Here is a 114,645-nt window from a genome sequence, read left to right as displayed (position 1 = left end):
CGCGATCGACGCCGTGTTCGACAAGGGGGCGTACGCGGCGGCGTACAGCGGGTTCGAGGGGGCCGACGAGAACGGGGTACGGCTGGCGGACTGGCTGCGGGCCAGGGAGGTCGTGGAGGTGGACGTGGTGGGCATCGCCACGGACCACTGTGTGCGCGCCACCGCGCTCGACGCGGCGCGGGAGGGCTTCCGTACGCAGGTCCTGCTGGATCTGACCGCGGGGGTGTCCTCGGAGACCACGGACCGGGCGCTCGAGGAGATGCGCGAGGCGGGCGTCGAACTGACGGGCAAGCCGGTCGTCGCCTAGGCCGTCGCCCAGCGGCCCGCACAGGCCCTCAGCAACTCACCCAGGCCCTCAGTGGCTCACACCGGCGCCGCAGGGGTCCGCCGGGAACTCCGCGGAGGTGCCACGCTCGGGCCGTCGGGCGGCTGCGGCGCGCAGGCCCTCAGGGGCTCACACCGGCGCCGCAGGGGTCCGCCGGGAACTCCGCGGAGGTGCCGCGCTCAGGCCGTCGGGCGGCTGCGGCACGCAGGCCCTCAGGGGCTCACACCGGCGCCGCAGGGGTCCGCCGGGAGCTCCGCGGAGGTGCCGCGCTCGGGCCGTCGGGCGGCTGCGGCACGCAGGCCCTCAGTAGCTCACGCCGCCGCCTCAGGGGTCCGCCGGGAGCTCCGCGGGGGACCGCGCTCGGCCGGCGGGCGGCTGCGGGCCGCTGAGGCTGGTCGCCCGCGCGGCGGACCCACATTTCGATGCGGCCCCGCGCCCCGAGGCCGGCGCTGCCGAACCGTCGCCGATCCGGTCAGGGCCGCTTCAGTTCCTGCGCGCTCACGCCGGCGCGGCCGGGCGCCTCAGCAGGGCCCGGATGGGGTGCCACAGCTCCTGCGCCAGGTCAGGGCCCAGGACGACACCGTTGTCAGGTGCCGTTCGCCATATCAGGCCGTCCGGGTGGTGCAGGACCGCCGTGATCTCGTCGGGGGTCGGCGGGGCGGCGTTGCCCCGCAGGTAGACGGCGCGCATGCCCAGGTTGCGGAGCCTGGTCAGGGCTCGGGCGCGGTTCTGGGCGTGGACGAGGACACGGACGCAGCCCGTGCCGTCGGCGGTGGGTCTGGGCAGGTTCAGCGCCACCACGACGCTGCCGGTCGGCAGCTTGCAGAAACCTCCTGCGGCCATGCGGTCACACCCCCGTGCGAGTCGGTGTCAGGGTCGATGTCAGTTCCGGTGTCAATAACGGAAGCACAGGGTGCACCTAAACACGATCGGCGGCAACCCGCCAGGGGGTTGCCGCCGATCGCGCCTTGACCTGCATAAATGCGGTTTACTTCACCGCGGGACCGACCTCGACCGTGATCGTCGAGCCGTCCTTGGGCTCCTTGATGATCTTGATCTTGGTGTTGGTGTCAGTGATCTTGACACCCGCGGTCGGGGTCTCCGCGCTGTAGTACGTGCTGGTGTGGTCGTTGAAGACCGGCACCCCCGCACGCGACGGGATCCGGGTCGCGACGTCCGCGTTGTGCAGCGTCATGCCGTCCGTGCGGAACGTGCTGAACGGCGAGTCGTAGGACTGGATGCGGTTGCGCATCAGCGTGCCGTCGGACCACTTCAGCGGCGCCGGGTGGGAGTCGACCGGGAGGACCAGGCCGACACCGGGGTGCTTGCTGGTGTTGTTGTCCGCCTGGGAGGTGTCCCACTTCCAGATCAACAGGCCGTTCTGGTAGGCGTAGTGCTCCACCCAGTCCGGACGGGTCGTCGAGAAGCCGAAGTTGTACGGGCCCGTCTTCAGCGTCTTGTCATACGACACGTACTGACGGTTCTCGGCGATGTAGTACTGCGCGTAGTCGTCCGTGATGGACGCGCCGATGCGCGAGAAGCCCTTCGTCTTCCAAGCGGCGTCCGCGGCCTCGGCGTTGTCGGAGAACACGGCCGTGCCGTCGGCGGTCACGGTGATCTGGTCGGCCGCGAAGCCCTTCTGGGCCACGCCGCCGTCCGTCTGGTAGCGGAAGCGCAGGTCGATCTTCTTGCCCGCATAGGCGTCGAGCGGGAAGGCCAGCTTCTTGTACGCGTCCACCGTGCCGGTGATCGCCGGCTTGCCGCTGGCGTCCTTCGGGATGGCCGCACCGTCGACGGTGCCGTCGATCGCGGTCCAGTTGGCGCCGCCGTCGGTGGAGACCTCGGTGTAGAGGTAGTCGTACTCGGCCTCGATGTCGTACCAGCCGTCGAGCGTCAGGGAGGCCGCCGACTTGCCGGTGAGGTCCACCGAACGGGTCAGCGTGTTGGCGAGGTTGTCGCCGCTGCCGCTCCACCACTGGTTCGCGCCCTGCGCCGGGGCGACGATCTCGGTGGTGACCTTCTTCTTGGGCAGCTCGACCACGAGGGCCTGCTTGTGCCGGGTGTTGTACTCGGCGACGCCCAGCTTGTGCTCGGACGTCGTCGCGGCCTTGGCCGTGTCGTACTTCAGCCAGCCCAGCTGCAGCTTGTCCCAGCCGGTCATGTCGCCGGGCAGGTCACCGATCTCCTTCTTGCCGGTGCCGAGCCAGGAACCGGAGGACATCAGGGTCCAGAAGCCGGTGGAGTTCTCGCCGCCCTGGGTGTCGTAGTGGTCCGGCAGACCGAGGTCGTGGCCGTACTCGTGGGCGAAGACGCCGAGGCCGCCGTTCTCCGGCTGGACGGTGTAGTCGCCGACCCAGATACCGGTGGAGCCGATCTGCGCGCCGCCCAGCTTGTTGCCGGCCGGGCCGGTGGCACCCGCGTCGGTGCCGAACGCGTACCAGCGGTGGGCCCAGATCGCGTCGGTGCCCTGCGCGCCACCGCCCGCGGACTCGTCCTCACCGGCGTGCACGATCTGGAAGTGGTCGATGTAGCCGTCGGCCTCGTTGAAGTCGCCGTCGCCGTCGAAGTCGTAGCGGTCCCACTGGTCGAACTGCGCGACGTCCGCCTTGATCTCGGCGTCGGTCCTCCCAGCTGCCTTCTGCTGGGCGACCCACGAGGTCAGACCGTCGCTGACGACGTTCCAGACGCTGGAGCAGTTGGTCTGGCCGCAGGCGTTGTTGCCGTAACGGGCCTCGTTGTAGGGGACCTTGACCCAGTCGGTGACCTCACCGTCGACCGAGTAACGGCCCGAGGACTGCTTCTCGTAGTACTTCTTCAGCGACTCGGTCTTCTTGCCGGTGCCGAAGTAGAGGTCCTCGTAGTGCTTCTTGTTGTAATCCGCCTGCCAGGCGGTCGAGTTGTCCTTCTTGCGGTCCGGCTCGGCTATCTCGTTGTGAGCCGGGCCCGGCGTACCGCCGAACTCGCTGATCTTGTCGCCGAACTCGACCAGGATCGTGAAGATCTTGTCGGTCTTCTCGCGGCCCAGCTCGACGTACTTGCTGTCGCCCTTCTTGCTCTTGAGCTCGACGACCTGCGAGCCGTCACGCTTCTTGGCCTTGGCCCGCCCGGATATGAGCTGGTTCAGGGCCTCCTCGCGCTGCGCCTCCTGAGTCTTGCTCATCGGGCCGTCGAGGTTGTGGTCGGCGTGAGTGTGCTCCGCCGGGTCGTGCCGCTCGACGGACGCCGTCGGCGCGCCTTCGTCGGCCTGAGCCACCGCGAAGGTCGAGAACGTCGCCGCTGCGGTCGCGAGCGCGACGGCGGTTGCCGCCGTTCGGAACGTCCAGGGTCTACTGGTCACTTGCTTCCTCCCCCGCGTCCGGGCACGCGGAAGGAAGGGTCCTGGTCGTGGAGTTTCCGCGGGCGCCTGATCAACGCGTGTAGTCAAGTGACGACATTTGACTAGAGGTTAAGCAGAAAAAACAGACCTTGACTTGGACAGGTCAATTGCATTATGCGGAGTTGATGTTCGTTTAGCGGACAACGACCTTTCCGGCAATGGGCGCGTGCCGCCGTCCACTTGGTGGACGAGATGACTCCGTGCGCCCCCCGTGCACCGGCACTGTTGGTCAGGTCACGCTTACGGTTTGTTCCACTCGGGCATGCACGCCGTTAGAGTCGGATGGCGGAACGCCCGGACGTCGGCGGAAAGCCAGGCCGAGACCCCCGTGCACCCCTGATTCCGAGGACACGATGATCATGCCTCGTCCGACTGCCGCACAGCTCGCCTACGGCTCGTGCACCGTGATCTTTTCGACTCTCGCCATGCTGCTGCTGTCACAGACCAGTTCGGGCGTGGGGATCGCGGTCATCGCCGTATCAGCGCTTCTGCTCGGGCTGCTGGTCGCCATGACGGTGCCCATGCCCAAGAAGCCCCGCGTGGTGGTTGTGCGCAAGCCCGCCCGCACTGAACGGGAACAGGCTGAGGAGCCTGTCCTGACCCAGTCCTGACGTACGCGGACCGCCGGCGCCGACCCGGTTGCCGGCGCCGGCGTCGCCGTCAGCTGGTGCTGACCACCACCGTCTTCGCCGACTTGTCGTGCAGGCCCTGCTTGTAGGGGCGGTCGAAGTAGCTCCAGCCACCGCAGATCACGGTCCAGATGCAGGCGCAGCAGAACGCGAACGGGATCCACAGCACCGCCGCACGGATCAGCGAGGTCTGCACGGAGGGCGTGGCGCCGTTGTCGAGGTTGGCCACCCGCATGTCGAGCAGCTTCTTGCCGAGCGTCTGCCCTGTTTTGGCGGTCAGGTAGGTGTCGTAGCCGATGAAGAGCACGGCGGCGACCAGTGACTGCAGGAACGACTTGCCGTACTCCACCTTGTCGGTGTCCACGTCGTACTCGGTGACGCCGAACCCCCACGTGAGCAGCCAGACGACGACGCCCACCAGGATCATGTCGATGATGCGGGCCAGCGTGCGCTTTCCGCTGCCGGCGAGCGGCGGCATCCCGGCGAGCGGGTCGGCGGGCTGACCGCCGCCGCCGTACGGGTCACCCCCGTACGGGCCGCCGCCGCCGTAGGGGGGCGGGGGCTGGCCGCCGGGAGGAGGCGGAGGCTGGCCGCCGTACGGTGGCTGATCACCGTACGGCGAACCCGAGCCCCCGTCCGGCGGGGGCTGCTTCTTGAACGGATCGTCTTCCGGGGGCTGCTGACCGGGGCCGGGAGGCGGTTCGCTGCTCATGGCCCGAGTCGACCGCGAACCGGGCGGCTCCGCATCCGGCGCGGGGCCGTCCGGGGTACGGAATCTTCCGGGCCGTTTGCCGTATGCGGTCAGCCCGCAACGAACGTACGCGCCGCCTTGTCGTGCCAGCACTGGCGCCAGGGCCGGTCGAACAGGCACCACAGCACGCCGACGACACCGACGGCGAGCAGGCCGGGGATGCTGTAGACGAGCCAGCGGCGCAGGGCCGCGCCGAACACCGGGGGTTCGTGGGCCTCGATGTCCCGCACCTCCAGGCCGAGCAGCTTCTTGCCCAGCGTGCGGCCCCACTTGGCGGTGGGCAGGACCTCGTAGACCACGCCGAACAGGAGCAGCACGGCCAGGATGACGCCGAGATACGCCGAGGTCGTGCCGTCCAGCAGCCAGACGGTGACCGTCTCGCCGGAGAGCTTGGCGGCGTCGATCTTGCCGTTGACGTGGTCGAGCGCCTTGGTGCCGAGCGGCACGGCGGCCACCGCGGTGACGGCGGCCAGCACGACGGTGTCCAGCAGCCTCGCGGCCAGCCGCTTGCCGAGGCCCGCGGGGCGGGCGGCGGCCTGACGCATGGCGGCCGCCTGGAACGGGTCCAGGGTCGGCGGCTTCCACGGGGCGACCGGCTGGTCGTCGCCGGGGCCCGCGAGCCGGTGCACCTGCTGCGCCCAGGAGGACTGGCCGCCGCCGGCGCCCGACGTGAGGGGCGTGCCGGACGCGGCCGCCGCCGGCTGCGGTCCGCCGGACTGGTGAGGGATGCTCGGGGAGGCCTGTTGCGGGCCGGAGAAGGCTGCGGGGGCGCTGCCGGCGGCCTGGGCGGCAGCCGCGGCCCCGGCGGCCGTCTGAGCCTGCCCCTGGGCCACTGAGGCCCGTTCGGCGGCGGCCTTCCCGGCGCCGAAGCCGGGGCCCTGCGGCGCGCCGGCCGTGGAGGGGCGCTCCGCGTCCGGACGTGCGGCGCCCGAACCGGCGGACGCGCCGGTGCTTCCGGACTGCGCCCCGGCCGCCCCGCCCTGCTGACCCGTGCGCGGGGGCACCGCGCGGATGGCCATGGTGCCGTCGACGGGGGCGGGGCCGCCGGACTCCGCGACGGGCCTGCGCATCATGAACGTGTCACTGGAGGCGGCGCCCCCCGCGGGCGCGTCCGGTTCGGCGGGCGGGGCCGAGGCGGTGCCGTCCGTGCGGGCGGCGTGCCCGTCCGGGTGGGCTGGGCCGCCGGTGGCCGCCGCCGCGCGCGGGTCCCTCGGGTCGGGCTCGTGCGGGTTGCCCCAGGAGACGCGGTGGTCCTGTTCGCCGCCGAAGCCGGCCTGATGGGCCGGGTCGGCGCCCCAGGCGGACGCCGGCTCGGGCCGGCTGCCGTGCTGGGCGTCGGCCGGCGAGGCCCCCTGGACCGGCTCCTCGTCGAAGAAGTGCGGGCCGGTCTCCTCGACCGAACCGGCCGGGGGCAGGTCGGGGTTCGCGCCGTGCGGAGGCGCGAGCGATTCGCCGTCCGTCGGTGCCGGACGGCTGGTGCCCGGCACCCAGGAGGCGCCGTTCCAGTACCGGACATATCCAGGAATGGACGGGTCCGGGTAATACCCTTCGCGGGGCCTGTCGTCACCCGGGGCCGGGGTTGGGGCGCTCATGTCCGTCGTCCGGTATCTGCTCGTGGGTCAAATAGGGGTCTCCACATCTATCAGACGGGCGCAACAACCACCGCCAGTCCCGTAGGACCCACCCCTTTCCGGGCAACCTCGTACACGTGCTTCACATGTGCGATAGGGCCGTGGGACCGGGGCCGGGAAAAAGTCCTGCGAACCCGCGTAATGGTCCACTCCCGCGCTCCCTCTCCACTCGTACGGGCCCGCTCGCACAGGGCCGTACGCGTCACGAGAGAGGAACGCACGCCATGGAGCACACCGTCGTCGAGCGTGAGCTGGAGCTCAGGCTCATCCTGTCGCCCGAGCGCAGCGTCTGCGTGCCGGCGCTGTTGAGCTATCGCAGCGACGATCCGTTCGCCGTCCACATCGCCTTCCACATCAACTCCGAGCACCCCGTGCACTGGACCTTCTCCCGCGAACTGCTCGTGGAGGGGGTGTTCCGGCCGTGCGGGCACGGGGACGTGCGGGTGTGGCCGACGAAGGTCGAGGGCCGCAGTGTGGTGCTGATGGCACTGAGTTCGCCGGACGGGGACGCGCTGCTGGAGGCGCCCGCGGCGCAGGTCTCGGCCTGGCTGGAGCGGACCTTGCGGGTGGTGCCCCCGGGGACTGAAGGCGGGCAGCTGGGGATCGACGGCGCGCTCGACCAGCTGCTCGCCCGGTGAGCGGTGCCCGAGGGCCGTATCAGAACAGCTTGCCCGGGTTCAGGATGTCCAGCGGGTCGAACACCTGCTTGATGCCCCGCTGCATCTCGATCCCGACGGGGCCGATCTCGCGCGCCAGCCACTCCTTCTTCAGGACACCCACGCCGTGCTCGCCGGTGATCGTGCCGCCGAGTTCCAGGCCGAGGGCCATGATCTCGTCGAAGGACTCGCGGGCGCGCCGGGACTCGTCGGGGTCGGCGGCGTCGAAGCACACGGTCGGGTGGGTGTTGCCGTCACCGGCGTGGGCGACGACGCCGATGGTGAGCTGGTGCTTCTCGGCGATCCGCTCGACGCCCTCGATCAGGTCGCCGAGCCGCGAGCGGGGCACGCACACGTCGTCGATCATCGTCACGCCGCGCACCGCCTCCAGCGCGGTGAGGGACAACCGCCGCGCCTGGAGGAGGAGTTCGGACTCGGCCGCGTCGTCCGCCGGGACCACCTGGGTGGCGCCGGCCGCCTCGCACAGGGCTCCCACGGCGGCGAGGTCGGAGGCGGGGTCCGGGGTGTCGAAGGCGGCCAGGAGCAGGGCCTCGGTCGTCTCCGGCAGCCCCATGTGCGCGAGGTCGTTGACGGCCTTGACCGTCGTACGGTCCATGATCTCCAGCAGCGAGGGCACATGCCCGCCGGCCATGATCCGGCACACCGCGTCACAGGCGGCCGCCGCCGACGCGAACTCGGCGGCGAGGACCAGCTGCTGCGGCGGCTGCGGCCGCAGCGCCAGGACGGCCCGTACGACGATGCCGAGCGAACCCTCGGAGCCGACGAACAGGCGGGTCAGGTCGTACCCCGCGACACCCTTGGCGGTACGGCGGCCGGTGGACATCAGCCGCCCGTCTGCGAGGACGACCTCGAGGCCGAGCACGTACTCGGCGGTCACCCCGTACTTCACGCAGCACAGGCCGCCGGAGGCGGTGCCGATGTTGCCGCCGATCGTGCACATCTCCCAGCTGGAGGGGTCCGGCGGGTAGTACAGGCCGTGTTCGCCCACCGCGCGCGAGAGGGCGGCGTTGATGACGCCGGGCTCGACGACGGCGATGCGGTCGACGGGGTTGATCTCCAGGATGCGGTCCATCTTGGTCAGGGACAGCACGATGCAGCCGTCGGAGGCGTTGGCCCCGCCCGACAGGCCCGTGCGGGCGCCCTGCGGGACGACCGGGACGCGCAGGGCGGTGGCGGTGCGCATGACGTGCTGGACCTCTTCGACGGTCCGCGGCAGGACGACGACGGCGGGGGCGCCGGCCGGGCAGAAGCTGGCCATGTCGTTGGCGTAGGCGGCCGTGACGTCGGGGTCGGTGAGGACGGCCTCGGCAGGCAGACCCGCGAGCAGCCGCTCGGTGAGGTCACCCCGGGCCTGGTCGGGTGCGGCTTCGGTACGGCTCATGATCACAGCGTCGCACTCGGGGCCATCGGTGTGAACCCCGTGTACGGCGGTCGGGTTCGAACGGGTGTGGTCGTCGTATTGACGCATGGCTTGACGCACAGTGAGCGCCATGGAGAACAGCGCCGCGGGGAACAGCGCCGCGCAGACCGACGCTTCGAAGGACGCCTCGGAGGTCGCCTCGAAGGTCGCCTCGAAGGCCACAGCGAAGAAGGCAGCGGAGAACGGGCCGGGCGCGCCAAAACGTCGGCCGCGCATCCGGCGGCGGGTGCTGATCGCCTCGGTGGCGGGCTGTGCCGTGCTCGGCGGGGTGCTGGTGCTGCTGCCGTGGGGTCAGGGCGGGACGCGGGCGCCCGGACCGGCGCCGGGGGCGCAGGCGCTCGCCGCGGTCACCACGGGCGTGCCGGCCGCGCTGCCCGATCTGGCGGTGCTGATCGACGAGCGGGAGAAGCATCTGCGGGCCCATCCCGGGGACGCTCATTCGTGGGCGGTGCTGGGCGCGGCGTATGTGGAGCAGGGGCGGCGCACCGCCGAGGCGGAGTACTACCCGAAGGCCGAGAAGGCGCTGCGTACGTCGCTGAAGGTGCGGGACCCGAACGCCGAAGCGCTGGCCGGCATGGCTGCGCTGGCGAACGCGCGGCGGGACTTCGGCGCGGCGCGGACCTGGGGCGAGGCGGCGCTGAAGGCGGACCGCAAGCGGTGGACGACGTATCCGCCGCTGATCGACGCCTACACGGGGCTGGGCGACCACAAGGCGGCCAAGCGGACGCTGGACCGGCTGCTGAAGCTGCGCTCCGGCCCGGCCGTGCAGGCCCGGGCGGCGGCCGTCTACCGGGACCGGGGCTGGCGGGAGGACGCGGCGGTGGCGCTGTCCGACGCGGCGGCGGGCGCGCAGGCCCCGGCCGAGCGGGCCGCGTATCTCGAACGGGCCGGACAGCTCGCCTGGGAGCGCGGCGACCTGGACGTGGCCCTGCGGCACTTCGAGGAGGCCGTACGCCTCGACCCCGACCAGCGGGCCGCGCTCGCCGGGCAGGGGCGGACGCTGGCGGCACTGGGCCGCACGACGGAGGCGCTGAACGCGTACCGGGTCGCCCTCGCCAAGCAGCCGCTTCCCGAATACGCCCTGGAACTGGGTGAGTTGTACGAGTCGCTGGGCCTGGGGCAGGCGGCGCGCGTGCAGTACGACCTGCTGCGGGAGCGGGCGGCACAGGCCGCGGCCGGCGGGGTGGACGACGAACTGGTGCTGGGCCACTTCGAGGCGGACCACGGCGACCCGGAGTCCGCCGTGCAGCGGCTGCGGACCGAGTGGCGCCGGCAGCCGGGGGTCGCGGTGGCCGACGCGCTGGGGTGGGCGCTGCACCGGGCCGGGGAGCACAAGCAGGCGCTGAAGTTCGCGAGGCTGGCGAACGACAAGAAGCGCGGGGGCGGGGTGCGCAGCGCGCTGTACGTCTATCACCAGGGGATGATCGAGCGGGAACTGGAGATGCCGGGGGCCGCGCGGCGGCATCTGCAGGAGGCGTTGCGGATCAATCCGCACTTCTCCCCGACACGGGTGCCGCTGGCCGAGGCGGCGTTGGAGGAGCTCGGGGAGCCGTCGGTGGAGGACGTACCGGACATGGACGCCAAGGCGAAGCGACGGTGACCCAGTCCCCTACAGCACCGCCGTGCCGATCAGTGCGTTGCGGCTGACCAGCCCCGCCAGTTCCGCCTCGGGCATCCCGCCCGTGTCCTCCGGGCGGCGCGGCAGCACCATGTAGCGGGTCTCCGCGCTGGAGTCCCACACCGTGATCCGCGTGTCGGTCGGCAGGTCCAGGCCGAACTCGGCGAGGACCGCCCGGGGTTCGCGAACCACTCGGGAGCGGTACGACTCGGACTTGTACCAGCTCGGGGACGGCCCGAGCAGGCGGATGGGGTAGCAGGAGCAGAGGGTGCAGACGATGACGTTGTGCGTCGACGCCGTGTTCTCGACGACGCGCAGGCGCTGGTAGCCGCCGTCCATGAAACCCAGCTCGCGCACGGCCGCCGTACCGTCCGTCAGCAGACGGGACTTGAAGTCCTCGTCGGTCCAGGCCCGCGCGACGACCCGCGCCCCGCTCGCCGGCGAGGCACCCGCGAGGAACGCGTCGATCGCCTCGTCCAGTTCCCCGCCCGTGAGTACGCCCTTGTCCTCCAGGAGGGTCTCCAGGCGCCGCACCCGGCGGGCGATCGTCGCGTCGGAGTGGTCACCGCTCATCGCCACGGTCCTCTTCCAAGTAGCTTTCCCACAGATCCAGTACGACCTGATGGTCGCCCTCGCCCCACAGGTCACGCGCCTGGAACCGCACCGCGTACACCTGCTCCACCGGCGCGTCGGCAAGCCCCCGTGCGCTGACGTCGGCCAGTTCGGCGGACCCCTCCGGCTCGATCACGACGCCCCGCTTGCCGCGTGCGTAGCGGGGCAGGCGGGTGTGGTGCGCCGGGTCGTGGCGATACGTCACCACACGCGACCCCGGGGCGAAACGGTCAGCCATCGCGCTCGTCCCGATCCAGCTCGCCGGGCGCCAGCACGCCCTTGCGTTCGAGGAGGTCGCTGATCGCGATGAACCAGCGTTCGTAGTACGACGCCGCCAGGTACTCGCGCGGCGGGATCGACTCGATCGCGTCCCGGAACTCGTTCAGATTGAAGATCTCCTGCGCGCGCAGGGCGTTCCAGATCCCGAAGACGCGCGCCTCCCAGTCGGCGTGGAAGGGCTCGGAGTCGTCCGCGGTGTCGACGGGACCGAACCCCTCGACGCCGCCGACGTCGTTGATCCTGGCCATGGGCTCAGCGTACGGCGCGTCCGGGCATCGCGCGGGCGCACGCCGCGTGCGGCAGGCGCCCCGGCGTGCGGGTCCCCCCGTGGAACCCGCACGCCGAAAGAGGGTCAGCCGGCCGTCAGAGGTTGCCGCGCTTGGCCTGCTCCCGCTCGATCGCCTCGAACAGGGCCTTGAAGTTGCCCTTGCCGAAGCCCATGGAGCCGTGGCGTTCGATGATCTCGAAGAAGACCGTCGGGCGGTCCTGGACCGGCTTGGTGAAGATCTGCAGCAGATAGCCGTCCTCGTCGCGGTCCGCGAGGATCTTCAGCTCCCGCAGGGTCTCGACGGGGACCCGGGTGTCGCCGACCCACTCGCCGAGGGTGTCGTAGTACGAGTCCGGCGTGTCGAGGAACTGAACCCCGGCCGCGCGCATGGTGCGTACCGTCTCGACGATGTCGTTCGTGTTGAGCGCGATGTGCTGGACGCCCGCGCCGCCGTAGAACTCCAGGTACTCGTCGATCTGGGACTTCTTCTTGGCGATGGCGGGCTCGTTGATCGGGAACTTGACCTTGAGCGTGCCGTCGGCCACGACCTTCGACATCAGCGCGCTGTACTCGGTCGCGATGTCGTCGCCCACGAACTCCTTCATGTTCGTGAAGCCCATGACCTTGTTGTAGAAGCCGACCCACTCGTTCATGCGGCCCAGCTCGACGTTGCCGACACAGTGGTCGATCGCCTGGAAGGTGCGCTGGGCGGGCGGCTCGACCATGGGGCTCGCCGCCACATAGCCGGGGAGGTACGGGCCGTCGTAGCCGTGGCGCTCGACGAGGGTGTGGCGGGTCTCGCCGTACGTCGCGATGGCGGCCAGGACGACGGTGCCGTGCTCGTCCTTGAGCTCGTAGGGCTCGGTGACGGACGTGGCTCCGTGCTCGAGGGCGTACGCGTACGCCCGCCGTGCGTCCGGGACCTCGATGGCGAGGTCGACGACGCCGTCGCCGTGCTCGGCCACGTGCTGGGCGAGGAAGTGGCCCCAGGTGGTGGCGGGCTTGATGACGGAGGTGAGGACGAAACGGGCGGAGCCGTTCTCCAGCACGTAGCTCGCGGTCTCGCGGCTGCCGTTCTCCGGTCCGGAGTAGGCCACGAGGCGCATGCCGAAAGCGGTCGAGTAGTAGTGCGCCGCCTGCTTGGCGTTGCCCACGGCGAAGACGACCGCGTCCATTCCCTTGACCGGGAAGGGGTCGGCCTGCCGGGCGGTGTCGGGAGTGTGGTGTGTGGTCTGCGTCATAAGCGCAGCCTCACGCCATGCGGCAAGGTGCGCAATAGTTTGGTTTTCAGCTGGGCAATCTGCTCAGTGACACGCCCGTCCCTGCGGGCTTTCTGTACAGGATGACCACCCCCGGTGGCGAGGAGAGGCGGGCTGTCGTGACGATCGATCATCTGGACGGACGGATCATCGTGCTGCTGGCGCGGGAGCCGCGGATCGGGGTGCTGGAGATGTCCCGGCGGTTGGGCGTGGCCCGCGGGACCGTGCAGGCACGGCTGGACCGGCTTCAGTCGAACGGAGTCATCCGCGGCTTCGGTCCCGAGGTCGATCCGGCGGCAGTCGGTTATCCGGTCACCGCCTTCGCGACGCTTCAGATCCGGCAGGGGCAAGGGGCCGACGTACGGGCGCACTTGGCGTCCGTGCCGGAGGTGCTGGAGCTGCACACGACCACCGGGACCGGGGACATGCTGTGCCGCCTCGTGGCGCGCTCCAACGCCGATCTTCAGCGGGTGATCGACCGGGTTGTCGGTTTCGATGGGATCGTCCGGGCCTCCACGGCGATCGTGATGGAGAACCCCGTTCCGCTGCGGATCATCCCGCTGGTGGAGCAGGCGGCGGAAGACCGGGCGCACAGCTAGCCCGCGACCTGGTGGGGTGAGTCCGTGTGAATTTCTGGGAGTACCTGGGCAACCGCCACCAGCAGCTGCTCACCGACGCCTACCAGCACGCCAGCGCCGTCTTCCAGTGCATGGTCGTGGCGACCCTGCTCGGGGTGCTGATCGGTGTGGCCACGTACCGCAGCGAGTGGGCCGGCAATTTCGCCACGCTGACCACCGCGGGCATCCTGACCATTCCGTCGCTCGCCATGATCGGTCTGCTCATTCCGATCGTGGGGCTCGGCGTGCCGCCCACGGTGATCACACTGACGCTGTACGGCCTGCTGCCGATCGTGCGCAACTCGATCGTCGGACTGCGCGGAGTCGATCCGTCCCTGGTGGAGGCGGCCCGGGGCATCGGCATGTCCCGGCTCACCCAGCTGCTGAAGGTGGAGCTGCCGCTCGCCTGGCCGCCGATCCTGACCGGGATCCGGGTCGCGACACAGATGCTGATGGGCATCGCGGCGATCGCGGCGTACGCCTCCGGCCCCGGCCTCGGCAATGTGATCTTTCGCGGGCTCGCCTCGCTGGGCAGCGCGAACGCGCTCAACCAGGTGCTCGCGGGCACGGTCGGGATCATCATCCTGGCGCTGCTGTTCGACGCCGCGTACGTCCTGATCGGACGGCTGACCATCCCCAGGGGGATCCGTGTCTGAGCACGAGTCCGGCAGCGGCCACCACGGAGCCTCCATCGAGCTGGAGAACCTGACCAAGCGCTATCCCGGCAGCCCGCAGCCGGCCGTGGACAGCGTGAACATGGAGATCAAGGCGGGCGAGGTGGTCATCCTCGTCGGGCCCTCGGGGTGCGGGAAGTCCACGACGCTCAAGATGATCAACCGGCTGATCGAGCCGACCGGTGGCCGGATCCGCATCGGTGGCGAGGACGTCACCGACATCGATCCGGTGAAGCTGCGCCGCAAGGTCGGTTATGCCATCCAGTCCGCCGGTCTGTTCCCGCACATGACGGTCGCGCAGAACATCGGACTCGTACCGAAGATGATCGGCTGGTCGAAGACGCGGATCGGCGCGCGGGTCGAGGAGCTGCTGGACCTCGTCGGGCTCGACCCGGGCGAGTTCCACGGCCGCTATCCGCGCCAGCTCTCCGGCGGGCAGCAGCAGCGCGTGGGCGTGGCACGGGCGCTGGCCGCCGATCCGCCGGTGCTGCTGATGGACGAGCCGTTCGGAGCGGTCGACCCGATCACCCGTGATCACCTCCAGGACGAGCTGATCAGGCTGCAGCACGAGCTGCACAAGACGATCGTCTTCGTCACGCACGACTTCGACGAGGCGATCAAGATCGGTGACCGTATCGCCGTTCTGCGCGAACAGTCGCACATCGCTCAGTTCGACACCCCGGAGGCGATCCTCACCAACCCCACCGACGACTTCGTCTCCGGGTTCGTCGGAGCCGGTGCGGCACTGAAGCGGCTGAACCTGACCCGGGTACGGGACGTGGAGATCACCGACTATCCGACGGTGACCTTCGACGACCCGCTCCAGGACATCTTCAACCGGCTGCGCTCCAGCGGCACCAACGAGATCCTGCTGCTCGACAAGCGGGGCCGGCCCTACAAGTGGCTGCGGCGCGGCGATCTGATGCGGGCCAGGGGTTCGCTCGCTCGGGCCGGGACGCTGGTGACCGACACGGTGACACGGGACGCCACGCTGCGGGACGCCCTGGAGGCCGTCCTCACCGACAACGCGGGGCGGGTGGTGGTGACCGGGCGGCGCGGTGAGTACACGGGTGTCGTCGACATGGAGACGCTGATCAACTCCGTGCACGAGCTGCTGGAGGCGGACCGGCTGGAGGCGTTGGAGGCCCAGCACGAGCTGGAGGGTTCCCGGGCCGGGCGCACGCACGCCGAGCAGGAGGGCGACGGAGGGGAGCACAAGGCGTGAGCACTCCCGAGACCCCGAGGTCGTCCCGGGTGCAGGAGACGTCCGAGCCCGGCGAAGCGCCCGGAAACGCCGAGCCCGACCGCAACGATCTTGACGGGCACGACGAGACCGCCTCGCCCGTCGCCACGAAGCGCCCGGCCAGGAAGCTGAGCTGGCAGCGGCTCACCATCGTGCCGGCGATGCTGGTGGTGCTGCTGCTCGCGACCTGGCTGTGGTTCCGGCAGGCCGACCTCGACCCGGTCTCCGAGAACGCGCTGTCGAACGGTCAGGTCTCGCAGGCCCTGAGGGAGCAGATCGAACTCACGGTGATCTCCACCTTCTTCGTGCTGATCATCGCGATCCCGCTGGGGATCCTGCTCACCCGGCGGGCGTTCAGGAAGGCGACACCGGTGGCCATGGCTCTCGCCAACATGGGCCAGGCGACCCCCGCGATCGGTCTTCTCGCCCTGCTGGTGATCTGGCTGGGCATCGGCCGGAAGGCGGCCCTGATCGGCATGATCGCCTACGCCGTCCTGCCCGTGCTGTCCAACACCATCGCCGGCCTCAAGGCGAACGACCCGACCCTGCTGGAGGCGGCGCGCGGTATCGGCATGTCCCCGACGGGGGTGCTGACGCGGGTGGAGCTGCCGCTCGCGGTCCCGCTGATCCTTGCGGGCGTGCGCACCGCCCTGGTCCTCAACGTCGGGACGGCGACCCTGGCGGTCTTCGGCGGCGGCGGGGGGCTGGGCGTGCTGATCACGGCCGGCATCACCAACCAGCGCATGCCGGTCCTGGTCCTCGGCTCGATTCTCACGGTCGCCCTCGCCCTGCTGGTGGACTGGCTGGCATCGCTGGTGGAAGTGCTGCTGCGGCCACGGGGGCTGGACCTGTGAGGCGGCCGACGGTCCTGCTCGCGGCCGGGTTGCTGGTGGCGGCCGCCGGGTGCGGTCTGACCAGCGGCTCCCCCATGGTCGACGACGTACGGCCCGGAAGCATCGGACGGGGCGAGCCACTGGAGGGCGCCCAACTGACGGTGACGTCGAAGTCGTTCACCGAGCAGCTCATCCTCGGCGCGATCATGGGCATCGCCTTCGAGGCGGCCGGCGCCGACGTCCTGGACCGCACCGGCATCCAGGGCTCCATCGGCAGCCGCGAGGCGGTGCGCAAGGGCGACGCCGATGCCGGATACGAGTACACGGGCACGGCCTGGATCACCTACCTCGGGCACAGCGAGCCCATCACCGACCCGCACGAGCAGTGGGAGGCGGTGCGCAAGGAGGACGCGAAGAACGGGCTGACCTGGCTCCCGCCGTCCGCGCTGGACAACACGTACGCCCTGGCGATGAACCAGGCGAACCACAAGAAGTACCGCACGAACGACCTCTCCGAGGTCGCCGCACTGTCCAAGTCCGACCCGGCCGCGGTGACGCTGTGCGTGGAGGTCGAGTTCGCCAACCGGGCGGACGGGCTGCCGGGGATGCAGAAGGCGTACGGCATGGACGTCCCGGCGAGGAACATCACCCAGATGGACACCGGGATCATCTACACGCAGGCCGCGAAGGGGAACTGCACCTACGGCGAGGTCTACACGACGGACGGCCGCATCAAGTCCATGAACCTCGTGGTGATGGACGACGACAAGCATTTCTTCCCCAACTACAACGCCGCCCCGGTGATCAACACCAAGACCCTCAAGGAATGGCCGGCCATCCCCGACGTCCTCGACCCGATCACCAAGAAGCTGAACAACACGGTGGCCCAGGACCTGAACGCGAAGGTGGACGTGGACGGGGAGGATCCCCATCAGGTGGCGTTGGACTGGATGAAGGCGGAGGGGTTCGTGAAGTAGGGGGTTCCGGGGCCGGGTTCCAAAGAACCTGTTGCAAAGCAACCTTTGCATAGCTACCTTTGTACGCATGCCGGAAGAGCACAACGTACGGAAACTCGACGCGCGTTCGCTGCGTGGGCTCGCTCATCCCCTGCGGATGGAGTTGCTCAACGCGCTACGCCGTACCGGGCCCGCCACGGCCTCGATGCTCGCCGAGCGGTTGGGCGAGTCGAGCGGAGCCACGAGCTACCACCTGCGCCAGCTCGCCGCGCACGGGTTCGTCGAGGACGCCCCTGAGCACGGCAAGGGGCGAGAGCGCTGGTGGCGGGCTGTGGACGCAGGGATCGCGATGGACGAGAACCTGTATCAGAGCCCGGACCCGGCAGTCCGCGGCGCGGCCGACCTGCTGCTGCACGAGCTCGTGAACCAGCACACCCGTGAGCTGTACTCCTGGCTGTCCGCCCGCGACAGATGGTTCCCGCGATGGACGGACCACTCGATGGACCTGAGCGACTTCACGCTACGGCTGACACCCGAGCGCTCACGCGAACTCATCGGCAAGATGCACGAGTTGCTCAACAGCTACCAGGCGCACGAGGCCGCCGAGGACGACCCGGACGCGGAGCAGGTCCGCCTCCACACGCACGTCTTCCCCATCGCCACGGACCCGGAGGGGCCCCGATGACCGACCCCGAGACGCATCTCTGCCTGCACCACCTGCACGCGGCCGACCTCCAGGCCCAAGCCGACGCCCACCGCCTGGCCGTCCAGGCCAGGCAGCCCCGCCACCTACGGACCCGCCTCGGCTGGACGTTGGTGGAGATCGGCCTGCGCCTCGCCACACCTCCGCAGCCGACCGTTGCCACCGGCTAGCAGCTCGGCACGGACCCCTTGCCCGACTCCAGCGCCTCCAGCGCCCCCACCGCCCCCTTCAGCGTAGTCACCGGCACCAACCGCAATCCCTCCGGCAGTTCCGCCTTCGCATCGCCGCACTCGGCCCTCGGCACCAGGAAGACCGTCGCCCCGTCCCGCTTGGCCGCCTGAGTCTTGAGGGACACGCCACCGACCGCGCCGACCTTGCCCGCCGCGTCGATCGTGCCCGTGCCGGCGATGCTGCGGCCGCCGGTGAGGTCGCCGCCCTCGCCGTTGCCGTTCAGTTTGTCGATGATGCCGAGGGTGAAGAGGAGGCCGGCGCTGGGGCCGCCCACGTCCGCGAGGGTGAGGGTGACCTTGATGTTCTTGTCGTTGAGGTCCAGGTAGTTCAGCGCGGCCTCGGTCGCGGCGTCCTGGGACTCCTTCATCTGCTCGGTGTTGTACTGCTCGATCTCCCGCGTGCTCTGACCGCTCGGATAGACCGAGTCGCGCGGCATGACCGCCTTCTCCGTGCTGAACCAGGCGTCGATCACGTCACCGAACCGCACGTCCGTGTCGGGGGACGTCGCCTCGATGGTCGTCATGCGCAGCTGGCCGCTCGTGTCACGGGTCGGCGCCCCGGTGATCGTGATCACCGGTTCGCCCTTGTTGTCGCCCAGCACGTTCGCCGTCAGACCGGGCTGCGTCAGCGAGAACGGCAGCGGCGCGAAGGCGGCCGTGGCGAGCAGGGCCACGACCGGCAGGGCGCAGACGGCAATGGCCCGGGGGCGCGTGAGACGAGAGAGCACGGGATCAATCTAACGTGGCGGCAAGTTCCGGCCAGGCGCAGGTCGGAGCTGCCCAGGTTGCCCCATTCAGGTCACGTACAGGTCTCGCCGCTCCTTCGTGAAGCGCCGCAGCGTCTGCGGCACCGGCGCCACCCCGATGCCCGGCGACCGTGGCACCGGAAGATGGCCGTCGACCAGCACGAACGGCTCCGTGATGTCCTCGGCGAAGTAGCGGCTGGACGCCGACGTGTCCCCGGGAAGCGTGCAGCCGGGCAGGGCCGCCAGCGCCAGGTTCGGGGCGCGGCCGATGCCCGTCTCCAGCATGCCGCCGCACCACACCGGCACCCCGTGCGCGTACGCCACGTCGTGCACACGCCGCGCTTCCAGGTATCCCCCGACCCGCGCCGGCTTCACGTTCACCACGCGGCACGCGTCCATCGCGATCGCGGACGCGGTGTCGGCGGCGTTGTGCAGGGACTCGTCCAGGCAGACGGGGGTCGCGATGCGCTGCTGGAGCCGGGCGTGGGCGTACAGGTTGTTCTCCGCGAGCGGCTCCTCGATCAGCAGCAGCCCGAAGTCGTCCAGCCGCCGCAGATGCTCGGCGTCCGCGAGCGTGTACGCCGTGTTGGCGTCGACCTGGAGCGGCAGGTCCGCGCCGAAGCGCTCGCGCACGGCCCGTACCGGCTCCAGATCCCAGCCCGGCTCGATCTTCAGCTTGATCCGGACGTACCCCTCGGCGAGATACCCCTCGACGTCGTCCAGCAACTCGGCGACCGTCCCCCTGATCCCGACCGACACCCCGGCCGGCACCCGCTCGCGCACCGACCCGAGATACGTGGCCAGCGGCATGCCGTACGACCGCAGCTCCGCGTCGAGGACGGCCGTCTCCAGCGCCGCCTTCGCCAGCTCGTGCCCCTTGACCCCCGCCGTCGCCGGGGCGAGGTGGGCCGTACCGAGCACGGGCAGGGCGGCGACGCGCGGCAGCAGGAAGTCACGCAGGACGATCTCCGCGCCGGCCACGAACTCCGAGCAGTACAGCGGCTCGGGGTCGGCCGCGAACTCCGACCAGCCCTCGGCCGCGTCCGTGACGACGTGCAGCAGGAAGGTGTCCTTCGTCGTCATCGTGCCGAAGGACGTACGGAAGGGGCTGACCAGCGGGATCGCCACGTGGACGATCTCGACGCGTTCGAGTTTCACGAGGTGGCCTCCCGGCGGGTGAGCGTGTACCAGCCGTCCCGGGACATGTCCGTCGCCGTGAACCCGTCGGCGAAGGCCTTCGTGAACACCTCGCGCACGGCCCGCCGCCAGCCCAGCGCCAGCTCCGGGTCCGCGGCCCGCAGCGCCACTATGTCGTCCGGTACGCGGCACCAGACATACCGGTCCTGCCGGTCCCGGCGGGCGAGCGGCCCGCCGTCGGGGGCCGTGTGGGTGGCGGGCGCGGCCTCGCGCTCCGGGGTGCCGGGCCCGGCGTGGCCGGACTGCCCCCGCGCCGGCCCGATCAGGTCCCAGGTCACCTCCAGCCGGTCGCTCTCGTCGCCGCCGTTCACGCCGTCCGCCATGGGGCCGTAGAAGTCGACGAGGTAGCCGGTGCCGGCGGCGCCCAGTTTGACGAAGTTGAACCGGGCGTTGCGGCCGACCAGCGGATCGAAGGTCCAGCGCATGGTGAGCGCCCCGAGCTCCACCGCCCAGGCCCGCTGCGCCCGCTTGACCTGCGGCCCGAGCCCCTGCTCGGCGGCGGCCAGCAGCGAGTATGTCTCCCGCGACGCCGGCGGCCCGAACACGGCGACACAGGCCCCGACGAGCCGCTCCCCGTCGTACGCGGCGTGCACCGCCCCACCCGCGTGGGCGAGGCTGTTCAGCGTCTCGGGCAGCAGGGGCGGTGCGGTGCGAGGCGTCTGCCATACGTCACTGAAGTACTCGGCAACAGCGGTGAACCCGGCGGGCTCGTGGACGGTGCGGATGCTCAGTGAGGTCATGACACGAGTGTCGGAGGTGCTGCGGGGCCCTGCCTAGTGCACCCGCGCGTCAACGCGACGCCCGAGCCACTCCCGCGCCGCATCGCCGCCAGGCCCTCGCCGCTTCCCGCGCCGCGCGTCAGCGCAACGCCTCCTCCGCCACCTCCCGCGCCGCGTCAGCGCAACGCCTCCGCCACTTCCCGCACCACGTCAGCGCAACGCCTCCGCCACCTCCCGAGCGGCATCCACGACCCGCGGCCCCACGCGCTCCGGCACCGCGTCGGCCAGCATCACCACGCCCACGCTGCCCTCGACGCCCGTCACGCCGATCAGCGGCGCCGCGGCCCCGCTCGCTCCCGCCTCCAACTCCCCGTGGGTGAGGGTGTATCCGGGCTCCTCCAGCGGCTGATTCCGGGCGGAGAGTATGGCCCGGCCCGCGGCACCGCGGTCCAGCGGGTGCCGGAAACCGGCCCGGTAGGCCACGTGATAGTCCGTCCACGTCGGCTCGACCACGGCAACGGCCAGCGCCTCCGTGCCGTCCACCAGCGTCAGATGGGCCGTCGCCCCGATGTCCTCGGCGAGCGAACGCAGCGCGGGCAGCGCGGCCTCCCGTACCAGCGGATGCACCTGCCGGCCCAGTCGCAGCACACCGAGGCCGACGCGGGCACGACCGCCCAGGTCACGGCGTACCAGGGCGTGCTGCTCAAGCGTGGCGAGCAGCCGGTACACAACGGTCCGGTTCACGCCCAGTTTGTTGGAAAGCTCGGTGACGGTCAGCCCGTGGTCGGTGTCGGCCAGCAGCTTGAGGACGCGCAGTCCCCGGTCGAGCGTCTGAGAGGTCTCCGCGGTCACGACGCCCACTCCTTAGTGGTGAGGTCGGCAGCCTCCTCGCGGCGGGTGCGTCACCGAGTCCCGTCAGTGACGCGCTTCAGAGGCCGCCGATCGGCCGGCGGCCCGGACTGACTGTCCGGGCCGCGTCGCTTCACGGCTGCGCTCCGCGGCGGCGCTGCCACGGGGCGTGTGCGTAGCGGGACATTAGCGAAGCCGGTTCGCTGAGCGGAAGGCTCCGTCCAGAATCCGGGCAACGGCCGGTACGGACCACTCCCGTTTGCCCGGATACGTACGGCGTACGGTCCCCTGCGCGCACTCCCCGTACGCGCCCAGCGTCACCGCATCCGGGTGGCCCACTCCTGAACCTTGGCGATGCGCTGGCGCAGCTGCCCGGCCGTGGCCTCGGCGCTCGGCGGCCCGCCGCAGACCCGGCGCAGCTCGGTGTGGATGACGCCGTGCGGCTTGCCGCTCTGGTGGACGTACGCGCTCACCATCGTGTTGAGCTGCTTGCGGAGCTCCATCATCTCCTTGTGCGAGACGACGGGCCGCCGCTCGGCGGGCAGCTCCAGCAGGTCGGCCTCGGCGTCCGGCTTCTTGCGGCTGTGCGCGATCTGCCGGGCCTGCCGCTTCTGCAGGAGAAGCTGCACCTGGTCGGGTTCGAGGAGCCCCGGAATCCCGAGGTAGTCCTGCTCCTCCTCGCTCCCCGGGTGGGCCTGCATGCCGAACTCGGCACCGTCGTAGAGCACCCGGTCGAAGACGGCCTCGGACTCCAGCGCCTCGAAGGAGAACTGCTCCTGCTCGCCGGTGTCCTCGTCCTGCTCCTTGTTCGCCTCCTCCATCTCCTTCTCGGATTCGGCGTACGGGTCCTCCTCGCCCTCCTTCTTCGGCTTGTCGAGGGCGTGGTCGCGTTCGACCTCCATCTCGTTGGCGAAGGTGAGGAGGTCGGGGACGGTCGGCAGGAAGACGGAGGCGGTCTCGCCGCGCCGCCTGGACCGCACGAAACGGCCGACGGCCTGGGCGAAGAAGAGGGGCGTGGAGATGGTGGTGGCGTACACCCCCACCGCCAGCCGGGGCACGTCGACACCTTCGGACACCATGCGGACGGCGACCATCCACCGGTCGTTGTTGCCGCTGAAGTCGTCGATCCGCTTGGACGCCCCGGCGTCGTCGGACAGGACGAGGGTCGCCTTGTTGCCGGTGATCTCACGGATCAGCTTGGCGTAGGCGCGGGCGGAGTCCTGGTCGGAGGCGATGACGAGGGCACCGGCGTCCGGGATGGCCTTCCTGACCTCGGTCAGTCGCTGGTCGGCGGCCCGCAGCACACTCGGCATCCACTCGCCGCGCGGGTCCAGCGCCGTACGCCAGGCCTGGCTGATCGCGTCCTTGGTCATGGGCTCGCCGAGTCGCGCGGCGATCTCGTCGCCGGCCTTGGTGCGCCAGCGCATGTTGCCGCTGTAGCTCAGGAAGATGACCGGCCGGACGACGTGGTCGGCCAGCGCGTTGCCGTAGCCGTACGTGTAGTCGGCGGCCGACCGCCGGATTCCGTCGTTCCCCTCCTCGTACGTCACGAAGGGGATGGGGTTGGTGTCGGACCGGAACGGCGTACCGGTGAGGGCGAGTCGTCGCGTCGCGGGCTCGAAGGCCTCCAGGCAGGCCTCGCCCCAGGACTTGGAGTCACCGGCGTGGTGGATCTCGTCGAGGATGACGAGGGTCTTGCGCTGCTCGACCCGGTTGCGGTGGAGCATGGGCCGCACGCCGACACCCGCGTAGGTCACGGCGACGCCCTGGTAGTCCTTGCCGAGCGGCCCGGCGCTGTATTCGGGATCGAGCTTGATGCCTATGCGCGCGGCCGCCTCGGCCCACTGCTTCTTCAGATGCTCGGTCGGCGCGACCACGGTGACCTGCTGCACGACATGGTGATGCAGCAGCCAGGAGGCCAGCGTCAGCGCGAACGTCGTCTTGCCGGCGCCCGGCGTGGCGACCGCGAGGAAGTCACGCGGCTGCTCCTGGATGTACTTGTCCATCGCCCCCTGCTGCCAGGCACGCAGCTTGCTGGCGGTGCCCCAGGGGGCGCGGCCGGGGAAGGCGGGTGACAGGTGGTGGGAGTGGGGGGCAGAGCTGGAGCTGGCGGCGGTGGTAGTCACGGTCTCCGGGGACTGGGTCGGGCGGCTCGGCGTACGGGTGTTGGTGACTCGGCTACGTATGACAACCGGGCCACCCTACCGGCGGCCCGACCGTGTCCAGGGGCGAGCGGGGCCGGGTCACACGTGGGTGGGACCGACGTCACAACCGCCGCAGTCGCCCCGCGATCACGGCGATGTCCCCCTCGTCACCGGAGGCGACATCGATGACCAGCGCGTACGCCACGCCCTGATCGACACCGGTGCGGTCGACGCCGGTGGGGGCGAGGAAGGTCGCGGTGGCGAGCCAGGCGGTGCGCTTGTTGCCGTCGACGAGGGGGTGGTTGGTGGCGATGGCATGCACCAGTGCTGCAGCCTGCTCGTGGAGGTCGTCGTAGGCCGAGATACCGAACATGCGGGTACGGGCCGGTGCACCGCCCACGCGAGCAGCCCGGGCTCCCGCGCCTCGGGCGCCCGCCCGCCGAAGGCGAGCTCGGCGAGGGCGGTGAACGAGGCCCCCAAGCCCCTCGGAGACGCCACCTCTCGACGCTGGCCCGCTTCATCCAGCCCGTCCGGCGTTTGAGGACGAGGCCCCTTCAGGGCCAACAGCGGGGGGCTGGGGGCGGCAGCCCCCAGACGCGGTCGGGGGCGAGGGGGCGGAGCCCCTGGAGGACGGGACGGGTAGGGGCGCCGAGGGTGAACCCCTCCCCGCTCCAACTCACCGCTCCCGCAACCGAGTGGTCACCCAGGCCCCGACCAACGCCACCCCCGCCATCGGCAGGAACACCGCCGCGAACGCGGCCGGGTGCGACCCGGCGCCGGAGGCCCCCGTGGCCGCATGACTCACCGTGCCGCCGCCCAGGGCGGCGAAGGCGGCGCCTCCGGCGGCCAGCAGCACGACGTTGGACAGGCCGTCGGAGATCTGCAGGGCTGCGGAGTTCGTACCCGCCTCCTCGGGGGCGGAGAGATGGAGCAGCAGCACGCTGGTGGAGGAGATCACCAGCCCCATCCCGAAGCAGCCGAACGCCCACGCCACCGCGACGGTCCAGGCGGGCACGGAGTCGATCAGGACGCTCGGCGCGGCGGCGATGGAGGCCGCCACGAGCACCATCCCCAGCGTCATCAGCCGTTCCCGGTACGGCTCCACCCGCGGCCGCGACTGCATCCACGAACCCAGCGCCCAGGTCCCGCCACCTGCGGCGAGCGAGAACCCGGCGAGGGTCGGCGACAGCCCCCGCTGGGTGACCAGCATCAACGGTACGAAGGATTCGGCCGCGATGAACGACCCCGCCGCGACCCCGCGCAGCAGCACCACGGACGGCAGCCCGCGCGCCGCCCGGTACGTGCCGCGCGGGAGCAGGCCGAGCACGGCCGGCACGAGGAGCGCGGCGCCCGCGACGCCGGGGACGAGGGAGAGCCAGCGCAGGTCCTGGGCGGCGTACTGAAGCAGCCCCGCGCCGAGTGAGATGCCGAGGGCGAGCCGGATCCGGCGCCGGTCGAACGAGGTGCCGCGGGCGGAGGCGTCGACCGGTCCTCCCGCCCGCCGCCGTATCTGCGGCAGCGCGAGGGCGAGCGGAAACACGACGAGCACCGGAATCCCGACGAACACCCAGCGCCAGCCCAGATGCTCGGTCACCGCCCCGGCAGCCAGCGGTCCCACGATCGACGGCACGACCCAGCTCGCCGCGAACGCCGCCATGATCGCCGGCCGCAACCGCTCGGGGTAGGCCCGCCCCACGACGACGTACAACGCGACGATCACCAGACCGCCGCCGAGCCCCTGCACGGCCCGCCCGAGAATGAACAGCCACATCGCTCCCGCGGTCCCGGCCAGCAGCAGCCCGGCCCCGAAGGAGGCGATCCCGGCGGTGAGCGCGCCGAGCGGCCCGCGCCGGTCCGACCACTGACCCGCGAGCACCATCCCGAACAGGCTGGTGGTGAAGTACCCCGAGAACGCGAAGGCGTACAACGACACCCCGTGCAGTTCGCGCGCCGCCACCGGCATGGCCGTCCCGACGGCGGTCGCCTCGAAGGCGATGAGCAGCACGACGGAGACGATCCCGATGCTCAGGGCGCGATGGTCCCGGCTCAGCACGGTCTCCTCGGACGCAGGGTCCAAGGGGACGTCGGATCTCTTCGCGACACCGGCGTCGCGCGGCTCGAGGGCAGTCATGTCCGCCAGAGTAAGGGCCACAACTGACATTGACCCCTGTCGGAAGACGGCCCCGGGCTGGGACCTTGGTCGTACGACCGACGCGGTTCATGAACGCGGTGTGGCAGTCCCGTTGCAGGGCCGCCGATTCCCTTGAGCGGCCCGCACACCCCCGCCTACGGTCGTTTCACCGACCCAGGGCCGACCGCCCGAAGCCGGTGCAACGGCCGTGTGCCCGAGTGGTCAGGGGCTCGCCTGCGCTGCATCCATCAGCGAGCTCCGCTCGCGGGGAGTCACGCGGGTCCGATCCCCGCCGCAGTGACGCGCACACGACCGAGAACGGACATGGCCGTGTGCCCGAGTGGTTCAGGGGCTCGCCTGCAAAGCGAGTTACGTGGGTTCGAATCCCGCCACGGCCTCTACCCGCCTCGCCGTCGCCTTCGTCGGTCGTCTCACGATGCGGGGTGCTGTCGGGCCGCAGCTCGCCGTGCAGGCCCGGACGTGGCTCCGATCACGGCGGAAACCACGGCGGTCGCGGCGAGGCTGCCGGCCGTGACCATCACCACACCGACCGTGTACAGGCCGGAGGCATCGTCCGACCAGTCGGAGAAGGCGGCGACGGTCAGGCCGATCGTGGGGCCGAACACGGCGACCGTGCCGCGGTGCCGGGACGCAGCCCAGTACAACGGCACCAGCAGGGTCAGCACGAGGCCGATCACCTGCCACGCCTCGTACGGGCCGGTCGTCGTGCCGTCCGGCTGTATGTCGCGGTGCTGGTCCCAGCCCAGCCAGGCGGCCCACCCGGCGAGCGATGTGCCGGCCGTCACGAGGGTCGGCAACAGCGAGGGGGCGGGTCTTCGCAGTCCTGGGTTCATGGGCCAAGCGTCGCGCCTCGGCCGGCGCGAACACAGGGCGCATGTACTCAGCTGCGTCCGAGTACATGCGGCAGGAGAAGGCCCGCCCAGCCTTCCCAATACGGACAATTCCCAATGACCCCACGTCACTTCGTCGTACGGACAGCACAACCCCAGGCGCCTTCAAGGTGTCCAGTACATGACTGGAGGACAAACCCTTCGGTCGCCGTACTGCCTGCCCCACGAGGAGACCCATCCGTGCGCCAGCGCATCCGCCCCTCACACATCCGTCACTCGGCGGCCCTGGTGGCCGCTGCCGCCGCCGTCGCGGCGCTTCCCGCGGTCCTCGCTCCCGCGGCGCATGCGGAGGAGGGTGAACCCTCCCTGGTGATCTCGACTCTGCCGACCACGTCTCCCAAGCCCGGCGACACGTACGACGAGAAGGTCGTCATCACCAACAAGGGCACCGCGGCCACGGACGGGGTCACCTTCCGGGTCCGGCTGACCCGGAGGCTCGACTTCCCGGGCGCCGTCGAGGGCTGCACCTACTCGACCGTCGGGGACAAGGTCCGCCAGGCCCTCTGTGAGCTCGACACCGTCATCGAACCCGGCGCCTCCGTCGAGACGCCCGTACGGTTCAAGGCACTGCCCCACGCCCTGATGGAAGCCGTCGAGTACGGCACCTCGGCCACCGGTGACGCCCCGGGCGAAGGGTTCGACGACAGCAACCGGCGCCTGACCCTGACCGCGGACAGCACCGCCGACCTCGTCGCCGTCGGTGAGGACACCGAAGCCCTCGCGGGCGACAAGCAGTCCATCACGGTGCAGCTCCGCAACGACGGCCCCGGCTGGATCCAGAACCAGGAGAGCGACGACCAGCCTGCACTCATGGTGCGGATCCCGAAGGACACGGTCGCCACCGAAGTGCCCGAGGACTGTGCGCCGTTCGGGATCGACGGTCCGTCCGGGCCCGCCGGGACGCCGGGCAGGTCCACGTACGTCTGCTGGCCCGCCGACCACACTATCGAGGTCGGCGAGTCCCTCTCCTTCACCTTCATGCTGGACATCGAGGACGACGCCCGGACCACCACCGGCGAGGTGAAGGCGACCTCCGTCTACGACATCCACCCGGCCTTCGACAAGAACCCCGCCAACGACAAGGCCGAGATCCGCGTCGCCATCCCGACCGACTACGAGCCCGATCCGGACACGTCCGGCGGCTCCTCCACCGGCGGCAATTCCACGGACGGCGGCTCCACCACGGGCGGCAACGACCCCCAGGGGCAGTCCACAGGCGGCAACGGCAGCACGGGCGGCTCAGGCAGCACCGGCTCCACGTCGTCCGGCACCTCGACGAGCGGCTCCACCGGATCCGTGAACGGCAACCTGGCGAGCACCGGCTCCGACGGCACGCCGCTCATCGCCGGCGCCGCAGCCGCCGCGGCGGCACTCGGCGGTGGCCTGGTCCTGGCCGTGCGCCGTCGTCGCGCCGTCGGCAAGTCCTCCTGACGACACCTCAGAGATACGGCGCAGTCCGCGCGACGTGGGTCCGGAGAAGGCGGGCCCTTGCCAGGGTCTCGGTGATCAGCCGGCCGCCCGGCCCCGCGTCGCGCACCTCACCACGCCCCGCCCACCGACTCCAGCACCCCGCTCGACTCGTCCTGGAACGCCTCGGTCCAGTAGTGCCGGCCGTCCTCACCCGCCGCTCTGACGCCGGTCGGGTCGACCGTGGACAGAACCTGGAGCATGGTCATGGCCAGCTGGTCGTAGGTGTCGGTCGTCAGCGCGTGGCCCGACTGCTCGTCGATCGCCTGCTCGCGGTGCAGCAGCCAGAGCGTGAAGGCGAGGGTGGAGACGTCCGTGTTCAGGGGGAAGAGCCTCGCCTCGGGCTCGCTCCAGTTCAGTACCGCGCCCGTCGCGCCGTCGATGACCAGGCTGTGGTCCTCGACGAGGTGGCCGAGGCGTATCAAGTGGCCCGCCCCGGGCGGCAGTTCGGCCGACCACTCGTCGTCGCTGTAGTACTCGGCCAGCGTCTGCAGTGACACGTCGGTGTCGAGGGAGAACAGGAAGCCGTCCTCCGGCAGGCCCACCTCGCGCAGGAAGCGGCGTGTCGGCTCGTGCGTGAGCGTGGCGGGGAAGTCGACCTCCTCGAAGCGCACCACCTTGCCCTGGCCGAACTCCTGGTCCAGGAGGCGCCGGGGCAGGTCCAGGGCGAGGCCCGAATGCCCGGCGCGGCCCGCGACGAGTGCCAGGGGCCGGATCAGGGCGGCCATCCTCCAGAACGGCGCCGGCTCGCCGTCCGCGCCCTCCTCGAACACCGCCAGCAGGTGCCGGGACGCGTCCGCCACCGCCTGCGGGCCGTAGCGGCCGACGTAGGAGGCGAACTGGCCGCGCAGGCCCGCCAGTTCGTCCGTCGCCTCGGCGAACCGGACCAGTGTGCGCAGCGACGGTGCCAGTGCGCGGCGGTCCATCAGGTCGGGGCGGTCGTGCAGGAAGTGCGTCGTCGAGACCTCGCCCGTCGCGCCGTCCAGCAGGACCGACTCCGTCTCCAGGCCGCCGGGACCAAGCAGTCCGCCTATCACCAACTGGTCCCGCAGCTCCGCCGCGAGCCGGCCCGCCGGATCGCCCGTCGAGTCCGCCACCGTCCGCAGGCCGTCCCGGCACAGCTCGGCGAAGCTCAACACCCCGCTGTCGCCGGGCAGTCCGGGTCCCGTCAGCCAGCGCCGCGTCGAAGCGTGCGTGACGTGCGGATCCAGCGCGGCCTCGCTCAGAATGATCGCCGTGTCACCGGCGTGCGTCGTGATCGTCGTGCTCATGGCTCCCCCGCATGCGCTTTCCCACCACCCAGGGCACGACACGGCCGACCGACCGACCGGCCCACCCACCCCGGCCGCCGTCCCCACTGCCCAGAACACTACGCGCCACCACTGACAACGCCCGCCGAATCAGCCCGGGCCCATGACAGCGCTTCACATCAGTAGACGCTCGGCCCACCCTCGCGCGTTCCCTTCACCCGCGTTTCCGTCACGGCGAGGGCCGACCCCGTCCGTCAGTGCAGCCGCAGTCGCAGTCGCAGTCGCAGTCGGAAGGACGGTCGGCACGACAGCCGGAGCCGGCTCACTGGCCGGTCACCACCGCCGCCTGGGGCCGGATCGGGAGGCGGTTGACCGGACGGCCCGTCGCGGCGCGTACGGCCGACGCGATGGCCGCCGGGGACGTCACCACCGGTACCGCGCTGACCGCCTTCGCGCCGAAGGGCGCGACCACGTCCCGCTCCTCGACCAGCTTCACGATCCGGATGTCGGGGGCGTCCAGGGCCGTGGGCAGGGAGTAGCCCGTGAGGTCCGGGTGGCGGATCAGGCCGCGCGCGGAGCGCAGGTTCTCCGTGAGCGCTATGCCCACGCCCTGCGTCACGCCCGCCTCGATGCGCGCCTCCAGCTGGGCCGGATTGAGCACCCGGCCGACGTCCTGGGCGAGCGCGAGCTCGACCACGCGGACCGAGCCCAGTTCGATGTCGACGTCGACGACCGCGCGGATCGCGCAGAAGGCCATGCCCACGAAGGCGTCGCCCTGGCCGGCGTCGTTGAGCGGTTCGGTCGGGTGCGGGCGGCACTGGGCCGTAGCCCACAGTTCCTTGCCGTCCAACGCCTCGGTGACGGTGGTCGACAGGACCCCGTCGTACGACGTGATCTTGCCGTCGGTGATCTGGAGCAGCTCAGTGGACATGCCGAACTTGTGCGCCAGGGGCTGCAGCAGCTGCGTACGGACCATCTTGGCGGCCCGTTCCACCGCGCCGCCCGACACCCAGGTGTGGCGGCCGCGGCAGCCCGCGCCCGCCGGCGGCTGGTCGGTGTCCACGGGCGCCACGTGCACGTCGTCGATGCCCAGCGTGTCCTGGACGATCTGCCGGGCCAGCGTCGCGAAGCCCTGACCCGTCTCTACGGCCGCGCACAGCACCGTCGCCACGCCGTCCTGGACCTTCACGGTCGCCGTGGAGACCTCGTCGGCGCCCTCGGCTCCGAGCATGTGCACCATGCCCAGGCCGTAGCCCACGCCCCGTCGCACGGCGCCGGGTTCGCCCGCGCCCTCGGGGCCGCCGGGCAGCAGCCACTCGTCCTCGGGCGTGTCCTTGGGCAGCGCCGGCAGGGGGTGCTCCTGTACCGCCTGGAGCAGTTCCGCGACGGGGGCCGGGCACGTCACGGTCTGGCCCGTCGGGAGTACGTCGCCCGTCGCCAGCGCGTTGCGCAGGCGCAGTTCGGCCGGGTCGGCGCCGAGCTTCTTGGCCAGCTTGTCCATCTGCGCCTCGTAGGCGGCGCACACCTGCATGGCGCCCTCGCCGCGTACATGGCCGGAGGGCGGGTTGTTGGTGCGTACGGCCCAGCCCTCGATGAAGGCGTTCGGGACGACGTACGGGCCGCAGGCGAAGGCGACCGCGGCGGCCAGGGCCTCGGAGGACGTGTCGGCATACGCGCCCGCGTCCAGCAGGATCTGCGCCTCGACCTTCACCAACCTGCCCTCGGCGTCCGCGTGGTGGCGGTATCTCAGCAGGGTGGGGTGCCGGTGCGTGTGACCGAGGAAGGACTCCTCGCGCGTGGCCGTCAGCTTCACCGGGCAGCCGGTCTTGAGCGCCAGCAGGCCCAGCGGGAGCTGGAAACCCTGGTCCTCCCGGTCGGCGGTGGCGCCGGGGACGCCGGTGACGACGACCTTGACGCGCTCGGGCTCCAGGCCGTAGCAGGCGGCGGCGCGGTCACGGTCGGTGTGCGGGTCGGTCGAGGCGAGGTAGAGCTCCACGCCGCCGTCGGGGCGCGGTACCGCGAGGCCCGCCTCGGCGCCGATGGGGGCGGGGTCCTGGCGGCCGATGCGGTAGAGGCCCTCGACGACGATGTCGCCGGCCGCGTCGGGGTCACCGTGGCGCAGCGGGATGTGGCGGATCAGGTTGCCGTCGGGGTGCAGCGGCTCGGCCTCGAAGGCCTGCTCGGGGTCGGTCACCGGGTCGAGCACCTCGTACTCGACGATGACGGCCGCCGCGGCCAGGCGCGCGGTGTCGGGGTGGTCGGCGGCGACCGCGGCGATGGGCTCGCCGTGATGGCGTACGACCTCGGAGGCGAAGACCGGGCGGTCGGCCCTGCCCCGGCCCAGCAGCGGGCTGCCCGGCACGTCCTCGTGTGTGACGACGGCCCGGACGCCGGGCATCTCGCGCGCGTGGGTGGTGTCGATGGACGTGATGCGCGCGTGCGGGTGCGGTGAGCGCAGTACGGCCGCCCACAGCAGGCCTTCGGCCCACAGGTCGGCCGCGTACGGGAAGGTGCCCTCGGTCTTGGCACGGGCGTCGGCGGCCGGCAGGGAGGCGCCGAGGCCGTGCGGGATCTGATCGGGGGCGGGGGCTGCCTCCGCGGCTGTGGTCGCGGTGGCGGCTTCGTTGCTCACGCCTGGCCTCCGTCCTGGCCGTAACCCTGGTCATGCGGTCCCATGGCACCGGGGGCCTCGAAGGCCGAGCGGTGGACGCCGCCGGCTCCCGGGCCTGCCTGGTGAGGGATACGTGGCTCGTCGCCGTCCTGTTCGCCGTCGTCGGCCGCCGAGTGTGCCTGGCGTTCGGCGACGACCTCCTTGACGGCATCCACCACGCCCCGGTAGCCGGAGCAGCGGCACAGGTTGCCGCACAGCGCCTGGCGGGTCTCCAGCTCGGTCGGGGCCGGGTTGCCCTCCAGGAGGTCGTGCACGGTCATCGCCATGCCGGGCACGCAGAAGCCGCACTGCACCGCTCCGCACCGCGCGAGCGCGCGCTGCACGTCGGAGGGCTGCCCGTCGGCGGCCAGGCCCTCGACGGTACGGACCTCGCTGCCGGCGGCGGTGACGGCGGGCACCAGGCAGGACGCCACGAGCCGTCCGTCGACCTGTACGTTGCACGCCCCGCACTCGCCCTGCGAGCAGCCGTCCTTGGCGCCCGCGAGGCCGAGGCGTTCACGCAGCACGTACAGCAGCGACTCGCCGATCCAGGCGTCCGAGACGGGCCGGTCGACGCCGTTGACGCGCAGCACGTAGGAGGCGAGGGGGTGCTCCTCGCCGGAGGGCGCCGGTGCGTCGTCGGTGGCGGAGGCCCGCTCGGGCTCCTGCGCGGCCTCGGCGTCGGAGTCGCCGCCCTCGGCCGGGGCGGACGCGGCGGAAGCCTCTGCCGGGCCCTCTGCGGCCTCTGCGGCGCCCCGGGTGTCCGTAGCGTCCGTAGCGGGGTCGACGGGCCCGGAAGCGGCCTGTGGGGCCTCCGAAGCGCTTTCGGCGGAGTCCTGGGAGGGCGGCTCGGCGGCGAAGTCGGGCGCACCTCCTGGGGGCCGGCCCTGCGGGTGCGCGGCAGACCGCTCACCGGACCCGTCGGCGTGTACGGCGTGCTGGTCACCGGAGTACGCCCCGGGGTGACCCGGCCGTCCGGGCACGTGCCCGGCGCCCGTCGGGTGCCCGGCCGCGGGGCCGGCTTCCACCGCTTCCCCGGTCGCCGCGGCCTCCGCGTGCGGTTCCCATGGCTGCCCGGTCGGCTGCGTCGCCCACGGCGCGGACGCGCCGCCCGGCAACGTGGCCGGAGGCGTGCCGCCCCACTGCTCGACGAGCGACGACGTGGTGAACTCGCCCGATTCGTCCGGAAGGTCACCGTCGGCGACGGGGATCGACCACTGCCCGGTGACATCGTGACGGGGCGCGGCAGCGGCGTCCTGGCCCGCGGCGGTCTCCGAGAAGTTCCACTGCTGGGTGGCCCCGGGGTGGTACTGGAACTGACCGGTGCCCCCGTCCTGCGGCACGGCGTTGGGGTCGGGCCACTGGGCGTTGCCGTCGGGCGCGCCCGCGATTGGCCAGCCCCCCTGGGCCGCGGGGTCGGCACCTGATCCCGGCGCGGCCGTTATCTGCGGGGGCACATAGCCGTGGCCGCGCGCGGCGAGCGGGCTGTCGGTGGAGGCCAGGAGGGCGTCGATGCCCCCTTCGGGGAGTTTGACGAAGGCGGTGGCGCCGTCGTCGTAGTCACCCTGGGGCAGCGGGTCCCAGCGGCCCGCGCCCTGGGGCGTGCTCTCTCCGTGCTGGTCGTCGGTCACGACAGCGCCCTCCCCAGTGCTCGTCGGGCCAGCGCGGCGACGGTGCGCCGCAGGTGCAGTACGGCGGGCGGATGCTGCGGTACGGAGCCGTCCTCGGCCGGCGTCGGGTCCGGGATGCAGGCCGCGGAGACGTACTCGCCGAAGGCGTTCAGCGCCTCGGGGACGATCGCGCGGTTGTTGTCCCAGTCGATCAGCTGGGCGACCCAGTGCTCGGCGTCCAGCGGCCTGAGCGGCATCGGCGCTATGGCGCCCACCGCGCACCTGATGCCGCGCCGGGCGGGGTCGAGGACGACGGCGACGGACGCCATGGCGCGCCCCGGGCCGGTGCGGCCGGTGGCCTTGAGGAAGACCTGCGGGGCGTGCAGCAGCGGCACGCGCACGTAGCCGATGAGTTCGCCGGCGCGCAGCATCTCCATGCCGGCCAGCAGGTGCGACACCGGGACCTCCCGGCGGGCTCCGCCCGGGCCCGCGACGATCAGGGTCGCTTCGAGGGCGGCGAGGACCGGCAGGGCGTCACCCGTCGGGGACGCGGAGGCGATGTTGCCGCCCAGGGTGCCCGCGTTGCGGATCTGCGGCGGGCCCGCGGCGCGTGCGGCGGCGGCGAGCGCCGGGATCAGGGCGGCGAAGTCGGGGCGGCCCATACGCGCGTGCGTGAGGCCCGCTCCCAGCAGGGCGTGGCCGTCCTGGTACTGCCAGCCGCGGATCTCGCTGATCTTGCCGAGGCCGACCAGCGCGGCGGGCCTGAGCTGCCCGGAGTTGACGGCGGCCATGAGGTCGGTGCCCCCCGCGACGGGCACGGCGGCGGGCATGGCGGCCAGTGCCGCCACGGCCTCGTCCAGCGTCGTGGGCAGCGTGACGGACTGCGCCGCCTGCGGTGCGTGCGTGGTCAAACCGGCTGCCCCTTCCCGCTGCCCCACCTGGTCCCACCTGTGCTGCCGTACGGTACGTGCTGACAGGGCGGACGTGGCAACTCTGGCACATCTTCGCAGGACCCGAGGACACGGGTCCGCTAGGAGGCATTCGCCCACCTCATCGAGGAGATGGTCCGTTTTCGTACGGCATCACCGGTGAGTACCGATTGACACTCTTCGGTGACACCTTGCCGGTTTTTTTCAATTACCTGTTCGGGGGCGGGCCGTCGATCGGGCGGCCGAGGACCCCGGGGCGCCGCTGCCACGGCCGCGGTCCGGTCGGCGGACGGTACGCGACTCCCAGGGCGTCAAGTCGCCCGTAGTGGGCGGCCATCCGTCGCTGGAAGTCGGTGAAGTCCCGTTCCGCCGGCTCCGGGAGGCTGCTCCAGGCGACCTCGGCGAAGGCGGCGAGGCGCGGGAAGGTCTGGTAGTCCACGCGCGCGGGGTCCTCCATCACCTCGGTCCACACGTTGGCCTGCGTGCCGAGCACATGCCGGGCCTCGTCGGGCGTCAACTCGGCGGGAACGGGCTGGAACCGGTACACGTCCTCCAGGGTGCGGACGTACCCGATCGGCACCGGCTCGTCGGCGCCCCCGTCCTGACGGTGGTCCAGATACACCTGCTGCTCGGGGCACATGACGACGTCGTGGCCGGCGCGGGCCGCCGCGATGCCACCCGCGTAGCCGCGCCAGGACGACACGGCCGCGCCCTGAGCGAGCCCGCCCTCCAGGATCTCGTCCCAGCCGATCAGCCTGCGCCCGCGCGCGGACAGCCACTTGTCGAAGTGGCCGATGAACCACGCCTGGAGTTCGTCCTCGTCCTTCAGACCGAGTTCCCTGATGCGCTCCTGCGCGGTCGGCGACTGCCGCCACTGGTCCTTGAGGCATTCGTCACCCCCGACATGAATGAACTCCGAGGGGAACAGCTCCAGGAGTTCCTCGAACACCCCCTCGTAGAAGCGCAGGGTGTTGTCAGTGGGGGCGAGTACGTTCGGATTGATCCCCCAGGTGTCCCAGACGGTGAGTGCGGAGGTGTCGATGACGTCGGTGTTGCCGAGTTCCGGGTACGCGGCGATCGCGGCCTGCGAGTGGCCGGGTACGTCGATTTCGGGGACGACGGTGATATGCCGCTCGGCGGCGTACGCGACGATCTCGCGGACGTCGTCCTGGGTGTAGTGGCCACCGTGCGGCTTGTCCTCCCACAGCGGGGAGGCGCGGTGGCCGAATTTGGTACGCGCCCGCCAGGAGCCGACCTCGGTGAGCCGGGGGTACTTCCTGATCTCGACGCGCCAGCCCTGGTCGTCCGTCAGATGGAAGTGGAAGACGTTGAGTTTGTGGGCGGCCATCAGGTCGAGGTACCGCAGGACGCCGTCCTTGGGCATGAAGTGCCGGGAGACGTCGAGCATCAGGCCGCGCCAGTGGAATCGGGGGGCGTCCTCGATGATCTGGTGCCCGATTCCGTAGGTGGTGCCCGGCCGGACGGGGGCACGCCGGAAGGCGTCCGGCCCGAGCAGCTGGCGCAGCGTCTGGGCGCCCCAGAAGACTCCGGCCGCACTGCCACCGCGGATCTCCACGCCCCGGTTGACGACGACGCTGAGCTTGTACGCCTCCGGCTCCAGCGTGTCGTCCAGGTGCAGCCGTACGGAGTTTGGGTCGCCCTGCGTACCCGGCGCCAGCGGCAGGCCGAGAGCCGCGCCCACGGTGGAGCGCAGCCAGCGTTCGGCCGTTCCCGTCCCGGGAGCGGCGTACAGGATGGTGGCCTCGTCCAGCAGGACACCGCAGCGCGCGGGCCCCTCGATCGAGCGCGGCGAGGGAATCAGGTCCGTCTCAGGAGTCACGTCAGTCCTTTACCGCTCCGCCCAGCCCCGACACCAGCCGTCGCTGCACGAGCACGAAGAAGATCAGCACCGGAATCGTCATCACCGTCGACGCCGCCATGACGCCGCCCCAGTCCGGCTCGTCCGGCTTGTAGAAGACGAGCAGGGCCATCGGGAGGGTCGACTGCGAAGTGTCGCTGATGATGAAGGACTTGGCGAACAGGAAGTCGTTCCAGGCCGAGATGAAGGAAAACACGCTCGTGGCCACGAGCCCCGGGAAGACCAGCGGGAAAAGGATCTGCCACAGGAATCGCGACCTGCTCGCCCCGTCGATGTACGCGGCCTCCTCCAGCGCCTCGGGAACCGCCTTCACGAACCCCCGCAGCATCCAGATCGCGAACGGCAGCGAGAAGGCGATGTGCGGCAGGATCAGCGAGCCGAGCGTGTTCAGCTGGCCGAAGTCCCGCATGAGGAAGAACAGGGGGATCGTCAGCGCCTCCACCGGCACCATCTGGGCCACCAGAAACATGATCAGCAAGGTGGTCCGGAAGCGGAACCGGAATCGTGTCACCGCGGTCGCCGCGAGAAACGCGATCAACGCCGAGACGATCACGACCGTGCACGCCACGACAAGACTGTTGAGGAAGTAGCGGCCGAATTCGTTCTGCTCGAACACCCGCCGGAAGGAATCCAGGGAAGGGGCCAGCGTCCAGGGCCGCGGCTCGCTGGACTCGATCTCCCCGGCCGGCTTGAAGGCGCTGAGCACCATCCAGTACAGCGGAAACGCCACCACGACGGCGATCAGCAGCGCGGACACCTCCGCGAGCAGCCGCCAGGGCCGACGCACGAAGGGCACGGAACCCACGGACTTCACGGACCTCACAGTTCCTCCCCCTGCCTGCGCAGCAGCCGCAGGTACACCAGCGTCACCGCCAGCAGGATCAGCAGCATCACGATGCCGATCGCCGAGCCGAGGCTGTACTGCGAGGACGCGAAGGCCTTCTGGTAGGCGTACACGTTCAGCACGAGGTTCTGGCCCGCGATGCCGCCGCCGTTCGTCATGACGTAGATCTGGGTGAAGACCTTGAAGTCCCAGATGACCGACTGGATGGTCACCACCACGAGGATCGGCCGCAGCATCGGCGCCAGCACCGACCGCCAGATCCGCCACTGCGAGGCACCGTCCAGCGCGGCGGCCTCCAGCACCTCGGCCGGTACGGAGCGGATACCGGCGTACACCGTCACCATCACGAACGGGAAGGAGCACCAGACCACTTCGAGCAGGACGAGGAAGAAGGCACTGAGACGCCCGTACGTCCACGAGTGGTCGCCGAGCCCCAGGATGCGGTTCACCGGCCCGAAGTCCGGGTCGAACAGGAACAGCCACACCGTCGACCCCGTGATCGCCGGCGTCGCCCACGCCCCCAGCGCCGCCAGCATCAACGCCAGCCGCGGCACGGCACGCACGCGCGTGAGCAGCACCGCGAGCGCACACCCGACGGCGAGCGTCGACACGACGCACGCCGCCGCGAACACGACCGTGGCCAGCAGCACCTGCCAGAACTGCGAGTCCGAGAACAGCTGCGAATAGTTGCCGAACCCCTGGAAGGTGGTGGGCTCCCCACCACTGACCTGCGCCTGCGTGTACTCGAAGAACGAGATCAGCCCGAGCTGATAGATGGGGTAGACGAGCAGCCCGCCGAGGACGACGAGTGCGGGGGCGAGATAGAGCCAGGGCACCATGTGACTCCGGGCACCCACACGCCCCCAGGGGCGCGGGGAACTGCGCGACCAGCCACGAACTGCCGGCAGCCGCACACGGTCCGCGCCTCCCGAGGTATTGGGCGGCACCCGCGTCACCCGGCGGAGCCGAACGCGGCGTCCATCTTCGTGGCCGCCTCCCCCGCAGCCGCCGCCACGTCCTTCTTGCCGCTGATGACCTCCTGGAGCATCGTCGGCAGCACCAGCGAGGAGTCGATCTGCGCCCACGCCGGCGACGCGGGGACGAACTTGGTGCCGGCGGCCAGGGTCTGCGCGAAGGGCTTGACGTACGGCTCCTCGGCCGCGACCTGCTGCCGTACGTCCGAGAAGGTGGGCAGGAAGCCCATCGCCTCGAACATCGAGGTCTGCGTCTTCTTCGAGGCCAGCTGCTCCATGAGGTCAACGGCCAGCGTGCGGTGCGAGGTGCTCTTCAGGACGCCGATGTTGTTGCCGCCCGCGAACGCCGGCGCGATGGAACCGGCCTTCACGCCCGGCAGCGGCACGACCGCGTACTTGCCCTTCGCCTTCCCGGCCTCCACGGCCGTGTGGCTGAAGTCGCCGCCGATCGCCATGCCCGCCTTGCCGGCCGCGAACGCGGTGATCGTGTCGTTGCCGCCCATGCCGGCGCACTTGGCGGCGGGGCAGTTGTCGTCGCTGAACAGGGACGTGTACGCCTTGATGCCCTTCTGGGCGGCCGCGCTGTCGATGGCGGAGGCGTACGAGCCGCCCTTGCCGGTGGCGAGTTCGCCGCCGTTGGCCCACACGAACGGCATCGCGCCGTAGGTGTACGCCCCGCCCACCACGAGCCCGTACAGCTCGGGCTTCGCGGCGCGGATCTTGCGGGCCGTCCCGGCCAACTCGTCCATGGTCTTCGGCGGTTCGAGGCCGAGCTCCTCGAAGACGTCCGTGCGGTAGTACAGGGCGCGGACGCCGACGTAGAAGGGCGCGCCGTAGATCTTGCCGTCCACGGTGACGGACTGCTTGGCGGTCGGGTCGGTGTCCTTCGCCTCGCTCCAGGCGCCGAACTCCTCGGTGACGTCGAGGAGTCCGCCGTCCTTCACATAGCCCGCGGTGTCGGTGTTGCCGTACTCCATGACGTCGGGCGCGGACTTCGGGTCGTTGAAGGCGGCCTTGACGCGTTGGGCGCGGGTCTCGATCGGGATGTACTCGACGTCGACCTCCGTGCCCTCGTGGGCCTTCTCGAAGGCGGTGACGACGGAGTCGACGACCTTCTCCTTCGGCTTGTTGCCGACTTCCTGGAAGAGCCAGACCCGCAGGGTGCCGGTCTTCTCGTCCTTGTCGGAGGAGGAGTTGGTGGACGTCTGCGGGGCGCAGGCGGAGACGATCAGGGTGGCGGCCGCGAGAGCGGTGGCCCCAAGGAAACGGACGGACGGCTTCCTGGCGTTCATGGAGTGCTCCTCCGATGAGGTGTTGCAACATGCGCAATGACGGTTTCGCTGTGCACAACACTCGGAGGCTAGGGACTTCATGAACACGATCACAAGAGGTCTCAACCACTCTGTGACCGGCGGACGCACTCCATGCAACGCGCGGACAGCACAAAGACCCTCAGGGCGCGCAAAACGCGCCCTGAGGGTCTTATGTCTGCCGAACGGAAGAGACCGCTACTTCTTGTCGCCGTCCTTGCCCTTGTCGCCGCCGGCGCCCATGGACTCGTAGATCTCCTTGCACATGGGGCACACCGGGTACTTCTTGGGGTCGCGGCCGGGCACCCAGACCTTGCCGCAGAGCGCCACGACGGGGGTCCCGTCGAGGGCGCTCGCCATGATCTTGTCCTTCTGGACGTAGTGGGCGAAGCGCTCGTGGTCGCCGTCGCCGTGGGACGTCTGCGGCGTCGGCTCTACGAGGGTTCCCGTACCAGTCCCGCGCTCGGGCTCGAGAGTGCTCATATCGCCAAGGGTACTGAAGCTCACAGGCATCAGTTGAGCGAAGGGTCGTCCGGATACGTGGCCACCATCGCGAGCTCGCTGCGCTGGCGGCGCAGGACCTCGCGCCAGAGTCTTTCCGGCGACGGCGAGGAGACGTCGCCGGGCTCGGACTCGACGACGTACCAGGCTCCCTCCACCAGCTCGTCCTCCAGCTGGCCGGGCCCCCAGCCGGCGTACCCGGCGAAGATCCTCAGACTGCCCACGGCGGAGGCGAGCAGCTCCGGCGGCGCCTCCAGGTCCACCAGCCCGATGGCGCCGTGCACCCGGCGCCAGCCCAGCGGGGCGCTCTCGCCGTTCGCGTCGCCGGGGATGACGGCGACGCCGAGCGCGGAGTCCAGGGACACCGGGCCGCCCTGGAAGACGACACCGGGTTCGCCGGCGAGGTCCGCCCAGCCCTCCAGGATGTCGCCCACGTCCACGGGCGTCGGACGGTTGAGCACGACACCGAGGGAGCCCTCCTCGTCGTGGTCGAGAAGGAGCACCACCGCGCGGTCGAAGTTCGGGTCCGCCAGGGCGGGCGTGGCCACGAGCAGCCGCCCTGTGAGCGAGGACACCTCGGTCATGCCAGACATGATCCCGCATCTTCCCTTCGCATGGGGAGGCAATGCCGGTTCGGGAGGGAATGCAGCTCAGGGCGGAAAGGAGCGTCCCCCGGCGCACGGCCGGGGCGGTGACCGCTCGTGCCCGAAGCGGAACGGTTCGTGTTGTGACAGAGCTATGACGTTCCTGAGCCGTACTTGGGCTTACAGAAGGGGGGTCCGCGGCGATTACCCTTTCCCTCCTGGCCCCTGCCCAACTCATCGGAACGCGAGATACATGACCGTCAACGACGATGTCCTGCTTGTCCACGGCGGAACCCCGCTGGAGGGCGAGATCCGTGTCCGCGGTGCGAAGAACCTCGTACCGAAGGCCATGGTCGCCGCCCTGCTGGGCAGCGCGCCAAGTCGACTGCGCAACGTGCCCGACATCCGGGACGTCCGGGTCGTACGCGGTCTGCTGCAACTGCACGGGGTCACGGTCCGTCCGGGTGAGGAACCCGGCGAGTTGGTGATGGACCCCTCTCACGTGGAGAGCGCGAACGTCGCTGACATCGATGCCCACGCGGGTTCGAGCCGTATCCCGATCCTCCTCTGCGGCCCCCTCCTGCACCGCATCGGGCACGCGTTCATCCCCGGCCTCGGCGGCTGCGACATCGGCGGCCGGCCCATCGACTTCCACTTCGAGGTGCTGCGTCAGTTCGGCGCGACCATCGAGAAGCGGGCGGACGGGCAGTACCTGGAGGCTCCGCAGCGGCTGCGCGGCACGAAGATCCGGCTGCCGTACCCCTCCGTGGGCGCGACCGAGCAGGTGCTGCTGACGGCGGTGCTCGCGGAGGGCGTCACGGAGCTGTCCAACGCGGCAGTGGAGCCCGAGATCGAGGACCTCATCTGCGTTCTGCAGAAGATGGGCGCCATCATCGCGATGGACACCGACCGCACGATCCGCGTCACCGGTGTGGACGCGCTCGGCGGCTACACCCACCGCGCCCTCCCGGACCGCCTGGAGGCGGCCTCCTGGGCGTCCGCGGCGCTCGCGACCGAGGGCAACATCTACGTCCGTGGCGCCCAGCAGCGCTCGATGATGACGTTCCTCAACACCTACCGGAAGGTGGGCGGTGCCTTCGAGATCGACGACGAGGGCATCCGGTTCTGGCACCCCGGCGGCCAGTTGAAGTCCATCGCCCTCGAGACGGACGTGCACCCGGGCTTCCAGACGGACTGGCAGCAGCCGCTCGTGGTCGCCCTCACGCAGGCCACCGGCCTGTCCATCATCCACGAGACGGTCTACGAGTCCCGGCTCGGCTTCACCTCCGCGCTGAACCAGATGGGCGCCCACATCCAGCTCTACCGTGAGTGCCTCGGCAGCTCCGCCTGCCGCTTCGGCCAGCGCAACTTCCTGCACTCCGCGGTCGTCTCCGGCCCCACCAAGCTCCAGGGCGCCGATCTGGTCATCCCCGACCTCCGCGGCGGCTTCTCCTACCTCATCGCGGCCCTGGCGGCCCAGGGCACGTCCCGGGTCCACGGCATCGACCTCATCAACCGCGGCTACGAGAACTTCATGGAGAAGTTGGTCGAGCTGGGCGCGAAGGTGGAGTTGCCGGGCAAGGCCCTCGGCTGACGACACCTCACGGCTCCGGGCCGCCTTGGAGGGCTGTCAGGAGGCGCGAACCACGATGGGGCGGCACCCGCAACCGGGTGCCGCCCCATCGGCGTTTCTACAAGCCGCACGCCGTCCCGTGGCGTACAGACGGCAAGGTCACTTGCCCTTCGCGGCTTCCTTGAGCTTGGAGCCCGCGGAGACCTTCACGCTGTAGCCGGCCGGGATCTGGATCGGGTCGCCGGTCTGCGGGTTGCGCGCGGTGCGAGCGGCACGGTGGGTGCGCTCGAAGGTCAGGAAGCCAGGGATGGTGACCTTCTCGTCGCCCTTGGCGACAACCTCGCCGACGGTCTCGGCGAACGCGGCCAGCACGGCGTCGGCGTCCTTGCGGGTCACCTCGGCACGGTCGGCCAGCGCGGCCACCAGCTCACTGCGGTTCATGTTGTTACTCCCGTGTTCTTCTTGCTGTTGAGGCGTGCCACGCGGCGGAGCCGCATATTGGGCACAGCGAAGCCGATGCTGCCAGGGTCCTCGGACAGTCCCCGGACCCGGGTCCGTCCTCGGACCCTCGCGCCCAGGGACGCATCCTGCCCCTACCTGCGGCGGGAAAGCCAATCCGGCACCCGGAGGAGTCGTGAGAACACCCTTGGGAGTCACACGAAGAGGGCCTGAGCTTTTCGCGTCACGATAAACGGCAGCCACAGGCCCCAGGTTCCACGACGCGCCGTTACAAGGGCTTGCCGTGGCGATCCTCACAGCCCACACACACTTTTCGGGGCTGTGAGGCAGCGACACCCGGTGATTACTCGGTGATTACTCGGCCGAACCCGCCGCCGTGCCGGACTTCGCCGCTTCGCGCACCGCACCGGCGACCGCACCCGCGACCTTGTCGTTGAACACGCTCGGGATGATGTAGTTCGGGTTCAGCTCGTCCTCGGTCACCACATCTGCCAGCGCCTTCGCAGCCGCGAGCATCATGTCGGTGTTGACCGTGCGGGACTGCGCGTCCAGCAGACCGCGGAAGACACCCGGGAAGACCAGCACGTTGTTGATCTGGTTCGGGAAGTCGGAGCGGCCCGTGGCCACAACTGCGGCCGTCAGGCGGGCGATTGCCGGGTCCACCTCGGGGTCCGGGTTCGCGAGCGCGAACACGATGGCGTCGTCGGCCATGGCGGCCACGTCGTCGCCGTCGAGCACGTTCGGGGCCGAGACGCCGATGAAGACGTCCGCGCCGCGCACGGCCTCCTTCAGCGTGCCGGTCAGGCCCTCGGGGTTGGTGTTGTCGGCGATCCAGCGCAGCGGGGAGTCCGCGGGGGCCTGGCGCAGGTCCTCGCGCCCGGCGTGCACGACGCCGTGGATGTCGGCGACGACGGCGTTCTTCACGCCCGCGGCGAGCAGCAGCTTCAGGATGGCCGTACCGGCTGCGCCGGCGCCGGACATGACGACGCGGATGTTCTCAATCGCCTTGCCCGCGACGCGAAGTGCGTTGGTGAGGGCGGCCAGGACGACGATCGCGGTGCCGTGCTGGTCGTCGTGGAAGACGGGGATGTCGAGGGCCTCACGCAGCCGCGCCTCGATCTCGAAGCAGCGGGGCGCGGAGATGTCCTCGAGGTTGATGCCGGCGAACCCGGGGGCGATCGCCTTGACGATCTCGACGATCGCGTCGGTGTCCTGGGTGTCGAGGCACAGCGGCCAGGCGTCGATGCCGGCGAACCGCTTGAAGAGGGCCGCCTTGCCCTCCATGACGGGCAGCGCGGCCTTCGGGCCGATGTTGCCCAGGCCCAGCACCGCCGAGCCGTCCGTCACAACCGCAACGGAGTTCCGCTTGATCGTCAGGCGCCGCGCGTCCTCGGGGTTCTCGGCGATCGCCATGCAGACCCGGGCCACGCCCGGCGTGTAGACCATGGACAGGTCGTCACGGTTGCGGATGGGGTGCTTGGACTGCATCTCGATCTTGCCGCCGAGGTGCATCAGGAACGTACGGTCGGAGACCTTGCCCAGGGTGACGCCCTCGATGCCGCGCAGCTGCTCCACGATCTCGTCGGCGTGCGCGGTGGAGGTGGCGGCGATGGTGACGTCGATGCGGAGCTTCTCGTGCCCGGAGGCGGTGACGTCGAGGCCGGTGACCGAGCCTCCGTGGGACTCGACGGCCCCGGTGAGCTGGGAGACCGCGGTTCCGCTCGCGGGCACCTCCAGCCGGACCGTCATCGAGTAGGAGACGCTGGGCGCCGTTGCCATGGCCGACTTCCTCTGCTTTCACCTGTGACGCTGGATGCCGTCCGATCGTCGCACCTACCGCCGAGTAGGAGTTAGCCGGGCTTGAATTGCGAACGTATTGTTCGCCACGCCTTCCCATGAAAAGAGACCCACGTCACATTCGTGACGTGGGTCTCTCCAACGTTCATGACACCGGCCCGCCATGCTCGCCTCGCGGCAAGTGGTCGCTCGTAGCGACGAAGGTTGGGCCCGGGGGCTTGGATCGAGCCGGTGCCACACCCAGGCTAACAAACCGATCCCGTAAGGCCATTCCCGTACCTGTGGTTCATCCGGATCAATCTCTGAGCAGGTCCGGCACCCCGCTCGCGTCGGGCTCGTCGCGCTCCCCCGACACCACCGTGAGCTGCTGGGTGGCCCGGGTCAGCGCGACGTACAGCACCCGCAGGCCAGCCGGGGACTCGTCGGCGATCTCCGCCGGCGAGACGACGACCGTCGCGTCGTACTCCAGCCCCTTCGCCTCCAGGCTGCCGAGCGCCACGACCCGGTCGCCGAGCCCGGCGAGCCACTTGGCCGCCTCCTCGCGCCGCTGCATCGCGACGACGACACCGACCGTGCCGTCGACCCGGTCCAGCAGTCGGGCGGCCTCCTCGCGGACCGTCTGCGCGAGGGAGTCCCGTACGACGGTGAAGCGGGGCTCGACGCCGGTCGAACGCACCGCCGACGGTGACGTCGAGCCCGGCATGGCGAGGGCGAGCACCTTCGCCGCCAGCTGGGCGATCTCGGCCGGGTTGCGGTAGTTCACGGTGAGCTGGAAGCGGCGGCGCGGGCGGGTGCCGAGGGCCTCGTCGCGGGCCTCGGCCGCCTCGTCGACGTCGGACCAGGAGGACTGGGCCGGGTCGCCGACGACCGTCCAGGTGGCGTGCCGGCCGCGGCGGCCGAGCATGCGCCACTGCATCGGCGTGACGTCCTGGGACTCGTCGACGATGACGTGGGCGTACTCGGTGCGCTCGGCCGCCAGCCGCTCGGCGCGCTCGCGCTGCGACTCCTCGCGGACCGGCATCAGCTCCTCCAGGCCGGTGAGCTGGTCGAGCGGGTCAAGCTCGCGCTTCTTCTTCGGGCGGGCCGGGGTGCCGAGGATCGACTGGAGCTCGTCGAGCATGGCGATGTCGTGCACGGAGTACCCGTCCCGCTTCAGCGAGCGGGCGACCTTGCGCACCTCGCCGGGGTTGAGGACCCGGCGGGCCCAGCGGCCGAGCCGTCGCTCGTCGGCCATCGCCGTCAGGACCGCCCTCGGGGTCAGCTCCGGCCACCAGGCGTCGACGAAGGCGATGAAGCTGTCCTCCGACATCACGTCCTCGTCGAAGGAGGCGCGCAACTCGGCGGCGAGCTCCGGGTCGCTGTGCCGGGTGGCGCCGCCCGACTGCGCCCACAGGGCGTCGAGCAGCAGCTTGCGGGCGCGCGGGCGCAGCAGGTTCACGGGTGCGGTGCCGCCCAGCGCGGTGCGGCGGATACGTTCCAGCGCCTCTGCCTCCAGCTCGAGGCGGCGCCCGAAGGCGACCACGCGCAGCCGGGTGGGAGGTCCGGCGGGGGGCTGTGCGGAGGCGTCGTCGTCGCCGAAGGCGAGCTGTCCCGTCCGGTTCGCCGCGGTGTCGCCGACGGCGGGCCGACGAGCGTCGGCCCCATTGCCCGGCCCCAGCTCCAGCGCGCCCCGCGCCGCCTTCCGCAGCACCTTGAGCATGCGGTACGAGCCCTTGGCGCGGGCCGTGGCCGGGGAGTCGTACAGCGTGGCCTCGGCACCGTCGACGAGGGAGCCGATCGCGCGGATCGCGACCTGGCCCTCCTCGCCCAGCGAGGGGAGCACGCCCTCGGTGTACGCCACCAGCAGCGGGGTCGGCGAGACGATCAGGATGCCGCCCGCGTACCGGCGCCGGTCCTGGTAGAGCAGGTAGGCGGCGCGGTGCAGGGCGACGGCGGTCTTGCCGGTGCCGGGGCCGCCCTCGACGTACGTCACGGAGGCGGCGGGCGCGCGGATGACCAGGTCCTGCTCGGCCTGGATGGACGCCACGATGTCCCGCATGGTGTGGCTGCGGGCCTGGCCGAGGGCGGCCATGAGGGCGCCGTCACCGATGACGGGCAGCTCGTCGCCGCCGAGGAACGCCTTGAGCTCGGGGCGCATCAGGTCGTCCTCGACGCTGAGCACCCGGCGCCCCTTGGAGCGGATGACCCGGCGCCGTACGACCCGCCCGGGGTCGACCGGCGTGGAGCGGTAGAAGGGCGCCGCGGCCGGGGCCCGCCAGTCGATGACCAGCGGGGCGTAGTCCTGGTCGAGCACTCCGATGCGGCCGATGTGCAGGGTCTCGGCGATGTCGGCGGTGTTGTCCTCGCGGACCGCGCCCTCGGCGGGCTCGACGGCGGTGTACGCGCCGTCGGGCCCCTTCTTGCCGTCCTTGCCGGGCAGCAGGTCGATGCGGCCGAAGAGGAAGTCCTCGAACTCGTTGTTGAGCCGGTTGAGGTGGACACCTGCGCGGAAGACCTGTGCGTCCCGCTCGGCGAGCGCACCGGGCGTGCCGACCTGGCCGCGCTGGGCCGCGTCGTTCATGAGGAACTCCGCCTCGTGGATCTTCTCCTCGAGACGTTGGTACACCCGGTCCAGGTGTACCTGTTCGACGCCGATCTCCCGGTCTCTCAAGGAGTCTTCGAGCGCGGTTTCCTGCGGAGCCTGAGCGGCCACCGGGCCCCCTTCTGACGTGCTGGGCAGCCGTCAACCGTACGCGAAGGGGACCCGTAATTGCTACGGCGACTACACGTCTACCTCGACGATCTTCTTTCCGTCGAAGTCCATGATCTCTACGTGATCGACTTTGTCGGGGGTCATGGACACGCCGCCGCTGACGTAGAGCGGGTTCCTGGCCTGCTCGGTCTTGGCGTCCGGGATGCCGTAGCCCCACTTCGGGACGGACCAGGAAGCGGCCGTCTCGCGCTCGCCGTCCTTGCTGACGAAGATCAGGGAACACTTGAGCGGGCCTTTGACGCCCTTGAGCTCAAGGGCCGTCTCGGTGCCCCACGCCTTCTCCGACATGCCGACGGTCGCGCTGGCGCCGGTCGTCGGATCGGTCCCCGAGACCTTGTTCTCGGTACCGGTGAACAGGTCCTTGGCGGGGTTGGCCGCGAGGGTCTGACCGGCGCTGCCGCCGCCGTCCGAGTCCCCGCCGTTCGTCGCCACGGCCACGAACGGACCGCCGACGATCAGCGCGGCCGCGGCGGCCACCATGTAGAAGCTGCGCCGGCGCTTCTGGGCGCGGCGCTCGGCGACCTCGTCGACAAGCTTGTTCACCAGGCGCGGGCTGGGCTTCGCCGACAGGGACTCGCCGATCGCGGGTGAACCGGAACCGGGCAGGTCCGCGAGCGCGGCCAGCATCGGCTCCATCCCCGCGAGTTCGTCCAGTTGCTGGGCGCACCACTCGCAGGTCGCGAGATGTGCCTCGAAAGCGGTTGCCTCGGCGTCGTCGAGAATCCCGAGGGCATAGGCGCCGACGGTCTCGTGTTCGCTCGGAACCGGATGTCCCGTCATGGGTCCAGACATACCCGAACCGCCCATCCCGAATCCCTGGTTTCCCCCGTAAACACTCATCACGCCGTCACCCCCCGCTCCTCCAGTGCCAGCTTCATCGACCGCAGGGCATAGAAGACCCTTGAGCGAACAGTGCCACTGGGTATGCCCAGCGTCTCGGCCGCCTCATTGACCGTACGCCCCTTGAAGTACGTCTCGACCAGGACTTCCCGGTGGGCGGGCGTCAGGTCGTCGAGTGCGTCCGACAGCGTCATCAGCCACAGCGCCTTGTCGATCTCGTCCTCCGCGGGGATGACCTCCAGCGGCGACGGATCGACCTCCTGCGGCCGGGCCTGCCGGCTGCGGTGGCCGTCGATGACGATGCGCCGGGCGACCGTCACCAGCCAGGGGCGTACCGATCCGGTCGCTCGATTGAGCTGTCCGGCGTTCTTCCAGGCACGGATGAGCGTCTCCTGCACAACGTCCTCTGCTCGTTGCCGATCACCGGCGACCAGTCGAAGGACATACGCAAGGAGGGGTCCGGCGTGCTCTCTGTACAGCGCACGCATCAGCTCCTCATCAGGTTCCGAGGGCTGGGACATGCGATGTCGGGCCCTCGATCCACGTTCATTGGCCACGACGGAATCCTTGCGCACGCCCACCTCCGATGTCCGGGGGTTCCCCCAGTCGGTCGCTCGACTACCCGTACGCAAGCGGCGCTTTGAGTGTTCAAACCGAGACGACAGTTTTCTTCGGAGTGACGTGACGAGCGGGACATGGCAGCACATTCCCACCGTGCGATCTTTACATTTCCGTCACAACGGCAAGATCGAAGGAGGGCTTCCCTACGGCCCCGTAGGTAAACGACGTGTAATCGAAATCACTTCGACAGCCGTTCCGCAGAAGCCGCATAACGGACTGTCAGGCTCGGGTGAGTGCCGCGCGGCGACGGTGCCGAGCCACTCTTTCCCGGTTCCCGCAGACCTCACTGGAGCACCAGCGCCTCCTGCGCCCCCGGGACGTATCGACATAAACGATCGGACAGTTGTCGCCCTCGCACTCCCGCAGCCGGGCTCGCGCGGCCGGATCGGTGAGCAGTTCCAGGGCGTCCCGCGCGATGGCGCCGAGCAGGGCGGAGCACTCGGGCGGGTGATCCAACTGCCGGACGAGGGTGCCGTCTTCCCCCCTGACGGCGCGGGGGGCCGGTGGCGCCACGCGGGCGATGTCGTTCACACGGGCGAGCGCGATGTCGTACGACGGCCTGTCGTACGACGACCAGCGCTCGGGGGCGAGTCCACCGCGCACCAACTGGCCGACAAGTCCGCGGAGTTCGCAGAACCCTGCGAGCCAGGACGCGTCGGCGTGGGTCAGCGGTGTGCCCGGCGGGGCGAGGCCGGCCCCGACGATCCAGGCGCACAGCACCTCGACGGAGTCGAACCGTTCCTCGGGGTGTGTGGTCGCGAGGAGATCCAGACAGATCCGCCCGGCATCGAACCGCAGCTCGAACGCGCCCGTGGCCGTACCCAGTGCCATGTGCCTGTCACCGCCTAGGGGTCAACCCGGTCATGAGGGGTCGGTGAGATGCCGTGAGGAGAGCTGGGAGAACCGTTCCCCCTAACAGTGCCTGCCCGGCGGCGGGGCCGGAACCCCTCGTACCGCCTGCGGGCCTGGACGTCCGCGTATGGGACTGCGCGTGACGGCCATGTTCGGGGTGCGTGCGGGTCCGTTGACTGGAGGGCATGACCACAACGCGGAACAGCAGAGTCGTGGGGACCGTACTGGGCGCGGCCACGGTGGCGATGGGCCTGATCGCCGGGGCCTTCTACATCTTCGCCTGCGGAGTGATGCCGGGGTTGGCGCGCAGCGATGACCGGGTGTACGTCGAGGTCATGCGCGACATCAACGACGCGTTCGAGAACCCGGTGTTCTTCCTGAGCTTCTTCGGGGCGCTGGTGCTGACGGGGGTGTCGGCATGGCAGGGGCGCGGGGCACCGTACCGGGGGTGGGTGTGGGCGGCGGCGACCGCGTACGGGCTGGCCTTCGTGGTCACCGTCCTGTTCAACATCCCGCTGAACGACGGCCTGAAGGGGGACGGTGATCCGGCCGCCCTGCGGGGGGAGTTCGAGGACCCGTGGCTGGCGTGGAATGTCGTACGGACGGTGCTGTCGACGGTGGCGTTGGGGTGTTTGGGGCGGGCGCTGGTCCTGTTCGGGCGGATCTCGCGGGGTGCGGATGAGCGCCGGCCGGCATCATCCAGCCCGTCCGGCGTTTGAGGACGAGGCCCGTTCAGGGCCGAAGCGGGGGTCTGGGGGCCGCAGGCCCCCGGAGAGGGTCACTCCGACACCGGGGTCCCCGGGGCCGCAGGCCCCCGGGGAGGCTCACTCCGACGCCGGGGTGCCTCCCTACCCGTCCGCGTACTTCGCGTCCGCCGCCGGGTCCAGCGCCAGTCGGTACCCCCGCTTCACCACCGTCTGGATCAGCTTCGGCGCCCCCAGAGCCGTACGCAGCCGGGCCATCGCCGTCTCCACGGCGTGCTCGTCGCGCCCGGCGCCCGGCAGGGCACGCAGCAGCTCCGCCCGGGGCACCACCCAGCCCGGCCGCCGGGACAGGGCCCGCAGCAGGGACATGCCCGCGGGCGGTACGGGGCGCAGCGCCCCGTCGACCAGGACCGCGTGGCCCCGGATCTCCACCCGGCGCCCGGCGATCGGCAGCGACCGGGCCCGGCCGGGCAGCTCCTGGCACAGCAGCTGGACCAGCGGTCCGAGCCGGAAGCGCTCGGGCTGGACCGTGTCGACGCCGAGGGCCTGCAGGGGCAGCGCGGTGACGGGGCCCACGCAGGCCGGAAGGACGTCGTGGTTGAGGGCGGCGAGCAGTTCCGGAAGCAGCCCGCGTTCCTCCGCGCGCGACAGCAGGGACGCCGCGGCCGGGGCGCTGGTGAAGGTGAGGGCGTCCAGGCCGCGGGAGACGGCCGCGTCCAGCAGCCGGTCGACCGGCCCGATGTCCTCCGGCGGCAGCCAGCGGTAGACCGGTACGCCGAGCACCTCCGCTCCCCCGGCCTTGAGCGCCTCCACGAACCCCGGCAGCGGCTCACCGTGCAACTGGATGGCGATACGTCGGTCCTCGACGCCCTCCTCCAACAGCCGGTCCAGCACCTCTGCCATGGACTCGCTGGACGGCGACCACTCCTCCGTCAGCCCGGCGGCCCGCACCGCGCCCTTGACCTTGGGCCCGCGCGCGAGCAGCTCGACCCCGCGCAGCCGTTCCAGCAGGTCCTCGCCGAGCCCCCACCCGTCGGCGGCCTCGATCCAGCCGCGGAAGCCGATCGCGGTGGTGGCGATCACGACATCCGGCGTCCGCTGGATGATCTCCTTGGTGGCGGCGAGCAGTTCGCTGTCGTCGGCCAGCGGCACGATGCGCAGGGCAGGGGCGTGCAGTACGGCGGCGCCGCGCCGCTGAAGCAACGCCCCGAGCTCGTCGGCGCGGCGCGCGGCGGTGACGCCCACGGTGAATCCCGCGAGGGGCCCGTGTTCGGGTTGCTGCTGTTCGTCGTACATAACTCTCGTCCCGCACTCGAGTTGTGGTGCCTGCGTCAGGTGGTCACACCTGGTGGTTCTTCCGATAGTGCTGCTGCTCCCACCTGCATGCCGAGCGAGCCTGTCAACGGTGCGTGACAGGCTCGGTTCGGCTTGATGTCGGCGGTGTTACGTCACACCTCCGCGTAGCTGAGCTGTGACTTTGCCTCCGTGCTCGCTGTGGCGTGAGTCTCGGAGGGGGCCGGGCGGCGAAGGTATACGGCCCAGGTGACCGCGAAGCAGAGGCCGTAGAAGGCGAGGAAGGCGATGAAGGCGCCGGTGCCGGAGCCCACGGAGAGGAAGGACTGGCGGAAGGCGAGGTTGATGCCGAGTCCGCCGAGCGCGCCGACCGCGCCGATGAGGCCCATGGAGGCACCGGAGAGACGGCGGCCGTAGGCGGCGGCCTCCTCGCCTTCGAGTCCCTTGGCGAGGGCCTTCGTGTGGAAGATGCCGGGGATCATCTTGAACGTCGAGCCGTTGCCGAGGCCGCTGAGTACGAACAGGGCGATGAACGCGGTGGTGAACAGCGGCAGCGACTTCTGCATCGAGGCCACGACGACGACCGCGGTCGCGGCGGCCATGGCGACGTAGTTCCACAGCGTGATCTTCGCACCGCCGAACCGGTCGGCGAGCAAGCCGCCGAGGGGCCGGATCAGGGAGCCGAGCAGCGGGCCGATGAAGGTGACGTAGGCGGCCTGCAGCGGCGTACGGCCGAACTGGGTCTGGAGCACCAGCCCGAACGCGAAGCTGTAGCCGATGAACGAACCGAAGGTGCCGATGTAGAGGAAGGACATGATCCAGGTGTGGGCCTCCTTCACGGCATCCTTGGCAGCACCGGTGTCGTTCTTCACCGACGAGATGCTGTCCATCTTCAGCCACGCGAGGACGGCGGCGATCACGATGAACGGGATGTAGATCCCCAGCAGCAGGCGCGGGCCGCCGCTGGCACCGATGACCGCGAGACCGACGAGCTGTACGACGGGCACGCCGATGTTGCCGCCGCCGGCGTTCAGGCCGAGCGCCCACCCTTTCTTACGGAGCGGGAAGAAGGCGTTGATGTTGGTCATGCTGGAGGCGAAGTTCCCGCCGCCGACGCCGGCCAGCATCGCGCAGATGAGGAAGGTGCTGAACGACGTCCCCGGCTCCATCGCCACGAACGCGGCGACCGTGGGCACAAGCAGCAGGCTCGCCGAGACGACCGTCCACATCCGGCCACCGAAGATGGCTACGGCGAAGGTGTACGGGACGCGGACGATGGCGCCGACCAGCGTGGCCACCGAGACGATCGTGAACTTGTCCGCGGGGGTGAGCCCGTACTCCGGCCCCATGAACAGCACCATCACCGACCACAGGGTCCAGATCGAGAACCCGATGTGCTCGGACAGGACGGAGAAGAAGAGGTTGCGCTTGGCGACCTTCTCCCCGGTCTCGTTCCAGAAGGCCTCGTCCTCGGGGTCCCAGTGCTCGATCCAGCGGCCTCCCCTGCTCGCGGCGGGGGCTGTACTCGGGGCTGTCATGACGCCTCCACGGTTCCTTCGGGGCTCGGTCGCGCTGCTCGGTCGCGCTATGAGTGGCTGATCCCGAAGGTAGGGAGGGCGCGTTTCCGGGCTGTGGCATCGGGTGACCGGAAAGGAACTTTGCTCTCACGGTGGGGGGTGGGGGGATGAGAGGTCGGCTATGTCGTCCCTGTGGACTTTCGCAACATCGTCAGCGCTGTCGCTGAGGGATGGCCCACGTTGCAGCCTTGGGTGCGCCATCGGGACCCCATACGGCCAGCGCGGGCCGTGTGCTGCGGACGCCCAGGAAGTCGATGGTGCCCTCGGCGCACTGCCCGGGCTGCAGGACGGTGTCCTTGCTCGGGAAAGCAGTCTTGGGGTCGGGGGGCATCCATCTTGATGGTGTTCACTTCGCCCCTCGGGCTGATGAGCGCGAAGAATCTCCGATAGACGGTGATCGGCGTGCCGGTAGTGCTGCAGATACGGATCTTCACCTGGTCGTATCGAAGGTCCTCATCGGCCGAGCGGGGAGGGTGGTGCTGTTCGTAGGCCAGCACCGCCGTTGTGCCCGTGGCCTCCGCACCGCTGCGTGCGGTGCTGGTGCTGGTCCACTGCCATGCCTCGCCGAGCGCCATCGGGGCGTCCGGGGGCGCGGAATAGGTGACGTCGGCGCCGGTTTGCGGAGCGTCCGAGTTCGATTCATCTGCTTTTGACGGTGCAGGCGTTGGAGCCGACCCAGTCTTTGGTGCAGCACCACTGACGACATCAGCCGTACCGCCACAGGCTGCGAGGGCGGCACAGAGCAGGCCGACGGACAGGGTTGCAGTGGTGGTGCGCATATTCCCCCCCCGGAGGGTCGTACACCTGAGCAGACAAGACCAACGCCGCAGCGGGGCCGGGCGCAGAGGTCATCGGCTCGGCAAGTCGCTGGAAGACCCGCATCGCCATCGGGTGACCAGGTCCCTGGCCGCCGGTAGACGACCCCGGCGGCCAGGGCGTGGCACGGATCAGGTGCGGTACGCGTAGTACAGGGCGTTCGGGTACGACGCGATGATGCTCGCCACCGACCTGCTGTACGTGTTGGTGGAGTGGTACGTCAGATACGGCACGCCGCGGTTGCGGGACGTGACGATCATGGTGTGGTCCTTCGAGCCGTCCTTGTCGAAGTCGAGCTGGAGGACATCGCCGACGTCCAGCTGGTAGACGTTCGCGAGGCTGGTCGTGCGCTTCGAGTTCTGGGCGAACCAGGACCACTCGTTGACGCCGATGAACGAGTGCGACTGGATGTCGGCGTTGCCGAACCACTTGGTGTAGTCGTACACGTAGCCGGGGACGTGCTTCCAGCCGCCCGCCTTGAGGGACTGGCTGACGAAGTTGGTGCAGTCGCCGCCCGCGCCCTGGCCGTTGAAGTTCGGGTAGGCCGGGTTGTAGTTGGACCAGTACTGCTTGGCGTAGGTGGCCATGGCCGGGTAGTCCAGGCCGGACGCGGTGAAGTTCTTCGGGTTGGCCGGGCCGGGGTACGAGGTCGATGCCTTGGGCGCCGACGGCGTGGTGCTGGCGACCCTCGCGGTCATGGGCTCGACGGCCGGCCTGGCCGTCGAGTTCACGGCGAGTTCGCCCTCGTCGGTCGCGCGGATTCCGGTCAGCTGCCAGTCGCCCCGCCGGTCGGCGCTGAAGGTCAGCTCGTGGTGGGCCTGGAAGCCGGTGGTCCCGGGCTCGCTGCCGCGGACCTTCTCGTAGGTGAGGGTGGTGGTCTCGGTGACCGCGACCTTCGCCTTGCGGCCCTTCACGCTGGTGGCGTCCAGAGTGACGGTGGTGCTGCCCTTGCTGTACTTCTCGCCCAGCTCGGCGAGCTTGTCCTTGCGCTGGTCGAGCGCGGACAGTGCGGCGTCCTCGCCGCGGGCCGTACCGGCGGACATCCGGACGTCCCCCGAGAAGCCGTCGGTCAGCGGCTTGTCCCGGTTGCCCTGCCCGCCGTCGACCAGCGCTTCCGTGCGGTCGGTGAAGACCGCGTCCGCCAGCCGCTGGAAGGTGGCCTTGGTCCTGGCGTCCACCGTGGGGTCGTCGACGACCGCGGCGCCCGCGCTCCAGTTGGGCAGCATCGCCGCTCCGGCGACGACCGAGGCGGCCGCCGCGCCGAGTATGGTGGCGCGTCGCCGCGTACGGCTCAATTTCCTTGTCTTCACTGAATGGTTCCCCTCTTGTCCCGGCGGACGGATGCCGGGGGCAGCGCATCTTCGCACGCCTTGTGTGGCTGTTGTGAAGGGGGATGCGTGCGTGATTCAAGGACGTTATGCGAACGTCACTGCACGACGGTCGACCAGTCCGGGGACTGAGCCGGATCGAGGGTGCGCAGCCGCTCCAGCGTCGCCGGCTTCTGCACGTCCATCCAGTCGGCGAGCTCCTTGAAGGACACGCACTTGACGTCCTTCTTGGTGCAGACCTCCTCGATGATCCGGTCGACGGCCCGCATGTAGATGCCGCCGTTCCAGTTCTCGAAGTGGTTGCCGATGAACAGGGGCGCCCGGCTGCCGTAGTACACGCGGTTGAAGCCCGCCAGGTAGGTGCCGACGGTCTCCTCCTCCCACTCCGGGTACCGGGCCGGGTCGCCCTCGGTCTCGCCGTCGGACTGGTTGTAGAGGAAGTTGAAGTCCATGGAGAGACCCTGGTACTTGCCTCCCTCGTAGGGGAGCATCTGCAGCGGGAAGTCCCAGATGCCGTTCTTCTTGGTCGGCCATATCTGGAAGTCGCCCGCGGAACTGGCGTCGTAGCGGTAGCCGTAGTCCTTGGAGGCCTCCAGCAGGTTCTTCTGGCCCTCCAGGCAGGGGGCGCGCCCGCCGGTGATCTCCTTGGAGACGTCGAACGGCAGCGGGGGGAGATCCGTGTCGCCGGTGTTGGTCTTCCACTTCGACACGAACGAGTTGAACTGGTCGATCTCGCTCTTCCACTCCTCGACGCTCCAGTCGCCGCCGCCCTTCTCGCCGCAGAAGTGGCCGTTGAAGTGGGTGCCGATCTCGTTGCCGTCCTGCCACGCCTTGCCGAGCTGCTCCACCGTGGTGAGGATGTGCTCGTCCGTGGGGTAGCTGATCGCCGCGGCCCCCCGGTCGTGCTGGGGCGGGTCGTACAGCGCCTTCTTGTCCTTCGGCAGCAGGTAGATGCCCGTGAGGAAGAACGTCATGTGGGCGTCGTACTTCTTCGCCACCTCGCGGTAGTGCGAGAAGAGCTTGTCGTCGCCCTCCAGCGCGCCGTCCCAGGAGAAGACGACGAACTGGGGCGGCTTCTGCCCGGGCTTGAGCCGCTCCGGCTTCAACTGGCCCTTTTGCGGACCGGTGTAGGAAGTGGAGCCGTCCCCCAGGATCTTGGTCCTGCCGTCCCACTGCGGCTCCTTGGCGGCCGACCCGCCCCCCTTGCGCTGTTCCCCGGAGGACGCGGTCGGCTCGGTGTTCCCCGTGCGGTTCAGCACCAGGTAGCCCGCCGTCAGCGAGGCGACGACGAGGAGCGCCGCCAGGGCCAGGAACCCCGGGCGGCGTGCGGCGGCGGTGCGGCGCGCTGCCCGGGCCTTGCGGCGACGCCCAGACGGTGGCTTCATGTGCGGCTCATTCTCCTGACGGTTGGACTGCGGTACCGGATCGGTGGTCAGCCGAGGGGTTTCATGGCACCGGACCAGATGCCGTAGGGGACGCTGTCGTCGGCGGTGCCGGCGAGGCCCTTCAGCGGCAGCGGTTCGAGGCTCTTGGCGAGGTCGATGCGGTAGACGACGACCGCCGTGGAGACGGACTTGTTCGTGCCGACGTACCAGGAGGCGGTGTCCTTCGGCGTCGTCCCGGTCTTCCCCGCCACCTGCGCGCCGGCGGGCGCCGCGTCGGGGTGGGCGGTCCGGAAGGCGTCCGTGAGCGCGGAGGTGACCTCTTCGGCCACGTCGGCGCCGACCGCCCGGCGCGGGTCCGGCAGGTTCAGGGAGATCTTGTCGCCGTTGTGGGTGATCCGCCGCACCGAGTACGGCTCGGTGTGCTTGCCGGCCGCGGCGAACGTGGAGTAGCCGCTGGCCATGCGGATGGCGCTGGGTGTGGAGCTGCCCGTGGCCAGCGCCGGCACCTGGGCCCCGATGCTGGAGCTCAGCAGACCCGCGGCCTCGGCGGTGGCGCGCACCTTGTCCAGGCCGGTGTCCATGCCGAGTTGCATGAAGGGCGTGTTCACCGACAGCTCCATCGCCCGGTGCAGGGAGATCTGCCCGTACGACTTGTCGCCGTCGTTGCTGGCGGCCACCTTGCGGCCGCTGCGGTCCCAGTACGGCCCCTCCGGCGTGGTCACCGGCACGTCGTCGTCGCCGTCGTAGACGGAGTCCCCGGTGACGGGCGTCCTCTCCCCGTCGCGGGTCTTGCGGACGCCGTGCTCCAGACCGGCCGCGTACACGAACGGCGCGAAGGCCGAACCGGCGGGGACGGTGGTGGCGTTGGACTCGTTGTAGCCCTGCTTACGGTGGTCGGGCCCGCCGTGCATGGCGAGGATCCGGCCGTCCGAGGCGACCGACGCCGCGCCGTAGTGCACGCTCTTCGCGGCCTTCGGGTCGTCCTTCAGAGCCTGCTCGCGCGCCTTGGTGACGGCTTCGGTGAGCTGGTCCTCGCGTCGCTTGTCGAAGGTCGTGTAGATCTGGTAGCCGCCGAGGTCGAAGTCCTTGTCGGAGATCTGGGCGGCCTTCTTGGTGTACTGGGAGGCGAGTTCGACGAGGTAGTCGCTCTGCTCACCGGTGTCGTACAGCGGGTTGCTCTTCAGCGGCTCCGGGAACTTCCGGTAGGTGTCCCGCTCGGCCTGCGAGAGCTTGCCTATCTGGACCATCCGGTCGAGGGTCCAGGACCAGCGCTCCACGGCCCGGGCGCGGTTGGCGCCGCTCAGGGTCGGGTCGTACAGGCCGGCGCCCTTGAGCAGGGCGGCCAGGAACGCCGCCTCGCTGGCGTTGAGCTCGCTGACGTCCTTGCCGTAGTAGGCCTGGGCGGCGCGCTGGATGCCGTAGGTGCCCCGGCCGAACCAGCTGGTGTTCAGGTAGCTCTCGAGGATCTCGTCCTTGCTCATCCGGTTGTCGAGCTTGAGGGCGATCATCGCCTCGCTGAACTTGCGGCTCAGCGTCTGGTCCTGGTTCAGGTAGACGTTCTTGACGTACTGCTGGGTGATGGTCGAGCCGCCCTGGGTGTCGCCCTGGCCCAGTGTGCGGAACAGGGCGCGGGTGATGCCCTGGACGGAGATGCCGGGGTCGCTGTAGAAGCTCGCGTTCTCCGCGGCCAGGACCGCCCAGCGGACGTCGTCGGGGATGTCCTTCAGCGGCATCGCCTGCCGCTGCACCCAGCCGGTACGGGCCATGGGCGTCCCGTCGGCCCAGAAGTACACGTTGTCCTGCTGGGTGGCGTACGAGTTGAGGTTGTCCGGGATGTCGGTGGCCGCGTAGGCGACGGCGAGGAGGAGGCTGCTGAGGCCGATGCCGGCCAGTGCGCCGCCGAGCCACTGCCGCCAGGAGGGCAGCCAGCGGCGCCAGCCGGTGCGTCCGGGCCGGGGGTACTCCGGCCGCATCCGGCGGGCGTAGGGCGCGAGGCGGGTGGCCAGGGGGGTGAGGCGAGCGGCAAGGGGGGCGAGGAAGGCCAGCAGGGGCGCCAGCCGGAGCGCGGCTACGAGGCGGGGGCCCAGGGGCGGGCTGGGGGCTTTGCGGCGGTTCCGGTTTCTGCGGCGATGCTGCTGGTCGGGCGTGTCATCGCCGGGTATTCGCTGCGATGAATCCGCCTCCGCGGAAGCGGATATTTCGGATATCGCAGATTCACTGTCACCCTCGGATATGCGTTGTGACGGCACCCGCAACTGAACGGTCTGGTCCACCGGAAACAGGCCGGACACTTTCAGCTGCATGGTGGCGTCCCGCTCCTGAGGTTCCTCCCCCTGCCCCCTCAGCGCCACTGCCTCCCCCTCGCATTCGGTATATGCCGACCTCACAGTCCAGCGCGCCTACAAATTACCAGCGCCCTTCACAAACTCTCCACGGAGGAAAGTGTTATGTGACCCAGCACATTGGCGAATAAGGGACATTTGACGTACAAGTGATGACGCTCACGTCGGGCCGTCGGACGCTCACGTCGACCCGTTAGACGCGCACATCGGGCCGTTGGTTGTATACGCCCAGGCTGCCGAGTCCACGTCCGGGACCCAGCCATCGGCGGGCGGCTCCAGCCACCCCTCCTCGGCCGCGATCCGCGCCGCGGCGTGTCGCAGGGCGTCGAGAGCGGGGTGCGCCAGGCCCTTGCGCCACACCAGGGACACGGGCGACAGGGGCACGGGGTCGACCAGGGGGCGCAGCACGGTCCCGGGCATGGCCGGGAAGTCGACCACGGCGAGGACGGGGTGGCGCAGCTTGGCCATGATGCGCCGGAACTCCTCGTCGCCGACGGCGAGCGGCGCGGGCGGGGCGACCTCGATGCCCCGCCCGTCGAAGAGCCGGTGCGCGAGGTCGGTCCACTCCGGCGTACGGGGGTTGCCGGCACCGGCGTACACGGTCTGGCCGGACAGCGCGGCCAGCGGCACCCGCTCCAGGGCGGCCAGCGGATGGTCCCCGGGCAGCACGATCGCCATCGGCTCGTAGCGGACCGGCTGATGATCGAGGCCGGCCCGCAGCGCCGGGTCCAGTCCCGCGAACCGTCCGAAGGACGCGTCCAGCCGCCCCGCGACCAGCTCCGCGGCCGCACCCGTCAGGCCGCTCTCGTAGCGGGCCATCAGTTCGTGCTCCGGGGCGAGTTCGCGGGCCCGGTGCAGGACCCGGCGCCCGGTGACCAGGCCCGGCGAGTTCAGGTCCACCAGCAGGGGCCGCGCCTGGCCGAAGGCGGCGAGCAGATCGTCCTGGGCCTGGAGGGCACGGCGGGCGTACGGCACCAGCCGCTCGCCGTCGGCCGTCAGCGTGACGTGCCGGGTCGTCCGCACGAACAGCTCGGCGCCCAACTCCCGCTCCAGCCGCCGTACATCCCGGCTCAGCGCCTGCTGGGCAACGTACAGGAGGGCCGCGGCGCGCGTGAAGTGCAGCTCGTCCGCCACGGCGAGGAAGGCACGCAGGAGACGGGGATCGAGGTGGGCGGGAGCGGCAGCGGACATGCGGGGAACCTACATCCCGCGTGCGTCTCACAACACAGGTGCGTGAATCCGTACCGAACAGGTGTTGGACCCCTTGATCCACTGCGGGCGACGGTGGAGCCATGCCGCAATCGCCGTCCACGAACGCCCCGACCCCCTCCATCGGCCACCCCTCCCGCCCGTACCGCAGGCTCTTCGCCCACCCCGGCACCCGCGCCTTCACCCTCGCGAACCTGGCCGCCCGCCTCCCCATGGGCATGTTCAGCGTGAGCGCGGTCGTGATGATCGCCGGCACCCGGGGGTCGTACGCCCTCGCCGGCGCCGTCACCGCGACCGGCCTCGCGGCGACGGCGCTGGTCGCCCCCTGGACGGCGCGGCTCGTCGACCGGCACGGCCAGGCCCGGGTCGCCGTACCGGCCACGCTCTGCGCGGCGCTGGGCAGCCTCGCGCTGCTGCTGTGCGTGCGCTACGACGCCCCCGCCTGGACCCTCTTCGCCGCGTACGCCGCCACCGCGACGACCCCCAACACCGGCGGCATGTCCCGCGCCCGCTGGGCGCACCTGCTCAAGGGCGACGCCGAGGCCCTGCACACCGCGAACTCGTTCGAACAGGCCGCGGACGAGCTGTGCTTCATGCTGGGTCCGGTGCTCGCGGCCTTCCTGTGCGGGACGTTCTTCCCGGAGGCGGGGACGCTCGTCGGGGTGGTGCTTTTGGTGACGGGGGTGCTGGCGTTCGCGGCCCAGCGGTCGACGGAACCGCCGCCCTGGGCCCCTGCGGCCGGGGCCGCCGGCACCTCGCTGTTGCGCGCGCCCGGCATGCCCCCGCTGCTGGCCGTCTGCCTCGCCATGGGGGCGGTGTTCGGGTCGACGGAGGTCGTCACGATCGCGTTCGCGGACGCCCAGGGCCACCGGACGGCCGCGGGTGCGGTGCTGGCGCTCCAGGCGGCCGGTTCCTGTGCGGCGGGGCTGCTGTACGGGCGGCTGCGGCTCTCCGGTCCCGCCGGGTACCGCTACGTGTGGTGCATAGCGGCGATGACCGCGCTGCTGACGCTGCCCCTGCTCGCCGCGTCCCTCACCGGCTCGCTCCCGCTGCTGTGTGTCGCGCTGCTGTTCGCCGGCATGGCGACTGCGCCGACCATGATCACCAACATGGCCCTGGTCCAGCAGCGCACCCCGGACGGCCGCCTCAACGAGGGCATGACCCTCGCGGTGACCGCCCTGCTCGGCGGCATCGCGTGCGGCAGCGCGATCGGCGGCTGGCTGGCGGAGCACCTCTCCCCTGCGGCGGCCTACGGCGTGCCGGTCACGGCGGCGTCCGCGGCACTGCTCATCGCCCTCGCGACAGGGGCCGTCGGCTCGGCGCGCGGTCGCGTGAACAGTGGGTGATCGTGGTGCCGGGTGGGGGGCCGCTGTGCTGTACTTGGGTGCAGAAGGGCCCTCGCCCGGCCGTGTGACGGGACGGTGGCCCGCGCTCAGCAGGAGCCTGTCGGATGTCCCCACGTGGTATGGGGACATCCGGCTACCTGCTCCGCCGACCAAGGAAGTGGGCCCCGCCCGAAGCGGGAACTTCGAGCGGGGCCCGGCTCAACAGGAGCCTGTCGGATGTCCCCACGTGGATTGGGGATATCCGGCTACCTGCTGCACCACCAGAGCAGCCACCTCCTCGCGTGCCTCGCCGCTCGCTCCGGCAGAAGCCGGATCAGCCGCATGACGAAAGTCAGTTCCTGCTCCTCGTGACCGCCCATCCGGGGGCGTCCTCCCCTCGACGTGAGGCGGCCGGCCACGGTCCCGGAGCCGCTCTCGTCGGGCCGGGCCCCGACGAGGTGGGGCCCGGAATGAAGGGAGGACGCACCCATCGGGTGCGTCACGAGGGAAACCATACCGGCTACGCCATGCTGTCGTGTGACAACGGACAGCGACGGGAGGCCAGTTGGTGCCTCAGCTGTGCCAGGCCCGTGGGCAGGCGTAGGCGCGCAGACGTTCCGGGCGGGTCCAGTGGGCCGTGGTGGGGCGTTGCGGGGTGGGGGCGTCCGGCGTGGTCAGACGCAGGGTCAGGACGGCCGTGAACGCCGCGAGTTCCTCGGGACTCGGCTCGCCCCGCAGGACCTTGAAGGACGTGGCGGCGAGCAGGTCGGAGGCCGACGGGTGCGGGGTCGCGGTCTGGGGCTGAGTCCGGGTCGTGGTCATGAGGGCTCCTACTGGGGCGGGTTGCCGTGCTTGCGGGTGGGCAGGGCCGCGGACTTGGTGGCGAGCATCGCCACGGCGCGGCTGAGGATCTGCCGGGTCTCGCGGGGGTCGATCACGTCGTCGACGAGGCCGCGCTCGGCCGCGTAGTAGGGGTGGACGAGTTCGTCCTTGTACTCCGCGATCTTCTGGCGGCGCATCGCCTCGGGATCGTCGGCGGCCGCGATCTCCCGGCGGAACACGACGTTCGCCGCGCCCTCCGCGCCCATCACGGCGATCTCGTTGGTGGGCCAGGCCAGGGCGACGTCGGCGCCGATGGAGCGGGAGTCCATGACGATGTAGGCGCCGCCGTAGGCCTTGCGCAGGACGACCGAGACGCGGGGCACGGTGGCGTTGCAGTAGGCGTAGAGGAGCTTCGCCCCGCGGCGGATGATGCCCTCGTGTTCCTGGTCGACCCCGGGCAGGAAGCCGGGCACGTCCACCAGGGTGATCAGCGGGATGTTGAACGCGTCGCAGAACTGCACGAACCGCGCGCCCTTCTCGCTCGCCCGGATGTCGAGCACGCCGGCCATGGAGGCGGGCTGGTTGGCGACGATGCCCACGACATGGCCGTCGAGGCGGGCCAGCGCGCAGACGATGTTGGTGGCGAAGGCGGCGTGGACTTCCAAGTAGTCGCCGTCGTCGACGAGTTCCTCGATCACCTTGCGGATGTCGTAGGAACGGTTGCCGTCCTCGGGGACCAGGTCGAGCAGCGCGTCGCCGGGGCGGTCCGCGGGGTCGTCGGTGGGGTGGGCGGGGGGCAGTTCGCGGTTGTTGGAGGGGAGCAGCGACAGGAGGTAGCGGACCTCTTCGAGGCAGGTGCGCTCGTCGTCGTAGACGAAGTGGGCGACGCCGGAGATGCCGCCGTGCACGTCGGCGCCGCCGAGGCCGTTCTGGGTGATCTCCTCGCCGGTGACCGCCTTCACCACGTCCGGGCCCGTGATGAACATCTGGGAGATGTCGCGTACGGCGAAGACGAAGTCGGTCAGGGCGGGTGAGTAGGCCGCGCCGCCCGCGCACGGGCCGAGCATCACGCTGATCTGCGGGATGACGCCGGACGCCTTGGTGTTGCGCTGGAAGATGCCGCCGTAGCCGGCGAGCGCGGAGACGCCCTCCTGGATGCGGGCGCCTGCGCCGTCGTTGAGGGAGACCAGGGGCGCGCCCGCCGCGATGGCCAGGTCCATCAGCTTGTGGATCTTCTGAGCGTGGGCCTCGCCCAGGGCGCCGCCGAAGATGCGGAAGTCATGGGCGTAGACGAAGACCGTGCGGCCCTCCACCGTGCCCCAGCCGGTGACGACGCCGTCGGTGTACGGCCGCTTCGCCTCCAGTCCGAAGCCCTGGGCGCGGTGCCGGCGCAGGGCCTCGACCTCGGTGAACGAGCCTGGGTCGAGGAGGAGTTCGATGCGTTCGCGGGCGGTCAGCTTGCCCTTGGCGTGCTGGCGTTCGGTGGCCTTGGGGTCGGGGCCGTTGCGGGCGCGTTCCTTGATGGTCCGCAGTTCCGTGAGCCGGTCCGCCTCGGTGGCGTCCGGGGCGGTGTCGAGCACGGGAGCTTCGGGAGCTCGGGGTTCGGTGACGGTTACGGTCATGATGCCTGGGCCCTTTCCTTCCTGTTCCTGGTGTCGATGAGGGCGTGCGTGCGGACGGCGGACGGGTCGTGGGCGCGCAGCACGGTGCGCAGGGCCGGTCGGACGGCGGAGATCCGCAGGTCGGCGTCCCGGGTGTGGAGCCACTCGGCGGGCACCGGGTGCAGGGCGGTCCGCCAGTCCTTGGCGCCGGCCAGCGCGGCGGCGCCGACATGGCCGTCACACAGGGGCATGTTGCGCACCGTCCAGCCGGTCGGACGCCAGGACTCGGCGGCCTCGCCGAGGTAGTCGAGGTCGGCCGCGCGGGCGAGCCCGGTGCCGAGGCCCTTCAGATACGCCTCCTTGCGGGACCACAGCCGTGCGAAGGCCGTCCGGCGCCGGTCGGCGGGGAGCCGGGTGATCTCCTGCCGCTCGGCCGGGTGCAGCAGGGGCAGACAGGCGTCGACGGTCTGCGGCGACGGCAGGGCCTGGACGTCGACGCCGACCCGGGTGCGGGCCACCGCGACCAGCGCCAGGCCGTGGCTGTGCGAGAGCGAGAACTCGGGGGCGCCCGGCAGATCGACCAGGACCGGCCGGCCGTGCCGCTCCCCGCACTCCTCGCACCACTCCCGGCCGAGGGGCAGGCGCCGGGGTGCGACGCCCGTGTAGACCGACAGGACCCGGCGCAGGCCCACGTGGGCGGCGACGTACATCTGCCGGTCGCTCTGCCTGCGGTAGGCGGCGGCGCGGCGCCGCTCCTGTTCGTCGAGTTCGACGTCCGGTACGTCGCGCGGCGAGGCGGGGGGTGGCAGCAGCCAGACGTGCAGGTCCGACGGGCCCAACTCCCGGGTGCCGCGCGGGGTGTTCGGTATGAGGGGGAGGTTCATGGGCGGCTCCCGGTGCCGGGCGTGGGTTCGGATGCGGGCTCGTCGAAGGCTGCTGGTTCGTTTGTGGAGCCGGGTGTTTCCCTTGGGGGGCCGGGTGGTTCGCTCGTGGAGCCGGTTGTGGGGTCCGTCGGGTGGGGGTGTTCCTGGGGTCGGTCGGCCTGGGTGGGGGCCGCGGCTCGTGCGTCGCTGCGGTCGGCCACCGCCGCGACGAGGGCGGCCGTCAGGGAGAGCAGGCCGCCCGCCCACAGCGCGGAACGGGTGCCGAGGTGCGAGGTGACGGCGCCGACGAACAGGGCGCCGAGCGGGGCGCTGCCCTGCAGGATCAGGGTGTAGAGGGCCATGACCCGGCCCCGGTAGGCGGGGTCGCTGCCCAGCTGGACACGGTGGTTGGCGGCCTGCGCGAAGTACAGGGAGGCGAAGCCGGTCGGTACCAGCAGGACCAGCGCCGTAGTCAGGTTCGGCGCCCATCCGGTGGCCGCCGCGAGGGCGCCGAAGGCGCAGGCCCAGCCGATGACCAGGCGCGCCCGGGGGCGGCCCCGGCGGAGGGTGCCGGTGAAGGCGGCCAGCAGCGATCCGGCGGCGAGCGCCGCGGTGAGCAGGCCGAAGGCGGCGGCGTCGGTGTGGAAGACGGTGCGGGCCATGAGCGGCAGGGTCAGCTGGAGGTTCAGGCCGAACAGCGACACCGCCGCGAGCAGGGCCAGCGTCGCCACCAGGTCGGGCCGGGACCGCAGATGGGCCAGTCCTTCGGTGACCCGGGCCGGGCCCGCGGCCGGGCGGTGCGGCCGGTGCAGTTCCCCGGGACGCATGGCGCGCAGCCCGGCCACGGTCGCCGCGTAGCTCGCCGCGTTGAGGAGCATCACGGTGCCGGTGCCGGCGGCCTCGATCAGCAGCCCGGCCAGCGACGGGCCCAGCACCCGCGCGATGTTGAAGTAGGCGCCGCTGAGCGCGGACGCGTTGGGCACCAGGTCGGGTCCGACGAGTTCGGCGATGAAGGACAGCCGTGCCGGGACCTCGACGGCGTTCGCGACGCCGAGGGCGAGTGCGAAGACGTAGACGTGCCACAGCTCGGCCGCTCCGCCGGTGACCAGCAGGCCGAGCAGCAGCGCCAGCACGCCGGAGACGACGTTGGCCCCGGTCAGCAGGGCCCGCTTGTCGTACCGGTCGGCGATACGACCGCCGTAGAGCGTCAGCAGCAGCATCGGCGTGAACTGGAGCGCGGTGACCGTGGCGAGTGCCGTGCCGGAGTCGCCGGTCAGTTCGAGGACGAGCCAGTCCTGGGCGACGACCATCATCCAGGTGCCGGTGGCGGACGCGATCTGACCGCCGGCGAAGAGCCGGAAGTTGCGTACGGTCAGGGAGCGCAGGCTGGTGGCGAGCAGTCGGCGGGGTGGCCGTCGGCGCTTGCGCGGCGTCCTGCGTGGTGTCGTGCGTGGGGTCCTGGCCGGGGTCATGGACCGTCCCGCTCCGGCAGGCCTTCCTCGAAGTACAGGCACTCCTCGAAGAAGGCGAGCGCGCGCAGGTGGTAGGCGCGGGCCGTGCGGCCCAGGCTGATGTTGTGCCCGGCGTCCGGCTGCCGGTCGACGACGACCCGGGGCGCGGCGCTCAGCCTGGCCCGCAGGTCCTCGAGGGCGTCGGCGTCGTGCCGCCACCACAGTTCGTGCTCGGCGAAGGTCAGGCGTACGGGGACGCGCACGCGCGGGGCGAGCGCGTCGAAGACGTCAGGCCAGTCGGAGGCGGCCCGCAGCTCCAGCTCCGGGATGGGCTTCACGAAGGCGGCGCTGCGCTTGAAGGTGGCGGGCGGATAGAGGCCGAGCCGGCCCCAGTTGTGCTTCCAGCGGGCCCGTTCGGGACCGGTGAGCAGTTCCGCGGAGCGCGGGGCGTACCGGTGCCCGCAGCCGGAGATGTCCAGGCCCAGCAGCTCGGCGGGCGGGGCCTCGGCGGCCAGGGTGAGGGCGAGCTTGCCGCCGAAGGAGTGCGCGAGCAGGAACGTACCGATGCCGATGTCGTACTCGGCGTCGAAGTGGTCGAGCGCGGCCCGCAGGACGCGGGCCTGTCCGGCGAGGTCCAGGCCTTCGGGGAGCCCGGCGGCGGAGTCGCCGTAGCCGGGCCGGTCGACGGCGAGGACCGCGTACCCCAGATGCGCTCCCAACGCGCACAGGGAGGCGTCCGGTTGGGCCCCGCCGTCGAAGTACCCCGCGCTCATCCCGGCCCCGTGCAGCGCGACCACGGTGGCACGCGGCGGCGTGCTCTCGGGTGCGCTCAGCAGGGCCGACAGGGTGTACCCGGCGGCATCGAGCGTGATCCGCCGCACGCGCGGGCCGACCGACAGGGACGTGACCATCGTGCTACGCCACCTCCGGGGTGCCGAACCAGTGGTGCAGGGCGATGACGAGGGCCTCGACGCCGGTCGGGTCGTCGGCGAACGGCCAGCCGGCCTCGGGTGTCGTGGCCTCGGCTTCGCCGCCGTGGGGGGTGCCGGCGACGGGGCTGCCGGCAGGCGTGTGGCTGGTGACGGGGCCGTCGGCAGCCGTAGGGCTGTTGACGCGGCCCCCGGCGGGCGAAAGCCCGGAAGCGGGAGTGCCGGTGGGCATGGGGCCGGAAGCAGGAGCGCCGGAAGGCACCGGGCCGGAAGCAGGAACGTCCGCGGCCAGAGGGCCCGAGACACGACCGTCGGCGGCCACGAAGCCGGAAGCAGGAGCGCCGGCAGGCACCGGACCAGAGGCAGGAACATCCGCGGCCAGAGGGCCCGAGACACGACCGTCGGCGGCCACGAAGCCGGAAGCAGGAGCGCCGGCGGGCACCGGACCGGAGGCCGGGGTGTCCGCGGAGACGGGACCGGAGGCGGGGTGGTCGGCGGTGGCCGGCCGGCGTCGTGTGGAGGCTGCGGTGCTTTCGCCGACGGCCGCCCAGGCCACATGGCCGTCGGGGCGGACCAGCAGGGCCGTCGCGCCGGCGAAGACGCCGAGGTGTTCGGGGGCGGCCGTGACGACGGTGACCCGGTCGGCCCAGGTGGCCGCGGCCTCGCGGACGGTGGCGTCGTCGGTCAGGTCGAGCAGGACGCCGCGGGCCGGGTGCAGCAGGGCGGTCGTGGTGGTCCGGGTGCCGTCGGGCAGGTGGAGAGGTCGCGGGGGCAGGCGGCGGCCGACGAGGGGGTGGGTGCCGGGGCCGAGGTCGTACGTGATGTCGAGGTGACTGACGACGCCGGCCAGTCGGCGGCGGACGTCCTCCAGCTCCATCAGCTCGCCGAACACCTTGCGCACCGGGTCGGCCTCGGCGCCGCCGAGGAAGATCATGCCCTGCGCGCGGGTGTTCATCAGCAGCCGGGCGCCGACGGGGTGCCGTTCGTCGTGGTAGCTGTCAAGGAAGGCGTCCGGCAGCTCCCCGCGGATCACCGCGGCCAGCTTCCAGCCGAGGTTGACCGCGTCCTGCACGCCCGTGCTGAGCCCCTGTCCCCCGGCCGGGAGATGGACGTGCGCGGCGTCCCCGGCGAGCAGCACCCGGCCCCTGCGGTAGGCGGAGACCTGGCGGGTGGCGTCCGTGAAGGAGCTGACCCAGTCGGCGCCGCCACCGGCCAGCGACTCGCCGGTGATGCGCTCCCAGGCGGCGGCGACCTCGTCGAACTCCACCTCCTCCGGGCGGTCACCGGCCGGCGTGCCGTCCTCGCACACGATGATCCGGTCGACGCCCGGTGCCAGCGGCGCGGCCATCACCATGCCGTTGTCCAGCCGCTCCCCGAGGAAGCGGGGCCGGATCTCGCAACCGGTGACGTCGGCCAGGTACATCCGGCGGGTGGCCGCGAGTCCGGGGAAGTCGAACCCGGCCGCCTTGCGCACGACGCTCTGCCCACCGTCGCAGCCCACCAGGTACGCCCCGCGCACCCGCTGCTCGCCCTCGGGCGTGACCGCCACGATCTCGACGCCGTCGCCGTCCTCGGCCAGCTTGGCCAGTTCCCAGCCGCGCCGTATGTCCGCGCCCAGTTCGCCCGCCCACTCCTCCAGGACGGCCTCCGTCTGCGACTGCGGGACGCCCCGCGCGCCGAAGTGGGCGTCCTCCAGGACGGTGTAGTCGAACTGCACGCCGCCGAAGTGCCCCATCGGGCTCTTCTCCAGTGCGCCGAACCGCGGCAGCAGCCCGCGCTGGTCGAACACCTCCATCGCGCGGGCCGTGAACCCCAGCCCCCGGGACTGCCCGGTCGGCAGTGCCAGCTTCTCCACGACGACGACCCGGGCGCCGCCCAGCCGCAGTTCCCCGGCCAGCATGAGGCCGGTCGGCCCCGCGCCGACGACGATCACGTCCGTCACATCCGTGTCCACAGCACTTCCCTCTCTGAACTTGAATTGAGATGATTTCATCCGAATTGCCATGACTGTGGTGTCCGGTGTCGCGTCTCGCGGTCACAGCCCGGGATCGGGCCGTCCGAACCAGTGGCGGATCGCCGCCGACGCCGCCCACGGGTCCTCCCCCGCCCAGGCGACGTGGCCGTCAGGACGGACCAGCAGCCCCTCGGCACCGTGCAGCGGCTCCGCCGAGTCCGGTCGTACCGCCACCGGAGTGACGCGGTCGGACCAGACCTTGCCGAGCCAGCGCAGTTCGGCGCGGGCGGAGTCGGCGACCAGCAGAAGTCCGCGTCCGTCGCGCAGGGACTCGGCGACGCCGGCCGGGCCGTCCGGCGTCGGCAGCGTGCCGAGCGGGAGCCGGGCGCCGAGCAGGGGGTGGGTGCCGCCGCCCACGGGGTAGCGGATGTCGAGCCCGGTGATCATCGACGCGAGGTGGTCCCGCGTGGGTCCCGCGGCGATGAGTTCGCCGAGCAGGGTGCGCGCCGGCTCCACCTCCGGCCCGCCGAGCAGCAGCAGCGTCTGGGCCCGGACGTTGGCGAGCACCCGGGACCCGACCGCGTGCCGTTCGTCGTGGTAGGTGTCGAGCAGCCCCGCCGGGACCCGGCCGCAGGCCACCGCGGCCAGCTTCCAGCCCAGGTTGGCCGCGTCCTGGAGGCCGAGGTTGAGCGCCTGGCCGCCGCTCGGCATCTGCCGGTGGGCGGCGTCTCCGGCGAACAGCACCCGCCCGTGCCGATACCGTTCCAGCTGCTGGTTGGCGTCGCCGAAGGCGTTGAGCCACACCGGGCGTCCGCCGCCCAGGTCCTCGCCGGTGACGCTTCGCCATACGTCCACCACCTCCGCGAAGTCCGGCGGCCGCGTCCGCGGCCGGGCCGGGCGGCCGAAGGCGTGCACCATCACCCGCGTGACACCGCCGGGCATCCGGGCAGCGATGGCCAGTCCGTGCTCCCGGCGCTCGAAACGCCGGTTCGGGATGTCGATCCCGGCGATGTCCGCGCGCAGCAGTTCCCGTCCCGCGGGCATGCCGGGGAAGGCCGCCCCGGTCAGCCGCCGTACGGTGCTGTCCTCGCCGTCACAGGCGACGACGTACGCCGCCCGCAGCCGCCGTATGCCGTCCGGGGTGTCGGCCGTGACCTCCACGTACCCGTCCTCCTGGACGAGTTCGCGCACCTCCCAGCCACGCCGGACGTCCGCGCCGAGGGCGCCGGCCCAGTCCTGGAGCAGTTCCTCGGTCCTGGTCTGGGGCACCTTCCACTGGCCCGAGTACGGGCCGGGCATGGTCAGGTCCATCGGTACGCCGCCGAAGTGCCCGCGCGGCTCCCGGGGCGGGTCGCCGAGCGCGTCCAGGAGACCGCGGCAGTCGAGGAGTTCCGCTGTGCGGGCGTGCAGCGTGGAGGCCCTGGACTCCGTGGTGGCGGTGCGCAGGCGTTCCAGTACGACCACGTCGGCGCCGCCGAGACGGAGCTCGCCGGCGAGGAAGAGGCCGACTGGGCCCGCGCCGACCACGATGACCGGGGTGGCGGGGGCGGGGTCGTCGCCCGTGGCCCGGGAGGTGTGGTCCGCCGTGGCCCGGGAGGTGTGGTCCGCCAAGGCCCGGGAGGTGTCGTCGGCCATGGTCAGCGGCTCTTCTCCGCGTGGTCCCTGGCGTGGCCCAGCGTGGCGCGGCTGTTGGTGCTCAGGGCGCCCTGGACGTACTCGCGGGCGTCCTCGACGGTTGCGTCGGGGCCGAGGATCCGCTCGATGTTGTCCGGGTTGAGCACGACCGTGTGCTGCGAGGTGGCGGCGACCCCGCGCGGGTACTCCTCGAACGTCCACAGGCCCGTGTGCAGCGTCATCAGGGCCGGCAGGGTGACCTGCTTGTACGCGATCGCGCGGTGCGGGAAGGTCACCCGGTACGACTTGGTGGTGTGCGTCGAGCCGTCCTTGGCCCTGGTGTCCATCTCCAGCACCTGAAGGCCGGGCGTGGGCTCCTCGAAGCCGACACGGGCGACGTGCGGGAGCCGGTCCACCCAGAGGTGGGCCTCGTTGATGAAGTCGTAGACGTCCTTGGCGGCGCCCTCGATGAGCACCGTGTCCTCGAAGGAGAAGGTCAGCTCGCGGGTGGCGTGGGCCCGCTCGACGTTCTCCTTCAGCGCGGCGAGTTCCGAGCGGGAGTTGCGGTCGACGGCCTCGTCGATCCAGGCGAGGCCCTCGGGGTCGTCGTCGACGGCGCGGTAGTCGTGCAGCAGCCGTACCAGCGAGTCGCCGCCCGGCAGTTCCTCGATCACCCAGGCGCCGCCCATCGCGGCGACCGGGGGCGCGGACACCTCCTGGCGGAAGGTGATCCGGCGGTTCTCGGGGTCCAGGGTGCGGCGCGAGGTCCAGCTCTTCGGGGCGCCGTTGGCGGTGGCCCAGATGCGGATGCGCTCCTCGCGCTCGCCCTTCTCCAGGTGGTCCACGTAGATGGTGGGCGGGAAGATCCGGGGCCAGTTCTCCACCTCCGCGATCAGCCGGTAGACGGCGTCGGCGGGGGCCGAGACGGTGATCTCGTGCGCCACCTCGCGGGTTGTCTCTTCCGTCGTGGTCACGTCCTCGTCCTCATCTTCCTGTGTTGGTCCGGCAGACGGGTGTCGGCGCCGGCGTCGGCGCCGGCGTCGGGAGCCGGCGGGGTCAGAAGTTGCCCAGGCCGCCGCAGACGTTGATCGCCTGAGCGGTGACGGAGGCGGCGGTGTCGGAGGCGAGGTAGCCGACCATCCCGGCGACCTCCTCCGGCGTGGAGTAGCGGCCGAGCGGGATCTTGGCCTGGAACTTCTCGAGGATCGCGTCCTCGGTGGTGTCGTAGGCGGCGGCGTAGCCCTGGCGGACGCGCTGGGCCATGGGGGTCTCGACGTAGCCCGGGCACACGGCGTTGACGGTGATGCCGGTCGGGGCGAGCTCGTTGCCGAGGGCCTTGGTGAAACCGACGACGCCGTGCTTGGAGGCGGAGTAGGGGGCGCCGAGGACGACGCCCTGCTTGCCGGCGGTGGACGCGATGTTGATGATCCGGCCCCAGCTGCGGCCGCGCATGCCGCCGGTGTTGAGCACCTCGCGGGTCATCCGGAAGACACTGTTGAGGTTGGTGTCGATGACGTCGTCCCAGAGCTCGTCCGCGATGTCGGCGGTCACCCCGCCACCGCTGCGGCCGGCGTTGTTGACGAGGACGTCGACGGCGCCGAAGCGGTCGACGGCCGCCTGCACGAAGGCCTGGACGGCCTCCGCCGAACGGACGTCCACGGCGGCCCCGTCGGCCTCCAGACCCTCCTCCTGGAGCTGCTTGACCGTCGCGGCCACGTTGTCGGCGTCACGCGCGCCGATGAACACGCGGTGCCCGGCGGCGGCCAGCTGCCGGGCCGCCGCCAGGCCTATGCCACTGGTGGCTCCGGTGATCAGCGCGACGCGCTGCGTCTGGTGCTGCGGCATGCTTTTCCAACTCCCTTGGGTGGAGGACTACGAGGACTTGTGTACGGGGGGATGCGCCGCCGCCGGGTGGCATGAGAGATGCGCCGACGGCGGCGAGATCATGAAATGTCGGGTACGACGAGACGTCAGGCGGCAGCCTGGGTTCCGCCGCCCAGCTGGGCGTTGACCGCGTCGATCAGGGCGCGCGGAGTGTTGCTCTCCGACAGGACGTCGTCGTCCAGGACGATGCGGTACTCCCGCTCGATCCGGCCGCCGGTCTCGAGCAGCGCCAGCGACTCGTAGCCGAGGTGCTCGAAGTCCTCGTCGAGGATGTCGCCGTCAAGATCGACACTCTCCTCGGCGCCGGCGCCCTCGATCAGGATGCGCTTGAGGTCGTCGAGGGTGAACTGCTGCGGTTCCACGTGGGGTTCCTTTCGGGTCGGTTCGTTGTTCGTGGTGGTCGGTCAGGCGGCTGCCCGTACGACCGCCGCCGAGTTGAAACCGCCGTGACCGCGGGCCAGCACCAGGGCCGTCCGCAGGGCGGCCTCGCGCGGCCGGTCGACCACCAGGTCGAAGGCGTAGTCGCCGGACAGGGTGACGTTCACCGTCGGCGGGATCACTCCGTCCCGGATCGCCAGGAACGCGGTGGCCAGGTCCAGGGGGGCCGCGCCCGAGTAGAGGCGGCCCGTCATCGTCTTGGGGGCGGTGACCGGGACGGACCGAGGACCGAAGACCGCCGTGATCGCCTCGGCCTCGATACGGTCGAGCTCGGGGTCGGCCGCCGCGTCGGCGAAGACCACGTCCACCTGGTCGGGATTCAACCCCGCGTCCTCCAGGGCGAGTTCGATCGCGCGGCGCAGGGCCGGCGGGCGCTCGGTGCCCGGAGCCGGGTCGAACGTGGCGGCGTACCCGGCGATCTCGCCGTAGATCCGCGCACCGCGCGACCGTGCCGACTCCTCGGACTCCATGACGAGCAGCGCACCGCCCTCGCCCGGCACATACCCGTCGGCCGCCCCGTCGAAGGGCAGATACGCCTGGCCGGGCTCGTCGCGCGTGGTCAGTCGCTGCGCGGCGAGCTGTGCGACCCAGCCCCACGGGCAGATGGAGGCGTCCACGGCCCCGGAGACCACGATCGCGGTCCCCTTGCGGATCTGCCGGCGCGCCTGCGCCACGGCGTCCAGACCGCCGGCCTGGTCGCTGACGACCACGCTGCTCGGGCCCTTCATCCCGTGCCGGATGGAGATCTGGCCGCTGTTGACCGCGTAGAACCAGGCGAACGACTGGTACGCGCTGACGTACTGGCTGCCCCGGCTCCACAGCGCCTGCAGCTCGCCCTGGCCGAACTCGAAACCGCCCGACGAGCTCGCCGTGACCACGCCCATGCTGAACTCGGGCAGGTCCTGCGGCCGTATCCCGGCGTCCGCGAGCGCCCAGTCGGCGGCGACCAGTGCCAGCCGGGTCATCCGGTCGGTCTGCGGCAGCAGCCGGCTCGGCAGGTGCTCCTCGGCCGCGAAGCCGGGGATCTCGCCGGCCAGCCGCGCCGGGTAGCCCGACGGGTCGAAGCGGGTGATCCGCCCGATGCCGCTCTTGCCGGCGAGCGTAGCCGCCCAGTAGTCCTGTACTCCCAGGCCGTTGGGGGCCGTGACACCGAGGCCCGTCACCACGACCGCGTTCATGCCATGCTCCTCTCGGGACGGGCGAGCACCATCGCGCTCTGGAAACCGCCGAACCCGCTGCCCACCGACAGCACCGCGTCGGTCAGCTGCTCGCGGGCGGTCAGCGGTACGTAGTCGAGGTCGCACTCCGGGTCGGGGGTGTGCAGGTTCGCCGTGGGCGGCACCATGTGGTGCTCCATGGCCAGCGCGGACGCGGCGATCTCGATCGAGCCGATCGCGCCGAGCGAGTGCCCCACCATCGACTTGATGGAGCTCACGGGAGTGCGGTAGGCGTGCTCACCGAGGCTCTTCTTGAAGGCGGCCGTCTCGTGCCGGTCGTTCTGCTTGGTGCCGGAGCCGTGGGCGTTGATGTAGTCGATCTGGTCCACGTTCATACGGGCCTCGTCCAGCGCCACCGTGATCGCCTCGGCCATCTCCGCACCGTCCGGCCGCAGACCGGTCATGTGGTACGCGTTGCTGCGGGTGGCGTAGCCGGCGATCTCGGCGTAGATGTGCGCCCCGCGCCGCCGCGCGCTCTCCAGCTCCTCCAGGACGAACACCGCGCAGCCCTCGCCGAGCACGAACCCGTTGCGGGTGCCGTCGAACGGCCGCGAGGCCTGCTCGGGGTCCTCCCGGCGCGGGGTCGTCGCCTTGATGGCGTCGAAGCAGGCCATGGTGATCGGCGAGATCGGCGCGTCGGACGAACCGGCGATCATCACGTCGGCCGAGCCCTCACGGATCAGCTCCACGGCGTAGCCGACCGAGTCGATGCCGGAGGTGCAGCCGGTGGACACCACGGTGTTGGGGCCCTCCGCGCCGACGGTCCAGGCGACCTCGGCCGAGAAGGAGCTCGGGACGAAGTAGTTGTAGAGGTGCGGTACGGCGTACTCGTGGTCGACCAGGTGCAGCCGGCCGCCGTCACTGACGATCCGGTACTCCTCGTCCAGCCCCATCGTGGCGCCGACCGCGCTGCCGATGGTGACGCCCACCCGGTGCGGTTCGTGGGCGGCGAGGTCGATCCCGCTGTCGGTCACCGCGCCGCGCGCCGCGACCACCGCGAACTGGGCGGCCCGGTCCATCCGGCGGACCTCCTGCGGTGTGAGCCCGTGCCGGTCCGGGTCGAAGTCCATCTCCGCGGCGACCTGCGAACGGAAGGGGCTCGGGTCGAAGAAGGTGATCCCGCGCGTCGCGGTGCGGCCCTCGCTGAGCATGTTCCAGAAGCTGTCCTTGCCGACACCGCCGGGCGCGAGGACCTCGATCCCGGTGATGACGACCCGCGCGGGGCTGTCCCGACGGCCGCTCATCGGGACGCCTCCCAGTTGTAGAAGCGCGTCGCCATCGCGTCGGCCGGGGAACGCCAGGTCGCCGGGTCGTACGCCTCTATGTGGGGCTTCAGGTCCTCGCTGATGCGCACGAAACGCTCGTCGGACTTGGCCTTCTCGATCAGCTCGCCGCCGTTGTCCGTGTCGAAGTCCTGCAGGTGGAAATAGAGACCCCGGTAGTGGAAGAGCTGACGGCGTCGCGTACCCATCAGATGGGGCATCTCGGTCTCGTCGAACGCGCCGAACAACTTGGCGACATCGACCGCGGAGCCCGGTTCCATCCGAGCCACGATCAAGGTGCTGTGCATGAGCTCTCTCCTTGGAAATGGTGCGTGGGAAAGGGGGGTATGGAACGCGGAAAGGAAAGTCGATTTCCGTCAGTCGATGCCCCGGCAGATGTGCAAGTGGTCGCTGTCGTTCTGGGCGTCCTCGCCGGCCAGGAGCCAGGCGGGGGCCTGGGGCGCGGGGGCGTCGTGCCCGTCGCACGACTCGGAACCCGTCCTGGAAAAGGAATCGGCATCGGATTCGGAGTACGTCTTGGAATAGGTCTCGGAGTACATCTGGTCACACCTCCCGGGGACTTCCTCAGTCCTTGATCTCGCAGATGGCTGCGCCGGAGGTGAGGGAGGCGCCGACCGCGGCCGACAGGTCCTTGACGGTGCCGGACTTGTGGGCGTTGAGGGGCTGTTCCATCTTCATCGCTTCGAGTACGACGATGAGGTCGCCTTCCTTGACCTCCTGGCCTTCCTCGACGGCGACCTTGACGACGGTGCCCTGCATCGGGGAGGCGAGGGTGTCGCCGGAGACGGCCGGGCCGGAGTTGCGCGCCGCGCGCCGCTTCGGCTTGGCTCCGGCGGCCAGACCGGTGCGGGCCAGGGCCATGCCGAGGGAGGCCGGCAGGGAGACCTCCAGGCGGCGGCCGCCGACCTCGACCACCACGGTGTCGCGACCGGGTTCGTTCTCGGTGTCCGTGTCGGCGGGGGTGGCGAAGGGTTTGATCTCGTTGACGAACTCGGTCTCGATCCAGCGGGTGTGGACGGTGAACGGGTCGCTGGAGCCGGTCAGTTCCGGTGCGAAGGCGGGGTCCTTGACGACCGCGCGGTGGAACGGGATCGCGGTGGCCATGCCCTCGACCTGGAACTCCGCCAGCGCGCGGGCGGCGCGCTGGAGCGCCTGCTGACGGGTCGCGCCGGTGACGATCAGCTTGGCCAGCAGGGAGTCCCAGGCCGGGCCGATCACGCTGCCGGACTCGACGCCGGCGTCCAGGCGGACACCCGGACCGGTCGGCGGCGCGAACGTGGTGACCGTGCCGGGCGCCGGGAGGAAGTTGCGGCCGGGGTCCTCGCCGTTGATGCGGAACTCGAAGGAATGGCCGCGCAGCTGCGGGTCGTCGTAGCCGAGTGGTTCGCCGTCGGCGATGCGGAACATCTCGCGCACCAGGTCGATGCCGGTGACTTCCTCGGTGACCGGGTGCTCGACCTGCAGGCGGGTGTTGACCTCGAGGAAGGAGATCGTGCCGTCCATGCCGACGAGGAACTCCACCGTGCCGGCGCCGACGTAGCCGGCCTCCTTCAGGATGGCCTTCGACGCGGCGTAGAGCTGGGCGACCTGGTCCTCGGACAGGAACGGCGCCGGGGCCTCCTCCACCAGCTTCTGGTGGCGGCGCTGCAGCGAGCAGTCACGCGTGGAGACCACGACCACGTTGCCGTGGCGGTCGGCCAGGCACTGCGTCTCGACGTGGCGGGGCTTGTCGAGGTAGCGCTCGACGAAGCACTCCCCGCGCCCGAACGCGGCGACCGCCTCGCGGACCGCGGAGTCGTACAGCTCCGGGACCTCTTCGAGGGTGCGGGCGACCTTCAGGCCGCGTCCGCCGCCGCCGAACGCGGCCTTGATCGCGATCGGCAGGCCGTGCTGCTCGGCGAACGCGACGACCTCGTCGGCGCCGGAGACCGGGTCCGGGGTGCCCGCGACGAGCGGGGCACCGGCACGCTGGGCGATATGGCGGGCGGCGACCTTGTCGCCGAGGTCGCGGATGGCCTGCGGCGGTGGACCGATCCAGATCAGGCCCGCGTCCAGGACGGCCTGGGCGAACTCGGCGTTCTCCGACAGGAAGCCGTACCCGGGGTGGATGGCGTCCGCGCCGGACTCCCGTGCGGCCTTGAGGACCTTGCCGATGTCCAGATAGCTGCTTGCCGGGGTGTCACCGCCCAGGGCGAACGCCTCATCCGCGGCGCGGACATGCAGAGCGTCACGGTCCGGATCCGCGTAGACGGCCACGCTCGCGATCCCGGCATCCCGGCAGGCCCGGGCTACGCGGACAGCGATTTCGCCACGGTTGGCGATGAGCACCTTGCGCACGACTGACCCCCTCCTCAATCGGCAGGAATTCTGGGATGATCAAGCGCGGCCGGGGGAATTGCACTCCCGGGCAGGCGCCGAATACCTGTCCATACTCGGTGCGTGACCTCGACCCTTTCAACAGCCGGCCATTAAGCCTTCGGACCAGATCCTCAGCTGGGATACGGCTTTGTTGGCGCAGCGCCAGGCAAGTGTCAGGAAATTGTCAGAAGCCCCGTCGAACCACTCACGACGGCAGAACAGTTGACCGGCACGCGAAAGGGCGAGGGCATACGAAAGGGCGGGCTCCCCCGTCCGGAGCCCGCCCTTTTCGAAGTCGGCGGCGATGTGGCGACATCGCGCCGGGTGCAAGGTCAGCCACTACCGAAGCGGAACCCCACTCCGCGCACAGTGACGATCCAGTCGCTGCCCCCCAACTTGCCGCGGAGGCTGCTCACATGGGTGTCCACGGTACGACGGGACCAGGACCCACCCCAGACCTGCTGCATGATGCGTTTGCGTGAGATCACCGTCTCCGGATGGGAGGCGAGCAGATAGAGCAGATCGAACTCCTTGCGGGTGACCTCCACGACCTGGCCGTGCAGACTCACCTCGCGCGAGGCGGCGTCGATGCGCAACGGCCCGCGCGAGACGACCTGCTCGACCTGCGCCTGCGGCCGCGAGCGGCGCATGACGGCGTCCATCCGGGCCATCAGTTCCCGGAAGCCGTAGGGCTTGACGAGGTAGTCGTCCGCGCCGGCCTGGAGACCGAGGACACGGTCCAGTTCCGTCCCCCACCCGGTGACGGCTATGAGCGGGACGTCGCTCAGGGAACGGATGGAGCGGCACACCTCCAGACCGTCCAGGTCGGGCAGTTCGAGATCCAGCAGAACGATGTCCGACACCTGGTAGGCCTGCAGAGCCGCGTTGCCCGTGCCGACCCCCTCGACCTGGTGGCCGTGCCGTCGCAGTCCGGCGGCGAGGGCCTCCATGTCGCCGGTGTTGTTCTCGACCACCAGGACCCGCCAGTTGGTCGACGGCTTCCGGGTCTGCGAGGTGATGGGCTTTCGATACTCCAGAGTGCTGCTCGTTGCGCGTTGGCTCACTGCTCTCCCCCTGAACATGTAGTTCCCGCTCGAGCGCCTTGGCTTGTCGAGCCTAAAAACCTACCTCTCGGTTTGTCAAAAAAAAACTCGGTAAACTCACCGTCTGTGACAACTGATGCCACTTTTGCCGGAGTTGCCAGGACATGAAGGATCAATTCCGCCGCGAAACGTAACCGAGATCGGGATGCCGGATCTTGAAAGTGGTCAAAATTCGCCCCAAGGTCACGAGAAATCAATCACTGACGGCGACCGCGGTTTGTTCTGGGTGTCAACAACCGGGCCTGCTCACCCGTAGATCGAGAACCGAGAGCGGCCTCGCCCGACGCATTGCACATCCCCTGAGGCAGTGGTAGACCGTCCGGGATGTTCTCGGCTGGCTGATTCCCTGCTTCCACTTCTCCCTCGCCCTGGTCATGAGGTGGGAAAGTGTGATCTTCTGGGCAGTACTGACGGTGTGTCGATAGAAACGAGAGCCGCAGCCGGACCGACGCTCCCGTTACTCGGACATCCGCACCCCACAAACAAACCTTCAAGTCCGTTTCCTGGACTGCGGGATGAAAGGATTCAGGCAGGTGGGACTACAACAGGAGAGGGCGATCCGCACCCGCCGGCTCATGCTGAAGTCGGCGGCGGAGGTCTTCGACCGCGAGGACTATGCCTCGGCCAGGCTCACCGACATCAGTGCGCGGGCCAACATGAGCACGGGCGCGCTGCACTTCCACTTCGCGAACAAGGAGGACCTGGCACAAGCAGTCGTGAGCGAGGCACGCGACATCCTCTGGCGGGCAGCACGCCTCGCGTACGAGAAGAACTCCGAACCGCTGCAGGCCCTCACCGACATCTCGCACACCCTGAGCCAGTTGCTGTCCTGGGACGTGGTGTCGCGGGCGGGGCTGCGGCTGGACAACGACCGCTCCCGCAAGGGGCGGGAGCAGTTCATCCACGCGTGGCACGCGTGCGTGCAGCGGCTGCTGGACCGCGCGCACCAGGAGGGCGGGGTCGCCGCGCAGGTCCAGCTGCCGGCTCTGACCTGTGCGATCGTCGCAGCCACGACCGGCATAGGAGTACTGATAAAGGGGGGTGAGGGCGACCGGACCCGGCTGGCCTTCACGGGGTTCTGGCAGGGCTTCCTGCCGGGGCTCGCCGCACCGAGCCTGCTCGGCGGACTGAACCCCGGCGGCACACCGGACGTGGTCGACCACGCGGTCGCCGTGTCGCGTTACCTGCCCTGCGTCACTGAGGAAGAGGTCGACACGGAGGCCACGACCACGGGGGTGAGGTGATGCGGGTCCGGTGCCGCGTCCGGGACCGGCCACCGGAGCCGTCACGGGCCCGGCTGCGGGAGCGCCGTGGGAGCGGCCCCTCGGAACGGCAGGTCGGAACGGCCCGTCGGACCAGCCGTGGGAGCGGCCCGTCGGAGCCGTCACCGGACGGGCCGCGGGAACGCAGTCGGAACGGCGCGTCGGACCAGCCGTGGGAGCGGCCCGTCGGAGCCGTCACGGGACCGGCTGCGGGAGCGCCGTGGGAGCGGCCCGTGGGACCGGCCCGTGGGAGCGGCCCGTCGGAGCCGTCACCGGACCGGCCGCGGGAGCACCGGCCGACCAGCCTGTCGGAGCGGCCCGTCGGACCAGCCGTCAGAACGGCACGTGGGACCAGCCCGTCGGAGCCGTCACCAACCGGCTGCGGGAACGCCGGCCGACCAACCTGCCGGAACGGCCCGTCGGACCAGTCGTCGGAACGGCCCGTGGGCGGCCGTCAGTTGGGGGTGTCCTCGCCTTCGTGTCCTCGCGGTGGCGTCGGCGGTGGACCGCCGGCCCGCGGGGACCGCTCGGGAGTTGTCGGCGGCAGTGTGCGGATCGGCCACGGCCGTACGCCGCCCCCGCGACGCGCAGGCCGTGGCGACCGTATGTCCGCCACCCGGGTCGGACGAGATGAGCGGTGAATCCGCGGGGGCCCGAGTCCCGCCGCCAGGACGGGACCGTTCAGCCGCCGTCCCTAGTCGCGCCGGCGCCCAGGGTCACGGTGAAGACGGGTTCGTCCTGCTGGAGTCCCTGCACGCGCATCACGGCGCCCTGCTCCGCGGACCTGCCGGGCCGGGCCAGGATCCAGCAGGGCTCGGTCAGTTCGCAGTACTTGTGGAAGGCGATCCGCATCGACGCGGGGTGGAAGTCGTGCCCGGGCGTCATGACGTTGGCGGCCTGGCGTGCGGCCTCGAGGAGCACCATGCCGGGGACGTGGTCGTTGGGACGGGCGAAGAGTGTGGGGTGCGTGGTGTCCAGGCGGAGGCGCCAGCCGGGGCGGTGCCTGGAAGGGGCGAGGACGACGTCCTTGCGGTCACCGCGGCCGGTCTCGCGGGGCGCCACAGTGGGCAGCGGCGGCACTGCGCGACCCGTGACGGACATCCGCTCGCCGCGCAGCCGGCGGTAGACGCGTGCCGAGGTGCAGCCCAGGATGCCCATGCTCGTGGCGAGCAGCCGGCCGTGACGCTGGAAGCGCAGGTCGACGCGCATGCCGACGAGGCGCCCGGCGCGTAGCTGGACGTCGGTGCACTCGACCACGACGTCGATGGCGCCCGAGGCGCCCGCCACGGTGAACTCCGTTGCCTCGACCTGGTATCCGAGCTCCCGCATCAGGAACTGGTCGCCGATCGGCACTCCGAACTCGGCGTGGGCCAGCATCATCGTCGCCTGCCGGGTGGTCTCGGCGACGAGCAGCGGGTCCTGACGCCCGCCGGGCAGCGGGGCGAAGAAGCGGTGTGCGGAGGGCCAGTTCACCGAGACGAGGAACCGGTGCTCGCTCAGGCGCAGCCACTCGACGGGGAACCGGTCCTCGGGGTGCGGGCGGTGGCACAGCTCGGCAGTGGCCCGGCCGTCCGGAATCAGAACCGGGGAGTCGGTCCGGTATGCGGGCCGGGCGGCGGACTCTTCCGAGTGGATCGGTACGGCATGCCCGGCCGGCGGACCGGTGTGGCAGGCCGTGTTCTCCCCGTCAGCGGGGTCGGACCGCTCAGGCGTCGGGTCCAGACCGGTACGAGACTCAACAAATCGGTCGACTACAGATATCGCGCCATCAGGCATGGATTGCCCCCTGAGTCGCTACATGAGGGGATCGTTCCCCTCTCGACAAAAGACTGGCAGTCCGGTTCTCTTTGCGGGGGGACCTGACCAAGCTCTGACATAGAAACAGGCACGGACGCATGGCACGTCAAGCAAGAGCCATCCAGACCCGCAAGTCGATCCTGCTGGCGGCGGCCGAGGTGTTCGACGAGCGGGGCTACAGCACTGCCACGATCACGGAGATCATTGCGCGGGCCGGTGTCACCAAGGGGGCGCTGTACTTCCACTTCACCTCCAAGGAGGACCTGGCCCTCGGAGTGATAGCGGCGCAGCTGGAACTCGGCCCGCTGCCGCCGCAGCGCACGAAGCTGCAGGAACTCGCCGACCAGGGCCTGTTGTTCGCGCACCAGCTGCAGCATGACCCGCTGACCCGTGCCAGCGTCGGACTCGCCATGGACCAGTGGAGCGAGAGCGCCGAGAGCGCCGAAGGCGGCGAGGGCGCCAATCCCTTTCACGGCAGACCGTTCCAGTCCTGGGCGGACCGGCTCACCGGACTGCTCGTCGAGGCGCGCGAACGCGGCGAGTTGCTGCCGCACGTGGATCCGGCGGAGACGGCGGAGCTGCTGTCCGGGTCCTTCACCGGCATCCAGTGGACGTCCCAAGTGCTGTGCCAGCGCAAGGACTTGACCCGCCGGGTGATCTCCATGTTCCGCCACCTCCTGCCGACCGTCGCGATGCCGCAGATCCTCCCGACGCTGGAGCTGACCCCCGACCGAGCCGTGTCCCTGCTCGCGTCGCGCGATGCGGCGCTGGAGGGGGAGGAGGCACCGGCCGACGAGGAGTACGACGCCGCGGCCGACGACGGCTGCGCGTCGGAGGCGGGCCCGGCCTGGGAACCCGACACCGCCGCCACCCGGGAACGGGAAGGGAGCGCTGCCCCGGAGGGGGAGGGCAGCGCTGCCTGATCGGCGGGTCGCGACGCCCCCACGCCCCCCCGGGAAACCGGCACCGCACATCATCGAAGCGGGGCGGAGGGCGACGTGTCCTCCAGGCGGTAGCCGACGCCCCGGACCGTGGTGATCCAGCCCTCGCCCAGCTTGGCGCGCAGGGCACTGACGTGGGTGTCGACCGTGCGGGTGGAGATGGCCCACTCGTCCGCCCAGACCCCGGCGATCAGGTCCCGGCGCGAGATCACCGTCTCCGGTGCCGAGGCCAGCAGCAGCAGGATGTCGAACTCCTTGCGGGTGAGCTCCAGAGGCTGCTCCCCCACCCACGCCTCACGCGTCCCGGGGTCCAGCCGCAGGGCCCCGCAGGACACGCCGGCCGGACCCCCGCCGGTGGCGACGCGCCGGGTCACCGCGTTCATCCGGGCGATCAGCTCCCGGAACCCGTACGGCTTCACCAGACAGTCGTCCGCACCCGACCGCAGGCTGAGCACCCGGTCCAGTTCGGTGTCCCGGCTGGTGAAGGCGATCAGCGGGGTGGTGCCCCGGGCCCGGATCTCGGCGCACACCTGCAGACCGTCGAGATCGGGCAACTCCAGGTCGAGCAGCACGACTTCGGCCTGCTCCCACGCCTGGAGGGCCGCCCGTCCGGTGCGGGCCCGCCGGACCTGATGGCCGTTGCGCACCAGGCGGCAGACCAGAGGCTCGGCGGTCCCGTCATCCGGGTCGATCACAAGTACGCGCATGTGCACTCCACTCCGGGCCGCGTCCGGGCGGCGCCAGGCACCTCCCGGTCGACGGCCCGGACTGTCACTCGCCCGCCGACCGGGTGTGCACCACTCGGTAGGTGTTGGAGTCCCGCCAGATGGCCAACGCGTCCAGCTTGGCGTCGATCTTCTGCCGCTCCGCCGACCGCTGCGCCACGGGCTGCTCGCGGAACGCGTCGTAGGCCTCCTTGCTGTCCCACTGCGCGTAGACGACGACCCACTTGCCCTCGATGCCACGGCCGCGCAGACCGCGCAGCACCGTGTGGCTGCGGTACCCCGGGACCTTCTGCAGCCAGTCCTGGGCAGCGCCGAGCGTCTCGACCAGCTCGTCCTGGTGCTTCTCGGCGACGCCGTACAGGTCGATGACCGTGTAGTCCTCGCGCTCCGGCCCGATCTCGGTGTCCCCGGCGCCCGGCTTCGACTGGGTGAACACCGCCTCGTTCTGCAGCAGCCGGATCGCGGTGGTGATCTCACCGAAGAGCGGCAGGGTGCGGTGCTTGAACTCCTCGCCGGCGTACCGGGCCTCCAGGTCCTCGGTGGAGCGCCACTGGATGAAGTTGGCGGTGCCGAACTTGGTCTGCCCGCTGTGCACGGTGCTGGAGATCCAGCCGTCGTAGGCGGCGGCGTCGACGATCTCGCGCATCGCGGCGAGCAGGCTGTCCTGCTTCTCGGCGGAGTCGGTCGAGAACAGGTTGAGGACGGTCAGGTTCTTACCATCGGCTGCGATCTTCGGCATTCTCTTCTCTTCCGGTAGATCGGGTGATGAAAGGTTGACGAAAGAAGCAGAACTCGAATTTCCGGCTCAGCGGATCAGCTCAGCGGATCAGTGCTTCCCGACCAGCATGACAAGCCCTCAACTCCTGCTGAAGGCTGCTGTGTTCAGGACTGCGCGCGGATTGTCAGGTCTTTTCCGTCAGCGTCAGATCTTCCGCAGCTACGTCAGGTCTTCGACAAGTGCCCTTGGGCGCCCATTGGCCACCGCGCGATGCTCGGGTAATGAATTCCGTCACGTCAGCAGCCGAAATCAGCACCTTGCTGGACCGATATCTGTTGGGCCTCGACGAGGACAAACTCGACGACGCCTGGGCGGGCACGCTGTTCAGCGACGACGCCCGTGTCGAGTTCCCGATGAGCGTGCACGAGGGCATCGAAGGGCTCGCCGCCTGGCACCGGCAGGCGCTCGACGCGTTCGCGCGCACCCAGCATCTCAACTCCCCGCCGGTGGTGGACCTCACCGGCGAGAAGGAGGCGGTGCTGCGCGCGAACCTGGTCTCCACGCACGTACACCATCCGGACGCGCCCGGCGATCCGCTGTTCGTCGCCGGCACCCTCGTGCACGGTGCGGCCCGGCACACCGAGGACGGCTGGCGTCTGACGGAGCTGTCGTTCCAGCTGGTCTGGTCGACGGGCAGCCCGCCGCGGCCCAGGGACGCCCGATGACCGTACTGGCGGCCGGGAATCAGGAGCAGCAGGTCGCGACGATGCTGCTCGGCATCGGTGTGATCCTGCTGGTCGGTGCCGCACTCGGGGCACTCGCGCGGAAGCTGGGCCAGCCGAAGGTGATCGGCGAGATCACCGCCGGCATCGTGCTCGGCCCGAGTCTGCTCGGCCTGTTCCCCGGGAACCTGACGGAGCGTCTGTTCCCTGCTGACGTACGGCCGTTGCTTTCGGCGGTCTCCCAGGTCGGCCTGGTCCTGTTCATGTTCGTGGTCGGCTGGGAGTTCGAGAAACGGCTGATACGGCCGCACGCGCGGCTGGCGGCGGGTGTCTCGGTGTCGTCGATCGTGCTGGCCTTCGGGCTGGGCGTCGCCGCGGCGGTCGTGCTGTATCCGCACCACGACACCGTGGCCGGCAAGCACATCTCCTTCCTCGCGTTCGCCACCTTCATGGGCACCGCGATGTCCGTGACGGCGTTCCCCGTGCTGGCACGGATCCTCACCGAGAACAAACTGATGGACACCCGGGTCGGCGCCCTGTCACTGGCCAGCGCCGCGATCGACGACATCCTCGCCTGGTGTCTGCTGGCGTATGTGTCGGCGCTCGTCAGCTCGGAGGGTGACTACGCGGACCTGGCCCGGATCGGGGCGCTGAGCGTGGTCTATGTCGCGCTGATGTTCATGGTGGTACGGCCGCTGGTGGCCCGGCTGGTGTGGCGGTGGGCCGCCATGGAGCGCTGGAGCGCGCTGCTCGCGGTGCTGTGCGCGGGTGTGTTCGCCTCGTCGTGGCTGACCTCATGGATCGGCATCCACCAGATCTTCGGCGCGTTCCTGTTCGGTTTCGTCATGCCGCGCGAGCCCAGGAGGGTGCTCGCGGCGAACCTGCGCCGGCCGCTGGACGACGTCAGCGTCGTGCTGCTGCCGGTGTTCTTCATCGTCACCGGCCTCGGCGTCGACCTCGGCTCCCTGACCGCGACCGACTCTCTGTCACTGGCCCTGGTCATCGCCGTGGCCTGCACGGGCAAGCTGCTCGGCGCGATCGTCCCGGCCCGCCTGTCCGGCCTGTCCTGGCGTGAGTCCAAGGACCTGGGGGTGCTGATGAACACCCGTGGCCTGACCGAGCTCATCATCCTCAACGCCGCCGTGAGCCTCGGAGTGCTCGACGGACGGATGTTCACCATGCTGGTGATCATGGCCCTCGTGACGACGGCGATGGCGGCTCCGCTGCTGTCCCGGCGCGAGCACCTCACAGCCGGCGTGACCCAGAAGACACGTACACCCGTCGCGGACGCGACCGCGCCGCGCACCTGACGAGGGGGCTCACGTGATACCCGTCCAGCCGTTGTCCCAGCACGGCCGGCATCTGCCGCAACCGCCGGTCGACAGCCGCGCGTTGCGCACGGTGTGCGGCAACTTCGCCACCGGCGTCACCGTCATCACCACCGCAGGCCCCGAGGGCGGCGCCGCCACCACGGTGAACTCCTTCACGTCCGTCTCACTGGAGCCGCCGCTGGTGCTGTTCTGCCTCCACAAGCAGTCGCGGCTGCGCCCCGCCCTGCAGTCGTCCGGCGGCTTCGTGGTCAACTTCCTGACACGTAGCCAGGAAGGCCTCGCCTGGAAGTTCGCGGGCCGCGAGTCGGCGCGCCTGGCGGAGGTCCCGCACCACCGCTCCACCGGCGGACTGCCGGTCCTCACCGAGGCGCTGGCCTTCCTGGAGTGCCGCCTTGCCGACGAGTACGACGGCGGCGACCACGCCATCCTGCTCGGTGAGGTGACCGCCCTGGGCACGTCGACGCAAGAAGCCGACCCGCTGGTCTTCTACAAGGGCTCGATGCGCGTTCTCGACACCGATGTCCCTACGCCGGCCCGGGGCTAGCAGCCGGTCAGGAGCCGGCAGCCGGTCCCGGCGCGGCTCACCGCGACACCGGCGTCGGTTCGTCCGCCGTGTCGAACTCACGCCTGGCCCGCTCGACCTTCTGGAGGTTCTCCGCGGACCACTCGGCGAGGTGGGCGAAGATCGGCGCCAGGCTGCGGCCCAGCTCGCTGATCTCGTACTCGACCCGGGGCGGCACCTCGGGGTGGTACGTCCGCACGACCAGGCCGTCGCGCTCCATCTGGCGCAGCCGCTGGGTGAGGACCTTCGGCGTGATGGTGCGGATGTTGCGCTGGAGCTCGACGAAACGCTGCCGGCCGAACTCGTGCAGCGTCCACAGGATCGGTGTCGTCCAGCGGCTGAAGACGATGTCGACCACCGGGGAGACCGGGCACGCCAGCTCCGAGTCGACCTGTCCGCCACGTGTGGTGGTGCTGCCCATGGCGCCAGTGCTGCCCATTCGGACCCTCCCAGGAAGTCACTTTCCTCTAGGTACCTACTTTACCCAGGATGCTAGCTTCCCGGAAGACGGTGAGCGGGCTCCCGCTCCCGGCCTCGCGCCATGTCCTTTCCCTCCGGATGTCCGTCCCTACGGAACCCTTCCGTCACCTCCATTAGGAGCGACATGTCGACCCAAGAGTCGCTGCGCCTTCCCCACCCCACCGACGAATCGGCCCCGCCGCACCGCCCGGGGCTCATCCTGGCGTTCCTCTGCCTGGCCGGCTTCATGACCTTCCTCGATGTGTCCATCGTCAACGTGGCCCTGCCGACCATCGAGGACGAACTGCACATCTCCCAGACGTCGTTGCAGTACATCGTCACCACGTACGGCATGCTGCTCGGCGGGTTCCTGCTGCTGACCGGCCGACTGGCCGACGCCTTCGGCCGTCGCCGGATGCTGCAGACCGGCCTGATCCTCTTCGCCCTGTCCTCCCTGCTCGCCGGGTTCGGGCAGAGCGCGGCCATGCTGATCGTGGCGCGCGGCGCCCAGGGCCTCGGCGCCGCGTTCATCGCGACCGCCGCGCTGTCCCTGCTCGCCAACAACTTCGCGGAGGGCGCCGAGCGCAACAAGGCGCTCGGTGCCTGGGGCGCGCTCAGCGGTATCGCCGCCGTCGCCGGTGTCACCCTGGGCGGTCTGCTCACCGACGGTCCGGGCTGGCGCTGGATCTTCTTCATCAACGTGCCGATCGGCCTGGTCTGCGCCCTGATCGCCCCGAGGATCGTCGGCGAGAGCCGCGCCGCGGAGCGCAGCCGCTCCTTCGACGTCGCCGGCGCCGTGACGCTGACCGCCGGTCTCGTGCTGCTGATCTTCAGCCTCGGCCAGACCATCGACGACTCGGACGTCCCGATGGGCCGCGTCTACGGCGGCTTCGCCCTCTCCGCGGTCCTGCTCATCACGTTCCTGCTGATCGAGCGCCGCGCCGAGGCACCGCTGATCCCGCTCGGGGTCTTCAAGCGCAAGTCGCTCAGGGCCTCCAACATCGTCGCCGTCCTGCTGCTCGGCACCTGCGTCACGCTGTTCTTCTTCGCCAGCCTCTTCATGCAGCAGGTCCTCAACTGGTCGGCCCTGAAGACCGGTCTGGCCTACGTCCCGCTCGCCGTGATCGTCGCGGTCGGCGCCGGTATCGCCTCCCAGCTGGTGACCAAGGTCGCCGCCAAGCCGGTGCTGATGGTCGGCCTGACGCTGACCAGCGTCGGCATGTTCCTGCTGTGGCGGGCCCCGTCCGACGCCTCCTACGTCGTGGACCTGCTGCCCGCCTTCCTGATCTCCGGCCTCGGTCTCGGGCTGTCCTTCGTGCCGGTGCAGGTCGCCGCGTTCACCGGCACCCAGGAGGACGAGTCCGGCCTGTCCGCGGGGCTCATCAACACCGCGCAGGAGGTCGGTGGTGCCCTCGGCCTCGCCGTGGCCGCCACCTACGCCTTCCGCCAGGTCGAGCAGCTGACCGAGTGGGCGGACGGGGTGCCCGCGCGGGTGACCCAGGCGCGCACCGAGGTCTTCCACGACGCGTTCCTCGCGGGCGCCTGCTTCGCCGTGGCCGGCCTGCTCCTCACGCTGCTCCTGCTGCCCTTCACCAGGGCATCGGAGCAGCCGGCCGCCGCTCCCGCCAAAGCCTGAGATCGGAACCCCGCCATAGATCGGAAAGCCACCATGCCGACGTCACCACGGTTGTCCTCCGCGGCCGAGGACTTCCTCGCCGAGAACCATCTGTGCACCTTCACCACGCTGCGCCCCGACGGCTCGCCCCATGTGACGCCCGTGCGGTTCACCTGGGACGGGGAGGCGGGCCTGGCGCGGGTCATGACCGCGGTGACACGGCGCAAGGCCAGGAACGTGCTGGCCGGTTCCGCCGGCCGGGCCTCCCTGTGCCAGACGGTGGGGCCCCGCTGGATCACCCTGGAGGGCACCGCCACCGTCCACGACGACCCGTTACGGGTCCAGGAGGGCATACGGCGGTACGCCAAGCGGTACTGGACGCCGCCGCCGGAGCCGCCGGGCCTGGTCGTGATCGAGATCCAGGTCGACCGGGTGCTGGGCCTGCTCTAGCCGGGTCCGAACCGGCCGAGGGCGTCGGAAGTTCCTTCCGGCGCCCTCGTGTATTTCCACCGCCTGACGCAGCTGCAGAATCTCTGACGAAACTTGTCAGAGACCTGTACTTGCGGCAGTTCAGCTTCCCCAACTCCCCCGGAATACTGGAGAAAAATCCACTGGGAGAGGAACCATGGATAACTTTCATGCCGACGTGATTGTCGCCGGGGCCGGCCCTTCCGGACTCATGCTGGCCGGTGAACTCCGCCTGGCCGGGCGGTCGGTGGTCGTACTCGACCGCCTGGCGGAGCCGATGCAGCAGTCCCGGGCGCTCGGGTTTTCCGCCCGTACCATCGAGGAGTTCGGCCAGCGTGGACTTCTCGAGAAATTCGGTCAACTCGAAACGATACCCTTCGGGCATTTCGGTGGGCTGCCCATTGACTATCGCATCGTCGAGGGCGGCAATTTCGGCGTCCGTGGTGTTCCGCAGTCGCGGACCGAGGCGATTCTGCTCGAGTGGGCGAGGGGCCTCGGCGCCGAGATCCGCCGCGGGCACGAGGTCGTCGGCATGACCCAGGACGAGCAGGGCGTCGTCGTCGAGGTCGGCACCGCCGACGGCGTCGAGACGCTGCGCGCGGCCTACCTGGTCGGCTGTGACGGAGCCCGCTCCACGGTGCGCAAGCTGGCCGGCATCGACTTCCCCGGCACCAGCGCCACCATCGAGATGCTGATGGCCGATGTCGCCACCAACGAGCTGCGCATCCGCCCGACCGGAGAGGTCGGCGAGTCCGGCATGGTCGTGGTGCTCCCGCTCGGCCCGCAGGCCACCCGTGTCGTCGTCTTCGAGCGCGGCGCCGGTGTCCGCCCCACCCAGGAGGCGCCCACCTTCCCCGAGGTCGCCGCCGCCTTCCAGCGCGTCACCGGCGAGGACATCACCGGCCACAAGCCGCTGTGGACCAGCTACTTCACCGACGGCAGCCGTCAGGCCGCCGAGTACCGCCGGGGCCGGGTCTTCCTCGCGGGCGACGCCGCGCACATCCACCTGCCGATCGGCGCCCAGGGCATCAGCGCCGCCGTCGGCGACGTGGTGAACCTCGGCTGGAAGCTGGCGGCCGAGCTCGACGGGCACGCACCCGAGGGTCTGCTGGACACCTACCACACCGAGCGCCACCCGGTCGGCGCCCGCATCGTCGCCAACACCCTGGTGCAGCGCTCCCTGTATCTCGGCGGCCCCGAGATGGAGCCGCTGCGCCGGCTCTTCGGCGAGCTGGTCGGCATCGAGGAGGTCCGCCGTCATCTGGTCGGCCTGGTCACCGGCCTGGACATCGGCTACGACATGGGCGAGGGCGGCCACCCGCTGCTCGGCCGCCGGCTGCCCGACCAGGAGCTGCTGGTCGGCGACGAGAAGAGCAGCACGTACGAACTGCTCACGCGCGGGCGCCCGTTGCTGCTGAACCTGCGCGGTGGCGACGCCCTCACCGAGGCCGCCGCCGGCTGGGCGGACCGCGTGGACGTCGTCGCCGCCTCCCGCCCCGACCCCGCCGCCCCGGCCGCCGACCTGCTGGTCCGCCCCGACGGCTACATCGCGTGGGTCGGCACGGACGGCTCCGCCGGTTTGACCGAGGCCCTGCAGCGCTGGTTCGGCGGCCCGCGCTCCGCTTGAGGTTCCGCGATGGGTCGTGCGTCGTCCGCGGCTCCGTCGTGGCTGGTCACGCCCACGCGGCGGAGCCGCATGTCGATACAGGCCCGCGCCCCTTTGGGGCGCTGCCCCGTACGTACGTCAGAAGAGGAGTTCCGAGTTGACCGGCAAGGCCGAGACACAGATGCCCACACCGAAAGCCGGCGAGTGGACCGAGTGCGACGTCATCATCCTGGGCGCCGGGATCGGCGGCTCGATCACCGGCGCGATCCTGGCCCGGCAGGGCGCGAAGGTGGTGCTCGTCGACGCCGGCCAGCACCCGCGGTTCGCGGTCGGTGAGTCGCAGAACCCGCAGCTCGTGGAGTGGCTGCACATCCTCGCCGTGCGCTACGACGTCCCCGAGATCAAGCACCTGCTCGACATCAAGGCGGTCACCAAGTACATCGGCGCCCACCACGGCAGGAAGCAGAGCTTCGGTTTCGTACGGCACGTCCCGGACCGGGAGCCGGACCCGCGCGAGGCGACGATGTTCGTCATCCCGAAGATGCTGACCGAGGCGTCGCACATGTTCCGCCAGGACACCGACACCTACTACTTCAACGTCGCCGCCAAGTACGGCTGCACCCTGCGGCAGAACTGGCGCGCCACCGACCTGGACTTCGACGACGAGGGCGTCACCGTCACCGGCCAGAGCGGCGAGGTGTTCCGCGCGAAGTACCTCATCGACGCCAGCGGCTTCCGCTCCCCGCTCGCCCAGAAGTTCGACCTGCGCGAGAAGCCCTCGCGGATCAAGCACCACGCGCGCTCGCTGTTCACGCACTACGTCGGCATCAAGCCGTACGACGACGTGTGCAACTACCCCGAGGCGCTGCGGCCCCCGGCCGAGTCCCCGTTCCACGGCGGCACCCTGCACCATCTGATCGAACGCGGCTGGTTCTGGATCATCCCGTTCGACAACCACGAGGACTCCCGCAACCCGATGTGCAGCGTCGGTCTCACCTTCGACGAGCGCCTGTACCCGCAGCCCAAGGACATGACCCCGGACGAGGAGTTCAACCACTACCTCGACATGTATCCGGCGGTGAAGCGCCAGTTCGAGGGTGCGAGCCGGGTGCGCGAGTGGATCTCCACGCCGGACCGGATCCAGTACTCGTCCAAGCAGACCGTCGGCGACCGCTGGTGCCTGATGTCGCACGCGGCCGGCTTCGTCGACCCGCTGTACTCGCGCGGCCTGTCCAACACGTTCGAGGTCGTGGACGCGCTGTGCTACCGCGTGCTCGACGCACTGCGCGACGACGACTTCTCCGCGAAGCGGTTCGAGTACGTCGAGCAACTGGAGCAGGGGCTGCTCAAGTACAACGACATGATCGTCGACAGCTCCTACATCGCGTTCTCCCACTTCCGGCTCTGGAACGCGGTGTTCCGGGTGTGGGCCTGCTTCACCACGCCCGCCACCATGCGGCAGATCCAGGCCCGTCAGGAGTTCACCCTGGACGGCGACGACCGGCACTTCCGCGAGATGGAGAACTCGCCCTACCCGGGCCTGTGGTGGCCGGACAGCCACGCCTTCAAGCACCTTCTCGACGTCACGCACGAGACCTGTGTGCGCTACGAGGACGGCGAGATCGACGGCGACAAGGCGGCCGACATCGTCTTCCAGGCCATCAACGACTGCGAGTCGGTCAACACGCCCTTCGGCTGGAAGGACGGCGAGGACCACCGCTTCTACCGGGCCACCACCCCCACGATGATCAAGTTCATGTGGTGGGCGAGCACCAACGGCCCCAAGGAGATGCGCGACCTCGGCCGCTCGATGCTCAAGGGCGTCGCCAAGTCCGCCGTACGCGGCAAGAAGGTCTCCTGACCGCCGCCCGCACCCCCTGAGACCGGCCCGCACAGGGCGTGGTGCCACCCCCACGCGCAGGCCCTGTGCGGGCCCCCGGCCCTCCTCACCGAAGAACCTCCGTCCACCACACCCGCATCGACACTGGGACACCGTGTGATCAGTCGTAGAACCCTGCTCGGCGCCGGCTCGGCCGCAGCCGGCATCGCCCTCGTGCCCGCCATCCCCGTCGCCGCCGAGGGCTCGGGGACACCGTGGAGCCAACTCGCGGCCAGGCTCTCGGGCCGGCTCGTGCTGCCCACCGACCCCTACTACTCCGTCGCCCGCCAGCTGGAGCTGGGCCAGTTCGACGCCGTCAACCCGCAGGCGGTGGCCTACTGCGCGAACGCGGCGGACGTCTCGGTCTGCGTGCGCTTCGCCCAGGACAACGGCGTCCGTACGGCGGTCCGCAGTGGCGGCCACAACTACGGCGGCTGGTCCACCACGCCGGGCCTGGTCATCGACGTGTCGAGGCTCAACGCCGTGACGGTGAAGAGCCCCTCGTCGGTGGAGATCGGCCCGGGCGCGCAGAACGTCAACATCCTCAACGCGCTGGCCCCGCACCACCTCGTGGTCAGCGAGGGCGGCTGCCCGACCGTGTGCGCGGGCGGCTTCCTGCAGGGCGGCGGCTTCGGCTTCCTGACCCGGCCGACGGGCATGGCCAGCGACGCGGTGACCGCCGCCCAGGTGGTGCTCGCCGACGGCCGTGTGGTGACCACCTCGGCGAAGCAGTACCCGGACCTGTTCTGGGCGATCCGCGGCGGCGGTGGCGGCAACTTCGGCATCGTCACCCGGTTCACGGTCACCCCGCACAGCGGCGACCAGATGGCCATCAGCAACCTGATCTTCCCCTACGACCGGATGGCCGACGTCCTCGACGGTGTGGCCCGGTGGCTGGTGGACGCCCCGCACACCATCGGCGGCGGCGCCTACGTCGTACAGCCCGACGCGGCGCCCGGCTCGGTGCCGCAGGCCAACGTCTTCCTCGCCTCCCGCGGGACACCGGCCGAACTCGCCGGTGAGGCGGCCCGGTTGACCGCCCTGACCGGCGCTCCCGTGCAGCGCCAGGACGGCGTCATGACGTACCAGCAGCTCATGATGATGATCTTCGGCTGCGCCACCCTCACCGAGGCCCAGTGCCAGCGGTCCGAGAAGACTCCCGAGGGCACGCTGTCCCGCCCGGCCTACGGCCTGGAGCGCACCCGGATGGGCAGTGCGCCGTATGCGGCGAGCGGCTGGGCCGACGTGATGACGGCGTTCGACGCGAACCGCAGGGCGGGGCAGGCGCGTTACCTGGACTTCCACTTCTTCGGCGGCGCCGCCAACGAGGTGTCGCGCACCGCCACGGCGTACGTCCACCGCGACTCGCTCTTCTCGGTCAACTACCGGGTCCTGATCAACGACCCGGCCCAGGTGACCGACGAGGCCAAGGCGGTCGCGAACACCTGGGCCGACAACGGCTTCGCGACGATCGACCCGCTGTCGAACGGCGAGACCTACCAGAACTGGATGGACCCGTCGCTGCAGGACTGGAAGGCGTCGTACTACGCGGAGAACTACTCCCGGCTGACCCGGATCAAGTCCAAGTACGACCCGTACCGGTTCTTCCGCTTCCCGCAGTCCATAGGCGCCTGACCGGCACGAACCGACTCCACGAAAGGCCGCCGGACAACGGGGTCCGGCGGCCTCGCGGGGGAAGCGCGGTACCGGCTCAGGGCTTGCGGCCGTACCAGCCGACCAGGCGGTCGATGGCGGGGGCGTCCTCCGGAACGTCCACGACGGGGCCGAACGGCACCTGGCCGCCGCGCGGTTCGCGGGGCACGGCGCGCTGCATGGCGGCGAGCGGGGCGGCCAGTACCTCGTCGTCCCAGGCGGGGCTCTGTCCGGTCGCCTTGGCCAGGTCCCAGGTGTGCAGCACGAACTCGTTGGTGTAGATGACCGCGGCGGCGGCGCCGGGGACGGGCCCCCAGGGCAGCCCGATCTCCCGGCCCAGAACCGCCGGGTCCGTCCAGACGGACCGCAGCTCCTTCGTCCCGGCGGCCCAGGCCTCGGCCCAGGCGCCGTCGGCGACGTCCTCGGCGAAGTGCGGAACGCTGAAGAACTGTCCGCCGGCGCCGATCACGGCAACCCGGCGGAGCACGGAGACAAGGTGATTGGACAGTTGGCGCACCGAGTAGTCGGGACACGGCGTGGTGCGGTCGTAGTCCTCGGGCCGCACCGAGGCGAGCACGTCACCGGCCAGGTCGACGGCCTTCAGCAGTCCGTTGCGGGGGTCGCTCATGGAGTTCGTCATGTCATCGAGTCTTCCGGCCAAACAGGCCACCCTCCGGCCACTTTCCAGGAAAGGCTGATCACTGATGCGAGCTGACCGACTGGTGGCGGCTCTGCTCTTCCTCCAGGCGCGCGGCCGGGTGACGGCCGCGGAACTCGCCGCCGAGCTGGAGGTCTCCGAACGCACCGCGCGGCGCGACCTGGAGGCCCTGATCGCCTCCGGCGTCCCCGTGTACGCGCAGCGCGGTCGGGGCGGCGGATGGCGGCTGGTCGGCGGAGCGCGCACGGATCTGACCGGGCTCACCTCGCCGGAGGTGCAGGCGCTGTTCCTGGCCGCGGGCTCCTCGGCGGCCTCCCCCGAACTGCGCTCGGCGCTCAGGAAGTTGCTGCGTGCGGTGCCGGAGCCGCTGCGGCCGCACGCCGAGGCGGCGTCCCGGGCACGGCTCGTCGACAACCAGGACTGGTCGCGCACCGCCGTGATGGCGAGCGGCCCGCACCATACGGCCCTGGAGCGCGCGGTGCTGGACGGCGTACGGGTCCGGCTCGGCTACGCCCGCCCCGGCGGCGTACCGCACGAGCGCACCGTGGACCCGCTCGGGCTGGTCCTCAAGGCGGGCCACTGGTACCTGGTGGCCGGCACGCCGGACGGCCTGCGTTCCTTCCGGCTGGGCCGGGTGACCTCGGCGGAGCCGACCGACGAGCCGGTCCGCCGCCCCGCCGACTTCGATCTGACGGCCGCCTGGCGGGGGTTGGTCAGCCGGCTGGAGGACCGCCTGCTCGCCGCGACCGTGACGGCGCGGGCCGATCAGGACGCCCTGCCCGTGCTCCAGCGGCTGCTCGGCGGGCGGCTGAGCGTCGGCCGGTTACTCGAGGACGGCAGAAGGGAGATCGAGGCCGCCGGGCCATCGGTGGAGGTGCTGGCCGCCCAGCTGGCCGGGCTGGGGACCCGGGTCGAGGTGGTGGGCCCGCCCCAGGCACGCGAACACCTGGCCCGCCTCGGCCGCGACCTGACGGCGCACTACGGGGCGCTCCAGGAAGCAGCAGCCCCATAGTCACTTTCCTCTAGGTACCTACTATACGGAGGATGCTAACGTCGCAGACATCGCGTGGATCCGCCCCAACTCAACCCTCTTCACCCACATTTGGGAGTTCTCATGTTCGTTGTTACCGGAGCCTCCGGAAACGTCGGCCGCCCGCTCGTCGAGACCCTCGCCGCCGCAGGCGAGAAGGTGACGGCCGTTTCCCGCAATCCCCTCTCCTACGACCTTCCGGAGGGAGCGCGGCATGTCCGCGCCGACCTCGCCGATCCCGCCACCCTGGGCCCCGCCCTGGACGGCGCCGAGGCCCTGTTCATCCTGCTCGCCGGTGAGCTGCTCGGCGGCGGCGCGCCCGCGGTCGACGTGCTGGCGGCGGCCAAGGAGGCCGGCGTACGGCGCGTGGTGCTGCTCTCCTCGCAGATCAACGGCACCCGCCCGGACGCCCTCTCGCACGGCCGGCTGCGGGAGTTCGAGGAGGCCGTACGCTCCTCGGGCCTGGACTGGACGATCCTGCGCCCGGGCGGCTTCGCCTCCAACGCCTACGCCTGGATCGAGAGCGTCCGCACGAAGCGCGCGGTGATCGCCCCGTTCGCCGACGTGGCGCTGCCGGTCGTGGACCCGGCGGACATCTCCGAGGTCGCCGCCGTCGTCCTGCGCGAGGAGGGCCACACCGGCCGGACGTACGAGCTGACCGGCCCGGCCGCCGTCACCCCGCGCGAGCAGGCGGCGGCGCTGGCCGAGGCGATCGGTGAGCAGGTCGGCTTCGTGGAGCTGACCCGTGAGCAGGCGCGCGAGCACATGGCGCAGTTCATGCCCGAGCCGGTGATCGACGGCACGCTCGACATCCTCGGCGAGCCGCTCCCCGCCGAGCAGCGGGTCAGCCCCGACACGGAGAAGATCCTCGGCCGCCCGGCCGGCTCCTTCGCGGGCTGGGCCCGGCGCAACGTCCACGCCTTCAAGTGACGCCGACGCCCGGCGCCGTGGAGTAATGCGCCCGCCGAGGCCCCTCAGCACCGCCCCGGACCTGGAATTCCCCCGTACGGGTCCGGGGCGGGCCATTCGGCCTCAGCACAGGTCGGGCTTGCGCCAGGCACACTCGACATCCGTGTTCGTCCCGCCGCCGCGGACCGACGCCGGCCCGGCCGCCTCGGCGCTCGACCGGGCCAGCGTCACCACGATGGCGTCCTCCAACGGCTTCACGGACGAGGCCAGGTAGTTGTTGAGGACGATGCCGTAGACGAGTTCACGCCCGCCGGAGTCGGTGACGTACCCGGAAAGAGCCGACGCGCCCGTCAACGACCCCGTCTTGGCACGGGCGTTGAGCGCGGCCGGTGTCCCGCACATGCGCGACCGCAGCGTGCCGCCGACGAAGCGGTCGGGGTCGCAGGCGACCGGCAGCGAACGGTGCCAGTCGGCGTACCAGGGCTCCGCCCGCACGGCGAGGAGCAGCTCGACGAGCTGCCCGGCGGCGAAGTTGTCCATCCGCGACAGCCCCGAGCCGTCGACCTGCCGCACCTTCCCGGCGTCGACGCCGACGCCCTTGAGGTAGCCGCTGATCGCGTCCAGCCCGGCGCCCCAGCTCCCCTGCCGCGAGACCTCGTGGCCCATGGCCTTGGTGAGGATCTCGGCGTGCATGTTGTTGGACAGCTTCATGAACGGGATGAGCAGGTCCTTGAGAGCCATGGAGTCGTGCGAGGCCAGCACCGCCGCTCCTGCGGGAGTGTGGCGTCCCAGGCGGGTCGGCCCCGCGACCTTGACGCCGTGGTCCGCGAGCGCGTCCCGGAAGACCGCGGCGGCATGCCCGGTGGGCCCCCACACGCTGACCCACTCCTTGGCACCGGCGCCCCCGACAGGTGTCGTACCGCTGACGACGACGGTGTTCGTGCCGTGCTCGCGCTCGACGGTGAGATCGTTCGCCCCGCCGGCGGCGACCGTCGTGGCCCGCACGTCGATGTCGACGTAGTCGGTGTCGGGCGTGACGGTGACGACCGGTTCGGCACCGGCGTCCTCCCCCGGCCCGACCGTGACGATCACGGTCCCGGTGTCGTAGTCGGTGTCCGGCGCCACGCTCAGCGCGCTGATCTGGGCCGAGTAGTACGACGACTCGTCGTCGGCGGCCCAGGACCGCCCGAGCCGCACGCTGTCGAACCGGGTGTCGTCGGCGATCAGCCGCCCGTCCACGCGCCTGATGCCCGACGCGGCGAGACGCGCGGCGAGCCGGTCGTAGTCGCCGGCGAGCAGGGTCGGGTCCCCGGTGCCGCGCAGATACAGGTCGCCCCGCAGCACGGAGCCGTGCCGGCGGCCGGTGGTCAGCACGTCGGTGGTGAACCGGTGCTGCGGCCCGAGGATCTCCATGGCCGCGGCCGAGGTGGCGAGCTTGGTGTTGGAGGCGGGCATCAGCCGGGTGGTGGGCAGATGCCGGTAGAGGAGCTCACCGGTGCCGGCGTCCGCCACCACGACGCTCGCCACGCCGCCCTCCATCCGTGCATCGCCCAGGATGGTGTCGATTGCCTCCGGCAGGCCGGTACGGTCCGAGTCCGCACCGGCCTGCGCGCCGGGCCCCAGGACGGCGGCGACGAGCGCCACGGCGACGGGCCATGTCCACAGTCTGCTGCGGGAGTTGACGCATCTCCCGGAAGTTCTCACGGGTCCGCTCATGCTTCAGCAGCATCCCGGACAACCGCCCGCGGCGACAGAGCGCCCGCGGCTCACCCCAGTCCCCAGGCCCGCCCCGTCCGATACGCCGCACACAGGTTCACGTCGAGGACATACGCCCCGGCACTCCCGCACTGCTCGCTCCCGCTCCCCGGATCGACGGGCTGCCCGTGCCCCATCCCGGTGATGCTGTACGTCTCCACGACCGCGCGCCCGCCCGCGTCCCGGAAGACCTGATGCGGATACCCGGCCACGGTGTCACTCACGTCGGCGGCCTGATCGCCCCCGTGCACATCGGTCCACTGCTTCACCAGGTCGGTCATGTTGACGGGCTTGACGGTGTAGTCGGCCGTGCCCTGGAAGGCGACGAGGGTCGGCCAGGGCCCCGCGTACCCGGGCCGGGCGGCCCGCACCCGGTCCCCCCACTGCTTCGGGGTCTGCGTCGCTCCGACGTACATGCACACATACGGCGACCCGGCCGCCTGCGCACACCCGTACGGCAGCCCGGCGACGATCCCGCCCGCCGCGAACTTCTCCGGGTACGCCGCCATCATCACCGCGGTCATCCCGCCCCCGGCGGACAGCCCGGTGGCATACACGCGCGACGCGTCCGCGGAGGTGTCGGCGAGCTGCCGGTCGACCATCTGGGCCACGGAGGCGGCCTCGCCCTGGCCGCGCGCGATGTCGCCGGTCTGGAACCAGTTGAAGCAGGACGAGGCGTTGTTGGCGCTCTGCTGCTGCGGCAGCACGACGGAGAAGCCCCAGCGGTCGGCGAGCTGGAGCCATCCGCTGCCGGTGCCGTATCCGGAGGCGTTCTGCGTGCAGCCGTGCAGCGCGACGACCACGGGCCGTCCGGCGGGCAGCCCGTCGGGGACGTACCGGAACATGCGCAGCGCACCGGGGTTGGAGCCGAACCCGGTGACCTCCTGGAGGGAGGCGGCCTCGGCTCGGCCCGGCGTGAGAAAGGCGGCGATCAGTGCGACGAGCAGGCTCGCGCAGACGGCGATTCGACGGCTTGCGGCTCTGGTCTGTGTCATGCGGAGGGACCGTAGAAGCGTGAACGACCCGTCGATATGGAGTGGGACACCACAACGGGCGCCTCACCCATGGTGGTTCACGGTGGTTCATCGAGCGGGCGAGGGGTCCGTACGGAACTGCCGCACGAGCCTGCGCGGTTCCCGCGCGACCTCCCACAGCCCGACCGCGAGCAGCAACAGGCTGCTGACGAAGCAGACCCAGAACACGAACTGGGCGCCCGACGCGAGGTTGTCGGTGCTGCCGCCCTCATGGAGGCAGTACGCCTGTGGGGGAAACGCCTTGGAGACCGGGACGCCGCCGTAGCGCAGGGAGCACGGGTCCTCGCCGGGGTCCTTGGCCGTGTCGTCCGCCGTGACGACCAGCAGCCAGGCCACCGCCGCGACCGGAATCGTGACGAACGCCGTCGCCCTCGCCCAGGCCGGAAGACGGGGATGGCCGATGAGTCCGTTCAGCGCGACCAGCACGACGACGTACACGGCGACGACGGTGACGGCGAGGCCGAGCCGCCCGAACACCTCGTCCAGCAGCCAGGCCACTCCCGCCACCGGAGGCGCGGTGAGGACGAGGACCTTGACGCCGGGCACGATGCGCGGATGGACGAGCAGGCCCAGCGCGAGGGCACCCGCCAGGACGGCGAGCAGACCCGTCACCGGTACGTCTCGTCCTTCTCCCACGGCCCTACGCCGAGCTTCCCGGTCGTCCCGAGGTCCAGCTCCGGCATCACCGTCACGGGGTCGGCACCCTGCTTGGCCCGCACCCGGACGTACGGCGCGTTGACCGGGTCGCCGACGCCGGCCTCGACGGTGTTCCGCCAGGCCAAGGTCGACTGGGCGGCCTCACCCGGCCGCAGCACCACCAGTTGCGGCCGGCCGGTCCCACGGATTCCGGTGCTGATCTGATCGGTGCCCTGAAGGATCCGCACGCCGTCGACGACATCGTGGTCCGCGTCGAGGAGTTCGAGCTTCGGGTAGCCGTTGACCTCATAGCTCTTGGTGCCGCAGTTGACGAGCTGCAGGCCGACGACGCGCAGCCCCATGGCGGCGTCGCCCTCGTCCGCGTAGACATGCACCCCGGACGCCGGGCACGGCCCCGAGGCGGAGGACCCCTCAACGACGGGAACGCTGCGCACCTTGAGCACCTTCGCGCCCGTCACCTCGGGTGCGTGAGCGGTGGGCTCGGTCATGGCGACGGCCGCCTTGACGGTCCGGCCCGGCCCCACCGACGCGACGGTCTGTTCGACGTTGTCGACGGCTCCTCCGGACGCCGACAGGAACCCGATGGTCACCGTGTAAGTGGCCGCCTGCGTCCCCCGGTTGGTGACCTCGAACGCGGCGGAGAAGTCGGCGTCACAGCCGCTGTCCTGACCCCAGGCGTACAGGCCGGTCACCTTGACCCCGTCCTCGCCCGGGCCGTCGGCCGAGGAGGGCAGGGGCAGCGGTGTCGGCGTACCGGAAGGGGTGACGGCCGGTTCGAGGGACGGTGGCGGGCTGCCGTACTGCACGAAGTCCGACGGGCACAGCGACGCGGCGCTGACCGGGGCCCCGGCGCCGCGAGCCCTCGTCGTGTCATCGCCCGGGGAGGCACTCTGGGAACCGCATGCGGCCAGCAGCAGAACACCGGCGAGGGCAACGGGGACGGTGCGCGAGGCGGTAGGCATCCGCCCAGCTCACCAGGGGCCGCGCCCACGGTCTGTGGCGGAACCCACACCTCCGGTCACAGGGGTGTCACAGATCACTCCGGCCCCGCAAGGCCCGGCGCTACCGTCCGGCATGACAAAGGCCCCGCTGCCCGGAGGCGGCGGGGCCTTTGCCCACATGGGTTAGGGAGGTTCGAAAACCTCCCGATCGTGGAGATGGCGGGAATCGAACCCGCGTCCAACGGTGCAGAATCAGGGCTTCTCCGTGTGCAGTTCGCTGCGATTTTCTCGGCCCCGGCGATCACGCGAACAAGTCGCCGACGGGCCCAGTCACTGTTTGGTTTCCCTCTTCACCCCGTGACCGGGATCAAGGTTTAGTTCCCTAGCTGATGCCAGGATCCGGGTCGGGAACAGCCCCGGGCTGACACTTCGCAAGTCGCTACTTAGGCAGCGAGGGCGAAGGAATCGCGCTTGGTGTTGGCGATTATTTTTTGCGACATATGGTTTACGAGATCATTGCCGCTTCCTCGACACGCTTCCCCTGCTTCAACAGCCGCTGTCGAAACCGATCATCCCCATGTTGTTTTTTCAATCCCCTCCGGAAACCTCCGGCTGCCGGAGAGGGGCGCGCACCCTCTGTGAGGTGCAGTGCCATCGTACGTGACCAACGCACGACCATGCCAGCGTATTCCTTGCAGCCTGCTACTGGGGCAGCCTGCTACTGGGCGCGCTGCCGCCGCTTCGCCGCCGCGATCGCCCGGTCCGACTCCCGCCGGTCCTGCTTCTCCCGCAGGGTCTGGCGCTTGTCGTACTCCTTCTTGCCTCGCGCCAGAGCGATCTCCGCCTTCGCGCGACCGTCCTTGAAGTACAGGGCGAGGGGCACGATCGTGTGACCCGTCTCCTGGGACTTCGCCTCCAGCTTGTCGATCTCCTCACGGTGCAGCAGCAGCTTGCGCTTGCGGCGTGCGGAGTGGTTGGTCCAGCTGCCCTGGTGATACTCGGGGATGTGGGCGTTGTGCAGCCACGCCTCACCCCGGTCGATCTGGACGAAGCCGTCGGTCAGCGAGGTCCGACCCTCACGCAGCGACTTGACCTCGGTGCCCATGAGGACCAGGCCGGCCTCGAAGGTGTCGATGATCGCGTAGTCGTGCCGGGCCTTCTTGTTCTGGGCGACGATCTTGCGCTTGCCGCCCTTCTCGCCGTCTCGGCCCGCCTTGCCGGCCGACCCACCGCCCTGCTTGGGCTGGGACTCCTTGGGTACGTACATTCCCTTGCTCATAGTGCCGTCCATTTTCGCACTACGGAGGGGGTGCGGGGAAAGCCGATTTACGAGTCGCCGAGGCCGCTGAGGACCGTCTCGGCCCGCTCCAGGACCTGTTGGTCGGCCTCCAGGTCGGGGGTGATGCCGCGGCCGTCGACGGTCCTGCCGGACGGGGTTCGGTAGTGCCCGACGGTCAGCTCGGCGACGGAGCCGTCGGGGAGGCGGCTCGGCATCTGGACCGAGCCCTTGCCGAAGGTGCGGGTGCCCACGACGACCGCGCGGCCGCGGTCCTGCAGGGCGCCGGTGAGCAGCTCGGCCGCGCTCATGGTGCCGCCGTCGACGAGCGCGACCAGAGGTCTGGCGGTGTCGCCGCCGGGTTCGGCGTGCAGGGCGCGCTGGTCACCGTCGACGTCGTACGTGGCGACGAGGCCGCCGTCGAGGAAGGCGGAGGTGGCGGTGACGGCCTCGGTGACCAGGCCCCCGGAGTTGCCCCGCAGGTCGAGGACGACGCCGGTGGCGGCCGGGGCATGTCGTACGGCCTCGCGGACCGCGTCGCCGGAGCCCTTGGTGAAGGAGGCGATCCTGATGACGGTGACACCGTCGGCGAGTTCTCGCACGGTGACCGAGTCGGTGGACAGCCGGGCCCGGCGCAGCGTGAGGTCCCACGCCTGCGTGCCGCGCTCCAGCCCCACGTCCACCGCCGTACCCGCGTCCGCGTCGGTCGCGTCGCCCCGCAGTAAGGAGACGACCTCGGTGACCGGAATCCCGTCGACCTTCTTGCCGTCGACAGTGCGCACCAGGTCGCCCGCGCGGATCCCGGCGACGGCGGCGGGCGACCCCGCCCGCACCCTGGTCACCTCGATACGGCCGTCCCGCTCGCGGCGCGCCCACAGCCCGACGCCGGTGTACTCGCCGTCGAGGGCATCCTCGAACTCCTCGTACTCGCCCTGGGAGTAGACGGCGCCCCAGCGGTCTCCGCTGCGGCTGACGGCGCGCTCGGCGGCCTCCATGGGGGACTTGCCCGCGGCCATGGCCTCGGCGGCCGCCTCGGCGACATCCACGTGCCGGCCCGCCGGAGCGGCCGAACCGGCGGCGTCCGTGGAGGTTTTCCGGTCAGGGCCGGGCAGCGAGCCGGTCGCGGCACCGGCGACGAGCACACTCGCGAAGACCAATGTCAGGGCGGCCCCGCGGCCGAAGCGGCGGGGCTGACAGAACAGGTCACGACCTGACATGCCGGTGAGTCTAGGACAACGCGAGGGGCCGTACGGTCCGTTGACCGGACGGCCCCCTTGGCGTTGGTCACACCTTCAGATACTTGCGCAACGCGAAGAACGCTGCCAACGCGGGCATCAGCAGGCTCGTCGCGAGGATGAGCGGCAGCTTCGTCAACACCGCGTCCCAGCCGATGAAGTTGATCAGCGTCAGCTTCTCCGACAGGGCCAGACCGTGGTCGATGATGAAGTACCTGGCCATCACCAGGAAGGCGCAGGCGACCGACCCGCCGATGAGTCCGGCGACCGCGGCCTCCATGATGAACGGCGCCTGGATGTAGAAGCCGGAGGCGCCGACCAGCCGCATGATGCCGGTCTCACGCCGTCGGCTGAACGCGGACACCCGCACGGTGTTGACGATCAGCATGAGCGCGACCACGAGCATCAGCGCCATCACGGCACGCGCGGCCCAGTTCATGCCGTTCAGCAACCCGAAGAGGTTGTCCAGAATGCCCTTTTGGTCCTGCACCGACTGCACACCGTCGCGCCCGTCGAAGGCAGTCGCGATGACCTGGTACTTCTCCGGGTCCTTCAGCTTGATCCGGTACGACTCCTGCATCTGGTCCGGCGTGAGCGAGGCGGCCAGCGGGGAGTCGCCGAACTGCTCCTTGTAGTGCTTGTACGCCTGGTCCTGCGACTCGTAGGTGACCTTCTCGACGACCGTCATCTTGTCCAGGTCGGCGAGGATCTCCTTCTTCTGGTCGTCGGTCACCGCGCCCTTGGCGCAGTTGGGGTCGGACTCGGCGTCGCTCTTGTTGCAGAGGAACACCGAGACGTTGACCTTGTCGTACCAGTAGCCCTTCATGGTGCTGACCTGGTCGCTCATCAGGAGCGACCCGCCGAACAGGGCGAGCGACAGGGCGACGGAGACGATGACGGCGAAGGTCATCGTCAGATTGCGGCGGAGACCGACACCGATCTCGGAGAGTACGAACTGGGCGCGCATGGCGTCTTCTTCAGGCCTTTCCGTGGACGGTCGCGGTCAGTGCTGGTAGCCGTAGACGCCACGTGCCTGGTCGCGGACGAGGCGGCCCTGCTCCAGCTCGATGACGCGCTTGCGCATCTGGTCCACGATGTTCTGGTCGTGCGTCGCCATCACCACGGTGGTGCCCGTCCGGTTGATCCGGTCGAGCAGCTTCATGATGCCGACGGAGGTCTGCGGGTCGAGGTTGCCGGTGGGCTCGTCGGCGATCAGCAGCTTGGGGCGGTTGACGAAGGCACGGGCGATCGCCACCCGCTGCTGCTCACCACCGGAGAGCTCACCGGGCATCCGGTCCTCCTTGCCGCCCAGCCCGACGAGGTCGAGCACCTGCGGCACGGACTTGCGGATCTCGCCGCGGGACTTGCCGATGACCTCCTGCGCGAAGGCGACGTTCTCGGCGACCGTCTTGTTCGGCAGCAACCGGAAGTCCTGGAACACGGTCCCCAGCTGGCGGCGCATCTGCGGCACCTTCCAGTTGGACAGACGCGCGAGGTCCTTGCCCAGAACGTGCACCTGGCCGTGGCTGCAGCGCTCCTCGCGGAGGATCAACCGCAGGAAGGTGGACTTTCCGGAGCCGGAGGACCCGACGAGGAACACGAACTCGCCCTTCTCCACTTCCAGGGACACATCCCTGAGTGCGGGGCGGGTCTGCTTGGGGTAGACCTTGGAGACGTTGTCGAGTCGGATCACGGGTGCACCATGGGTCGCCGGGGTAGATGAGCGTGACCATACGCGAACCAGGGGTAGGGGCGCAGGCACCGGGAGGGGTTGCGTGAGGCTTGTGCAGTTTGTGCCGGGTTGGCAACCACCCGTCCGGGAGCGCCCGCGCCCTTTCCCGGGGAACCTGGCATTGTGGAGGGGGGAACGTTCTCGGGTCCGAACCCGTTGAACCCCCGGAGGGAACTGGCTAGGAGGGTGGCGCATGACGTACGACCGGCTGGTGTGCGCGAACTGTGCCGCGCCCGTGAGTGAGGGCCGCTGCCCTGTGTGCCGGGCGAACCGTGAGCGGCTGCAGCAGGAGAACCTGTTCGCGGGTCTGAACCCGATGACGCTGATCGCCCTGCTGGCGGTGCTGATCGCGGCTGTGGCACTGCTGGCGCACCAGACCGCATAGGCGACGCCCGCACCGTGTACTGACGTGCGGACATGGCGAGGGGCCCGGAGCGAAAGCGCTCCGGGCCCCTCGGCCGTACGGCGTGAATCACGCAGCGTGGACGACCGGCTACCGTCAGGCAGCCGCACCGCCGCGGCCGCCCACGAGGCGCGGCAGGATGCGGAAGCCGATACCACCAGCGATCATCGTGGCGGCGCCGACCAGCAGGAACGTGGTCTCGGCGGCACCGGTCTCGGCGAGCTCCTCACCGTTGCCCTGGGCGGACGTGTTGGCGCCCGTGCCCGTGCTGTCGGTGTTGGTCTCCGTCAGGGAGGAGGAACCCTCTTCCTGGGTGGAGGTGCCACCGTCGGGGTCGGTGTTGTTGTTACCGCCGCCGTTGTTGCCGTTCCCGTTGCCGTTGCCGTTCCCGTTCCCGTTGCCGTTCCCGTTACCCGGGTCGGTCGGCTCGGTGGTCGGGTCCTCGGTGGGCTCCTCCGGCTCGGTCGGCTCCTCCGTCGGGTCCGTCGGGTCGACCGTGGGCTCCCCGGTCGGGAGGTCCGTCGGGGTGTCGGTGGGGATACCCGTCGGCGGGTCGGTCGGCGACGGCGGCGGGGTGGTCGGGTCGTCCTCTCCACCGAGGCAAATGCCGAGCAGGCAGTCCTCCGAGGGCGCGGCCGAGGCGGCACCCGCAGCGGTCAGCGAGGCACCGGCCGCGATCACGGCACCGGCCGCGAGGCGCGCGATACGGATCCGCGTCTTCTTCGTCATGTGGTTGCTACCCCCAGTAGCTAATCGTCAGTGAGGCGGCGCTCGGGGGCCGTGATCGACGGAGGACGTCGCTTAACTCGAATCCCCCGGTTCACATGCGCCCCAGAGATACGCATGCCACGCTTTACCCTTCCCATTTTTCAAAGACACGTCAAGGCCGTTTGCGGGCGCCATGTCCAAATACGGGGGCTATGCCAGGGGTTGGAGTCTGTGAGTGTGATGTAAAACCCAGACATGCAGGCACAGAAAAGGCAACTGCCGCCGGGATGGCGGCAGTTGCCTTGTCGACAAAGTTACTTCTCCTGCTGCTTGCGCCAGCGAATCCCGGCTTCCAGGAACCCGTCGATCTCACCGTTGAACACGGCCTCGGGGTTGCCGACTTCGAACTCGGTGCGCAGGTCCTTGACCATCTGGTACGGGTGCAGCACGTACGACCGCATCTGGTTGCCCCAGGAGCTGCCGCCGTCCTTCAGGGCGTCCATCTTGGCCCGCTCCTCCTGGCGCTGCCGCTCCAGCAGCTTCGCCTGGAGAACGTTCATGGCGGTCGCCTTGTTCTGGATCTGCGACCGCTCGTTCTGGCAGGAGACGACGATGCCGGTGGGGAGGTGGGTCAGACGCACCGCGGAGTCGGTGGTGTTGACACCCTGACCGCCGGGACCGGACGAGCGGTACACGTCCACCCGCAGCTCGGACTCGTCGATCTCGATGTGGTCGGTCTGCTCGACCACGGGAAGGATCTCGACGCCCGCGAACGAGGTCTGGCGGCGCCCCTGGTTGTCGAAGGGGGAGATGCGCACGAGGCGGTGGGTGCCCTGCTCGACCGAGAGCGTGCCGTAGGCGTACGGCACCTGCACGGCGAAGGTGGTCGACTTGATGCCGGCCTCTTCGGCGTACGACGTCTCGTAGATCTCGGTCTTGTAGCCCTTCTGCTCCGCCCAGCGCAGGTACATCCGCTGCAGCTTCTCGGCGAAGTCGGCGGCGTCGACGCCGCCCGCCTCGGCACGGATGTTGACCAGCGCCTCCCGGGAGTCGTACTCGCCGCTGAGCAGCGTCCGGACCTCCATCTCGTCCAGTGCCTTGCGGACGGCGGTGAGCTCGGACTCGGCCTCGGCGCGGGTGTCCGGGTCGTCCTCCTCCTCGGCCATCTCGAACAGCACGGCGAGATCGTCGATCCGGCCACGCAGGGCTTCGGCCTTCCGCACCTCGGCCTGGAGGTGGGACAGCTTGCTGGTGATCTTCTGCGCCTCGTCCGGGTTGTCCCACAGGGACGGCGCGGCCGCCTGCTCCTCGAGCACGGCGATGTCTGCCCTCAGCTTGTCGAGGTCCAGAACGGCCTCGATCGACTCCATGGTCGAGGAGAGGGACTTGAGCTCTTCGGATACATCGACGACTGCCACGCCTCCAGCGTAACGGCTCCGCCAAGCGGGGAGCTCCGGTGCCGTCTCCGGCTCAGGCTACGGCGAGGCCGGAGCCGTGTTGTTCGTGTCCTGGGGCGTCGCCCCGGCGTCGTCCTCAGAGGTCGCCAGCCACGCGCCCACCCCGGCCGCCGCGACCAGCGCCACCGCGGCCGCCCCCACGGCCACCCGGCGCCGGCGCGTCACTGCGCGATGGCGGGCGGAGCCCGGGCGCGGGGCACCCGCTGCCCGGGGCACCCGCGCCGTGCCCCGCGCGCCCCCGGCCAGCTCGTCGGGCCCCGGCACCCTCATCGACGTATGGGTGTCCCGATTGGAGTCCGCCGGCTTCGCGCCCGGCACCAGCGGCACCGCACCCCGGCGCCGCACCCGCTCCCCCGCCGGCGCCGTCTCCTCGGCGACCGGAACCTCGTCCTCCGCGGGCTCCGCGTCCGGCTCGTCCACATCCAGCGGCGGCATTCCGGCAACCAACGGCCCCAGCTCCCGCAGCCGCACCCCCAGCTCCGACGCCCGCAGCCGCGAGGCCGGCGCCTTCGCCAGGCACTGCACGATCAGCTGCCACAGCTCGTCCGGGATGCCGGGCAGAGGCGCCACGCTCTCCGTGACGTGACGCCGCAGCACCGCGCCCGGGTGGCCGCCCCCGAAGGGAGTGAAGCCCGCGAGAAGCTCGTACAGGACGGTCGCCAGTGCGTAGATGTCGACCGCGGCCCGCGGCGGCAGCCCTTCCACGATCTCCGGTGCCAGGTAGTCAGGCGTCCCGATGATCTTCGTGGCGCGCGTACGGCGCGGCGAGTCGATGAGCTTCGCCACGCCGAAGTCCGTCAGCAGGGCGGGATGGGAACCGCCGGGCCCGAGCGGCCCCTGCATGTCCAGCAGGACGTTCTCCGGCTTGACGTCCCGGTGCACGACCCCGGCCGCATGCGCCGCCGCCAGCCCGTCGGCGACGTCCGCGACGATCGCCACGGCCGACTCGGGCGCGAGTCGCCGCTCGCGGTCGAGCCGGGTGCGCAGGTCCGTGCCCCGGACCAGGTCCATGACCAGTGCGAGGTCGTTGCCGTCGACCACGAGGTCGCGTACGGAGACCACGTTCGGATGCTCCAGGCCGAGCAGGGCCGTGCGCTCCTGCACGAAACGTCCGACGAGTTCCTGGTCGGACGCGAGGTCCTCGCGCAGCAGCTTGATGGCGACGGGCCCCTCGGGCCCCTCGCCCAGCCACACCGTGCCGGCGCTGCCCCGCCCCAGGATCTGGTTGGCGGTGTACCGGCTGCCGATCTTCCGTGCCAAGGCTGCTCCTACAGACGCGTGTGTCGCTAAAACTACGCGTCCGAGGAGCCAACCTTCACCGCCGAGGCGGAAATCACCCGCCCGGTGTCGACAAATAACCAAACCAGCCGACGCCGCACCGCGCCGGCCCGGGTCAGCTCGTGCCCGAGCCCCCGCCCGAACCGCTTAGGTCTCCGATCCACCCGCTCACGGTGCTGAACCAGTCGCTGAGCTGCTCCCAGTAGCCCTTGCCCGTGCCGATCCACTCCTGCAAGGGGCTGAGCTCCCAAACCAGCCAACCCGCGACGAAGAGGATGACGATCGTGAAGAGACATCCCTTGAGGCAGCCGAGGCCGGGGATCCGCATCGGGTTGGCGCTGCGCTGCCGCGGCTGACGCGGCTCGCGCTGGGGCCGCTGCGGCTCCGGCGTGGGCGGCGGGGCGTACCGCTGGGGCTGCTGCTGCGGCTGACGCTGCGGGGCGTACTGCTGCGGCTGGTGCTGCTGCGGATGGCCGTAGCCCTGTTGCCGGCCCTGTGGCGGCCGCTGCTGCTGGGGCTGCTGCTGCGGGCGGGCGACCTGGCGCTGTGGGCGCCGGCGCAGCGGGTCCTGGCTGGGGTCGAGGTACTGGACCTGCGTCTGCTCGTTGCGGTCCCGGGCGGCACGCAGCTGGTTCTGCCAGGGGTGCGGGTCCTCGGGGCCCGGCTGACCGGGCTGTCCCGGCGGCACCGGTGGCATGACGGCCGTCGGGTCGGCGGCGCCCCGCCCACCGGGGCCGCCCGTGTTCGGCAGTACGGCCGTGGGGTCCGCGGCACCTGCCGGGCCGGGGGCGCCGGTGTGCGGCAGCACGCTGGTCGCGCCGTTCGGGTCGTACGCCCCCGGGGCCGCGCCGTGCTGCAGCACCTGGGTGGGGTCGGCCGAGCCCGGCACGGCCGCCGGCGCGGGGTCGGGCGCGAGCAGCGCGGCGACGCCCTCGGCGGCCGCGATCTGCGCGGAGTTCGCGTGCACGCCGATGCCCTCGGCGACGACGCGCAGGCCGCGTGCGAGGTTCTCGGCGCTGGGCCGTTCGTCGGGGTTCTTGCGCAGGCAGCGTTCTATGACGGTCCACAGCGGGTCGGGGACCGTGGACGGGCGGCGCGGCTCGGCGCTCAGGTGCTGGTGCAGGACCTCCAGAGCGGAGCCGCCGCCGAACGGCGGACGGCCCGTGAGCAACTCGTAGAGGAGGATTCCGGCGCCGTAGATGTCGACGGCGGACGTCTGCGGGCGGCCCTCGGCGGACTCGGGCGCGATGTACGCGGGCGTGCCGACGAACTCGTGGGTGCGGGTCAGGCCCGGGGAGTCGGCGAGGCGGGCGATGCCGAAGTCGGTCAGCATCGGGTGCATCTGGCCGCCGTTCTGCTGGAGCAGGACGTTGGCGGGCTTGAGGTCGCGGTGGACGACGCCGTCGGCGTGGCTCGCGGCCAGCGCGTCGGCGATCTGCGCGGTGAGCAGGGACGCGGCGACCGGGGTGAAGGGGCCGTTCTCACGCAGGTAGCGGTGCAGGTCGGGGCCGTCGATGAGGTCCATGACGAGCGCCAGCAGCTCACCCTCGACGACCAGGTCACGGACCCGGACGATGTTCGGGTGGGTCAGCCGGAGCAGGACGGACCGCTCCCGCAGGAACCGCATGACGATGTCCGCGTCGCCGGCGAGCTCCTCCTTGAGGACCTTGATCGCGACGGTCTCGCCGGGCTGCCCCTGCACCGCGGCCTCGGCGCCCGCGGTCTCCCGCTGGCGGGCCCGCCAGACGGTCCCCGTGGCGCCGCGACCCAGCGGCTCCTCGAGGAAGTACTTGCTGCCTACCGGCCGCACGTCGCGCTCCCTGCTGCTTGCCTACGTTCCGACCCACTGTAGTGCCGTGCCCCGGGGCACCGGCCTGTCCTCATTCTGTGCGTCTTACGTACGGCTTCCCGTACATGTTCGAAGGAAAGACGCTCGGCTCTGTCTCGTGGTTGCCGCAAGCGGACGTGACCGATCTCAAGCGGTCGTCGGTGGGTCATCTGTCAGGCACTTTTGCGGGCAGAGCCGACCAATCAAGATCACTTGTCTTCGGGCGGGGGGCGCGTTGTCAGTGGCAGGTGCGAGGATGCGTGCAGTACTGGCCGATGTGCTCGTGTGGGGTGGGGAGGGCCGTCTTGGAGGGCCCTGGTCCGCGTCCGCGCAGAAGGGACCGCTGACGCCGATGCAGATCCGGCTGACCGTCGTAGACCCACTGGCCCCGCCTGCCCCGGCGCGTGGCCGCGCCGCGAGCTGCGACGTGCTGGTGACGGCACCAGCGGGCACGGCCCTGGCCGCGGTGGCCTCGGCACTCGCCTCGGCGGTGTCCGGGGGCGACGGCCCGGTCGTGCTGTACACGGGCGCGGAGCGCCTCGACGACCGGCGCAGCACACTCGGCGAGCCCCCTCTGATAGACGGCGCCGTACTCTCCATCGGCGCCCCGGCCGCGCCCGAGCCCCACCCCGAGCTGGACGACGCCCCGACGCAGCTGCATGTCGTGGCGGGCCCCGACGCGGGCGGGGTCCACCTCCTGCACGGCGGCGAGATCCGCATCGGCCGCTCGGCCGAGGCCGACGTACCGCTCGACGACCCGGACGTCTCCCGGCTGCACTGCGCGGTCACGGTCGCCGCCGACGGCCGCGTCTCGGTCGCCGACCTCGGCTCCACCAACGGCACGACACTGGACGGCACCCGGCTGACCACCCACCCGGTGCGCTTCGTACCGGGCGCGCTGCTGCGGATCGGCGAATCGGCCCTGCGGCTGGCCCCGGCCGGCGGCCCGGGGGCACGGGTGCGGACGGAACCGGACGGGGAGGGGCACACCCGCGTCCCCACCTGCGGCGACCGCGAGGTCGACGGCCCCGCGGCACTCGCGCGGGGTGAGGCGGCGGTGCCGCACGCACGCGTGGCGGACGGAAGCGACGCGGGCGCCCTCGCAGGAGCACGGCCGACCGCTCCGACGGCTCAGGAACACGGCTCCGTCGAGCCGCCCGTCGTGCCCGTCCAGGGCGGGGCACCGCATATCGAGAGGCGCGGCGGGGCGGAGCCGCTGCGGGGACCGGGCGAAGGCGACACCCACGGCACGGGCTTCGGGGTGGACTCGCTCGACCGGCGTCAGAACCGGGAAGACGCCCGGGACTTGTTCCCGGGTGCGTCCCCCACGGCCGCCGGGACCGGGGTCACCGACGGCACAGCGGCCGGCAGTACCCGCAAGGGCACCCCGCTGCGGGGCACCGACGTCCCTGCGGGCGTGCGCAGACGCGGCGGTCTCACTGCGTGGGCGCGGCGGCTGGCCGGCGGGCGCGGCGAGCAGGACGCGGTCGGGCGCGGGACGTACGACGTCGACGAGCCGGCCGAGGCGACCGGCCTCCCCACGGCGACGAGCCGGTCCCGGCTGCCTGAGGCCTGGCCGGACCCCGCGTCCCTGCTGCTGACCGCCCTGGGGCCGGGGCCCCGGCTGTGGGAGCGCTCACCGGGGCACCCGGAGGCGCTCACGGTGCGGCTCGGCACGGCCGACCGTGCGGCGCCCGACGGTTCGGGGCTGCTGCCCGCGGTGCCGGTGACCACCGATCTGCGGCAGGTCGGGGCGCTGGGCCTCGCCGGTCCGCGCGAGCGGCTCGCCGGGCTGGCCCGCGCGGTGCTCGCCCAACTCGCCGCGCTGCACTCGCCCGACGCCCTGGAGGTGGTCCTGCTCAGCGCGGACCGCTCCCGCCCGCTGGAGGAGCGCACCACCGAGTGGGCGTGGCTGGGCTGGCTCCCGCATGTCCGTCCGGGGCACGGCCAGGACTGCCGCCTGCTGCTGGCCTACGACCGCGAACAGGCGACGGCCCGCACGGAGGAGTTGCTGCGACGCCTGGAGGACCTGACGTCGCAGCCGAGGGGCGCGGTCGCCGCGGCCGTGCCGGACGGGCAGGTGCCGGCGCAGCGTGCCGCTCGGCGGCCCTCGTGGGCACAGGACAACGAGCCCGGCGCCGGGGCGGACGGGTTCCCGGGGCCGTACACCGTGGTCGTCGTGGACGGCGACCCCGGAGGCGCCGATGTGCGCGAGGCGGTGGCGCGGCTGGCGTTGGAGGGGCCGCGTGCCGGGATCCACGTGGTGTGCCTCGCCGAGACTGCTTCGGCGTCGCCCGCGTCGCCGGTGACGGAGACCTACGAGGCGGCGTGCACGGTGGCACCGGTGTTCCGGGAGTGCGGGGCAGTCGGGCTGCTCAGCGGGGATGTGGCGACGGCGCTGCGGCTGATGCGGGTGGCACGGGGCGGGACGTCCGGGCAGGGCGCCGTCGGACGCGAGACCGCCGCAGCCCACGGCACGGCCGGCAGCGCCCCGGGCGTGCACGACACGGCCGGCGACAGCCCGGCCGGGCCCGGCGCCGCACGCGGCACCATTCCCCCCGCAGCCACCCCTCACGGCCCCATCGGGCACGGCACGGTCGCCGCGGTGGACGCCGTCTCCCTCGCCTGGGCGGAGCGGTTCGCGCGCGCCCTGGCGCCGTTGCGGACGGAAGGGGCCGTCGGGGAGGGGCACGCGCGCCTGTCCGTGCCGTTGCCTCAGGCAGCGCGGCTGCTGGACGAGTTGGGGCTGGCCCGGGCCACCCCGGCGTCGCTGATGGCGCGGTGGGCCGACGCGGCCGACGACCCTCAGGCTCTCGGTGG

At 70.8% G+C, this 114,645-nt stretch carries 99 protein-coding genes, 1 tRNA gene, 1 other RNA gene and 2 pseudogenes (2 of these 103 running past the window's edge); 30 read left to right on the top strand and 73 right to left on the bottom strand.

The window, feature by feature from the left end; all coding sequences use genetic code 11:
* Window positions 1-307, top strand: the 3' portion of a protein-coding gene (locus tag ACFY5C_RS21070; protein WP_389446351.1) for an isochorismatase family protein. Its footprint begins 284 nt before the window's first position; 307 of the gene's 591 nt are visible here — the last part of the coding sequence; the start codon falls outside the window, past its left edge; the stop codon is at window positions 305-307.
* Between the two features lie 516 nt (window positions 308-823).
* On the opposite strand, the gene ACFY5C_RS21065 is transcribed toward ACFY5C_RS21070, so the two are convergent.
* Both ACFY5C_RS21065 and ACFY5C_RS21060 read right to left on the bottom strand, forming a co-directional pair.
* The gene (locus ACFY5C_RS21065) at window positions 824-1,168 is read right to left on the bottom strand and encodes a hypothetical protein (RefSeq protein WP_383608758.1); all 345 of its coding nucleotides are present in this window, start codon (window positions 1,166-1,168) and stop codon (window positions 824-826) included.
* Between the two features lie 145 nt (window positions 1,169-1,313).
* Window positions 1,314-3,662: an immune inhibitor A domain-containing protein gene (locus ACFY5C_RS21060; RefSeq protein ID WP_389446348.1), complete on the bottom strand. Its 2,349-nt coding sequence runs from the start codon at window positions 3,660-3,662 to the stop codon at window positions 1,314-1,316.
* A 398-nt stretch (window positions 3,663-4,060) separates the two neighbouring features.
* Here ACFY5C_RS21060 and ACFY5C_RS21055 point away from each other — a divergent pair, with 398 nt between their 5' ends.
* Window positions 4,061-4,312, top strand: a complete 252-nt coding sequence (locus ACFY5C_RS21055) for a hypothetical protein (RefSeq protein WP_328427367.1) — start codon at window positions 4,061-4,063, stop codon at window positions 4,310-4,312.
* Between the two features lie 49 nt (window positions 4,313-4,361).
* Here ACFY5C_RS21055 and ACFY5C_RS21050 read toward each other — a convergent pair whose 3' ends face one another.
* Both ACFY5C_RS21050 and ACFY5C_RS21045 read right to left on the bottom strand, forming a co-directional pair.
* Window positions 4,362-5,042, bottom strand: a complete 681-nt coding sequence (locus ACFY5C_RS21050) for an RDD family protein (protein WP_389446346.1) — start codon at window positions 5,040-5,042, stop codon at window positions 4,362-4,364.
* Window positions 5,043-5,131: 89 nt separating this feature from the next.
* A complete protein-coding gene (locus ACFY5C_RS21045) occupies window positions 5,132-6,673 on the bottom strand; it encodes an RDD family protein (RefSeq protein ID WP_389446344.1) in 1,542 nt (513 codons plus the stop codon).
* Window positions 6,674-6,936: 263 nt separating this feature from the next.
* Here ACFY5C_RS21045 and ACFY5C_RS21040 point away from each other — a divergent pair, with 263 nt between their 5' ends.
* Window positions 6,937-7,350, top strand: a complete 414-nt coding sequence (locus ACFY5C_RS21040; protein ID WP_389446342.1) for an SsgA family sporulation/cell division regulator — start codon at window positions 6,937-6,939, stop codon at window positions 7,348-7,350.
* A 19-nt stretch (window positions 7,351-7,369) separates the two neighbouring features.
* Here the strand turns inward: ACFY5C_RS21040 and ACFY5C_RS21035 are convergent, their stop codons facing one another.
* Window positions 7,370-8,776, bottom strand: a complete 1,407-nt coding sequence (locus ACFY5C_RS21035; protein WP_328430547.1) for an FAD-linked oxidase C-terminal domain-containing protein — start codon at window positions 8,774-8,776, stop codon at window positions 7,370-7,372.
* A gap of 103 nt (window positions 8,777-8,879) precedes the next feature.
* Here ACFY5C_RS21035 and ACFY5C_RS21030 point away from each other — a divergent pair, with 103 nt between their 5' ends.
* The gene (locus ACFY5C_RS21030; RefSeq protein ID WP_389446340.1) at window positions 8,880-10,409 is read left to right on the top strand and encodes a tetratricopeptide repeat protein; all 1,530 of its coding nucleotides are present in this window, start codon (window positions 8,880-8,882) and stop codon (window positions 10,407-10,409) included.
* A 9-nt stretch (window positions 10,410-10,418) separates the two neighbouring features.
* Here ACFY5C_RS21030 and nthA read toward each other — a convergent pair whose 3' ends face one another.
* The 4 genes from nthA to hppD form a co-directional block, all read right to left on the bottom strand.
* On the bottom strand, window positions 10,419-11,000 hold the full coding sequence (gene nthA, locus ACFY5C_RS21025; protein ID WP_389446338.1) for a nitrile hydratase subunit alpha: 582 nt from the start codon (window positions 10,998-11,000) through the stop codon (window positions 10,419-10,421).
* Window positions 10,990-11,277 (bottom strand): SH3-like domain-containing protein, encoded by a 288-nt coding sequence (locus ACFY5C_RS21020; RefSeq protein WP_389446336.1) that lies wholly within the window; start codon window positions 11,275-11,277, stop codon window positions 10,990-10,992. Before ACFY5C_RS21020 ends, nthA begins: the two co-directional genes overlap by 11 nt.
* The gene (locus tag ACFY5C_RS21015) at window positions 11,270-11,566 is read right to left on the bottom strand and encodes a hypothetical protein (protein WP_389446334.1); all 297 of its coding nucleotides are present in this window, start codon (window positions 11,564-11,566) and stop codon (window positions 11,270-11,272) included. Before ACFY5C_RS21015 ends, ACFY5C_RS21020 begins: the two co-directional genes overlap by 8 nt.
* 115 nt (window positions 11,567-11,681) lie before the next feature.
* Window positions 11,682-12,827, bottom strand: a complete 1,146-nt coding sequence (hppD, locus tag ACFY5C_RS21010) for a 4-hydroxyphenylpyruvate dioxygenase (RefSeq protein WP_389446332.1) — start codon at window positions 12,825-12,827, stop codon at window positions 11,682-11,684.
* 137 nt (window positions 12,828-12,964) lie between these two features.
* On the opposite strand from hppD, the gene ACFY5C_RS21005 reads away from it, so the two are divergent.
* The 7 genes from ACFY5C_RS21005 to ACFY5C_RS20975 all read left to right on the top strand — a co-directional run bounded on the left by ACFY5C_RS21005 (window position 12,965) and on the right by ACFY5C_RS20975 (window position 18,041).
* A complete protein-coding gene (locus tag ACFY5C_RS21005; RefSeq protein ID WP_389446330.1) occupies window positions 12,965-13,444 on the top strand; it encodes an Lrp/AsnC family transcriptional regulator in 480 nt (159 codons plus the stop codon).
* 26 nt (window positions 13,445-13,470) lie between these two features.
* A complete protein-coding gene (locus ACFY5C_RS21000) occupies window positions 13,471-14,118 on the top strand; it encodes an ABC transporter permease (protein WP_328427358.1) in 648 nt (215 codons plus the stop codon).
* Entirely contained in the window at window positions 14,111-15,361 is a 1,251-nt protein-coding gene (locus tag ACFY5C_RS20995) for a betaine/proline/choline family ABC transporter ATP-binding protein (RefSeq protein ID WP_389446328.1), read from the top strand. Before ACFY5C_RS21000 ends, ACFY5C_RS20995 begins: the two co-directional genes overlap by 8 nt.
* Window positions 15,358-16,233 carry an ABC transporter permease gene (locus ACFY5C_RS20990; RefSeq protein ID WP_389446326.1) on the top strand — a complete coding sequence of 292 codons (876 nt, stop codon included), beginning with the start codon at window positions 15,358-15,360 and terminating at the stop codon, window positions 16,231-16,233. Before ACFY5C_RS20995 ends, ACFY5C_RS20990 begins: the two co-directional genes overlap by 4 nt.
* Window positions 16,230-17,189 carry a glycine betaine ABC transporter substrate-binding protein gene (locus ACFY5C_RS20985; protein WP_389446324.1) on the top strand — a complete coding sequence of 320 codons (960 nt, stop codon included), beginning with the start codon at window positions 16,230-16,232 and terminating at the stop codon, window positions 17,187-17,189. The genes ACFY5C_RS20990 and ACFY5C_RS20985 overlap by 4 nt, the downstream gene beginning before the upstream one ends.
* A gap of 67 nt (window positions 17,190-17,256) precedes the next feature.
* Complete coding sequence (locus tag ACFY5C_RS20980; protein ID WP_389446322.1) at window positions 17,257-17,853, top strand: ArsR/SmtB family transcription factor; 597 nt, start codon at window positions 17,257-17,259, stop codon at window positions 17,851-17,853.
* Entirely contained in the window at window positions 17,850-18,041 is a 192-nt protein-coding gene (locus tag ACFY5C_RS20975) for a hypothetical protein (protein WP_389446320.1), read from the top strand. Before ACFY5C_RS20980 ends, ACFY5C_RS20975 begins: the two co-directional genes overlap by 4 nt.
* On the opposite strand, the gene ACFY5C_RS20970 is transcribed toward ACFY5C_RS20975, so the two are convergent.
* The 7 genes and pseudogenes from ACFY5C_RS20970 to ACFY5C_RS20940 form a co-directional block, all read right to left on the bottom strand.
* Complete coding sequence (locus ACFY5C_RS20970; RefSeq protein WP_389446318.1) at window positions 18,038-18,829, bottom strand: PDZ domain-containing protein; 792 nt, start codon at window positions 18,827-18,829, stop codon at window positions 18,038-18,040. The genes ACFY5C_RS20975 and ACFY5C_RS20970 overlap by 4 nt on opposite strands.
* A gap of 66 nt (window positions 18,830-18,895) precedes the next feature.
* Entirely contained in the window at window positions 18,896-20,005 is a 1,110-nt protein-coding gene (gene menC / locus ACFY5C_RS20965; protein ID WP_389446316.1) for an o-succinylbenzoate synthase, read from the bottom strand.
* Complete coding sequence (locus ACFY5C_RS20960) at window positions 20,002-20,784, bottom strand: chorismate synthase (RefSeq protein WP_389446314.1); 783 nt, start codon at window positions 20,782-20,784, stop codon at window positions 20,002-20,004. The genes menC and ACFY5C_RS20960 overlap by 4 nt, the downstream gene beginning before the upstream one ends.
* Window positions 20,785-20,973: 189 nt before the next feature.
* Window positions 20,974-21,615, bottom strand: coding sequence for an IclR family transcriptional regulator (locus ACFY5C_RS20955; protein WP_389446312.1), 642 nt, complete (start codon window positions 21,613-21,615; stop codon window positions 20,974-20,976).
* A gap of 314 nt (window positions 21,616-21,929) precedes the next feature.
* A complete protein-coding gene (locus ACFY5C_RS20950) occupies window positions 21,930-23,738 on the bottom strand; it encodes a DEAD/DEAH box helicase (RefSeq protein WP_389446310.1) in 1,809 nt (602 codons plus the stop codon).
* Between the two features lie 139 nt (window positions 23,739-23,877).
* Window positions 23,878-24,236: pseudogene (locus tag ACFY5C_RS20945) on the bottom strand (type II toxin-antitoxin system death-on-curing family toxin).
* A gap of 196 nt (window positions 24,237-24,432) precedes the next feature.
* Window positions 24,433-25,887, bottom strand: coding sequence for an MFS transporter (locus ACFY5C_RS20940; protein ID WP_389446308.1), 1,455 nt, complete (start codon window positions 25,885-25,887; stop codon window positions 24,433-24,435).
* Between the two features lie 326 nt (window positions 25,888-26,213).
* Between ACFY5C_RS20940 and ACFY5C_RS20935 the strand changes: the two genes are divergently transcribed.
* Window positions 26,214-26,285, top strand: a tRNA-Cys gene (locus tag ACFY5C_RS20935).
* A gap of 33 nt (window positions 26,286-26,318) precedes the next feature.
* On the opposite strand, the gene ACFY5C_RS20930 is transcribed toward ACFY5C_RS20935, so the two are convergent.
* Window positions 26,319-26,741 (bottom strand): hypothetical protein, encoded by a 423-nt coding sequence (locus ACFY5C_RS20930; RefSeq protein ID WP_389446306.1) that lies wholly within the window; start codon window positions 26,739-26,741, stop codon window positions 26,319-26,321.
* A gap of 237 nt (window positions 26,742-26,978) precedes the next feature.
* Between ACFY5C_RS20930 and ACFY5C_RS20925 the strand changes: the two genes are divergently transcribed.
* On the top strand, window positions 26,979-28,229 hold the full coding sequence (locus ACFY5C_RS20925) for an LPXTG cell wall anchor domain-containing protein (protein ID WP_389446304.1): 1,251 nt from the start codon (window positions 26,979-26,981) through the stop codon (window positions 28,227-28,229).
* A gap of 107 nt (window positions 28,230-28,336) precedes the next feature.
* Here ACFY5C_RS20925 and ACFY5C_RS20920 read toward each other — a convergent pair whose 3' ends face one another.
* From ACFY5C_RS20920 to ACFY5C_RS20875, 10 genes are all read right to left on the bottom strand, one after another.
* Entirely contained in the window at window positions 28,337-29,536 is a 1,200-nt protein-coding gene (locus tag ACFY5C_RS20920) for an SUKH-4 family immunity protein (protein ID WP_389446302.1), read from the bottom strand.
* Window positions 29,537-29,837: 301 nt separating this feature from the next.
* The gene (locus ACFY5C_RS20915; RefSeq protein ID WP_389446300.1) at window positions 29,838-32,147 is read right to left on the bottom strand and encodes a xanthine dehydrogenase family protein molybdopterin-binding subunit; all 2,310 of its coding nucleotides are present in this window, start codon (window positions 32,145-32,147) and stop codon (window positions 29,838-29,840) included.
* The gene (locus ACFY5C_RS20910; protein ID WP_389446298.1) at window positions 32,144-33,796 is read right to left on the bottom strand and encodes a 2Fe-2S iron-sulfur cluster-binding protein; all 1,653 of its coding nucleotides are present in this window, start codon (window positions 33,794-33,796) and stop codon (window positions 32,144-32,146) included. The genes ACFY5C_RS20915 and ACFY5C_RS20910 overlap by 4 nt, the downstream gene beginning before the upstream one ends.
* Window positions 33,793-34,686: an FAD binding domain-containing protein gene (locus ACFY5C_RS20905; RefSeq protein WP_389446297.1), complete on the bottom strand. Its 894-nt coding sequence runs from the start codon at window positions 34,684-34,686 to the stop codon at window positions 33,793-33,795. Before ACFY5C_RS20905 ends, ACFY5C_RS20910 begins: the two co-directional genes overlap by 4 nt.
* A gap of 226 nt (window positions 34,687-34,912) precedes the next feature.
* Window positions 34,913-36,544, bottom strand: coding sequence for a beta-N-acetylhexosaminidase (locus tag ACFY5C_RS20900; RefSeq protein WP_389446295.1), 1,632 nt, complete (start codon window positions 36,542-36,544; stop codon window positions 34,913-34,915).
* A gap of 1 nt (window position 36,545) precedes the next feature.
* Window positions 36,546-37,397 (bottom strand): carbohydrate ABC transporter permease, encoded by an 852-nt coding sequence (locus ACFY5C_RS20895; protein ID WP_389446293.1) that lies wholly within the window; start codon window positions 37,395-37,397, stop codon window positions 36,546-36,548.
* Window positions 37,398-37,402: 5 nt separating this feature from the next.
* Entirely contained in the window at window positions 37,403-38,266 is an 864-nt protein-coding gene (locus ACFY5C_RS20890) for a carbohydrate ABC transporter permease (RefSeq protein ID WP_389446291.1), read from the bottom strand.
* 113 nt (window positions 38,267-38,379) lie between these two features.
* Complete coding sequence (locus ACFY5C_RS20885; RefSeq protein WP_389446289.1) at window positions 38,380-39,693, bottom strand: extracellular solute-binding protein; 1,314 nt, start codon at window positions 39,691-39,693, stop codon at window positions 38,380-38,382.
* 216 nt (window positions 39,694-39,909) lie between these two features.
* A complete protein-coding gene (locus ACFY5C_RS20880; protein ID WP_328427332.1) occupies window positions 39,910-40,194 on the bottom strand; it encodes a DUF3039 domain-containing protein in 285 nt (94 codons plus the stop codon).
* A 29-nt stretch (window positions 40,195-40,223) separates the two neighbouring features.
* Window positions 40,224-40,796, bottom strand: a complete 573-nt coding sequence (locus ACFY5C_RS20875) for a YqgE/AlgH family protein (RefSeq protein ID WP_389446288.1) — start codon at window positions 40,794-40,796, stop codon at window positions 40,224-40,226.
* A 253-nt stretch (window positions 40,797-41,049) separates the two neighbouring features.
* On the opposite strand from ACFY5C_RS20875, the gene murA reads away from it, so the two are divergent.
* Window positions 41,050-42,390, top strand: coding sequence for a UDP-N-acetylglucosamine 1-carboxyvinyltransferase (murA, locus tag ACFY5C_RS20870; RefSeq protein ID WP_389446286.1), 1,341 nt, complete (start codon window positions 41,050-41,052; stop codon window positions 42,388-42,390).
* A 138-nt stretch (window positions 42,391-42,528) separates the two neighbouring features.
* Here murA and ACFY5C_RS20865 read toward each other — a convergent pair whose 3' ends face one another.
* The 6 genes from ACFY5C_RS20865 to ACFY5C_RS20840 form a co-directional block, all read right to left on the bottom strand.
* The gene (locus ACFY5C_RS20865; RefSeq protein WP_007498188.1) at window positions 42,529-42,810 is read right to left on the bottom strand and encodes an HU family DNA-binding protein; all 282 of its coding nucleotides are present in this window, start codon (window positions 42,808-42,810) and stop codon (window positions 42,529-42,531) included.
* 372 nt (window positions 42,811-43,182) lie between these two features.
* Window positions 43,183-44,607: an NAD-dependent malic enzyme gene (locus ACFY5C_RS20860; RefSeq protein WP_389446284.1), complete on the bottom strand. Its 1,425-nt coding sequence runs from the start codon at window positions 44,605-44,607 to the stop codon at window positions 43,183-43,185.
* A 313-nt stretch (window positions 44,608-44,920) separates the two neighbouring features.
* On the bottom strand, window positions 44,921-47,317 hold the full coding sequence (locus ACFY5C_RS20855) for a HelD family protein (RefSeq protein ID WP_389446282.1): 2,397 nt from the start codon (window positions 47,315-47,317) through the stop codon (window positions 44,921-44,923).
* 69 nt (window positions 47,318-47,386) lie between these two features.
* Entirely contained in the window at window positions 47,387-48,217 is an 831-nt protein-coding gene (locus tag ACFY5C_RS20850) for an anti-sigma factor family protein (protein ID WP_389446280.1), read from the bottom strand.
* Complete coding sequence (locus tag ACFY5C_RS20845) at window positions 48,217-48,738, bottom strand: sigma-70 family RNA polymerase sigma factor (RefSeq protein ID WP_010039908.1); 522 nt, start codon at window positions 48,736-48,738, stop codon at window positions 48,217-48,219. Before ACFY5C_RS20845 ends, ACFY5C_RS20850 begins: the two co-directional genes overlap by 1 nt.
* A gap of 319 nt (window positions 48,739-49,057) precedes the next feature.
* Window positions 49,058-49,669 carry a CGNR zinc finger domain-containing protein gene (locus ACFY5C_RS20840; protein ID WP_389446278.1) on the bottom strand — a complete coding sequence of 204 codons (612 nt, stop codon included), beginning with the start codon at window positions 49,667-49,669 and terminating at the stop codon, window positions 49,058-49,060.
* A 206-nt stretch (window positions 49,670-49,875) separates the two neighbouring features.
* Here ACFY5C_RS20840 and ACFY5C_RS20835 point away from each other — a divergent pair, with 206 nt between their 5' ends.
* On the top strand, window positions 49,876-50,409 hold the full coding sequence (locus ACFY5C_RS20835; RefSeq protein ID WP_389446276.1) for a DUF1772 domain-containing protein: 534 nt from the start codon (window positions 49,876-49,878) through the stop codon (window positions 50,407-50,409).
* A gap of 129 nt (window positions 50,410-50,538) precedes the next feature.
* On the opposite strand, the gene ACFY5C_RS20830 is transcribed toward ACFY5C_RS20835, so the two are convergent.
* The 6 genes from ACFY5C_RS20830 to ACFY5C_RS20805 form a co-directional block, all read right to left on the bottom strand.
* A complete protein-coding gene (locus ACFY5C_RS20830; RefSeq protein WP_389446274.1) occupies window positions 50,539-51,690 on the bottom strand; it encodes a uroporphyrinogen-III synthase in 1,152 nt (383 codons plus the stop codon).
* 152 nt (window positions 51,691-51,842) lie between these two features.
* Complete coding sequence (locus ACFY5C_RS20825) at window positions 51,843-53,225, bottom strand: nitrate/nitrite transporter (RefSeq protein ID WP_389446272.1); 1,383 nt, start codon at window positions 53,223-53,225, stop codon at window positions 51,843-51,845.
* Between the two features lie 986 nt (window positions 53,226-54,211).
* Window positions 54,212-55,390 (bottom strand): amidase domain-containing protein, encoded by a 1,179-nt coding sequence (locus ACFY5C_RS20820; RefSeq protein WP_389446270.1) that lies wholly within the window; start codon window positions 55,388-55,390, stop codon window positions 54,212-54,214.
* A 116-nt stretch (window positions 55,391-55,506) separates the two neighbouring features.
* Window positions 55,507-56,793 carry a hypothetical protein gene (locus ACFY5C_RS20815; RefSeq protein WP_389446269.1) on the bottom strand — a complete coding sequence of 429 codons (1,287 nt, stop codon included), beginning with the start codon at window positions 56,791-56,793 and terminating at the stop codon, window positions 55,507-55,509.
* A 47-nt stretch (window positions 56,794-56,840) separates the two neighbouring features.
* Window positions 56,841-59,096 carry a transglycosylase domain-containing protein gene (locus ACFY5C_RS20810; RefSeq protein WP_389446267.1) on the bottom strand — a complete coding sequence of 752 codons (2,256 nt, stop codon included), beginning with the start codon at window positions 59,094-59,096 and terminating at the stop codon, window positions 56,841-56,843.
* Window positions 59,097-59,315: 219 nt separating this feature from the next.
* On the bottom strand, window positions 59,316-60,326 hold the full coding sequence (locus ACFY5C_RS20805; protein WP_389446265.1) for a LysR family transcriptional regulator: 1,011 nt from the start codon (window positions 60,324-60,326) through the stop codon (window positions 59,316-59,318).
* A 101-nt stretch (window positions 60,327-60,427) separates the two neighbouring features.
* Between ACFY5C_RS20805 and ACFY5C_RS20800 the strand changes: the two genes are divergently transcribed.
* Entirely contained in the window at window positions 60,428-61,690 is a 1,263-nt protein-coding gene (locus ACFY5C_RS20800; RefSeq protein ID WP_389446263.1) for an MFS transporter, read from the top strand.
* 552 nt (window positions 61,691-62,242) lie between these two features.
* Here the strand turns inward: ACFY5C_RS20800 and ACFY5C_RS20795 are convergent.
* The 16 genes and pseudogenes from ACFY5C_RS20795 to ACFY5C_RS20720 form a co-directional block, all read right to left on the bottom strand.
* Window positions 62,243-62,491: an acyl-CoA carboxylase subunit epsilon gene (locus tag ACFY5C_RS20795; RefSeq protein ID WP_389446262.1), complete on the bottom strand. Its 249-nt coding sequence runs from the start codon at window positions 62,489-62,491 to the stop codon at window positions 62,243-62,245.
* 8 nt (window positions 62,492-62,499) lie between these two features.
* Window positions 62,500-64,113, bottom strand: a complete 1,614-nt coding sequence (locus ACFY5C_RS20790; protein ID WP_389446260.1) for an acyl-CoA carboxylase subunit beta — start codon at window positions 64,111-64,113, stop codon at window positions 62,500-62,502.
* Complete coding sequence (locus ACFY5C_RS20785; protein WP_389446258.1) at window positions 64,110-64,976, bottom strand: 4'-phosphopantetheinyl transferase family protein; 867 nt, start codon at window positions 64,974-64,976, stop codon at window positions 64,110-64,112. The genes ACFY5C_RS20790 and ACFY5C_RS20785 overlap by 4 nt, the downstream gene beginning before the upstream one ends.
* The gene (locus ACFY5C_RS20780) at window positions 64,973-66,427 is read right to left on the bottom strand and encodes an MFS transporter (protein ID WP_389446254.1); all 1,455 of its coding nucleotides are present in this window, start codon (window positions 66,425-66,427) and stop codon (window positions 64,973-64,975) included. Before ACFY5C_RS20780 ends, ACFY5C_RS20785 begins: the two co-directional genes overlap by 4 nt.
* Window positions 66,424-67,317, bottom strand: a complete 894-nt coding sequence (locus tag ACFY5C_RS20775) for an alpha/beta hydrolase (protein WP_389446253.1) — start codon at window positions 67,315-67,317, stop codon at window positions 66,424-66,426. Before ACFY5C_RS20775 ends, ACFY5C_RS20780 begins: the two co-directional genes overlap by 4 nt.
* 549 nt (window positions 67,318-67,866) lie before the next feature.
* Window positions 67,867-69,235: pseudogene (locus ACFY5C_RS20770) on the bottom strand (FAD-dependent monooxygenase); the annotation flags it as partial.
* Window positions 69,236-69,370: 135 nt separating this feature from the next.
* Complete coding sequence (locus ACFY5C_RS20765; protein WP_389446251.1) at window positions 69,371-70,924, bottom strand: FAD-dependent monooxygenase; 1,554 nt, start codon at window positions 70,922-70,924, stop codon at window positions 69,371-69,373.
* 2 nt (window positions 70,925-70,926) lie between these two features.
* Window positions 70,927-71,877, bottom strand: coding sequence for an aromatase/cyclase (locus tag ACFY5C_RS20760; RefSeq protein WP_389446249.1), 951 nt, complete (start codon window positions 71,875-71,877; stop codon window positions 70,927-70,929).
* Window positions 71,878-71,959: 82 nt separating this feature from the next.
* Complete coding sequence (gene fabG, locus ACFY5C_RS20755; RefSeq protein WP_389446247.1) at window positions 71,960-72,748, bottom strand: 3-oxoacyl-ACP reductase FabG; 789 nt, start codon at window positions 72,746-72,748, stop codon at window positions 71,960-71,962.
* Window positions 72,749-72,873: 125 nt separating this feature from the next.
* On the bottom strand, window positions 72,874-73,149 hold the full coding sequence (locus ACFY5C_RS20750; RefSeq protein WP_389446245.1) for an acyl carrier protein: 276 nt from the start codon (window positions 73,147-73,149) through the stop codon (window positions 72,874-72,876).
* Window positions 73,150-73,191: 42 nt separating this feature from the next.
* Window positions 73,192-74,403, bottom strand: a complete 1,212-nt coding sequence (locus ACFY5C_RS20745; RefSeq protein WP_389446243.1) for a ketosynthase chain-length factor — start codon at window positions 74,401-74,403, stop codon at window positions 73,192-73,194.
* Complete coding sequence (locus ACFY5C_RS20740; protein WP_389446242.1) at window positions 74,400-75,686, bottom strand: beta-ketoacyl-[acyl-carrier-protein] synthase family protein; 1,287 nt, start codon at window positions 75,684-75,686, stop codon at window positions 74,400-74,402. The genes ACFY5C_RS20745 and ACFY5C_RS20740 overlap by 4 nt, the downstream gene beginning before the upstream one ends.
* Window positions 75,683-76,012: a TcmI family type II polyketide cyclase gene (locus tag ACFY5C_RS20735; RefSeq protein WP_389446240.1), complete on the bottom strand. Its 330-nt coding sequence runs from the start codon at window positions 76,010-76,012 to the stop codon at window positions 75,683-75,685. Before ACFY5C_RS20735 ends, ACFY5C_RS20740 begins: the two co-directional genes overlap by 4 nt.
* A gap of 69 nt (window positions 76,013-76,081) precedes the next feature.
* Window positions 76,082-76,264, bottom strand: a complete 183-nt coding sequence (locus ACFY5C_RS20730; RefSeq protein ID WP_389446238.1) for a hypothetical protein — start codon at window positions 76,262-76,264, stop codon at window positions 76,082-76,084.
* Window positions 76,265-76,289: 25 nt separating this feature from the next.
* On the bottom strand, window positions 76,290-78,062 hold the full coding sequence (locus ACFY5C_RS20725) for an acetyl/propionyl/methylcrotonyl-CoA carboxylase subunit alpha (RefSeq protein WP_389446236.1): 1,773 nt from the start codon (window positions 78,060-78,062) through the stop codon (window positions 76,290-76,292).
* Between the two features lie 353 nt (window positions 78,063-78,415).
* Window positions 78,416-79,165: a response regulator transcription factor gene (locus tag ACFY5C_RS20720; protein ID WP_389446234.1), complete on the bottom strand. Its 750-nt coding sequence runs from the start codon at window positions 79,163-79,165 to the stop codon at window positions 78,416-78,418.
* A 554-nt stretch (window positions 79,166-79,719) separates the two neighbouring features.
* Between ACFY5C_RS20720 and ACFY5C_RS20715 the strand changes: the two genes are divergently transcribed.
* Entirely contained in the window at window positions 79,720-80,430 is a 711-nt protein-coding gene (locus tag ACFY5C_RS20715) for a ScbR family autoregulator-binding transcription factor (protein WP_389446232.1), read from the top strand.
* 699 nt (window positions 80,431-81,129) lie between these two features.
* Here the strand turns inward: ACFY5C_RS20715 and ACFY5C_RS20710 are convergent.
* Complete coding sequence (locus ACFY5C_RS20710; RefSeq protein WP_389446231.1) at window positions 81,130-82,224, bottom strand: ScbA/BarX family gamma-butyrolactone biosynthesis protein; 1,095 nt, start codon at window positions 82,222-82,224, stop codon at window positions 81,130-81,132.
* A gap of 119 nt (window positions 82,225-82,343) precedes the next feature.
* On the opposite strand from ACFY5C_RS20710, the gene ACFY5C_RS20705 reads away from it, so the two are divergent.
* Window positions 82,344-83,168, top strand: a complete 825-nt coding sequence (locus tag ACFY5C_RS20705; RefSeq protein WP_389446229.1) for a ScbR family autoregulator-binding transcription factor — start codon at window positions 82,344-82,346, stop codon at window positions 83,166-83,168.
* 50 nt (window positions 83,169-83,218) lie between these two features.
* On the opposite strand, the gene ACFY5C_RS20700 is transcribed toward ACFY5C_RS20705, so the two are convergent.
* Together ACFY5C_RS20700 and ACFY5C_RS20695 are read right to left on the bottom strand one after the other, a co-directional pair.
* Entirely contained in the window at window positions 83,219-83,893 is a 675-nt protein-coding gene (locus ACFY5C_RS20700; RefSeq protein WP_389446227.1) for a response regulator transcription factor, read from the bottom strand.
* Between the two features lie 64 nt (window positions 83,894-83,957).
* Complete coding sequence (locus tag ACFY5C_RS20695) at window positions 83,958-84,650, bottom strand: antibiotic biosynthesis monooxygenase family protein (protein ID WP_389446225.1); 693 nt, start codon at window positions 84,648-84,650, stop codon at window positions 83,958-83,960.
* Between the two features lie 260 nt (window positions 84,651-84,910).
* Between ACFY5C_RS20695 and ACFY5C_RS20690 the strand changes: the two genes are divergently transcribed.
* The 3 genes from ACFY5C_RS20690 to ACFY5C_RS20680 are packed head-to-tail and all read left to right on the top strand — an operon-like array spanning window position 84,911 to window position 87,226.
* On the top strand, window positions 84,911-85,354 hold the full coding sequence (locus ACFY5C_RS20690; RefSeq protein WP_389446223.1) for a nuclear transport factor 2 family protein: 444 nt from the start codon (window positions 84,911-84,913) through the stop codon (window positions 85,352-85,354).
* On the top strand, window positions 85,351-86,661 hold the full coding sequence (locus ACFY5C_RS20685; protein ID WP_389446221.1) for a cation:proton antiporter: 1,311 nt from the start codon (window positions 85,351-85,353) through the stop codon (window positions 86,659-86,661). The genes ACFY5C_RS20690 and ACFY5C_RS20685 overlap by 4 nt, the downstream gene beginning before the upstream one ends.
* 13 nt (window positions 86,662-86,674) lie before the next feature.
* Window positions 86,675-87,226 carry a flavin reductase family protein gene (locus ACFY5C_RS20680; RefSeq protein ID WP_389446219.1) on the top strand — a complete coding sequence of 184 codons (552 nt, stop codon included), beginning with the start codon at window positions 86,675-86,677 and terminating at the stop codon, window positions 87,224-87,226.
* 37 nt (window positions 87,227-87,263) lie between these two features.
* Here ACFY5C_RS20680 and ACFY5C_RS20675 read toward each other — a convergent pair whose 3' ends face one another.
* Window positions 87,264-87,683, bottom strand: coding sequence for a winged helix-turn-helix transcriptional regulator (locus ACFY5C_RS20675; protein WP_389446217.1), 420 nt, complete (start codon window positions 87,681-87,683; stop codon window positions 87,264-87,266).
* Window positions 87,684-87,848: 165 nt separating this feature from the next.
* Between ACFY5C_RS20675 and ACFY5C_RS20670 the strand changes: the two genes are divergently transcribed.
* From ACFY5C_RS20670 to ACFY5C_RS20650, 5 genes are all read left to right on the top strand, one after another.
* Window positions 87,849-89,339, top strand: a complete 1,491-nt coding sequence (locus tag ACFY5C_RS20670; protein WP_389446216.1) for an MFS transporter — start codon at window positions 87,849-87,851, stop codon at window positions 89,337-89,339.
* 33 nt (window positions 89,340-89,372) lie between these two features.
* Complete coding sequence (locus ACFY5C_RS20665; protein WP_389446214.1) at window positions 89,373-89,768, top strand: pyridoxamine 5'-phosphate oxidase family protein; 396 nt, start codon at window positions 89,373-89,375, stop codon at window positions 89,766-89,768.
* A 175-nt stretch (window positions 89,769-89,943) separates the two neighbouring features.
* A complete protein-coding gene (locus ACFY5C_RS20660; RefSeq protein WP_389446212.1) occupies window positions 89,944-91,413 on the top strand; it encodes an FAD-dependent monooxygenase in 1,470 nt (489 codons plus the stop codon).
* A gap of 136 nt (window positions 91,414-91,549) precedes the next feature.
* Window positions 91,550-93,253, top strand: a complete 1,704-nt coding sequence (locus ACFY5C_RS20655) for an NAD(P)/FAD-dependent oxidoreductase (RefSeq protein WP_389446211.1) — start codon at window positions 91,550-91,552, stop codon at window positions 93,251-93,253.
* Between the two features lie 135 nt (window positions 93,254-93,388).
* Window positions 93,389-94,906 (top strand): FAD-binding oxidoreductase, encoded by a 1,518-nt coding sequence (locus ACFY5C_RS20650; RefSeq protein WP_389446209.1) that lies wholly within the window; start codon window positions 93,389-93,391, stop codon window positions 94,904-94,906.
* A gap of 76 nt (window positions 94,907-94,982) precedes the next feature.
* Here the strand turns inward: ACFY5C_RS20650 and ACFY5C_RS20645 are convergent, their stop codons facing one another.
* Window positions 94,983-95,564: a TIGR03086 family metal-binding protein gene (locus ACFY5C_RS20645; protein ID WP_363039900.1), complete on the bottom strand. Its 582-nt coding sequence runs from the start codon at window positions 95,562-95,564 to the stop codon at window positions 94,983-94,985.
* A gap of 64 nt (window positions 95,565-95,628) precedes the next feature.
* Between ACFY5C_RS20645 and ACFY5C_RS20640 the strand changes: the two genes are divergently transcribed.
* Entirely contained in the window at window positions 95,629-96,594 is a 966-nt protein-coding gene (locus ACFY5C_RS20640) for a helix-turn-helix transcriptional regulator (RefSeq protein ID WP_389446207.1), read from the top strand.
* Window positions 96,595-96,696: 102 nt separating this feature from the next.
* Window positions 96,697-97,542, top strand: coding sequence for an SDR family oxidoreductase (locus ACFY5C_RS20635; RefSeq protein ID WP_389446205.1), 846 nt, complete (start codon window positions 96,697-96,699; stop codon window positions 97,540-97,542).
* 102 nt (window positions 97,543-97,644) lie between these two features.
* Here the strand turns inward: ACFY5C_RS20635 and dacB are convergent, their stop codons facing one another.
* From dacB to ftsE, 9 genes are all read right to left on the bottom strand, one after another.
* Complete coding sequence (dacB, locus tag ACFY5C_RS20630) at window positions 97,645-99,237, bottom strand: D-alanyl-D-alanine carboxypeptidase/D-alanyl-D-alanine-endopeptidase (protein ID WP_389446203.1); 1,593 nt, start codon at window positions 99,235-99,237, stop codon at window positions 97,645-97,647.
* Window positions 99,238-99,287: 50 nt separating this feature from the next.
* Window positions 99,288-100,271 carry an alpha/beta hydrolase family esterase gene (locus tag ACFY5C_RS20625; protein ID WP_389446201.1) on the bottom strand — a complete coding sequence of 328 codons (984 nt, stop codon included), beginning with the start codon at window positions 100,269-100,271 and terminating at the stop codon, window positions 99,288-99,290.
* 87 nt (window positions 100,272-100,358) lie between these two features.
* Complete coding sequence (locus ACFY5C_RS20620; RefSeq protein WP_389446200.1) at window positions 100,359-100,922, bottom strand: hypothetical protein; 564 nt, start codon at window positions 100,920-100,922, stop codon at window positions 100,359-100,361.
* A complete protein-coding gene (locus ACFY5C_RS20615; protein ID WP_389446198.1) occupies window positions 100,919-101,929 on the bottom strand; it encodes a DUF4232 domain-containing protein in 1,011 nt (336 codons plus the stop codon). The genes ACFY5C_RS20620 and ACFY5C_RS20615 overlap by 4 nt, the downstream gene beginning before the upstream one ends.
* 187 nt (window positions 101,930-102,116) lie before the next feature.
* Window positions 102,117-102,485: a transfer-messenger RNA gene (gene ssrA / locus ACFY5C_RS20610) on the bottom strand.
* A 141-nt stretch (window positions 102,486-102,626) separates the two neighbouring features.
* Window positions 102,627-103,175: an SsrA-binding protein SmpB gene (smpB, locus tag ACFY5C_RS20605; RefSeq protein WP_389446677.1), complete on the bottom strand. Its 549-nt coding sequence runs from the start codon at window positions 103,173-103,175 to the stop codon at window positions 102,627-102,629.
* Between the two features lie 59 nt (window positions 103,176-103,234).
* Entirely contained in the window at window positions 103,235-104,401 is a 1,167-nt protein-coding gene (locus ACFY5C_RS20600; protein ID WP_389446197.1) for a S41 family peptidase, read from the bottom strand.
* A 67-nt stretch (window positions 104,402-104,468) separates the two neighbouring features.
* Window positions 104,469-105,386 carry a permease-like cell division protein FtsX gene (gene ftsX / locus ACFY5C_RS20595; protein ID WP_389446195.1) on the bottom strand — a complete coding sequence of 306 codons (918 nt, stop codon included), beginning with the start codon at window positions 105,384-105,386 and terminating at the stop codon, window positions 104,469-104,471.
* 36 nt (window positions 105,387-105,422) lie between these two features.
* On the bottom strand, window positions 105,423-106,112 hold the full coding sequence (ftsE, locus tag ACFY5C_RS20590) for a cell division ATP-binding protein FtsE (RefSeq protein ID WP_389446193.1): 690 nt from the start codon (window positions 106,110-106,112) through the stop codon (window positions 105,423-105,425).
* 232 nt (window positions 106,113-106,344) lie between these two features.
* On the opposite strand from ftsE, the gene ACFY5C_RS20585 reads away from it, so the two are divergent.
* Window positions 106,345-106,536, top strand: a complete 192-nt coding sequence (locus ACFY5C_RS20585; protein ID WP_190074618.1) for a hypothetical protein — start codon at window positions 106,345-106,347, stop codon at window positions 106,534-106,536.
* A gap of 114 nt (window positions 106,537-106,650) precedes the next feature.
* Here the strand turns inward: ACFY5C_RS20585 and ACFY5C_RS20580 are convergent, their stop codons facing one another.
* From ACFY5C_RS20580 to ACFY5C_RS20565, 4 genes are all read right to left on the bottom strand, one after another.
* A complete protein-coding gene (locus ACFY5C_RS20580; RefSeq protein WP_389446191.1) occupies window positions 106,651-107,283 on the bottom strand; it encodes a hypothetical protein in 633 nt (210 codons plus the stop codon).
* Between the two features lie 293 nt (window positions 107,284-107,576).
* On the bottom strand, window positions 107,577-108,680 hold the full coding sequence (prfB, locus tag ACFY5C_RS20575) for a peptide chain release factor 2 (protein ID WP_365063422.1): 1,104 nt from the start codon (window positions 108,678-108,680) through the stop codon (window positions 107,577-107,579).
* Window positions 108,681-108,737: 57 nt separating this feature from the next.
* The gene (locus ACFY5C_RS20570) at window positions 108,738-109,979 is read right to left on the bottom strand and encodes a serine/threonine-protein kinase (protein WP_389446189.1); all 1,242 of its coding nucleotides are present in this window, start codon (window positions 109,977-109,979) and stop codon (window positions 108,738-108,740) included.
* Between the two features lie 133 nt (window positions 109,980-110,112).
* The gene (locus tag ACFY5C_RS20565; RefSeq protein ID WP_389446187.1) at window positions 110,113-111,807 is read right to left on the bottom strand and encodes a serine/threonine-protein kinase; all 1,695 of its coding nucleotides are present in this window, start codon (window positions 111,805-111,807) and stop codon (window positions 110,113-110,115) included.
* A gap of 370 nt (window positions 111,808-112,177) precedes the next feature.
* On the opposite strand from ACFY5C_RS20565, the gene ACFY5C_RS20560 reads away from it, so the two are divergent.
* Window positions 112,178-114,645: the 5' portion of an FHA domain-containing protein gene (locus ACFY5C_RS20560; protein WP_389446675.1), read on the top strand. It continues 1,051 nt past the right edge of the window; the window shows 2,468 of its 3,519 coding nt (coding positions 1-2,468); it begins with the start codon at window positions 112,178-112,180; the stop codon falls past the right edge of the window.

Source organism: Streptomyces sp. NPDC012935, assembly GCF_042900345.1.
GTDB lineage: Bacteria > Actinomycetota > Actinomycetes > Streptomycetales > Streptomycetaceae > Streptomyces.
This window is presented reverse-complemented; position numbering and strand designations above follow the sequence as displayed.

Coding starts and splice junctions, on each gene's coding strand:
- ACFY5C_RS21065 (WP_383608758.1), bottom strand. CDS start 1,168: ATGGCCGCAGGAGGTTTCTGCAAGCTGCCGACCGGCAGCGTCGTGGTG.
- ACFY5C_RS21055 (WP_328427367.1), top strand. CDS start 4,061: ATGCCTCGTCCGACTGCCGCACAGCTCGCCTACGGCTCGTGCACCGTG.
- ACFY5C_RS21050 (WP_389446346.1), bottom strand. CDS start 5,042: ATGAGCAGCGAACCGCCTCCCGGCCCCGGTCAGCAGCCCCCGGAAGAC.
- ACFY5C_RS21045 (WP_389446344.1), bottom strand. CDS start 6,673: ATGAGCGCCCCAACCCCGGCCCCGGGTGACGACAGGCCCCGCGAAGGG.
- ACFY5C_RS21040 (WP_389446342.1), top strand. CDS start 6,937: ATGGAGCACACCGTCGTCGAGCGTGAGCTGGAGCTCAGGCTCATCCTG.
- ACFY5C_RS21030 (WP_389446340.1), top strand. CDS start 8,880: ATGGAGAACAGCGCCGCGGGGAACAGCGCCGCGCAGACCGACGCTTCG.
- nthA (WP_389446338.1), bottom strand. CDS start 11,000: ATGAGCGGTGACCACTCCGACGCGACGATCGCCCGCCGGGTGCGGCGC.
- ACFY5C_RS21020 (WP_389446336.1), bottom strand. CDS start 11,277: ATGGCTGACCGTTTCGCCCCGGGGTCGCGTGTGGTGACGTATCGCCAC.
- ACFY5C_RS21015 (WP_389446334.1), bottom strand. CDS start 11,566: ATGGCCAGGATCAACGACGTCGGCGGCGTCGAGGGGTTCGGTCCCGTC.
- hppD (WP_389446332.1), bottom strand. CDS start 12,827: ATGACGCAGACCACACACCACACTCCCGACACCGCCCGGCAGGCCGAC.
- ACFY5C_RS20980 (WP_389446322.1), top strand. CDS start 17,257: ATGCCGGAAGAGCACAACGTACGGAAACTCGACGCGCGTTCGCTGCGT.
- ACFY5C_RS20975 (WP_389446320.1), top strand. CDS start 17,850: ATGACCGACCCCGAGACGCATCTCTGCCTGCACCACCTGCACGCGGCC.
- ACFY5C_RS20960 (WP_389446314.1), bottom strand. CDS start 20,784: ATGACCTCACTGAGCATCCGCACCGTCCACGAGCCCGCCGGGTTCACC.
- ACFY5C_RS20940 (WP_389446308.1), bottom strand. CDS start 25,887: ATGACTGCCCTCGAGCCGCGCGACGCCGGTGTCGCGAAGAGATCCGAC.
- ACFY5C_RS20930 (WP_389446306.1), bottom strand. CDS start 26,741: ATGAACCCAGGACTGCGAAGACCCGCCCCCTCGCTGTTGCCGACCCTC.
- ACFY5C_RS20920 (WP_389446302.1), bottom strand. CDS start 29,536: ATGAGCACGACGATCACGACGCACGCCGGTGACACGGCGATCATTCTG.
- ACFY5C_RS20890 (WP_389446291.1), bottom strand. CDS start 38,266: ATGGTGCCCTGGCTCTATCTCGCCCCCGCACTCGTCGTCCTCGGCGGG.
- ACFY5C_RS20885 (WP_389446289.1), bottom strand. CDS start 39,693: ATGAACGCCAGGAAGCCGTCCGTCCGTTTCCTTGGGGCCACCGCTCTC.
- ACFY5C_RS20880 (WP_328427332.1), bottom strand. CDS start 40,194: ATGAGCACTCTCGAGCCCGAGCGCGGGACTGGTACGGGAACCCTCGTA.
- ACFY5C_RS20875 (WP_389446288.1), bottom strand. CDS start 40,796: ATGACCGAGGTGTCCTCGCTCACAGGGCGGCTGCTCGTGGCCACGCCC.
- murA (WP_389446286.1), top strand. CDS start 41,050: ATGACCGTCAACGACGATGTCCTGCTTGTCCACGGCGGAACCCCGCTG.
- ACFY5C_RS20865 (WP_007498188.1), bottom strand. CDS start 42,810: ATGAACCGCAGTGAGCTGGTGGCCGCGCTGGCCGACCGTGCCGAGGTG.
- ACFY5C_RS20860 (WP_389446284.1), bottom strand. CDS start 44,607: ATGGCAACGGCGCCCAGCGTCTCCTACTCGATGACGGTCCGGCTGGAG.
- ACFY5C_RS20850 (WP_389446280.1), bottom strand. CDS start 48,217: ATGAGTGTTTACGGGGGAAACCAGGGATTCGGGATGGGCGGTTCGGGT.
- ACFY5C_RS20845 (WP_010039908.1), bottom strand. CDS start 48,738: ATGTCCCAGCCCTCGGAACCTGATGAGGAGCTGATGCGTGCGCTGTAC.
- ACFY5C_RS20840 (WP_389446278.1), bottom strand. CDS start 49,669: ATGGCACTGGGTACGGCCACGGGCGCGTTCGAGCTGCGGTTCGATGCC.
- ACFY5C_RS20835 (WP_389446276.1), top strand. CDS start 49,876: ATGACCACAACGCGGAACAGCAGAGTCGTGGGGACCGTACTGGGCGCG.
- ACFY5C_RS20830 (WP_389446274.1), bottom strand. CDS start 51,690: ATGTACGACGAACAGCAGCAACCCGAACACGGGCCCCTCGCGGGATTC.
- ACFY5C_RS20825 (WP_389446272.1), bottom strand. CDS start 53,225: ATGACAGCCCCGAGTACAGCCCCCGCCGCGAGCAGGGGAGGCCGCTGG.
- ACFY5C_RS20815 (WP_389446269.1), bottom strand. CDS start 56,793: ATGAAGCCACCGTCTGGGCGTCGCCGCAAGGCCCGGGCAGCGCGCCGC.
- ACFY5C_RS20810 (WP_389446267.1), bottom strand. CDS start 59,096: ATGCAGCTGAAAGTGTCCGGCCTGTTTCCGGTGGACCAGACCGTTCAG.
- ACFY5C_RS20805 (WP_389446265.1), bottom strand. CDS start 60,326: ATGTCCGCTGCCGCTCCCGCCCACCTCGATCCCCGTCTCCTGCGTGCC.
- ACFY5C_RS20800 (WP_389446263.1), top strand. CDS start 60,428: ATGCCGCAATCGCCGTCCACGAACGCCCCGACCCCCTCCATCGGCCAC.
- ACFY5C_RS20795 (WP_389446262.1), bottom strand. CDS start 62,491: ATGACCACGACCCGGACTCAGCCCCAGACCGCGACCCCGCACCCGTCG.
- ACFY5C_RS20790 (WP_389446260.1), bottom strand. CDS start 64,113: ATGACCGTAACCGTCACCGAACCCCGAGCTCCCGAAGCTCCCGTGCTC.
- ACFY5C_RS20785 (WP_389446258.1), bottom strand. CDS start 64,976: ATGAACCTCCCCCTCATACCGAACACCCCGCGCGGCACCCGGGAGTTG.
- ACFY5C_RS20780 (WP_389446254.1), bottom strand. CDS start 66,427: ATGACCCCGGCCAGGACCCCACGCACGACACCACGCAGGACGCCGCGC.
- ACFY5C_RS20775 (WP_389446253.1), bottom strand. CDS start 67,317: ATGGTCACGTCCCTGTCGGTCGGCCCGCGCGTGCGGCGGATCACGCTC.
- ACFY5C_RS20765 (WP_389446251.1), bottom strand. CDS start 70,924: ATGGCCGACGACACCTCCCGGGCCTTGGCGGACCACACCTCCCGGGCC.
- fabG (WP_389446247.1), bottom strand. CDS start 72,748: ATGCCGCAGCACCAGACGCAGCGCGTCGCGCTGATCACCGGAGCCACC.
- ACFY5C_RS20745 (WP_389446243.1), bottom strand. CDS start 74,403: ATGAACGCGGTCGTGGTGACGGGCCTCGGTGTCACGGCCCCCAACGGC.
- ACFY5C_RS20740 (WP_389446242.1), bottom strand. CDS start 75,686: ATGAGCGGCCGTCGGGACAGCCCCGCGCGGGTCGTCATCACCGGGATC.
- ACFY5C_RS20735 (WP_389446240.1), bottom strand. CDS start 76,012: ATGCACAGCACCTTGATCGTGGCTCGGATGGAACCGGGCTCCGCGGTC.
- ACFY5C_RS20730 (WP_389446238.1), bottom strand. CDS start 76,264: ATGTACTCCGAGACCTATTCCAAGACGTACTCCGAATCCGATGCCGAT.
- ACFY5C_RS20720 (WP_389446234.1), bottom strand. CDS start 79,165: ATGTTCAGGGGGAGAGCAGTGAGCCAACGCGCAACGAGCAGCACTCTG.
- ACFY5C_RS20710 (WP_389446231.1), bottom strand. CDS start 82,224: ATGCCTGATGGCGCGATATCTGTAGTCGACCGATTTGTTGAGTCTCGT.
- ACFY5C_RS20705 (WP_389446229.1), top strand. CDS start 82,344: ATGGCACGTCAAGCAAGAGCCATCCAGACCCGCAAGTCGATCCTGCTG.
- ACFY5C_RS20700 (WP_389446227.1), bottom strand. CDS start 83,893: ATGCGCGTACTTGTGATCGACCCGGATGACGGGACCGCCGAGCCTCTG.
- ACFY5C_RS20695 (WP_389446225.1), bottom strand. CDS start 84,650: ATGCCGAAGATCGCAGCCGATGGTAAGAACCTGACCGTCCTCAACCTG.
- ACFY5C_RS20690 (WP_389446223.1), top strand. CDS start 84,911: ATGAATTCCGTCACGTCAGCAGCCGAAATCAGCACCTTGCTGGACCGA.
- ACFY5C_RS20685 (WP_389446221.1), top strand. CDS start 85,351: ATGACCGTACTGGCGGCCGGGAATCAGGAGCAGCAGGTCGCGACGATG.
- ACFY5C_RS20675 (WP_389446217.1), bottom strand. CDS start 87,683: ATGGGCAGCACTGGCGCCATGGGCAGCACCACCACACGTGGCGGACAG.
- ACFY5C_RS20670 (WP_389446216.1), top strand. CDS start 87,849: ATGTCGACCCAAGAGTCGCTGCGCCTTCCCCACCCCACCGACGAATCG.
- ACFY5C_RS20665 (WP_389446214.1), top strand. CDS start 89,373: ATGCCGACGTCACCACGGTTGTCCTCCGCGGCCGAGGACTTCCTCGCC.
- ACFY5C_RS20660 (WP_389446212.1), top strand. CDS start 89,944: ATGGATAACTTTCATGCCGACGTGATTGTCGCCGGGGCCGGCCCTTCC.
- ACFY5C_RS20645 (WP_363039900.1), bottom strand. CDS start 95,564: ATGACGAACTCCATGAGCGACCCCCGCAACGGACTGCTGAAGGCCGTC.
- ACFY5C_RS20640 (WP_389446207.1), top strand. CDS start 95,629: ATGCGAGCTGACCGACTGGTGGCGGCTCTGCTCTTCCTCCAGGCGCGC.
- ACFY5C_RS20635 (WP_389446205.1), top strand. CDS start 96,697: ATGTTCGTTGTTACCGGAGCCTCCGGAAACGTCGGCCGCCCGCTCGTC.
- dacB (WP_389446203.1), bottom strand. CDS start 99,237: ATGAGCGGACCCGTGAGAACTTCCGGGAGATGCGTCAACTCCCGCAGC.
- ACFY5C_RS20625 (WP_389446201.1), bottom strand. CDS start 100,271: ATGACACAGACCAGAGCCGCAAGCCGTCGAATCGCCGTCTGCGCGAGC.
- ACFY5C_RS20615 (WP_389446198.1), bottom strand. CDS start 101,929: ATGCCTACCGCCTCGCGCACCGTCCCCGTTGCCCTCGCCGGTGTTCTG.
- smpB (WP_389446677.1), bottom strand. CDS start 103,175: ATGTACGTACCCAAGGAGTCCCAGCCCAAGCAGGGCGGTGGGTCGGCC.
- ACFY5C_RS20600 (WP_389446197.1), bottom strand. CDS start 104,401: ATGTCAGGTCGTGACCTGTTCTGTCAGCCCCGCCGCTTCGGCCGCGGG.
- ftsX (WP_389446195.1), bottom strand. CDS start 105,386: ATGCGCGCCCAGTTCGTACTCTCCGAGATCGGTGTCGGTCTCCGCCGC.
- ACFY5C_RS20585 (WP_190074618.1), top strand. CDS start 106,345: ATGACGTACGACCGGCTGGTGTGCGCGAACTGTGCCGCGCCCGTGAGT.
- ACFY5C_RS20580 (WP_389446191.1), bottom strand. CDS start 107,283: ATGACGAAGAAGACGCGGATCCGTATCGCGCGCCTCGCGGCCGGTGCC.